This is a genomic window from Sivoneniella epilithica UHCC 1019 (assembly GCF_040830845.1).
Classification (GTDB): Bacteria; Cyanobacteriota; Cyanobacteriia; order Leptolyngbyales; family Leptolyngbyaceae; genus ULC077BIN1.
Genome location: NZ_JBFPDP010000006.1, coordinates 1 through 115,343, shown reverse-complemented (window position 1 = coordinate 115,343; position 115,343 = coordinate 1). Strand labels below are relative to the sequence as shown.

The 115,343-nt window shown below is 48.5% G+C and carries 106 protein-coding genes and 1 tRNA gene (1 of these 107 running past the window's edge); 47 read left to right on the top strand and 60 right to left on the bottom strand.

Going from position 1 to position 115,343, the window contains the following annotated elements; all coding sequences use genetic code 11:
- Both AB3R30_RS06035 and AB3R30_RS06030 read left to right on the top strand, forming a co-directional pair.
- On the top strand, positions 1 to 1,148 hold part of the coding region annotated (locus AB3R30_RS06035; RefSeq protein ID WP_458648252.1) for a DNA/RNA non-specific endonuclease (this coding region is incomplete at its 5' end). 1,547 nt of the annotated region lie to the left of the window's left edge; 1,148 of 2,695 annotated nt are visible.
- A gap of 25 nt (positions 1,149 to 1,173) precedes the next feature.
- Positions 1,174 to 1,503 (top strand): hypothetical protein, encoded by a 330-nt coding sequence (locus AB3R30_RS06030; protein WP_458648251.1) that lies wholly within the window; start codon positions 1,174 to 1,176, stop codon positions 1,501 to 1,503.
- A gap of 127 nt (positions 1,504 to 1,630) precedes the next feature.
- Here AB3R30_RS06030 and AB3R30_RS06025 read toward each other — a convergent pair whose 3' ends face one another.
- The 3 genes from AB3R30_RS06025 to pruA all read right to left on the bottom strand — a co-directional run bounded on the left by AB3R30_RS06025 (position 1,631) and on the right by pruA (position 5,291).
- On the bottom strand, positions 1,631 to 1,897 hold the full coding sequence (locus AB3R30_RS06025) for a BrnA antitoxin family protein (RefSeq protein ID WP_458648250.1): 267 nt from the start codon (positions 1,895 to 1,897) through the stop codon (positions 1,631 to 1,633).
- Positions 1,898 to 1,956: 59 nt separating this feature from the next.
- Complete coding sequence (locus tag AB3R30_RS06020; protein WP_458648249.1) at positions 1,957 to 2,154, bottom strand: BrnT family toxin; 198 nt, start codon at positions 2,152 to 2,154, stop codon at positions 1,957 to 1,959.
- Between the two features lie 122 nt (positions 2,155 to 2,276).
- Positions 2,277 to 5,291, bottom strand: a complete 3,015-nt coding sequence (gene pruA, locus AB3R30_RS06015; protein ID WP_458648248.1) for an L-glutamate gamma-semialdehyde dehydrogenase — start codon at positions 5,289 to 5,291, stop codon at positions 2,277 to 2,279.
- A 444-nt stretch (positions 5,292 to 5,735) separates the two neighbouring features.
- On the opposite strand from pruA, the gene AB3R30_RS06010 reads away from it, so the two are divergent.
- The 3 genes from AB3R30_RS06010 (at position 5,736) to AB3R30_RS06000 (ending at position 8,058) form a co-directional block, all read left to right on the top strand.
- Positions 5,736 to 6,494: a ParA family protein gene (locus AB3R30_RS06010; RefSeq protein WP_458648247.1), complete on the top strand. Its 759-nt coding sequence runs from the start codon at positions 5,736 to 5,738 to the stop codon at positions 6,492 to 6,494.
- Positions 6,494 to 7,234: a hypothetical protein gene (locus tag AB3R30_RS06005; RefSeq protein WP_458648246.1), complete on the top strand. Its 741-nt coding sequence runs from the start codon at positions 6,494 to 6,496 to the stop codon at positions 7,232 to 7,234. The genes AB3R30_RS06010 and AB3R30_RS06005 overlap by 1 nt, the downstream gene beginning before the upstream one ends.
- A 134-nt stretch (positions 7,235 to 7,368) precedes the next feature.
- A complete protein-coding gene (locus AB3R30_RS06000; protein WP_458648245.1) occupies positions 7,369 to 8,058 on the top strand; it encodes an ROK family protein in 690 nt (229 codons plus the stop codon).
- Between the two features lie 2 nt (positions 8,059 to 8,060).
- Here the strand turns inward: AB3R30_RS06000 and AB3R30_RS05995 are convergent, their stop codons facing one another.
- Positions 8,061 to 9,509 (bottom strand): glycosyltransferase family 4 protein, encoded by a 1,449-nt coding sequence (locus AB3R30_RS05995; protein WP_458648244.1) that lies wholly within the window; start codon positions 9,507 to 9,509, stop codon positions 8,061 to 8,063.
- Positions 9,510 to 9,925: 416 nt separating this feature from the next.
- Here AB3R30_RS05995 and AB3R30_RS05990 point away from each other — a divergent pair, with 416 nt between their 5' ends.
- The 5 genes from AB3R30_RS05990 (at position 9,926) to AB3R30_RS05970 (ending at position 16,481) form a co-directional block, all read left to right on the top strand.
- Entirely contained in the window at positions 9,926 to 10,876 is a 951-nt protein-coding gene (locus AB3R30_RS05990) for an alpha/beta fold hydrolase (RefSeq protein ID WP_458648243.1), read from the top strand.
- Positions 10,877 to 11,022: 146 nt separating this feature from the next.
- Positions 11,023 to 12,261, top strand: a complete 1,239-nt coding sequence (gene hpnI, locus AB3R30_RS05985) for a bacteriohopanetetrol glucosamine biosynthesis glycosyltransferase HpnI (protein ID WP_458648242.1) — start codon at positions 11,023 to 11,025, stop codon at positions 12,259 to 12,261.
- 157 nt (positions 12,262 to 12,418) lie between these two features.
- Positions 12,419 to 13,276 carry a ferritin-like domain-containing protein gene (locus AB3R30_RS05980; RefSeq protein WP_458648241.1) on the top strand — a complete coding sequence of 286 codons (858 nt, stop codon included), beginning with the start codon at positions 12,419 to 12,421 and terminating at the stop codon, positions 13,274 to 13,276.
- A 131-nt stretch (positions 13,277 to 13,407) separates the two neighbouring features.
- The gene (gene hpnJ, locus AB3R30_RS05975; protein WP_458648240.1) at positions 13,408 to 14,871 is read left to right on the top strand and encodes a hopanoid biosynthesis associated radical SAM protein HpnJ; all 1,464 of its coding nucleotides are present in this window, start codon (positions 13,408 to 13,410) and stop codon (positions 14,869 to 14,871) included.
- A 65-nt stretch (positions 14,872 to 14,936) separates the two neighbouring features.
- Positions 14,937 to 16,481, top strand: coding sequence for a glycosyltransferase family 39 protein (locus tag AB3R30_RS05970; RefSeq protein ID WP_458648239.1), 1,545 nt, complete (start codon positions 14,937 to 14,939; stop codon positions 16,479 to 16,481).
- 40 nt (positions 16,482 to 16,521) lie between these two features.
- Here the strand turns inward: AB3R30_RS05970 and AB3R30_RS05965 are convergent, their stop codons facing one another.
- The 3 genes from AB3R30_RS05965 to AB3R30_RS05955 form a co-directional block, all read right to left on the bottom strand.
- Entirely contained in the window at positions 16,522 to 16,851 is a 330-nt protein-coding gene (locus tag AB3R30_RS05965) for a TMEM165/GDT1 family protein (protein WP_458648238.1), read from the bottom strand.
- Between the two features lie 12 nt (positions 16,852 to 16,863).
- On the bottom strand, positions 16,864 to 17,301 hold the full coding sequence (locus AB3R30_RS05960) for a TMEM165/GDT1 family protein (protein ID WP_458648237.1): 438 nt from the start codon (positions 17,299 to 17,301) through the stop codon (positions 16,864 to 16,866).
- 197 nt (positions 17,302 to 17,498) lie between these two features.
- Positions 17,499 to 17,849: a YkgJ family cysteine cluster protein gene (locus AB3R30_RS05955; protein WP_458648236.1), complete on the bottom strand. Its 351-nt coding sequence runs from the start codon at positions 17,847 to 17,849 to the stop codon at positions 17,499 to 17,501.
- A gap of 96 nt (positions 17,850 to 17,945) precedes the next feature.
- Between AB3R30_RS05955 and psb30 the strand changes: the two genes are divergently transcribed.
- The 6 genes from psb30 (at position 17,946) to AB3R30_RS05925 (ending at position 22,175) form a co-directional block, all read left to right on the top strand.
- Positions 17,946 to 18,110 carry a photosystem II reaction center protein Ycf12/Psb30 gene (gene psb30, locus AB3R30_RS05950; RefSeq protein ID WP_458648235.1) on the top strand — a complete coding sequence of 55 codons (165 nt, stop codon included), beginning with the start codon at positions 17,946 to 17,948 and terminating at the stop codon, positions 18,108 to 18,110.
- Positions 18,111 to 18,194: 84 nt separating this feature from the next.
- Positions 18,195 to 19,205, top strand: coding sequence for a methionyl-tRNA formyltransferase (gene fmt, locus AB3R30_RS05945; protein ID WP_458648234.1), 1,011 nt, complete (start codon positions 18,195 to 18,197; stop codon positions 19,203 to 19,205).
- Positions 19,206 to 19,373: 168 nt separating this feature from the next.
- Positions 19,374 to 19,502 (top strand): hypothetical protein, encoded by a 129-nt coding sequence (locus AB3R30_RS05940; RefSeq protein ID WP_458648233.1) that lies wholly within the window; start codon positions 19,374 to 19,376, stop codon positions 19,500 to 19,502.
- Between the two features lie 129 nt (positions 19,503 to 19,631).
- Positions 19,632 to 20,672 (top strand): fatty acid desaturase, encoded by a 1,041-nt coding sequence (locus AB3R30_RS05935; protein WP_458648232.1) that lies wholly within the window; start codon positions 19,632 to 19,634, stop codon positions 20,670 to 20,672.
- A gap of 191 nt (positions 20,673 to 20,863) precedes the next feature.
- Positions 20,864 to 21,583 carry a hypothetical protein gene (locus AB3R30_RS05930; RefSeq protein WP_458648231.1) on the top strand — a complete coding sequence of 240 codons (720 nt, stop codon included), beginning with the start codon at positions 20,864 to 20,866 and terminating at the stop codon, positions 21,581 to 21,583.
- Between the two features lie 67 nt (positions 21,584 to 21,650).
- Entirely contained in the window at positions 21,651 to 22,175 is a 525-nt protein-coding gene (locus AB3R30_RS05925; RefSeq protein WP_458648230.1) for a hypothetical protein, read from the top strand.
- Here AB3R30_RS05925 and AB3R30_RS05920 read toward each other — a convergent pair.
- The 4 genes from AB3R30_RS05920 to AB3R30_RS05905 all read right to left on the bottom strand — a co-directional run bounded on the left by AB3R30_RS05920 (position 22,149) and on the right by AB3R30_RS05905 (position 24,964).
- Positions 22,149 to 22,991 carry a lysophospholipid acyltransferase family protein gene (locus AB3R30_RS05920; RefSeq protein WP_458648229.1) on the bottom strand — a complete coding sequence of 281 codons (843 nt, stop codon included), beginning with the start codon at positions 22,989 to 22,991 and terminating at the stop codon, positions 22,149 to 22,151. The two genes, AB3R30_RS05925 and AB3R30_RS05920, sit on opposite strands and share 27 nt — an antisense overlap.
- Before the next feature lie 126 nt (positions 22,992 to 23,117).
- Positions 23,118 to 23,600, bottom strand: a complete 483-nt coding sequence (locus AB3R30_RS05915; protein WP_458648228.1) for a nucleoside deaminase — start codon at positions 23,598 to 23,600, stop codon at positions 23,118 to 23,120.
- 5 nt (positions 23,601 to 23,605) lie between these two features.
- The gene (grxC, locus tag AB3R30_RS05910) at positions 23,606 to 23,911 is read right to left on the bottom strand and encodes a glutaredoxin 3 (protein ID WP_458648227.1); all 306 of its coding nucleotides are present in this window, start codon (positions 23,909 to 23,911) and stop codon (positions 23,606 to 23,608) included.
- Positions 23,912 to 24,058: 147 nt separating this feature from the next.
- Positions 24,059 to 24,964 (bottom strand): carbohydrate ABC transporter permease, encoded by a 906-nt coding sequence (locus AB3R30_RS05905; RefSeq protein ID WP_458648226.1) that lies wholly within the window; start codon positions 24,962 to 24,964, stop codon positions 24,059 to 24,061.
- 839 nt (positions 24,965 to 25,803) lie between these two features.
- On the opposite strand from AB3R30_RS05905, the gene AB3R30_RS05900 reads away from it, so the two are divergent.
- Positions 25,804 to 28,248: a substrate-binding domain-containing protein gene (locus AB3R30_RS05900; protein ID WP_458648225.1), complete on the top strand. Its 2,445-nt coding sequence runs from the start codon at positions 25,804 to 25,806 to the stop codon at positions 28,246 to 28,248.
- Positions 28,249 to 28,309: 61 nt separating this feature from the next.
- Here the strand turns inward: AB3R30_RS05900 and AB3R30_RS05895 are convergent, their stop codons facing one another.
- Entirely contained in the window at positions 28,310 to 28,627 is a 318-nt protein-coding gene (locus AB3R30_RS05895) for a thioredoxin family protein (protein WP_458648224.1), read from the bottom strand.
- Positions 28,628 to 29,260: 633 nt separating this feature from the next.
- Between AB3R30_RS05895 and AB3R30_RS05890 the strand changes: the two genes are divergently transcribed.
- Positions 29,261 to 32,272: a CHAT domain-containing protein gene (locus tag AB3R30_RS05890; RefSeq protein ID WP_458648223.1), complete on the top strand. Its 3,012-nt coding sequence runs from the start codon at positions 29,261 to 29,263 to the stop codon at positions 32,270 to 32,272.
- Here the strand turns inward: AB3R30_RS05890 and AB3R30_RS05885 are convergent.
- Positions 32,239 to 33,066 carry a hypothetical protein gene (locus AB3R30_RS05885; protein WP_458648222.1) on the bottom strand — a complete coding sequence of 276 codons (828 nt, stop codon included), beginning with the start codon at positions 33,064 to 33,066 and terminating at the stop codon, positions 32,239 to 32,241. The genes AB3R30_RS05890 and AB3R30_RS05885 overlap by 34 nt on opposite strands.
- 86 nt (positions 33,067 to 33,152) lie before the next feature.
- Here AB3R30_RS05885 and AB3R30_RS05880 point away from each other — a divergent pair, with 86 nt between their 5' ends.
- Entirely contained in the window at positions 33,153 to 34,346 is a 1,194-nt protein-coding gene (locus AB3R30_RS05880) for a protein kinase domain-containing protein (RefSeq protein WP_458648221.1), read from the top strand.
- Positions 34,347 to 34,449: 103 nt separating this feature from the next.
- Here AB3R30_RS05880 and AB3R30_RS05875 read toward each other — a convergent pair whose 3' ends face one another.
- The 8 genes from AB3R30_RS05875 to AB3R30_RS05840 form a co-directional block, all read right to left on the bottom strand.
- A complete protein-coding gene (locus AB3R30_RS05875; RefSeq protein ID WP_458648220.1) occupies positions 34,450 to 34,773 on the bottom strand; it encodes a YkvA family protein in 324 nt (107 codons plus the stop codon).
- Between the two features lie 97 nt (positions 34,774 to 34,870).
- A complete protein-coding gene (gene fni, locus AB3R30_RS05870) occupies positions 34,871 to 35,908 on the bottom strand; it encodes a type 2 isopentenyl-diphosphate Delta-isomerase (protein WP_458648219.1) in 1,038 nt (345 codons plus the stop codon).
- Between the two features lie 18 nt (positions 35,909 to 35,926).
- Entirely contained in the window at positions 35,927 to 36,802 is an 876-nt protein-coding gene (locus AB3R30_RS05865; protein WP_458648218.1) for a shikimate dehydrogenase, read from the bottom strand.
- Positions 36,803 to 36,823: 21 nt separating this feature from the next.
- The gene (gene minE, locus AB3R30_RS05860) at positions 36,824 to 37,318 is read right to left on the bottom strand and encodes a cell division topological specificity factor MinE (protein ID WP_458648217.1); all 495 of its coding nucleotides are present in this window, start codon (positions 37,316 to 37,318) and stop codon (positions 36,824 to 36,826) included.
- Between the two features lie 30 nt (positions 37,319 to 37,348).
- Positions 37,349 to 38,155 carry a septum site-determining protein MinD gene (gene minD / locus AB3R30_RS05855; protein ID WP_458648216.1) on the bottom strand — a complete coding sequence of 269 codons (807 nt, stop codon included), beginning with the start codon at positions 38,153 to 38,155 and terminating at the stop codon, positions 37,349 to 37,351.
- Between the two features lie 257 nt (positions 38,156 to 38,412).
- On the bottom strand, positions 38,413 to 39,525 hold the full coding sequence (locus tag AB3R30_RS05850; RefSeq protein ID WP_458648215.1) for a substrate-binding domain-containing protein: 1,113 nt from the start codon (positions 39,523 to 39,525) through the stop codon (positions 38,413 to 38,415).
- 83 nt (positions 39,526 to 39,608) lie between these two features.
- Positions 39,609 to 40,334 (bottom strand): hypothetical protein, encoded by a 726-nt coding sequence (locus tag AB3R30_RS05845; RefSeq protein ID WP_458648214.1) that lies wholly within the window; start codon positions 40,332 to 40,334, stop codon positions 39,609 to 39,611.
- A gap of 93 nt (positions 40,335 to 40,427) precedes the next feature.
- Entirely contained in the window at positions 40,428 to 42,149 is a 1,722-nt protein-coding gene (locus tag AB3R30_RS05840) for an extracellular solute-binding protein (protein ID WP_458648213.1), read from the bottom strand.
- 887 nt (positions 42,150 to 43,036) lie between these two features.
- Here AB3R30_RS05840 and AB3R30_RS05835 point away from each other — a divergent pair.
- Positions 43,037 to 43,246, top strand: a complete 210-nt coding sequence (locus AB3R30_RS05835; protein ID WP_458648212.1) for a Nif11-like leader peptide family natural product precursor — start codon at positions 43,037 to 43,039, stop codon at positions 43,244 to 43,246.
- On the opposite strand, the gene AB3R30_RS05830 is transcribed toward AB3R30_RS05835, so the two are convergent.
- Complete coding sequence (locus AB3R30_RS05830; RefSeq protein ID WP_458648211.1) at positions 43,243 to 46,101, bottom strand: cyclic nucleotide-binding domain-containing protein; 2,859 nt, start codon at positions 46,099 to 46,101, stop codon at positions 43,243 to 43,245. The two genes, AB3R30_RS05835 and AB3R30_RS05830, sit on opposite strands and share 4 nt — an antisense overlap.
- 106 nt (positions 46,102 to 46,207) lie before the next feature.
- Positions 46,208 to 47,494 carry a pentapeptide repeat-containing protein gene (locus AB3R30_RS05825; protein WP_458648210.1) on the bottom strand — a complete coding sequence of 429 codons (1,287 nt, stop codon included), beginning with the start codon at positions 47,492 to 47,494 and terminating at the stop codon, positions 46,208 to 46,210.
- A gap of 114 nt (positions 47,495 to 47,608) precedes the next feature.
- Between AB3R30_RS05825 and AB3R30_RS05820 the strand changes: the two genes are divergently transcribed.
- Complete coding sequence (locus AB3R30_RS05820; protein ID WP_458648209.1) at positions 47,609 to 49,324, top strand: tetratricopeptide repeat protein; 1,716 nt, start codon at positions 47,609 to 47,611, stop codon at positions 49,322 to 49,324.
- Between the two features lie 113 nt (positions 49,325 to 49,437).
- Here the strand turns inward: AB3R30_RS05820 and AB3R30_RS05815 are convergent, their stop codons facing one another.
- Positions 49,438 to 49,908: a DUF4383 domain-containing protein gene (locus tag AB3R30_RS05815; protein ID WP_458648208.1), complete on the bottom strand. Its 471-nt coding sequence runs from the start codon at positions 49,906 to 49,908 to the stop codon at positions 49,438 to 49,440.
- Between the two features lie 356 nt (positions 49,909 to 50,264).
- On the opposite strand from AB3R30_RS05815, the gene AB3R30_RS05810 reads away from it, so the two are divergent.
- The 4 genes from AB3R30_RS05810 (at position 50,265) to AB3R30_RS05795 (ending at position 53,133) form a co-directional block, all read left to right on the top strand.
- Entirely contained in the window at positions 50,265 to 50,858 is a 594-nt protein-coding gene (locus AB3R30_RS05810) for a D-glycero-alpha-D-manno-heptose-1,7-bisphosphate 7-phosphatase (RefSeq protein WP_458648207.1), read from the top strand.
- Complete coding sequence (locus tag AB3R30_RS05805) at positions 50,848 to 51,324, top strand: cupin domain-containing protein (RefSeq protein WP_458648206.1); 477 nt, start codon at positions 50,848 to 50,850, stop codon at positions 51,322 to 51,324. Before AB3R30_RS05810 ends, AB3R30_RS05805 begins: the two co-directional genes overlap by 11 nt.
- A 151-nt stretch (positions 51,325 to 51,475) precedes the next feature.
- Positions 51,476 to 52,657 (top strand): BMP family ABC transporter substrate-binding protein, encoded by a 1,182-nt coding sequence (locus tag AB3R30_RS05800; RefSeq protein WP_458648205.1) that lies wholly within the window; start codon positions 51,476 to 51,478, stop codon positions 52,655 to 52,657.
- 50 nt (positions 52,658 to 52,707) lie between these two features.
- Positions 52,708 to 53,133: a GlcG/HbpS family heme-binding protein gene (locus tag AB3R30_RS05795; protein ID WP_458648204.1), complete on the top strand. Its 426-nt coding sequence runs from the start codon at positions 52,708 to 52,710 to the stop codon at positions 53,131 to 53,133.
- A 10-nt stretch (positions 53,134 to 53,143) separates the two neighbouring features.
- On the opposite strand, the gene AB3R30_RS05790 is transcribed toward AB3R30_RS05795, so the two are convergent.
- The 3 genes from AB3R30_RS05790 to AB3R30_RS05780 form a co-directional block, all read right to left on the bottom strand.
- Positions 53,144 to 54,382: an NAD(P)/FAD-dependent oxidoreductase gene (locus tag AB3R30_RS05790; protein WP_458648203.1), complete on the bottom strand. Its 1,239-nt coding sequence runs from the start codon at positions 54,380 to 54,382 to the stop codon at positions 53,144 to 53,146.
- 93 nt (positions 54,383 to 54,475) lie between these two features.
- The gene (locus AB3R30_RS05785; RefSeq protein ID WP_458648202.1) at positions 54,476 to 54,913 is read right to left on the bottom strand and encodes a hypothetical protein; all 438 of its coding nucleotides are present in this window, start codon (positions 54,911 to 54,913) and stop codon (positions 54,476 to 54,478) included.
- Between the two features lie 38 nt (positions 54,914 to 54,951).
- Complete coding sequence (locus AB3R30_RS05780) at positions 54,952 to 55,290, bottom strand: hypothetical protein (protein WP_458648201.1); 339 nt, start codon at positions 55,288 to 55,290, stop codon at positions 54,952 to 54,954.
- Between the two features lie 130 nt (positions 55,291 to 55,420).
- On the opposite strand from AB3R30_RS05780, the gene AB3R30_RS05775 reads away from it, so the two are divergent.
- Entirely contained in the window at positions 55,421 to 57,976 is a 2,556-nt protein-coding gene (locus tag AB3R30_RS05775) for an NACHT domain-containing protein (RefSeq protein WP_458648200.1), read from the top strand.
- Between the two features lie 105 nt (positions 57,977 to 58,081).
- On the opposite strand, the gene AB3R30_RS05770 is transcribed toward AB3R30_RS05775, so the two are convergent.
- Both AB3R30_RS05770 and rimI read right to left on the bottom strand, forming a co-directional pair.
- Complete coding sequence (locus tag AB3R30_RS05770) at positions 58,082 to 60,559, bottom strand: ATP-dependent Clp protease ATP-binding subunit (protein ID WP_458648199.1); 2,478 nt, start codon at positions 60,557 to 60,559, stop codon at positions 58,082 to 58,084.
- Positions 60,560 to 60,804: 245 nt separating this feature from the next.
- Positions 60,805 to 61,422 carry a ribosomal protein S18-alanine N-acetyltransferase gene (gene rimI / locus AB3R30_RS05765; protein WP_458648198.1) on the bottom strand — a complete coding sequence of 206 codons (618 nt, stop codon included), beginning with the start codon at positions 61,420 to 61,422 and terminating at the stop codon, positions 60,805 to 60,807.
- A 98-nt stretch (positions 61,423 to 61,520) separates the two neighbouring features.
- On the opposite strand from rimI, the gene lysA reads away from it, so the two are divergent.
- From lysA to AB3R30_RS05745, 4 genes are all read left to right on the top strand, one after another.
- Positions 61,521 to 62,969 (top strand): diaminopimelate decarboxylase, encoded by a 1,449-nt coding sequence (lysA, locus tag AB3R30_RS05760; RefSeq protein ID WP_458648197.1) that lies wholly within the window; start codon positions 61,521 to 61,523, stop codon positions 62,967 to 62,969.
- Between the two features lie 57 nt (positions 62,970 to 63,026).
- Positions 63,027 to 63,998 (top strand): diadenylate cyclase CdaA, encoded by a 972-nt coding sequence (cdaA, locus tag AB3R30_RS05755; RefSeq protein WP_458648196.1) that lies wholly within the window; start codon positions 63,027 to 63,029, stop codon positions 63,996 to 63,998.
- Between the two features lie 83 nt (positions 63,999 to 64,081).
- On the top strand, positions 64,082 to 64,831 hold the full coding sequence (locus AB3R30_RS05750; protein WP_458648195.1) for an isoprenyl transferase: 750 nt from the start codon (positions 64,082 to 64,084) through the stop codon (positions 64,829 to 64,831).
- Between the two features lie 27 nt (positions 64,832 to 64,858).
- A complete protein-coding gene (locus tag AB3R30_RS05745) occupies positions 64,859 to 65,011 on the top strand; it encodes a hypothetical protein (protein WP_458648194.1) in 153 nt (50 codons plus the stop codon).
- Positions 65,012 to 65,038: 27 nt separating this feature from the next.
- Here the strand turns inward: AB3R30_RS05745 and pyk are convergent, their stop codons facing one another.
- From pyk to efp, 5 genes are all read right to left on the bottom strand, one after another.
- On the bottom strand, positions 65,039 to 66,829 hold the full coding sequence (pyk, locus tag AB3R30_RS05740; RefSeq protein WP_458648193.1) for a pyruvate kinase: 1,791 nt from the start codon (positions 66,827 to 66,829) through the stop codon (positions 65,039 to 65,041).
- Positions 66,830 to 66,987: 158 nt separating this feature from the next.
- Positions 66,988 to 68,286 carry a HEAT repeat domain-containing protein gene (locus tag AB3R30_RS05735; RefSeq protein WP_458648192.1) on the bottom strand — a complete coding sequence of 433 codons (1,299 nt, stop codon included), beginning with the start codon at positions 68,284 to 68,286 and terminating at the stop codon, positions 66,988 to 66,990.
- An 11-nt stretch (positions 68,287 to 68,297) separates the two neighbouring features.
- Positions 68,298 to 68,651: an ArsR/SmtB family transcription factor gene (locus AB3R30_RS05730; protein WP_458648191.1), complete on the bottom strand. Its 354-nt coding sequence runs from the start codon at positions 68,649 to 68,651 to the stop codon at positions 68,298 to 68,300.
- A gap of 141 nt (positions 68,652 to 68,792) precedes the next feature.
- Entirely contained in the window at positions 68,793 to 69,305 is a 513-nt protein-coding gene (gene accB, locus AB3R30_RS05725) for an acetyl-CoA carboxylase biotin carboxyl carrier protein (RefSeq protein ID WP_458648190.1), read from the bottom strand.
- Positions 69,306 to 69,367: 62 nt separating this feature from the next.
- A complete protein-coding gene (gene efp, locus AB3R30_RS05720; RefSeq protein ID WP_458648189.1) occupies positions 69,368 to 69,925 on the bottom strand; it encodes an elongation factor P in 558 nt (185 codons plus the stop codon).
- 229 nt (positions 69,926 to 70,154) lie between these two features.
- Here efp and AB3R30_RS05715 point away from each other — a divergent pair, with 229 nt between their 5' ends.
- Positions 70,155 to 71,264 (top strand): peptidylprolyl isomerase, encoded by a 1,110-nt coding sequence (locus AB3R30_RS05715; RefSeq protein WP_458648188.1) that lies wholly within the window; start codon positions 70,155 to 70,157, stop codon positions 71,262 to 71,264.
- Here AB3R30_RS05715 and AB3R30_RS05710 read toward each other — a convergent pair.
- A complete protein-coding gene (locus AB3R30_RS05710) occupies positions 71,261 to 71,956 on the bottom strand; it encodes a hypothetical protein (protein ID WP_458648187.1) in 696 nt (231 codons plus the stop codon). The genes AB3R30_RS05715 and AB3R30_RS05710 overlap by 4 nt on opposite strands.
- A 270-nt stretch (positions 71,957 to 72,226) precedes the next feature.
- Here AB3R30_RS05710 and AB3R30_RS05705 point away from each other — a divergent pair, with 270 nt between their 5' ends.
- Complete coding sequence (locus tag AB3R30_RS05705; protein WP_458648186.1) at positions 72,227 to 73,585, top strand: homoserine dehydrogenase; 1,359 nt, start codon at positions 72,227 to 72,229, stop codon at positions 73,583 to 73,585.
- 87 nt (positions 73,586 to 73,672) lie between these two features.
- Here AB3R30_RS05705 and AB3R30_RS05700 read toward each other — a convergent pair whose 3' ends face one another.
- The 3 genes from AB3R30_RS05700 to AB3R30_RS05690 all read right to left on the bottom strand — a co-directional run bounded on the left by AB3R30_RS05700 (position 73,673) and on the right by AB3R30_RS05690 (position 76,150).
- Positions 73,673 to 74,392 (bottom strand): hypothetical protein, encoded by a 720-nt coding sequence (locus AB3R30_RS05700; protein ID WP_458648185.1) that lies wholly within the window; start codon positions 74,390 to 74,392, stop codon positions 73,673 to 73,675.
- Positions 74,393 to 74,655: 263 nt separating this feature from the next.
- Entirely contained in the window at positions 74,656 to 75,186 is a 531-nt protein-coding gene (locus AB3R30_RS05695; RefSeq protein WP_458648184.1) for a hypothetical protein, read from the bottom strand.
- A gap of 4 nt (positions 75,187 to 75,190) precedes the next feature.
- Positions 75,191 to 76,150 carry a hypothetical protein gene (locus AB3R30_RS05690; RefSeq protein ID WP_458648183.1) on the bottom strand — a complete coding sequence of 320 codons (960 nt, stop codon included), beginning with the start codon at positions 76,148 to 76,150 and terminating at the stop codon, positions 75,191 to 75,193.
- Between the two features lie 200 nt (positions 76,151 to 76,350).
- Between AB3R30_RS05690 and AB3R30_RS05685 the strand changes: the two genes are divergently transcribed.
- Positions 76,351 to 76,422 (top strand) — tRNA-Lys (locus AB3R30_RS05685).
- Between the two features lie 16 nt (positions 76,423 to 76,438).
- Here the strand turns inward: AB3R30_RS05685 and AB3R30_RS05680 are convergent.
- From AB3R30_RS05680 to AB3R30_RS05670, 3 genes are all read right to left on the bottom strand, one after another.
- Positions 76,439 to 78,505 carry a S9 family peptidase gene (locus AB3R30_RS05680; protein WP_458648182.1) on the bottom strand — a complete coding sequence of 689 codons (2,067 nt, stop codon included), beginning with the start codon at positions 78,503 to 78,505 and terminating at the stop codon, positions 76,439 to 76,441.
- Between the two features lie 364 nt (positions 78,506 to 78,869).
- Positions 78,870 to 79,847: a sensor histidine kinase gene (locus AB3R30_RS05675; protein WP_458648181.1), complete on the bottom strand. Its 978-nt coding sequence runs from the start codon at positions 79,845 to 79,847 to the stop codon at positions 78,870 to 78,872.
- Between the two features lie 256 nt (positions 79,848 to 80,103).
- Entirely contained in the window at positions 80,104 to 80,712 is a 609-nt protein-coding gene (locus tag AB3R30_RS05670; protein WP_458648180.1) for an L-threonylcarbamoyladenylate synthase, read from the bottom strand.
- Between the two features lie 351 nt (positions 80,713 to 81,063).
- On the opposite strand from AB3R30_RS05670, the gene AB3R30_RS05665 reads away from it, so the two are divergent.
- The gene (locus tag AB3R30_RS05665; protein WP_458648179.1) at positions 81,064 to 84,276 is read left to right on the top strand and encodes a GAF domain-containing protein; all 3,213 of its coding nucleotides are present in this window, start codon (positions 81,064 to 81,066) and stop codon (positions 84,274 to 84,276) included.
- Between the two features lie 167 nt (positions 84,277 to 84,443).
- Here the strand turns inward: AB3R30_RS05665 and gyrA are convergent, their stop codons facing one another.
- Positions 84,444 to 87,098 (bottom strand): DNA gyrase subunit A, encoded by a 2,655-nt coding sequence (gene gyrA / locus AB3R30_RS05660; protein WP_458648178.1) that lies wholly within the window; start codon positions 87,096 to 87,098, stop codon positions 84,444 to 84,446.
- A 385-nt stretch (positions 87,099 to 87,483) separates the two neighbouring features.
- On the bottom strand, positions 87,484 to 88,587 hold the full coding sequence (locus tag AB3R30_RS05655; RefSeq protein WP_458648177.1) for a hypothetical protein: 1,104 nt from the start codon (positions 88,585 to 88,587) through the stop codon (positions 87,484 to 87,486).
- 159 nt (positions 88,588 to 88,746) lie between these two features.
- On the opposite strand from AB3R30_RS05655, the gene AB3R30_RS05650 reads away from it, so the two are divergent.
- Positions 88,747 to 88,878 carry a hypothetical protein gene (locus tag AB3R30_RS05650; protein WP_458648176.1) on the top strand — a complete coding sequence of 44 codons (132 nt, stop codon included), beginning with the start codon at positions 88,747 to 88,749 and terminating at the stop codon, positions 88,876 to 88,878.
- Positions 88,879 to 88,915: 37 nt separating this feature from the next.
- Here AB3R30_RS05650 and AB3R30_RS05645 read toward each other — a convergent pair whose 3' ends face one another.
- From AB3R30_RS05645 to AB3R30_RS05635, 3 genes are all read right to left on the bottom strand, one after another.
- On the bottom strand, positions 88,916 to 89,125 hold the full coding sequence (locus tag AB3R30_RS05645) for a hypothetical protein (RefSeq protein WP_458648175.1): 210 nt from the start codon (positions 89,123 to 89,125) through the stop codon (positions 88,916 to 88,918).
- Between the two features lie 191 nt (positions 89,126 to 89,316).
- Positions 89,317 to 90,012, bottom strand: a complete 696-nt coding sequence (locus AB3R30_RS05640) for a Rieske (2Fe-2S) protein (RefSeq protein WP_458648174.1) — start codon at positions 90,010 to 90,012, stop codon at positions 89,317 to 89,319.
- Positions 89,981 to 90,307 (bottom strand): Rieske 2Fe-2S domain-containing protein, encoded by a 327-nt coding sequence (locus tag AB3R30_RS05635; protein ID WP_458648173.1) that lies wholly within the window; start codon positions 90,305 to 90,307, stop codon positions 89,981 to 89,983. The genes AB3R30_RS05640 and AB3R30_RS05635 overlap by 32 nt, the downstream gene beginning before the upstream one ends.
- Before the next feature lie 52 nt (positions 90,308 to 90,359).
- Here AB3R30_RS05635 and AB3R30_RS05630 point away from each other — a divergent pair, with 52 nt between their 5' ends.
- The 7 genes from AB3R30_RS05630 to uvrC all read left to right on the top strand — a co-directional run bounded on the left by AB3R30_RS05630 (position 90,360) and on the right by uvrC (position 98,701).
- Complete coding sequence (locus AB3R30_RS05630) at positions 90,360 to 91,172, top strand: TetR/AcrR family transcriptional regulator (RefSeq protein ID WP_458648172.1); 813 nt, start codon at positions 90,360 to 90,362, stop codon at positions 91,170 to 91,172.
- Positions 91,173 to 91,360: 188 nt separating this feature from the next.
- Positions 91,361 to 93,040, top strand: a complete 1,680-nt coding sequence (locus tag AB3R30_RS05625; RefSeq protein WP_458648171.1) for a sensor histidine kinase — start codon at positions 91,361 to 91,363, stop codon at positions 93,038 to 93,040.
- 126 nt (positions 93,041 to 93,166) lie between these two features.
- Positions 93,167 to 94,237, top strand: coding sequence for an Mrp/NBP35 family ATP-binding protein (locus AB3R30_RS05620; RefSeq protein WP_458648170.1), 1,071 nt, complete (start codon positions 93,167 to 93,169; stop codon positions 94,235 to 94,237).
- A gap of 76 nt (positions 94,238 to 94,313) precedes the next feature.
- Positions 94,314 to 95,570, top strand: coding sequence for a rod shape-determining protein RodA (gene rodA, locus AB3R30_RS05615; RefSeq protein ID WP_458648169.1), 1,257 nt, complete (start codon positions 94,314 to 94,316; stop codon positions 95,568 to 95,570).
- A gap of 120 nt (positions 95,571 to 95,690) precedes the next feature.
- Complete coding sequence (locus AB3R30_RS05610; protein ID WP_458648168.1) at positions 95,691 to 95,888, top strand: NAD(P)H dehydrogenase subunit NdhS; 198 nt, start codon at positions 95,691 to 95,693, stop codon at positions 95,886 to 95,888.
- An 83-nt stretch (positions 95,889 to 95,971) separates the two neighbouring features.
- The gene (locus tag AB3R30_RS05605) at positions 95,972 to 96,640 is read left to right on the top strand and encodes an HAS-barrel domain-containing protein (protein WP_458648167.1); all 669 of its coding nucleotides are present in this window, start codon (positions 95,972 to 95,974) and stop codon (positions 96,638 to 96,640) included.
- A gap of 45 nt (positions 96,641 to 96,685) precedes the next feature.
- Positions 96,686 to 98,701 (top strand): excinuclease ABC subunit UvrC, encoded by a 2,016-nt coding sequence (uvrC, locus tag AB3R30_RS05600; protein WP_458648166.1) that lies wholly within the window; start codon positions 96,686 to 96,688, stop codon positions 98,699 to 98,701.
- 66 nt (positions 98,702 to 98,767) lie between these two features.
- Here uvrC and AB3R30_RS05595 read toward each other — a convergent pair whose 3' ends face one another.
- The 8 genes from AB3R30_RS05595 to AB3R30_RS05560 form a co-directional block, all read right to left on the bottom strand.
- Positions 98,768 to 98,920: a hypothetical protein gene (locus AB3R30_RS05595; protein ID WP_458648165.1), complete on the bottom strand. Its 153-nt coding sequence runs from the start codon at positions 98,918 to 98,920 to the stop codon at positions 98,768 to 98,770.
- Positions 98,921 to 99,032: 112 nt separating this feature from the next.
- On the bottom strand, positions 99,033 to 99,362 hold the full coding sequence (locus AB3R30_RS05590; protein ID WP_458648164.1) for a type II toxin-antitoxin system PemK/MazF family toxin: 330 nt from the start codon (positions 99,360 to 99,362) through the stop codon (positions 99,033 to 99,035).
- Positions 99,347 to 99,541, bottom strand: coding sequence for a DUF2281 domain-containing protein (locus AB3R30_RS05585; RefSeq protein ID WP_458648163.1), 195 nt, complete (start codon positions 99,539 to 99,541; stop codon positions 99,347 to 99,349). The genes AB3R30_RS05590 and AB3R30_RS05585 overlap by 16 nt, the downstream gene beginning before the upstream one ends.
- 94 nt (positions 99,542 to 99,635) lie before the next feature.
- Positions 99,636 to 99,803 (bottom strand): hypothetical protein, encoded by a 168-nt coding sequence (locus AB3R30_RS05580; RefSeq protein WP_458648162.1) that lies wholly within the window; start codon positions 99,801 to 99,803, stop codon positions 99,636 to 99,638.
- A 23-nt stretch (positions 99,804 to 99,826) separates the two neighbouring features.
- Positions 99,827 to 100,918, bottom strand: a complete 1,092-nt coding sequence (locus tag AB3R30_RS05575; RefSeq protein ID WP_458648161.1) for a pentapeptide repeat-containing protein — start codon at positions 100,916 to 100,918, stop codon at positions 99,827 to 99,829.
- A 158-nt stretch (positions 100,919 to 101,076) separates the two neighbouring features.
- Entirely contained in the window at positions 101,077 to 101,316 is a 240-nt protein-coding gene (locus tag AB3R30_RS05570; protein WP_458648160.1) for a hypothetical protein, read from the bottom strand.
- Positions 101,313 to 102,047 (bottom strand): Uma2 family endonuclease, encoded by a 735-nt coding sequence (locus tag AB3R30_RS05565; protein WP_458648159.1) that lies wholly within the window; start codon positions 102,045 to 102,047, stop codon positions 101,313 to 101,315. Before AB3R30_RS05565 ends, AB3R30_RS05570 begins: the two co-directional genes overlap by 4 nt.
- A 72-nt stretch (positions 102,048 to 102,119) precedes the next feature.
- Positions 102,120 to 102,383, bottom strand: a complete 264-nt coding sequence (locus AB3R30_RS05560) for a chromosome partitioning protein ParB (RefSeq protein ID WP_458648158.1) — start codon at positions 102,381 to 102,383, stop codon at positions 102,120 to 102,122.
- Positions 102,384 to 102,588: 205 nt separating this feature from the next.
- On the opposite strand from AB3R30_RS05560, the gene AB3R30_RS05555 reads away from it, so the two are divergent.
- The 4 genes from AB3R30_RS05555 to AB3R30_RS05540 all read left to right on the top strand — a co-directional run bounded on the left by AB3R30_RS05555 (position 102,589) and on the right by AB3R30_RS05540 (position 108,047).
- Positions 102,589 to 104,259, top strand: a complete 1,671-nt coding sequence (locus tag AB3R30_RS05555; RefSeq protein WP_458648157.1) for a SpoIID/LytB domain-containing protein — start codon at positions 102,589 to 102,591, stop codon at positions 104,257 to 104,259.
- A 25-nt stretch (positions 104,260 to 104,284) separates the two neighbouring features.
- Positions 104,285 to 105,373 carry a glycosyltransferase family 4 protein gene (locus AB3R30_RS05550; protein ID WP_458648156.1) on the top strand — a complete coding sequence of 363 codons (1,089 nt, stop codon included), beginning with the start codon at positions 104,285 to 104,287 and terminating at the stop codon, positions 105,371 to 105,373.
- Positions 105,374 to 105,391: 18 nt separating this feature from the next.
- On the top strand, positions 105,392 to 106,033 hold the full coding sequence (gene pdxH / locus AB3R30_RS05545; RefSeq protein WP_458648155.1) for a pyridoxamine 5'-phosphate oxidase: 642 nt from the start codon (positions 105,392 to 105,394) through the stop codon (positions 106,031 to 106,033).
- 706 nt (positions 106,034 to 106,739) lie between these two features.
- Positions 106,740 to 108,047, top strand: coding sequence for a S1C family serine protease (locus tag AB3R30_RS05540; RefSeq protein ID WP_458648154.1), 1,308 nt, complete (start codon positions 106,740 to 106,742; stop codon positions 108,045 to 108,047).
- A 326-nt stretch (positions 108,048 to 108,373) separates the two neighbouring features.
- On the opposite strand, the gene dxr is transcribed toward AB3R30_RS05540, so the two are convergent.
- The 4 genes from dxr to AB3R30_RS05520 all read right to left on the bottom strand — a co-directional run bounded on the left by dxr (position 108,374) and on the right by AB3R30_RS05520 (position 112,504).
- Positions 108,374 to 109,555 carry a 1-deoxy-D-xylulose-5-phosphate reductoisomerase gene (gene dxr / locus AB3R30_RS05535; RefSeq protein WP_458648153.1) on the bottom strand — a complete coding sequence of 394 codons (1,182 nt, stop codon included), beginning with the start codon at positions 109,553 to 109,555 and terminating at the stop codon, positions 108,374 to 108,376.
- Between the two features lie 146 nt (positions 109,556 to 109,701).
- Positions 109,702 to 110,115, bottom strand: a complete 414-nt coding sequence (gene atpC, locus AB3R30_RS05530; protein WP_458648152.1) for an ATP synthase F1 subunit epsilon — start codon at positions 110,113 to 110,115, stop codon at positions 109,702 to 109,704.
- A 96-nt stretch (positions 110,116 to 110,211) separates the two neighbouring features.
- A complete protein-coding gene (atpD, locus tag AB3R30_RS05525; protein ID WP_458648151.1) occupies positions 110,212 to 111,669 on the bottom strand; it encodes a F0F1 ATP synthase subunit beta in 1,458 nt (485 codons plus the stop codon).
- 247 nt (positions 111,670 to 111,916) lie between these two features.
- Entirely contained in the window at positions 111,917 to 112,504 is a 588-nt protein-coding gene (locus tag AB3R30_RS05520; RefSeq protein WP_458648150.1) for a helix-turn-helix transcriptional regulator, read from the bottom strand.
- A gap of 310 nt (positions 112,505 to 112,814) precedes the next feature.
- On the opposite strand from AB3R30_RS05520, the gene AB3R30_RS05515 reads away from it, so the two are divergent.
- Entirely contained in the window at positions 112,815 to 114,524 is a 1,710-nt protein-coding gene (locus AB3R30_RS05515) for an ABC-F family ATP-binding cassette domain-containing protein (RefSeq protein WP_458648149.1), read from the top strand.
- 88 nt (positions 114,525 to 114,612) lie between these two features.
- Here the strand turns inward: AB3R30_RS05515 and AB3R30_RS05510 are convergent, their stop codons facing one another.
- Together AB3R30_RS05510 and AB3R30_RS05505 are read right to left on the bottom strand one after the other, a co-directional pair.
- On the bottom strand, positions 114,613 to 114,873 hold the full coding sequence (locus tag AB3R30_RS05510) for a ParE family toxin-like protein (RefSeq protein WP_458648148.1): 261 nt from the start codon (positions 114,871 to 114,873) through the stop codon (positions 114,613 to 114,615).
- Complete coding sequence (locus AB3R30_RS05505) at positions 114,874 to 115,074, bottom strand: hypothetical protein (RefSeq protein WP_458648147.1); 201 nt, start codon at positions 115,072 to 115,074, stop codon at positions 114,874 to 114,876.
- Positions 115,075 to 115,343 lie beyond the last annotated feature (269 nt).

Sequence of the window (115,343 nt, the reverse complement as noted above, 5' to 3'; positions counted from 1 at the left end):
ATCTGATGGTGAAATGTAATGCCCTGGCTTTGAAGCAAGTGCAAAACCATTTGAATACTCAACTGAGGACAAAGCTTGACAATCTAAACGCTCGGATGGAGGAGACTAAAAATCTCGTTAATGGTTCGGTTCAAAGCAACTTGAGCAAATGCAAACAAACTTTAGATCAGTTTCTCGCTGCGAATGAACAACGGATTAACCAGAATCAGCGCAAAGACACTTTCCAAATTGAGCGGCATCAAAATTATCCGCAGAAATATAGTCCAACTTTGACTAAAGCAGAACAGACTGCGATCGAGATTCTCCAACGGCATCAACAACGAGAAGTTAAATTTAAAGCGCTGGTAGGTAGCTCAACTCAGTTTTGGCAGGTTCAAGAAAATCTGGCTAAAAATGTTGCCACGACCTCAAAATTCTGGCAAGCACAAGACCAGCGAGAAACGCAATTTGCTCAGGAAGAAGCAATGCTGGATGAGATTACTTTGGGAATCACAAAAAGCCATGGAAATAGAGAAGATTTCCAAACACTTAACCGTCTAGAGCAGGAGCTTAAGTCTATGATAAGTCGGATCAACGGCGATGAAGCCTTTGAGAAAGAACGACACGCCCAAATCCAGAGAGAGTTGCTCAACCAGCAAAGTCGCACTCTGTCATCCCAACCCCCGCGTTCGCAAAATCAGTCTACAGATCTCTCAAACATCCACCAACAAATTCATCTTGATATTGATCTGTCTGATATTGATCTGTCTAAAATTCTGGGTGATCAAAATTCTTCTATGCTCCCCATCTCGTTGAATTCCGATGATACTTTACCCTCCTCAATGGATTTGGGTTTGACAGAGACAGAACCAAAATCAAAGAACACCAAACCCCTTGGACGTAAACCAAAACCCAGATCGCCTGGTTCTACAGACAATCCTCAAAAAACGAAATTGCTTAAGTATTTAAAGGAACGCACCATTCATGAAAAAAAAGAGCAGGGTATTTCCGAAGCTGACAAAGGTTCCTTCTATCGGGAAGTTAGGAACTATGAGAAAAAACTAGAACGCCTAATTGATGACATGGGTAATATGACTTCTCAGCAAGAAAAACAAATCGCTGAAGAGATCAAATCAAAAATTAAGAGAATCGCACAGCAATACAGGTAGGGTTAAAGTTACTCAAGGGACTTAGGTGACTATGGGTTCGCGATCGCACTCCCAAAAAAAAGCTTCGCATGAATCCGCAACAGCCCCGGTGCAAAGCCAGTTGCGATCGCGCCCCTTCGACCTTCAAGCCCAACTTGAAACTAGCCAGCAAGAAGTTCCTGACCTACAAACTCAAATCGAAAATGCACAGCGCTTCGGTCATAGTTTCTCCAAAATTGTGAGCGGCGGTTCAGCCATCATTCAACCCAAGCTCAGTATTGGCACACCGGGAGATAAGTACGAACAAGAAGCCGATTCCCTTCCTGAGACGCGATCGCGTCTCAGGTTATTGAGTGAGATCGCGCTGATTGTCTGAATGCGATCTCCAAGTTTGAGAATCATGATGCGATGATGGAAAAAAGCGCGATCGCCGCTCTTATAGAGATCGCCCCTTGCAATTGTTAGGATTCAACTGGGGCGATCGCACAGGTTATAACCTTAAATTAGCGAATTTGCTGTAAGAGCACTTCATTAATCACTGTTTGGTAGCCAACTCCTCGTTTAGTTGCCTCTTTTCTTGCCCAAGCTAAAACTTTCGGGTGAAGCCGAATAGAGACTGGCTCATACTTTTCCGACTCATCTTTAGTAGGGCGACCTCGCTTTTTCAAGGTAATCCCAAATTGGTCAGCGATTGCGGCTCTGAATTTTTGATTTTCTTCTAGTGTGACTCGTCTGGCTTTTTCAAACGGAAACTCAGATTCCTGACTCATAACGCTCACACTCCCTTTTTGTCGCTTTTCTGGCACTAATATCCTGATTTGTTCACCTCTCATCGTAAAAACAACGACAATAATTGAACCATTTTCCGCCTCTCAATCGCCCATTCTCTTTCTTCCTCTTGAGAATGCCTAGAGTCTTCGGTAAACACGAGATAAGGATCAGCAAAAACGGTTACAGCTTCCTTAAACGTAATCCCATGTCTTCGAGCGTTTGATTCAGCTTTGTTGTCGCCCCACTCAAATCGCATTTACAGTATATACCAAAATCCTGTCTAAGCTATTCTACCCTTTTGGATGAACTGCATAAAGATAGTACACTTGCCACGCGATCGCAGACTTGCCCCCGAAATCGCGCCAAATTCACCATCCTTCAATCCGCTCCTTCTATTGGGGCAAACCCTTGACGCTGAATGTTTTCAGTAATCACTCTGGGTTCCAGGAATTGCAGCAGGTAGTCTGGTCCACCTGCCTTAGAGCCAACGCCGGAGAGTTTAAAGCCGCCGAAAGGTTGCCGCGCCACGATCGCCCCCGTAATGCCCCGATTGATGTAGAGATTGCCCACCTCAAACTCTTGCTGTGCTTGCTCGATGTGCGATGGAGTGCGGGAGTATAAGCCACCTGTGAGGGCGTAGTTGGTGCCATTGGCGATCGCAATTGCTTGATCAAAGCTTGTCGCCTGCATCACTGCCAGGACAGGACCAAAGATCTCTTCCTGAGCGATCGTGTGGTCGAGCAGCACATCGCGAAAGATGACTGGACCGACGAAGTAGCCGCCGACCGGGGCAGACATTTCTAGAGCAACTGGAGATTGCAGTCGTCCTTTTTCAATATATTCTTTGATGCGGGTTTGAGCATTGGCATCAATCACGGGACCCACTTTTGTACCCGGCAGTTCGGTGTTACCCAAGTTGAGCGATCGCGTTGCTTCCACCAGTCGCGCCAAAAACAGTTCATAAATTGGTTCCAGCACAATCACGCGAGAGCAAGCAGAACACTTCTGACCGCTGTAGCCAAATGCCGACTGCACCACGCCCTGCACTGCTTGATCCAAATCTGCGCTTTCATCTACAATCACAGCATTTTTGCCGCCCATTTCTGCAATCACCCGCTTCAGGTGCTTTTGCCCCGGTTGCAGTTCTGCGGCTTCCCGATAAATCCGGCAGCCCACTTCCTGTGATCCGGTAAAGGTAATCATGTGAACGTCACGATGTTTGACCATATGAGCGCCAACTGTAGCGCCTTTCCCTGGCACAAACTGAAACACGCCGTTGGGAATGCCAGCTTCTAGCAAAATTTCGGCAATCTTCGAACCAATGATGGAAGAGACTTCAGCGGGTTTCAACAGGGTGCAGTTGCCAGCGACCAGAGACGCGACGGTCATACCTACGGGAATCGCTAAAGGAAAATTCCAGGGCGAGATAATCAGAGAAATGCCCCGTGGTTGATAGTGATAGCGATTGGTTTCACCGGGAAAATCGTAGGCAACACCGCTGTCTAACCGCTCCATTTCATCAGCATAGTAGTGGCAAAAGTCGATCGCTTCCGACACTTCTGGATCAGCTTCTCGCACCGTTTTTCCAGTTTCCAGCACCATCCAGGCAATCAAGTCTTCGCGTCGCTGCTCCATCAAATCGCCAGCCCGACGAATTATAGTTGCCCGATCGCGTGCCGGAGTTTTTTTCCAAGCCGGAAATGCCGCTTTTGCTGCCGCGATCGCCTGATCTGCCTGCTCAATGCTGATCAATCCAATGCGTCCTACCTGTTCACTAAAGTTCGATGGATTCAGCGACTCCGCATAGTTCTCAGTCTGAACGAATTCGCCATTTATCACAGGCAAATAGGTTTTGCCCAACTGCTGCCGCACTCGCTGCAACGCCTGTTGAATCTCTTGACGATGGGATATATCGGCGTAATCCGTATCGGGAACGTTGGGGAAGTTTTGAGTTTTGAGTTTTGAGTTTTGAGTGTATTGAGTTGGGTTTTTCAACTCAGAACTTAACATTGAGAACTCAGAACTCTCCATCGTCGGTGCTTTTAGCAATTCCTCAATGGGGCGTTCTTCCAGGTTTTGGCGGAGGAAGGAACTGTTGGCGGTGTTTTCCAGCAGGCGGCGAATTAGGTAGGACATGCCGGGAATCAGTTCGCCGTAGGGACAGTAAACCCGCACACGGTAGCCTTTGTCAGCGATCGCTTTTGCTAGTTTATCCGCCATGCCGTAGAGCATTTGAAACTCGAAGCGACGGGGCGGAATTTGCAGGGTTTCGGCGATCGCGATCGCGTGCGCCTGAGAGCGAACATTGTGGCTGCCGATCGCGGCGTAGAGATGCTCGTGATTTTCCAGCAATAGGCGGGTCATTGCCTCAAAGTTGGCATCCGTCGATTCTTTATCGTTAAAAACAGGTTGCGCCCAATCTTTTTGCACTGCTTTAATGGTTTCCTGATCCCAATAGGCACCTTTAACCAAGCGCACGGTTACCGGGGATCCCCGTTCTTTTGCCCACTCGATTAGGTCTTTCAAATCGCCCAAACTGTCCCGTAGATACGCCTGTAGTGTGATGCCAATATCCGTGCGATCTCGAAACTCACCCTCAAGTAGCAGTTGCTTCAGCGTTGCCAGTGTGCTTGCTTTGTATTGATATTGCTCCATATCAAAGTGAACGGCGGCATCCAGTTCTTTCGCGTGGCGTAGTAAAGTTCGGGCGCGATCGCTGACCTTCTCTTGACTGCCCTTTTCATCCAAGGGATCAAATTGGGAATAGAGCGCCGTTAGCTTGATCGATACCTGCACTTTGGGCAACTCTGCTCCATCCGCGCGATCGATTTGCTCCACCTTCGACCAACGAGTTGCTGCATTAGTTAGCTGAGTCATTAGTTCCAAGTAGCGATCGAGATAGGATTGCGCCTCGGTTTCGGTGATCACCGCCTCGCCCAGCAAATCTACGGTAAACGCTGCCCGTTCCTTCCTCAATCGTTCAATGCTTTTCAGCACTTGCTGAATCGTTTCACCGGCAATATATTTTTGTGCCAAGGTTTCAACTGCCGTGGAAACCGTTGTTGCGGCAACTTGTCCCGGCATGGAGTCAGGATTAGCAAAATTGAGCATTCCTTTGAGTGTGCCTGGAAGCTCCACCGATGCCTCGCCCAAGTATTCTTGCAGGTGACGGGCAATCTCGGTTTTGCTACGGAGTGATGGCAGGCAATCGATGAAGCGAAATAGCTGTACTCGCAAGCCCGGATTGCTCATCGTCCAGCCCAGCAACTTGTCATCCCATCGCATTTGGTCGCGCATTTGGGCAAACAAGGAGCGATTTTCCCGCGTGGCAGAAATAAGCTGACGAGCAATATCTTGGGTTTTCGCTTCGTATGGGCTAATAGAGGCTTGCATAACCACAGCAGAACAGACTCCTAATCACTGATAAACATGGCAATCGTGCGCGATCGCAATCAATCAGACTTGCTAATTAATTCTAGCCTGCTCAGTTTGCCACTATGAGCGCGATCGCAATTGTGAGGAATATGACAATAAACCTGAAATGTCTGAAAAATTTAAGGAATTATCGTCTGGGTTAAGCTCTAGCTAGCATACTGAGCGATCGCGTTTGGCATGGAGTGTGGATTAGGTAAATAAAACGGCGTTGCTGAATCTAGATATGAAATTCGTAGGGGCAATCCCTTGTGGTTGCCCTGACCCCAGCCAGGGTAGGCACAAGGCGCTACCCCTACAAATGAAAATCATGTCTGCATTCAACAATGCCAATAAAACCGTCTGTTTGTCACTGAAATGTCACTGCAATATGACTGAAACAAATATTTGTAGGAGTAAGCGAGTTTGTTAGACAGAACGCGCTATAGTCTTCCCGTTGGGTCAGCGATATGGCAGGCGATCGTGTCAGTGCAAGTGTCTTCTCAGGTTACATCCGGCTCTGCTAAACAAGAGGGCAAATCATTTGAGCAGCAGAGCCGAGTGTTGGTGGTACTTAACGGTAAAGGTGGAGTTGGCAAGACGACTACGGCTGTCAATTTAGCCGCGACCTTGGCTGAAAGCTATTCAACTTTGTTGGTCGATGCTGATCCCCAAGGGTCTGCAACGTGGTGGGTTGAGCGCAGCAGCAAGCCTGCAAAGTTTGATATTACGAAGGAAACCGATCCGACGCTACTGGCAAATTTGCGATCGCTGCAACACTATCAGGTGATAGTAGTGGATACGCCCCCCGCTTTAGGATCAGAGGCTCTACTCGCTGTGGTTCCGGCTGCCGATTACGTCGTGTTGCCTACGCCCCCTGCGCCGATGGATCTAGCCGCTTTGATTGAAACTGTCAGGGCAACCGTGACTCCGGTAGGGGTTGCCCATCGCGTTTTACTCACCAAGGTTGATCCGCGCTGCTTAGGAGAAGCCCTAGAAGCGCAAAATACTCTGATGGAATTAGGGATTCCTGCTTGTAATGCATTTATTCGAGCCTACAAAGCCCATGAGCGGGCAGCCTTGGATGGAGTGGCGATCGCCCAATGGCGAGGCAAAAACGCCAAGGAAGCCGAAGCCGATTATCGCCGTGCAGCCGATGAAATTCAGCGCGACTGGAGGAATTAATGGTTAGAAAACGATTGTCAGATATGCTGCGTGAGGAAGCGCAAAAGCCGACTGAAACTGAAATCAATGTCGCTTCAACGCCTCAAGTCGAGAACACTGCTGGCGCGGCTCAATCCAAACCTGCCGCAAAACGCAGAACCCCGACAGGATCACGGACTGCCGCAAAGTCGTCTTCTACCGCCTCTCAAGATCTGTCTAAAGATACTGCTGCTAAAGACGAGACAACGGCGATCGCGTTGGAAGTTACCCACCTAAAAGCCGAATTGAACGCAACAGCGAAACAAACCAGTGAGCTAAATCAGCAGGTAACGGATTTGAAAGCGGAACTTGAGAATCAGGCGGCTGCTACTAAGACACTGCAAACAACTTTAAAAAAAGCTGAGCAGCACGGTCAGCAGTTAGCAACCGAACTCACCGAAGCCAAACAAACCATTTTGAACCTGGTAGAAGTTAATTCTCAATTGAAGCAAGACCTGGCTGCAAAACAGGCGGCAGCGATTCATGAAACGTTAGCGAATCTTTCCACAGGACTCCCTAGGGGAATCGCTCCCCTGCCAAAAAAATCCCTTCCTGAAACCCCGACTGCTTCTACTGAAGTAAAAAAGAACGCCTTAGCCTCTACAACTTTAAGCCAGCAAGAACTCTTGCAGCGGCAGAAAAAGTCTTTAGCGCACCCAGTATTTCCCGCTGGAAACTCTCCAGGTCACTTGTCTGAGCAAGATTTAGGCTGGGTTGATTAAAAGGACTCTCTAAAGAATTTAGAAAGACCTGCGTAAGTCATAGCTACCTATGAGAGGGTTAGGATAGATTTTTTAAAAAAGCCGATAGAGCGACGAAATACGAACACTTAACACTTGAACATCGCCTGAACCGCATGGGTAAGCAAACACTGTCAGTAGATATTGGTGGAAGCGGCATCAAAGTCATGGTGCTGGATGAATCGGGTACACCATTAACCGATCGCGATCGCAGGGATACGCCCGACATTCCCTCACCCAGCGTCGTGATTAGCATGGTCAAGGAATTAGCAGCCACCAAAGAATTTGATCGCGTTTCAGTCGGATTTCCGGGCGTTGTCCGCAACGGTATCACTGAAACTGCAGTAAACCTAACCCCTGAATGGATTAATTTTGATCTGGCTACCGTACTTGCAGATGCCCTTGGGAAACCCACTCGCGCAATTAATGATGCCGATATGCAGGGTTTGGGCGCGATCGCTGGAATCGGTGTAGAACTCGTCGCCACTTTGGGAACCGGGTTTGGATCTGCTCTGTTTGTTAATGGTCAATTGGTGCCTAATTTGGAAATGGGACACCATCCTTTTCGGAAAGGAGAAACCTACGAACAACAACTAGGACGAGCAGCCCTAGACCGAGCCGGTAGAAGACGGTGGAACAACCGCCTACAAAAAGCGATCGCTAACTTACAGCATCTCTTTAACTTTGACACCCTTTATCTAGGCGGCGGCAATACTAAATCCATCACGATAGAATTACCCTCTTCGGTAAAAGTAGTGCCCAATGTCGCCGGATTGTTGGGGGGTATCGCATTATGGAGAGAGTGACATTAGGACGCTTTGGTCATCGCCGCCGGATTAACAAGACGCTCGCTTGTGGGTTGCCATAATCCTTCATGAGAAATCGATTGAGCCAACAGATGACGATATAAATCGCTGAGGTGAGCCGCAACTCCTGACCAGCTAAAGTTTTGCTGAACCCGAATCGATGCCTGTCGCCGCAGCTTTTTCGCCCAAAGCTCTTGGCTCAAAATGCGATCAATCGCGTTAGCAAACGCATCCACATCTTTTGGCGGCACTAACAAACCCGTTTCTTCGGGAACCACTGTAAACTTCAATCCCCCGACATCTGAAGCCACTACCGGAGTTCCGCACGCCATCGCTTCGATCGCCACCAATCCAAAAGGTTCATAGTGACTCGGAATCACGCACACATCCGCCGCCGTGTAATACAGTGGCAGCAAATCATGTCCAACACGCCCCACAAATTCGGTTTGGTCTGCCAACCCTAGCTCCTGAACTTTGGCTTCAATCCGCTGCCGCTCCTGTCCATCGGCTTGATCAGGCTCACTGCCCCCCACAATCACCAACTTCAGCTTGGATGGGTTTAAGGCGTAGGGCGTAGGAATGAGACAAGTTCCGTCAACGCCTAATACGCGGCAGTTCACCCCTTCTTTGAGCCTTGCACACGCTTTCACCAGCGTATCAATTCCTTTACGGGGATCAAACCGTCCCACATAAAGCACAATCGCCTCATCCTGCCCCAATCCAAGCTGAGCACGGGCTTCAGCTTTAGGAATGGAGTGGAAATTTTCAATATCAGTGCCACAAGGGATCACTTCGATGCAGCCTGCTTGAGAAACCAGCGATCGCAAAGTTTCTTCTTCTTGGGGGCTGGTTGCCACAATACAATTCGCATTTTCCAATACCTCTTGTTCAATCCTCAAGCGGGTATCGGCGATCGCCGGACGCAGAGGAACTGCTTGATATTTCACAGCACCCACTGAATGGTAAGTGTGAACCAGTTGAATATTTGTGTGTTGCTTCAGTTGTAAGCCAACCCAAGCCGACATCCAATAGTTCGTGTGAATTAATGGATAGTTGGTGCCTTCTTTTGCTTGAAAAGCTTGGAATGCACTGACAAACTCCGGCATGTAGCTAAAAAGCTGATCGCGTGGAATAAAATCTTGAGGACCTGCAACTAGCCGAATCGTGCGGCAATGAGCCGAATGTTGCACGATAGTGGGGTCATCTGCCTTCACCTTACGAGTGAACATATCGACCTGCCAGCCAAGCTTTGCCAGCGCTTCACCCACCTGGCGAACGTAAACATTTTGTCCGCCCGCTTCTTCTTTACCAATATCTGCTGCCGGATCGCCGTGGTCAGAAATCAATGCAATTGCCTGACGACCGGGAACCCGCGGGCGAGGGAAACCAATGGGTCTGGCTGGTTTTGGAGCCGCGACTGAAACACTTGGCTTAACGTTAAGACTCACCATACTTTTACCTCATCAATTCAAACAGTTGATTCATTCTGAATAGAGACGAAACTAGCGCTACACCTCTCTTTGAGGATATCGACTTTCAAAGGACTCTCCCCGTGCGATCGCAGCAGCTAGGTTGCCAAGAGTATCTAAATACGTAATGCAAACGCTCCCTTTATTAGATAACCTACTGCCAGCAAGCGGAATCAATAAACACTCTAGAGACATAAACCTAAAGAACCATTAAAAATTAGAAAAAAAAGCAAGCTGGGCTACATCTTTCTTAACAAGATTGTTACAATTTAGGTGAATAGAGTGTAACACCTCAACTGAAATTTTGATGTTTAATTACTGTCCAGAGCAAAAAAACTGTTCGTGAAATAGCGCAACGACTCAGTTTCAGCTAGGTGTCAATACTAAATAAGAGTTGAATGAAGAATATTGATGCTCCCCTAGTCGTTGCCAATGTCCACCCTTCTAGTGACACCTTTCAGGTGTGGAATTGGAAAGGATTTGATATTTGCTACCAAACTCAAGGCACCAGTGGATCGGCGATCGTTTTAATTCATGGGTTTGGTGCTTCCTTGGGGCACTGGCGCAAAAACATTCCAGAGTTAGCAACAGTTGGACGAGTGTTTGCGATCGACTTAATTGGCTTTGGCGGCTCAGATAAACCGACACCCGGAGTTTTCAAATCTGGTGAACAGGTGGAATACACTTTTGAAACATGGGGAGAGCAGATTGCCGATTTTTGTCGGGAGGTAGTGGGTGAACCTGCTTTTTTGATTGGCAACTCGATTGGATGTATTGCAGCCATGCAAACAGCAGTGGATCATCCTGATTGGGTGCGGACTGTGGCGCTGCTCAATTGCTCATTACGATTACTGCACGATCGCCGTCGGGCAACGCAACCTTGGTTTAAGCGTATGGGCACCCCGATTTTGCAGCAAGTCTTAAAAAATCGGGCGATCGGACGGGCATTTTTCCGGCAAGTTGCCCAGCCTAAAACCGTGCGAAAGATTTTGCTCCAAGCCTACGCTCATCCCGAAGCCGTCACAGATGAGTTAATCGAAATCCTCATGGCTCCGGCAAAAGATGCGGGAGCAGCGGATGTGTTTCTTGCCTTTACAGGCTATTCTCAAGGTCCACTCCCCGAAGATTTACTCGAAGTTTTGCCCTGTCCGGCTTTGATTTTGTGGGGAAGTGCTGATCCATGGGAACCGATCTCCTTGGGAAGGGAATTTGCTAATTATGCCTGTGTGGAGCAGTTTATAACTTTAGAAGGGGTGGGTCATTGTCCTCAAGATGAATCCCCGGATCTAGTAAACCCGATTCTGCAACAGTGGATTTTAGATCATGCGATCTCTGACGTGAAATCGTAGAATCAATCTTTGGAAAAACTCTAACCTTGTTGAGAAATCGTGCAATGATTTCTTTTTGCAGGTTCAACATATACGTTGAGAGAAATAATTTCTGATGATTCAATCTCTTCTTTATCGCTGTGAGGAGAGAGGTTTTAAGGCTCCAAATGATACATTTACCACTTAGTCTGAGTCTATTTATCTTCAATGCAACAAGTCAGGAAATTTTTACATACCTCATCCTAGGTCTGCTGTTTTTATTGAGCTTATCCGCGATCGCCTATTACGGGTATGCCATTTACGCGGCTCACAAGTTTTTTGCTCATTCACCTGTTGATGATGAAGCCTTTCATCCTGCCATTAGCATCTTGCGCCCAATCTGCGGGATCGACAGCGAAACCTACCAAAACTTAGCGTCTTTCTGCCAGCAAGAGTATCCAAAGTATCAAATTATTTTTGGCGTACAAGATCCTCAAGACCCCAGCATGGAAGTAGTGAGGCAGCTAATTAAAGACTTTCCCAACTTAGATATTCAAGTGACTGCAAGCCTTTATAGTTTCGGAGCGAATCGCAAAGTCAGCAACCTTGCTCATGCGATCACTAAAGCAAAATATGACGTTTTGCTGTTAGCCGATAGCGATGTACGGGTACAGCCAGACTACTTGTGCCGGGTGATTCAACCGTTACGTGATCCGGCTGTGGGTGTGGTGACCTGTTTGTATCGTTCGATCACCCAAGGCTGGATTACCACCCTCGAAGCACTGAGTACGCCAACAGAGTTTTTGCCAGGAGTCTTGGTCAGTACAGCGCTGGAAGGAATTAAATTTGCCATGGGACAAACCATTGTCATTCGGCGATCGGTGCTGGAAGAAATTGGTGGGTTTACTGCGATCGCGGACTATCTGGCGGATGATTTTCAGCTCGGCTTTTTACCGGCTCAGGCAGGCTATGAGGTAGTGCTGTCTAATTATCTGATTGATCATGTCATGCCACTTAGCACGATCTCAGAATCTATCCATCGCCAAACTCGCTGGCTGGTTGGCATTCGTGCCTCGCGTCCTTGGGGATATGCAGGCTTGATCTTCACCCATGGCACGGTAACCAGTTTGCTATTTTTACTGGTAACAGGCGGTTCAATATTGGGTTGGAGTGTTTTCGGCGTTGCTTGGATGATGCGCTTAGCGATGGCTTGGTTTGTGGGGATTCGATGCTTGGGCGATCCTGTTGCTCAAAAGCTTTTCTGGTTAGTGCCTTTGCGAGATGTCGCAAGCTTTATGCTGTGGGGCTATAGCTTTATGGGTAACACAGTGGAATGGCGCGATCGCCAGTTTCGGCTCACTCGCAGCGGCAAACTCATTGCATTGAATCCGAATCTGCCAGAGCGGGTGAAGACAATTGCTGGCTAGAACGATACACTCTGTTGCATAGTTTTGTAATGAGAAATTTTTCGTTAGATTTTCTGTCAAAAGCAGTCCACTGATTAGGAACTTTACTACTAAAAAACTCCTATATCGTGAACTTGCACAGGTGGCGATCGTTAAAGTTAACTATTTGGAGTGACGCATGAAAGTTGGTTCCCAAGCTCATAAGGAGCTATTTTGTCAAAGCTTTATTGAGAGCTATCAAGACTATGAGCCTGAAACACTTCCTTGGCCACAGCTTGATGATGCTGCCCTAGAGCGCCTACGGGGGATTCCCTTTTGGCAGGAAGCCTTGCGAACCGAGCGGCAAGCTGGCGTAATGGTGGGTGCTTTTGCCGAAACAATTACCGATCCGATGATTCATGAGGCGATCGCGCTGCAAGCAAAAGAGGAAGCCCGTCACGGTCGGTTACTAGAGTTTTTGATCAACCATTATGACGTGCCGATCAACGAACCGCCTGCGCCTAAAGTTCCTCCCAATATCGCCCAAGAATTTATCGATTTTGGCTTTGGCGAGTGTCTAGATTCCTACTTTGCCTTTGGCATGTTTGAGCTAGCACGGCAGACCAACTACTTCCCAGAAGCGCTGTTCACCATTTTTGATCCCATTCTGTATGAAGAAGCCCGTCATATCGTCTTTTTTGTCAACTGGGTCAGCTATATGCAAGTGCATCAGGGGCGCGGATTTGCTCCGCTACGAGGTGCCCATGCGGGAGTTCACTATGGTCGCGCGTTGCTCCATCTCGCCAAAGCGTTTGGTAGCGCGGGGGATGGTACTGGGGAAGGATTCACAGCAACCGGGGCAGGCACCTTTGCTGATAACTTAACGCCAGCGCGAGTCTTCTCAGTGTGCTTGCAAGAAAACGAGAAGCGGATGAGCAGCTTTGACGATCGCCTCCTGCAACCCAACTTATTACCAAATTTGTCTGCGATCGCCCTGCGTGTTCTCAATGTGCTACCCAAAAAACAACCCGATTGGCAAGTGGCGAAGGGCGAATGACGAAGGGCGAGTGGCGAAGGGCAGATGACGAGTGACGAATGGTTGAGTAATCAATATTTGTAACTCGAAACTCTTGAAATTCGGCACTCGAAATTCGGCACTCGAAATTTTATTATTGTGAGGAGTTTTTGATGAAAAAAACATTGTTTTTGGGACCGCCTTCGTTTGATGGGTTTGATGGGGGTGCGGGGGCGCGATATCAGGCAAAGCGGGAGATTACCTCTTTTTGGTATCCCACTTGGCTAGCACAACCTGCGGCGATGGTGCCGGGAAGCAAATTGGTGGATGCGCCGCCCCACGGACAGACGATCTCCGATGTGTTGGAGATCGCTAAGGACTACGAACTGGTGATCATGCACACTAGCACGCCGTCTCTCGCCAATGATGTCAAATGTGCAGAGGCAATTAAAGCGCAAAATCCGGAAACCCAAATTGGCTTAATTGGTGCCCATGTCGCGGTGCTGCCAGAGCCAACTCTGCGCGAAAACCCAGTGATTGATTTTGTCTGTCGTCACGAGTTTGACTACACCTGCAAAGAATTGGCAGAAGGCAAACCTTGGGATCAAATTCGGGGATTAAGCTACCGCGACAAATACGGCACCCTGCACCACACCGAAGATCGTGAATTGATTCACGATTGGGATGCGATGCCTAGCGTGTTGCCTGTGTATGCCCGTGATCTGGACATCACCAAGTATTTCATTGGCTATTTGCGCCATCCCTATGTGTCTTTTTATACGGGGCGCGGCTGTCCGGCAAAGTGTAGTTTTTGCCTGTGGCCCCAAACTATTGGTGGACATCAATATCGTACCAAAAGCCCTGATGTGGTGGGGCGCGAGATGGAAGAGGCGAAAGCGCTATTCGGCGATCGCGTTCAAGAATATATGTTTGATGACGACACTTTCACGATTGACAAGCCACGGGCGATCGCCATCAGCGAACATATGAAGCGCTTGAACATCACTTGGAGTTGCAACGCCCGCGCCAACCTGGATTACGACACGCTCAAACAACTGCGCGACAACGGATTACGCCTATTGCTCGTCGGTTTTGAGTCGGGTAATCAAGAAATCCTCAACAACATCAACAAAGGGGTGCGGCTAGAGGCAGCCCGACAATTTATGAAACATTGCCACGACCTGGGAATTACCGTACACGGCACTTTCATTATTGGGTTGCCAATCGAAACCCGCGAAACCGTGGAAGAAACCATTCGCTTTGCCTGCGAAATTAGTCCGCATACTATCCAGGTTTCCATTGCCGCTCCCTATCCCGGCACCCAACTTTATCAAGAAGCAAAAGCAAACGGTTGGTTCGCTGATCATGCCCTAGTTGCCAACTCTGGCATTCAAACTTCTACGCTGCACTATCCCACGTTGTCTAGTGAACAGATTGAAGAATCTGTTGAGCAAATGTATCGCCGTTTCTACTTCCGCCCTAAAGCGATTTTTCCGATTGTGCGGGAGATGTTGGGCGATCGCCAAATGCTGGTTCGTCGATTGCGAGAGGGCAAAGAGTTTTTTGCATATCTGGGCGATCGCCGCACGCAGCAAGCCTCCCAAACCACCGCAGCCCCGCAGCCCGTGGAAGTTTAGAGGGTTCACCAGAAATGCCGATTTGCTGATCGCTCTGCCAAAAATTGAACCCTATGCAAAACTTCATGAATGCCAACATTCTCTGGTTTTTGGCGCTCGTTAAATTAATGCTGCATTTTCTGACCAATAGTCAATATGGCTACGATGGCGATGAGTTGTACTACATGGCTGCTGGTGACCGTCTAGCTTGGGGTTATACTGAATTTCCCCCGTTGGTTGCGGTTGTGGCGCACCTGAGTCGATCTCTGACAGGGGATTCTTTGTTTTCAATTCGGTTTTTTCCCGCGATCGCCGGAGCTTTACTGGTCGTTCTGACTGGATTGATGGCTCGTGAGTTGGGGGGAGGGCGGTTTGCTCAATACCTAGCGGCGCTGTCAGTAGTGATTGCACCTTACTTTTTGGTCATCCATACTATTCTGACCGTGAATACATTTGAGGCGCTGATCTGGACGCTATGTGCCTATTTGATTCTGCTGTCGCTGAAATATCACAGACCCAAATTATGGCTACTGATTGGCGTTGTGATCGGTATTGGATTGCTCAATAAGTTTTCCATGGCTTTTTTTGCGTTTAGTGTAGTAGTCGGATTATGGCTAACGCAGCGCCAAGTATTTTTCAAAAAATGGATCTGGTTGGGGGGGATGATTGCGATCGCCCTGGTGATGCCAACGCTAATCTGGCAGGTTCAGCATGGTTTGCCCTTTTTAGAGCAGCAACAAGCCGCCACTCTCTATAGCAAAAAGCCATTTCCTGATGCGATCATTGCGCTACTGGTGCAATCCACCTTGATGATGCATCCGTTAGCCGCCCCAATCTGGTTGGCTGGGCTTTTCTTTTATCTAAAGTCTAAAGACGGCAAACCCTATCGCTTGTTTGGGTGGTTTTTTGTGATTACCTATGGGCTATTCCTGTTATTGCAAGGCAAATCTTATTATGTGGGACCGCTATATCCCATGCTATTTGCTGGGGGGGCGATCGTGATTGAACGCTGGGTCAGCGGTCGGCGGCACTTCCAAACTGCGATTTCCAGCGTGTTGCTAGTCAGTGCGGTGGCGGTAATGATTCCCATGACGCTGCCGGTGTTGCCCATGGAAACCTTACTCCGGCTCTCAAGTTTCTACTCACAGGATTACTTCCTGCCCCAGCGCGCCAATACTGTAGTAGCCACGCAAGAAGCCCCCTGGCAATTCAGAGCGATGCTGGGATGGGAAGAGACGGTGGCACAGGTCAGCAAGGTCTACCAGCAGTTACCCACGAGCCAGCAAGCTCAAACAGCAATCCTGTCTTGGAACTATGCGGATGCTGGGGCGATCGATTTCTATGGTTCCCGCTATGGGTTGCCCAAAGGAATCAGCGGTGCCCACACTTTTTATTTTTGGGGACATCAAAATTATTCGGGTGAACAAGTCATTAGTCTAGGGGGCGATCGCGGTTACCTCAAGCAACTGTTTAACCGGGTTGAACAAGTGGATACCGTAACCCATGCCAATGTAGTCGGGATTAAAAGTAACATTCCAATCTATCTTTGCCAGGGCATAAAAGTTCCCTTCAGTCAAAGTTGGACTCACTTTAAAGCCTATTTTGGTCATCCTTATGCAAGAAAGCGATAAGAGGCTTGTTGGGGAATAGCAATCGCAGGTGGACTAGAGGCTAGGATTCAAGCAGGTTAGGAGTTGGGCTATCTTCAGGAGAAGTCTGATCTTTCACGCCCTTGTCAGGCAGCAATAATCGCACTGCTAAAATTGCAAATCCCGCCGCCGCCACAATTTTCACCAATCGAGCAGGCAAAAAGTGGGCAGTTCCTTCGCCAATAATCACGCCCAAAAAGCTTGCTAACAGCAACGCTGCGGCTGCCCCAAAAAACACTGGACGAGGAGATTTGGAACCACTACTGAGGGCGATCGCTGCCAGTTGGCTCTTATCCCCCAATTCTGAGATAAACACCGTAATAAACGTCAATCCTAAAAGATGCCAGTCCATAATTACCCTTTCCTACATCTGCGCCACATCCCACACCAGCCACACTGAGATTAGCGCCAGCAGAATACCCGCCGCAATATCTAATGTGCGCGGCGAAAGGCGACTGGAAAGCCATTGCCCCACCCAAACGCCAATCAGGGTTGTTGCAACAAGGGCAGTTCCGGCTCCGGCAAAAATCACCCAGGGCTTGTGAAATTCGGCGCTCATTAGCAACGTAGACATTTGGGTTTTGTCACCCAGTTCTGCTAAGAAAATAGTGACAAAGGTAGAGGTGAAGACTTTCCAGGAGGAAATTGGAGGCTTGGCGGGGAAGGTTTCAGGTGGGGCGATCGCCTGCGCCTCTACAACAATTCCAATTTTAGACGGTGCGATATCGGGCAAGCCTAGCTCAAGTTCCAGCACACTGATCTCTGGCGCTGACAAGTTTGAAATCGGTAGATTACTTTCCACAGAATTTTTTAGTCAAGCTGCTTTCATTTTCTTTTCACTATCTAGTATGGTCAACTCTTTCCAAAAGTGCAACGAGTTTAGTTTTGAATACCCGATAGCTATCAAAAGTTTGGGATGCCTCTTGCTACCAGTTGATTGGTTCTGTCAAAAACTTTTTGTATCAACATTGAGATTTTATGAACGAGCGCATGAGGTAATTAAATACCGATCGCGCCATCAAAGCGCAGCATTTCTAAACTGCGATCGCCATACACACCCTCTATCTGCTGACGACAGCACTCGATCGCAAACTCATTTAACTCTTCAGGTTCAATTCCATATAAATCCTGAAATATTTCTGATTCCACCCGACAAAAGCGGGGGCGATCGCTGTAAACCCGACATTCCCGGTTTTCCTGATCAAAATTGATGCACCAGCCATCTTCCCCCACGAGGCTAAAGTACAGGATCAATTCTTCGGTCGTCAGATAGTCTGCCAGTTCCGGGCGATCGCCGGGATCGAGGTTGCAGCAAGCACCACACTGTTTTACACATTGCCAAGTCGCCATTATTGAGCCTTTTTATACTTTTATTAACTTTCTGAGGAGTGCCCCAGTCACCAGAATAAGATAAATAACTGTTACAGCAACTTATACGATAACTTGATGAGTCGGCAGTGGCTCAGCTTGGGAGGAATCATGGGGTTTATTACTGATATTTTAGGCGGCGTTAATTGGGAAGCGATCGTTCAATTAGCGATGATTGCTGCAATTATGATTTCCGGACCAGTCGTTATCTTCCTGCTAGCTGCACAGGGTGGCGATCTGTAACGGTCAAAGTTTTTTACGAGTATGAGAGAGTAGCAAGGGGTTCGGCGCAGGTCGAACTCTTTTTTTGTAAAACCGAGAGTTAGTGTGAAGATTGTTTTCTTTGGAACACCAGAATTTGCAGTGCCCAGTCTGGAAGGCTTATTGGCGCATCCCGATTTTGACGTGATTGCGGTGGTGACGCAGCCCGATAAGCGGCGGGGACGGGGAAATCAGCTAATCCCATCGCCTGTAAAAGCATTGGCAGAAGAGCATGGCTTACCAACTTGGCAACCTCGCAGCGTTAAGAAGGATGTTGAAACGCTAGAAAAGCTACGAGACTCACAAGCGGATGGGTTTGTGGTCGTTGCCTATGGACAAATTTTGTCTCAAGCCATTTTAGATATGCCGCGTTTGGGCTGTGTGAATGCTCATGGCTCAATTTTGCCAAAGTATCGCGGGGCTGCACCGATTCAGTGGAGCCTTTACCATGGAGAACCGGAAACGGGCATTACTACCATGTTGATGGATGCTGGAATGGATACGGGTGCGATGCTAAGGGTCAGTCGAATTGCGATCGCGCCCCTCACAAATGCCCATGAACTTGCCACTCAGCTATCCAATGTATCTGCCGATTTGCTGATCGAAACTTTGTTACAACTGAACCAGGGCACTGCTCAGCCGATTTCCCAAGATTCGACCCAGGCAACCTATGCGCCCCTCATTAAAAAGGAAGACTATGAACTGGACTGGTCAAAATCCGCGATCGCGCTCCATAACCAGGTGCGCGGATTTTTCCCCAATTGCAACACCACTTTTCGAGGCGAACCGCTGAAAATAATCGCCACCATTCCGCTTGACCCGACCTATTGGGCTGGATTGCCACCCAACACGCAGGCGGGATTAACCAAAGGACTGGCTGATTCGCTCAATGTAGACAGGGAACCCGGAACCATTGCCGCGATCGCCAAAGGACTCGGCGCGATCGTCCAAACTGGCAGCGGACATTTATTGCTAAAAGAAATTCAGCTTTCCGGCAAACGTCCCCAATCAGGCGCAGATTTTGCTAACGGAACCCGATTAGCGATCGGTGAACAACTGGGAAGGGCAAAAGGATGAGGGGCGAGAGGCGAGAGGCAAGAGGCGAGAGGTAACCTCTGAACTCAAAACTCAAAACTCAAAACTCAAAACTCTGAACTCCAAACTCCCTTCCTAATCTTTTGAAAAACGATCCCCCAGATTGTGGTATAGGTATTAAAGTTTTGTTGCGCTTTCTTAAGCAGAATTTTGTATTGTCTATCCTTTCTCAAGGGTGTGTTTGTGAGTGTGGGCGATCGCGGCTTTAAGGTAACCATTGCTCGGTTTATCATCTTTTCTAAGTCAATCCCTGTAGTGTTGCTGGCTATGGTTCCGTAGCTAGTTTTTTTTGTGCAAATTGATATGTCATGCTTTTTCGGGATTTGTTGCTGCTGCAGTTCGCATCACAACCGATGATTTCACCTCTTCTTTGCTCAGGTTTTACTCGTGAGGAGACAGTATCCATTCATGATTGCTTCACCCGTTATCCAAACTTCCCCCAACCCGATTCAGGTCGAACCTGATTTGCGCTTAAAAGATATTTTGAAGACCTTGCCTAAGGCTTGTTTTCAAAAAAACAGACAGAAAGCCTGGATGTCTGTTTTTATCAACGTTGGTATGGTCGCTTTGGGCTATATCAGCATTGCGATCGCGCCTTGGTTTCTCCTACCCATCGCCTGGATTTTTACCGGGACAGCGCTAACCGGATTTTTTGTGTTGGGTCACGACTGCGGACATCGTTCCTTTGCCAAACGCCGTTGGGTCAACGATTTGGTCGGGCACATTATGTTTTTACCCTTAATTTATCCCTTCCATTGCTGGCGGATTTTGCACAACAAACATCATGCCTATACCAACAAAATGGATGTAGATAATGCATGGCAACCTGCCCGACCCCACGATTACGACAACTATCCTTCTATCTGGCTGCGCGGCTATCAGGTGATGCGAGGTCGGATGTGGTGGCTAGCGTCTATTATTCACTGGGCTGGTTTACACTTCGATCGCTCCCAGTTTGCACCCAAGGATCGCCAAAAAGCGACCTTTTCAATGCTAGTTGTGATTGGGTTTGCAGCGATCGCTTTTCCGCTACTCATCGCTACTACAGGACTCTGGGGCTTCGTCAAATTTTGGCTGATTCCCTGGCTCGTCTACCATTTTTGGATGAGTACTTTTACTCTGGTTCACCATACGGCTCCCGATATTGCTTTTCAAGAGCCATCCGAATGGAATGCTGCCCAAGCTCAATTGGCTGGTACTGTTCATTGTGAATATCCCGCCTGGGTTGAGTTTTTGTGCCACCACATTAACGTCCACATCCCACACCACCTATCTACCGCCATTCCTTCCTACAACTTGCGAATGGCACATGAGAGCCTCAAGCAAAACTGGAGTAGCTATCTGCATGAAAGCTGTTTTTCCTGGCAATTGATGAAAGAAATTACCGACCACTGCCATATCTACGACGAGAAAGACGGGTATGTCTCTTTTCGGGACTATCACCGATAGAGTCGGTCTGGAGTGAGAAGTTTGGAGTACGGTATGGAGTTCTAAGTTTTGAGTTCTAAGTTTTGAGTTCCAAATCTAGAGCTTTTTCGGACTCCGTACTTCCAACTCCGTACTCCAAAGATTGTGCGCCACAATCAAAGAACGCGGCTATCCTAGGTCTAGTTTGAACTGAACGAAGGAGGTTGCCAGCGATGAAACGGCAATTGTGGCTTGGCATTCTGGGTATCGTCACTTTAATAGTCGGTTGTGGTGAGTCAGGTGAAAAACAGGCTCAATCTGAGGCAAATCAAACGGCTGCACCTGATGCACAAAGTTTTTCAACACCGCTGATCAACTCTTCCCCCAAGCCGATCGCACGCTCTGTGCCGGGTTTGTTGCAGCCTACCAACGCAGCAACTCGCATTCCTAGTATTGTCACGGGTCGTCGCGATCCATTTGCGGTTGTGCCTGGTTTGCAGCCAATAGTCATCTCTTCCCGTTCTGCTCCAGCTAGGGTAGCAATATCGCCTTTACCTCGCAGTGTCAGCAAGCTGCCGTCTCAGCCACTTACTTCAGTGGGGCTTGTTCCATCGCTGCCGCTGCCTTCAATCGCGGTGGGTGCGTCTCCCAATTCTTTACCCAATTTATCTCCTATGCCACCCGGTAGCCTGCCGCCTGTGGTAATTCCAGTTGCGCCCCCATCACGGACTTCAGTTGCCGATGCGATCGCAGTGAACGGCGTAGTCCAAGTGGGTGGCAAATGGACTGTGATTGTGAAAGAACCGAGTGCTGTCTCTAGTCGGTATGTGGCTGTGGGCGAGTATTTAGAAAATGGCAAAGTGCTGGTGAAGCGAATTGTAGCAGCAGAAAGTGCCGATCCAGTAGTGGTATTACAACAGAATGGAGTTGAGATTCGTAAGTCCTTAGGGTAGGTTGTAGGGGTGCGAACACGGCGTTAAGTGAATCCACTAGCGCAACGAACCCACGAGGCATAGTCCAATGCAATCTGAAAGCCCATCGAAAGACTTGAAAGCGCACCTAGGTAAAAGTACTGAGCGTCGTAGCTTGGAGATGAACGGCAGCTATATTTGTCCAGTTTGTCGCCATGGCACTCTTGAGGCGATCGTGCTAATGGATGCTTATTCCTGCCATTTTTGTCGTCACATTTTTACGGCAGATCTACTCGAACAAACTGTTCGAGTAGAAGATAGCTCTCAACCTGCAACGTGGCGCTGGATGGGCACCCAATGGCAAGCCACAAATAGGGTTGATGTCGATTTGACGATCGCCGTCTGGCTGATGGGCGCTGTAATCAGCATCTTGCCGCCAGCCCTAATCTGGCTGTCTTCCCACACATTTCCACCTCTAGAAGACAGCGGTTGGTCTTGGTTTCCCACCGTTTGGATAGCACTTTCGTTTTCCATTCACTTTTTGATGGTGGCATGGCTTTTAGTAGAACATTACCAACTACCCGCTTATGTCGCCCTAAAAGTAAGGCTAGGAAACCTCTTTGGTATGAGATGAGTTTTCCGTATTTTCTAAGGCTAATGTTTCCATAGCAGTCTGAAGATCGGCTGTCAGGCGCTTCGCATTTTGTTTAGGAGAACCCTGACAATAGTCGGGAACGTGGAGCGGAGCGCCAATGACAACGCGAACACAACTACGCCAAGGAACTAAGGGACTGTTATAGTAAATGCTAATCGGGACAACCTGAATGCCAAGCTCAGTACGGCTGGTTTCTGCTTGAACCGCCAACCTCGCCAATCCTGGTTTCAGCGCTTGAACATGGGTTTCGCGATAAATATTGCCTTCAGGAAAAATAACTAAGGTTTCGCCTGATTCTAGTAGATTCACGCCATGGCGCAAACTCGCGATCGCGGGACGATCTGTGTTTACTGGAAACCCGCCCATCCGTCGAATAAACCAGCCTTGTAACCCGGTAACCTCGTTCGCCGACACCATAAAACGGAGATGCCGCCCGGTAATATCATGTCCTGCGGCATAAGGTAGCGTCATGGCATCCCATCTAGAGCGATGGGTTGGAGCCAAAATCACTGGACCGCTAGAGGGCAAATGCTCTCTGCCAACAACCTCAATCCGTTTGAAGTAAATCGGCAATACAAAATAGCGTCCCAATGGATAAAACAGCGCCATCAGCCAATGTAAAACTCGTGAAGGAGCAGGCGCAGCGGCTTTTCGACTAGGCGACAAATCAACCGAATCTAAGGGTTGAGACGCTGAACAGTTGCGCTCAAATACCTCAGATTTTGTTTCGTCATCAACAGAGAAAGCAGACTTAAAAAGCGATTCAACCGAGGACAGGGAATTAAGCGATCGCATGATACTAATGAAAAGCGGTTAGATGCAAAGATAGAAATAATTAATTTCTACCGTAGATGTCCTTAAATACCCTGTCTTCATGCTTGGGACAGTTTGAGGGGTGTCATGTGACAGATACCACCTTCACTAAAAGCGATGATCAGCAAACCATGCCTGCAATTGCTGACGACAGGAATTTTCTAAGATACCACCAATTACTGGAAACCGATGATTTGAACACGCACTATCCGGTAGATTTAACACGCTGCGAATGGCTCCCGCTTTGGGATCGTCTGCACCATACACGAGCATCCCCAGCCGTGCCAACACCAAGGCACCCGCACACATCGGGCAAGGCTCAAGCGTGACATACAGAATGCAACCATCTAAACGCCAAGTATTTAAGGCAGTGCCAGCAGCGCGAAGAGCAAGCACTTCCGCATGGGCGGTGGGATCACGATCTCGCTCTCGACGATTAGCCGCCTCAGCGATCGCCTTTCCCTGAGAATCCACAATCACCGCCCCTACGGGAACATCCCCTGCGTTTCCTGCCGCCTCAGCGAGGGCGATCGCCCGTTCCATCCAACGGCAGTGCCTTTGATACTCTGGGTCATCTAGTAAATCCTTCACGCCAATTATGCAGATTGCAGCAAGGGATCAAGCTGCCCTTGGGCATCTAGGGCGTAAATATCATCACAGCCGCCCACATGCTGATTGTTAATAAAAATTTGGGGTACACTACGACGACCCTGCGATCGCTCTGCCATGGCTGCTCGAGCGGTTTCATCTCCATCAATTTTGTACTCTGTGTACTTCACGCCTTTCCACCACAACAGCAGCTTGGCGCGAATGCAAAATGGGCAAGTTTGCCAAGTGTAAATTTCTACATTGGCGGTGATCTTTTTTGGATGGCGACCCAGCAAGGAGTTGAGGAGTTTCATAGGGAATGACGAATGACGAATGACGAATGACGAATGACGAATGACGAATTATGAATGGCGAATGACGAGTTCTGAGTTTTTGACTCCGCACATCGGACTTTGGGCTGTGCGCTCTGCTATAAACATTTTCCGTTGGGAAAACCTAGCTCAAATCGACTCTACTTTTTCAGTTAGGCGCTCTAGGCTCAATCGCAGAATTGATAAGCCTAAGATAAGCAAAAACATGACTAGCCCGATCGTACAAGCGTAGCTCATTTCCAGGTTTTGAAAAGCTTGCTCATAGAGGTAGTAGACCAGGGTTTTGGAGCTATTGCGCGGTCCACCTTGGGTCATGATGTAGAGTTCTTCAAAAGTTTTGGTGGCAGATATGGCAGAAATCACCGCCACTAGCAGCAGGTAGGGGCGCATCAGCGGCACCGTGATATCCCAATGTTTTTTGATGCCATCGGAGCCATCGATCGCCGCTGCCTCATACAAATCTTGGGGAATCGCCTGCAAACCTGCTAAGTAAATCACCATGTAATAGCCCAGCCCTTTCCACACCGTTACTGCCATGACGCTAAAAATTGCCAAAACGGGACTGGTGAGCCAAGGCACGGCTGGAATCGCCACCATCCTCAAAACCTGATTGAGTAAGCCATTGTCCGCATAGAGCCACTTCCAGGCGATACCCGCAACTACCATAGAAATCACCACAGGCACATAGAACGCGGCTCGAAACCATTGAATGCCACGCAGTTTTTGATTCACTAAAATCGCCAATGCCAGCGGAACGGTGACTAAAATTGGCACAACGCAAATTAGATACAGAAAAGTATTGCGGAAGGTTTGCCAAAAAATGGGATCAACCCAAAGGCGCTGAAAGTTCTTGAAGCCAATCCATACAGGCGGCTGGGTCAGGTCATATTCATAGCGGGTGAAGCTGAGAAAGAAGGCTTGTAGGGCAGGATAGAAAACCGTCAGGCTCAGCACCATCAACGCAGGTAGCAAAAACAGGTACGGCGTGAGCTTGGCTAGGAGGCGATCGCCATTTTTTGGTTTCCAGTTAAGCATAGAAAATTTTCGCAAGTCTTCTAGCTCATCATACTGGGCTGAAGGAGTGGGTTCTCCGAAATGGGCGATCGCGATTCCCAGTCTATTTTCTGTTCTTCATCAATTGGTCGTGTTCTAGAGTTGTTGTTTCAGGTCAGATAGGTGAGCCAAACTGATAACGGTTAAGGAACAATTCAATCACAATGTCCTGCATTACAACGGACTTGAAAAAGGGCGTTGCTGAATCGAGATATGAAATTCGTAGGGGCAATCCCTTGTGGTTGCCCTTCATCTCCGTCAGGGTAGGCACAAGACCTACCCCTACAGTCAAAAATCATGCTTCTATTCAGCAACGCCTGAAAAAGCAAATGGTTTTTCGGGCTAAGCGCTTAATGCGAGTGCGTCAGGTTAAATGCTTGCGCTCAATCTGCTGATTTGTTGCTTGACTTCAGGCAAATATCCTCGAGACTCATACTGCAAAATAAAAGTGCGCCGAGGGCACTGTGAGTGTGACAAGAGTAGTGCTGTTTGCCGTCTGGAGTTATGCCGTGTTTGATCACTTCAACGCCAGCCCATTGAGGGCAGTGAATCGGTTCTAACACGATGCTTGAGTCCTCTAGTATCGTAATCTTTGGTATCGAAAACAACAAATTTGAAACATTACCGTTTTGATGAATGTTGATAAGACTAGAAATGGTTAGAGGGCGATCGCTATGCACCCCAAACCAAAATAGAGTTTTGTTCAACTAATTTGTCAGTTCAACCGATACCGATTATGTTGGCACTCTGGACACTTGAAACAACTCAGTGCTAAGCATATGGGTGTGAGATGCTAAGTGAAGTTGTCTAAAAGGCGATAAATGGCACTAAAACAGGTTCCAAGGACGGCTGTGAAAGCGTGTGTTAAGCGCTACGGCACGTTTTTGATGCGCTATCCACCCGAAGAGCGGCAGGAACGAATGCAACTGTTGGCGCGCTGGCAGTGGATGCAGCCCGTTGTGGACGAAGTACAGCGAGAACTCTATCCACCAGCCGCGATCGCCCCTACTCAAAGCTTGCCTGCCTTCCCCTCGCCAATCGGTGGCTTAACCTACCAGCGCTATGCTTGCAAACAGGGCGATCCGCTTAGCTGTAATCTTTGCCAACCGACCACCCCAGAAGGAACTCCAATTCAAACCTGCCCAGGGTGCGATTTTCCGACCCTGCTGCCCGATAAAGCAGAGTTACGGGGGCAACGCGGCGGCTATCAGATTGAGCGCTGGCTGGGCAGACAGGGCAACGGACGGCTATATACCGCCATTCAACTCGGCAGCAATCAGCCAGTGGTTGTTAAGGAATATCTCCTGCCTCAGCCCTATTTCAATGCCGCAGCAAGCCAACAACAGAAAACAGCGTTCAAAAATTTGGCGGGATTAAGCTTAGCAGATGGCAGAGTCCAGGATTTTCGTCTAGTGCAAGCCCTTGATGCGATCGCGGATGATTTGCAAGCACGGTGCTATCTCATCCTGGATGAACGCGGCGCTTATCCCACCCTCAGCCGCTACTTCAGTCACGGAGCGCTGACCCATGCAGAAGTGCGCTGGGTCTTAAATCAAGTGCTGCAAACCCTAGAGTTTTTACATGGGCAAAAGTTTCGATTGCCCTCTGGTCAAACCCAAACAGGCATTGCCCATGGCAATATTAGCCTTCATAGTTTGCTGATTGGCAGTGAAAATGAGCCAGATGTGAGCTTGCAAAGCGCCACCCTGCAAAGTAATGGGATTCAAAGTAACGGGATTCAAAGTAATGAGATTCAAAATAACAGCCTTCAAAATGGCAGCCTTCTTGATCGCCCCCTTTCCAGCAGCACTCTTCCCCAAGGTCACGGGTCGAGCCGTCTGTTGGATGCAGCTTACTTCATTTATCTTTGTGATCTAGCCCTCTGGGAGCGCCTGTTTGACCCCATCATGCTGACTGCCCCTCCCGCTTCACCGACTCAAGATCTAATCGATTTGGGCTATGTTGCCTTTTACTTATTGGCTGGCAGGACAAGAACCGAGACGGGACAGCCCCTTGATCCGCGAAATCGCGAACACTGGCAGACGGCAGATCCTTTTTTGAAAAGTTTTATTTTGCGGTTAATGGGAATAGATGTGCCGTTTGAAAGCGCAGAAGTGGCGCGGCGAGAACTGGCGCGATCGCCCCAGCTAACGATTATGCCGCTATTCAATGACTCAGCGATCGCAGAAACGACTTCCAAGCCAAAAACTCCACTTTGGTTAATTGGGCTGCTGAGCTTGCTAGGAATCGGCATATTAGCCTGGGTAATCTGGCTCTTGCTGCCCAAACCCGACCCAACTCCTGACATCGCTGTTGCGCCCCAATTGGCAAATCTAAAAGATGTGGGCGGTATTCCTGCGGGCAAATTCACCTACACGGCGGCAACGGGCGGCATTTGGGGCTATGTGCTACAACAGCCTGATTTGATCCAAAAGGGGCAAACCCTAGAACAACGGCTGCAAGCAGCCCAACCCAACTTGCAGCTTGACTATCAACCTGTGGCATCACTAGAGGCAGCGATCGCCCAAGTACAGTCAGGCAAAGCCGCCTTTGCAGTGGTGCCCTTAATCGAACCATTACCCGACGATCTCAAAGCAACCGCGATCGCCCATGACGGCTTAGTATTTGTGGTCGCCTTCAGCTATTCCAACCGCGATAACAGCCTACCCAAGCAGCTTCAGGGCAAAATTAGCTTAGAACAACTCCAACAACTCTACAGCGGCAAAATCACCAATTGGCAGGAACTAGGAGCCTCAGTTTTGCCCGTTAATCTATATCAACCTGCCAACCCAGAATCCATCAGTGTATTTCATCAACGAATACTGAAACCAACCGCTGATGGGAGTAGCAGCCGTCAAGCCCTAGTCAAAACCTTGCCCGACTTTGAACTGTTTCGCACCATCATTCGAGATTTTGAATCGCGGCAAATTGGCGGCATTGGGTTTAGTTCCTTAAGCAAAGTGGTTGGGCAGTGTTCTGTCTATCCTTTAGCCGTGCAAACTGCCGCAAACACAGCAGTGCAGGCAGTGGTTTTGGATGATAACCGAGCGATCGACCCGGCGACTGATTTATGCGACAAAAAAGGCAGCTATCGACCTAGCGTGGAACTGATCACAAGTGGACGCTATCCTTTGGCATATCCGATCGCGATCGTCTCTCCTCGCCGCAACGATCGCCCTGCGATCGGCGAAAAATTTGCCGAAATGCTCAAAACCCGCGAAGGTCAAACCCTGCTTCACCAAACCGGATTAGTCCCCTTAAATTGAGTTTTGAGTTTTCCCTAAAACCCAATGCTAAAACCCGAAACCTGCCCCCGAAACCCGAAACCTAATTTGTTTCTGCCAACACTTCCTGCAAGCGGCTTCTAAACTCGCCTTTGGGATGTCCTCCCTTTACTTCTCCTAAAATCTTGAATTCCTCCGATTCTGGCGCGTCGCAAATTAGGTAAGTGGGCCAGCCCATTTCGGCTTTATCGGGGTACTGGCTCAACAAAATCTTGCGATATTTACGATAAGTAGCCAGATCTTGCATTTTGCAGTCAATGAACTGCAACCCTAATTCTTCCGCCACTTTTTGGTCATAAAATGCCATCTTGTGGCAAATTCCGCACTCTTCTGAAGAGAATTTAATCACGGCTCGGTTCATCAGTGGGGTACTCCTACGTCACATTTAATGACTACTATCCACTTATAAACCTAGCTAAGATAGATACAAATTGAATAAGTTTTTTGGTATCGGTAAAAGCATTGATAAAAAAAGACCCCAACCCATTACGGGGTCAGGGTGCTAAATTAGGGTGCATCTACCACTCCATCATTCTTGAGATAGGGAAGCAGTCCGGATAGTTTCTAAAAAAGTTTCTAGAGTATGGAAAATGGGTAAGCCATTTTGAAGGCGATCGCTGTATTTCACGGCTGTATCTCACAGCGATATTTTGGGAAGCAACCTCCGGGAAATTATAGTTAGCAAACTGACACAGACCCCAGTAAAGTTTACGCACGCTTCATCATAAAGTATGCATATTTGCAGAATCAGATCGTTATACGCCACAGTAGGGAAAGTTAGAAAGAACGTCAGTGAGTGGTTTCTAACAAGCCAAGGTTTTTTAGGATGTTAAATGAGCCTCCTAGAACCTCTGTAGCTTGCATGAAAAATCTATGAAGAGTTGATTCAAACTGCGTTTCTACCTGATTAATGCCGTCAGTAGTTGTTTACTAGAGATGGACACGATCGTACGCATCGCAACGGCAACGTCTATAGTCTTCTGGGAGGATAGTTGTGACCCAGGAATTTCACCTTTCTGTCACGCCAGTTCGAGAAAATGAATATTTGGTGCGAACTGAAGACGTTGCGCCCGGTGTGCCATTAGCAGAAGAACAGGTCATTTGGTCGGTCGAAGATTGGTTAACGGAAGCTAGTCTGTTAATGGGTGACCCGCTACTCGGCTTACTCCAGCATCGTAATATGGGGGGTGGACTCAACCCAGTATCTTTGCGATCGCCCACCGATGGCGCTCTATCCACCAACCTGGCAACCTTTGGACAACGGCTTTATAGTGCAGTGTTTCAAGGCACCATTCGAGATAGCTGGATGACGGCTCAAGGCATTGCCCAGCATCGGCGGGAACGACTGCGCTTTCGGTTAGGTTTGAAAGGAACTCGGCTGCATCGATTACCGTGGGAGGTACTGTATGCGAGCGATCGCCCCCTCGCCACGGGAACTGATGTCGTCTTTTCCCGCTATCATTCCAGCTTCTCCATTGTCAAATCCCATCGCTCTGACCCAAAAGCCTGGACGAACGAATCGCCCCACACGCTCAAAATCTTGATGGTTTTAGCTGTTCCTGCCGATCAAGATGCCTTGGCGCTCAAGCAAGAAGCAGAACAGCTAAAACAAGAACTGCAAGGCTCCTCCAGCGGTACGGGGCATCCCACGATTGAACTAACTATTTTGGAGCAGCCCGGACGAGAGCAACTGACTCAAGCCCTAGAACACAACCATTACCAAGTTTTACACTACGCCGGACATAGCAACCTCAGCGCGGCAGGCGGCAACCTTTACCTGGTGAATCGCCGCACGGGACTCAGTGAGGTGTTGAGTGGCGACGATCTAGCAGGACTGCTGGTCAACAATGGCATTCGCATGGCGGTGTTTAATTCATGTCGGGGCGGGTATTCAGCCACAGTAGAATCGAGCAGTGAAGCAGAGGGAAATCTGGCTGAGGCTCTGGTCAAACGAGGAATTCCGGCAGTGCTGGTGATGGCAGAGCAGATTCCGGATGAGGTGGCGCTGAATCTGAGTCGGTTATTTTATCGCAACTTAAAACAGGGCTATCCGGTGGATCTCAGCTTGAGCCGATCGCGACAGGGCTTGATTTCTACCTATAGCTCAGATCAGCTTTATTGGGCGCTACCGATCCTCTACTTGCATCCTAAATTTGATGGCTATCTACAACCCCTTCCAGCCAGTGCAGCCAACCACGGCATGTCGCTAGATACCCCTTCTGCTGGCGGATTGTATGACGGCAGTGAGGTAGCCCTATCTCAATTGTCGCCTCAGAGTCTTTCAGAGCGATCTCAACCCGCAGAAAATCCTTCCGTACCGCATCCGGTTGAACTGAGCGAAGCCGATTACCTCCTAGAGTTTGAAGACTTGGAGTTTGAAGACTTAGAGTTTTCGGTGGAAGAAGACGATGTCATCAAACTGGTCAATGCTTTAGAAAAAGCCAAAGACTTGGAGCTTGCCAAAGAACAAGCTCTGTCCTCTCGGTGGATGGATGAGGTTTCCGATAGCCCAACGGTGCTAGAGCCGGATGAACCCTTATTGCCTGCGATTCCTGGCGAAGATTTGTTGGCGGATGGCGATGCAGACACGAAGTTAGACGACTATTGGACGCTGCCTGATCATCCCGATTCGCCGCCTTCTGGTGGATCAGGTGGTTATTCCAATCGGGCATCTTTGTCTTTTTCTAACTACACCTCTACCGCTACGATCGCCCAGCCTGTGGATGTAAAAGTCTACTCTGAACTGGAAACTGTGCTAGCAGAAATGGGCACTTTGACCGATGCGATCGCGGCTGGAAACCGAGCCGTGCAGTCTAACCCAACGAGTGCTGAGGCATACATTAATCTGGGTTGGGCGCTCTATCAGCAGGGCTATTTAGCCGAAGCGATCGCGGCTTATCACCAAGCGCTACACCTCAACGCTGATTTACCAATTGCCTACAATCGGCTAGGATTGGCGCTTTATCAGCAAGGCAACCTCAGCGAAGCGGTGCAAGCATACACCCAGGCAGTGGAGCTAGATCCACACTATACCGATGCCAGCAACAATCTAAAGGCATTGTTGTATCGCCCTAGTCTGTCATCGATATCATCAGCCAAATTTCCAGCCCCAGTACCCGCTAAATCATCTCCAGTTGCGCCTATTGGCTCCAGTTGTGATTCTGCAAAACCCTCCTCAACGGCAACCAAACCCCAGCGATCGCTATTTTGGTTAGGGTCTAGTATTTTTGCGCTGTCTGCCTTGCTCGGTGGGTGGGCGTTTCATACCCAAATCTTAGACGCGATTCCTAGCATTCCCTTACCTCCAGGAGTGGCTCCAAGTCCTACTCCATCAGATAACAGAAATGACTTAAACCAGATGAGTTCTCCTGCCTTAGTCACTTTAGCCACCGAGCAGATTAGTCAAGGGAATATTGATCAAGCGCAACCCGCGATCGAATTACTCCTAGATCGACAATGGCGTAAAGAAGCAGAAACCGTTCTCAAAACAGTTTTAAGCAAAGATGAAGCAAATCCAATCATCAATTTTTTGAAAGGCAGATTGGCGTGGGAGCTTTGGCTGTCGGGCGATCGCTCGGGCGATCGCGCCCATAGCATTCAAACAGCACGTCGGTTTTGGGATGCTGGATTAAAAGCACAACCCAATCCCCGCTACCAAAACGCCTTGGGGTTTGCTTATTATGCGGAGGGCAAATTTGATCGCGCCGAACAAGCCTGGTCACAGGCGCTGATTTTATCTAGAGAAACCCCAAAGTCTACTGGTGACAATCTTGCCCCCAATCGGGAAACGTTGCAATCTTACGCCGGTCTAGCGCTAGCATCGCTCAAGCTGGCAGACAATCAAGCCCCCGAAAAGCAAGCCGCAGCCCGCAGCGTTGCGATCAAACTACGGCAACAAGTACTCACTGCCGACCCCGTAAACTTCACTCCCGCAGCCCTACGGCTGACCTGGATGTGGTCTGAAAAAACGATTCAAGACTGGGAATTGTTGTTAGCTTTGAAATGAAGCGGGTAGCGTCGTCGTAGATCCATAACATCAGCTAATCGTGCCTCACCCCAATCAAGCGGCGGGGTGTCTTCAAGCGGAGTCAGCGTGACTGGAACTGGCTCTGTCAAGTTGTTTGTCGCTAAATCGTTTGTCGCCAAAGAAGTCTCAAGATACTGGGTTGCAGCGACCCATTCCATGGCAAATGGTTGAACGTGCGGCGATCGCTCTGGTGACATAAAGGGCAATACTTCAACGGATTCATAGGATTGCAACTGCTTTAAAGGCTGTTTGGAAGGCTGTCTAGAACCTACTATCTGGCGCGGCGATCGCTCCTCTAGGGTTGGCTGTATCAAGGTTGGCTGCGTAAAGTTTGGCTGCATCATTGCGATTGTTTCTTCAAACTCACCCTCCAAAACACTCTCAGATGTTTGGATCTCAATTGGCTTAATGTACTGGGCAAGGACAAAACAGCTTGCAGTACAGCTAAGTGCGATCGCGCCAAACACCCACAGCGGCGGTCGTCCAGCATCGGGAACAGGTTTTGGCATTGGCTGAGCCGCTTTGATCTCGGAATCTTGAGCAATTGCTCCGGTTGGCATCTCGGCGTTAGGGTTCATTAAACTGCCAATGGCAAATCCCGAAGGCAAGGCGATCGCGATCCAGATCAGGCTCCAAAAAATAATGGGATGACGCTTCAAGCGATCGTTCAAGTTAAATAATGGCTGAAAATGGCTTCTCCGGGGTTGATTAAACGCCTGGAAATTCCCCTCACCTGATGCTTTCACCGTCTTAAAATTTGGCTGCTTTACCATGGAACTCAATAGACGAGTCGGGCAAAAATCGCTTAGTACACCTATATCTATATCTAAATTTAACATTCAAGCACTAGACCGTTGAAATGCCAGAAACTTTAAACGGTAAAGATTTCCCCCACACCCCCCGTTTTATTCATAGACTGGAAAGGGGAATTCTTGAAATCGGGTTCGGCTATCCAATGGAATTTTCGCTGGCTGATCTAACCAATTTTCGGGCAAATGTGCTGAGTCAAACTCCCTTGGGTCGATTATGTGGCACAAAGCAACGGTTTCGCGATCGCTACGAAATCTTGAAAATTTTAGGACGAGGGGGCTTTGGAGTCACATTCTTAGTCCGAGATGTGGTGCTTCCAGGAGAGCCGCTCTGTGTCATCAAGCAGCTTTGTCCTAAAGTGAGTGATGCTATTGCTTTGCAGCGTGCCCGTCAGCGATTTCAGCAAGAAGCTAAAACCCTGGCTAACCTTGGTAGTCATGCTCAGATTCCGCTCTTGCTAGATTATTTTGAGGCTGAAGGCGAGTTTTATTTAGTTCAAGAATTTATTCGCGGCAACACTTTAGCGAAAGAAGTGCGGCGATCTGGCACGTTTACTGAGACTGCCGTTAAACAGTTTTTGCGTGAACTTTTGCCGTTGCTGCAATACATTCATGATAATAATGTGATTCATCGAGATATTAAGCCGCCCAACCTAATTCGCTGTAAAGATGACGGTCGGCTGGTGCTAATCGATTTTGGTGCCGTCAAAGAACACATTGCCCAGACAGAAGAATCCAGTCTGCGGCACTCGACAACCCAGTTTGTTGGAACGGTCGGGTTTGCTCCGCCAGAACAGTTAGCATCCCGTCCGGTCTATTCCAGCGACCTGTATGCCGTAGGAATTACCTGTTTATATTTATTGTCTGGCAAATCACCGTTGGACTTTGACTATGAGTTCATGACTGGCGAAGTGCGATGGCGGGACTATGTTGATGTGAGCGATCATTTGGCGCGAGTGTTAAGCAGAATGCTAAAAATTTCTGCCCATGAGCGGTATCACTCGGCAACCGATGTCATGAAAGCATTGCAGTTAGAGGCAGACTGGGATACTCTACGCACCTGTATGACCGATGTTTCAACAGGGCTTCATGTTAAACCAGAGCCAGAGTTTATCCTAGAAGGCTATATTCCCCCGCTAATGCGTCAAGCTGAGGCAATTCGAGAGCGAAGAGCTAAATTTCAAGCTAGACAAGCCCGTAGCGATCGCGCTCATCTTAAGCTTTACACGAGTTCTGGCTTTTAAAGCCAAATGCCTTAGATGGTTATATCTAAAGCATTGATTGTTTAAAAGGGGTTTAAAGGAGATCTGAACCGCGATCGCATCCCTTAACACTTACATTTAGCACTTACTTCATTGCCACAGCGTTTACATCTACAAATGACCCTTCAGCCGCCGTAGCGTTTGCCGCAACTTCTGCATCAACCGGATCAACTGGAGCAGTTTCTTTCTTGCCCTTGAGTCGGGTGAGCAACACTTGAGAAAGTTCTGCTACCAATAGACCAGCAATCACGCCATCGTCAATCCAGCCAATGATTGGAAAAATATCGGGCGAAATATCCAGTGGGCTGATCAAATACAACAACGAGCCACCAATTACCCACCAGCGATATTTTGGGTTGCGAATCACATCGCGATACCACTTATACAAAGACTCAAGTGAGAAGTTCATTTGCTTAACCTTTGACTACACTGACTACACTATTGATCCTGCCAGATTCGATTTGAAAGATCTGGTGTGGATACCTTCTAGTTTTGTCGTAATAGCATCACTCTTGCCTCTGCAAGGAGGTAGATTGTTTCAAGTCTACTAGGGTTGCATTTCCAGTACACAGCATTGTGATAGCAATCTCTGCCTGCAAAATTTCCACCAGTTGATTGGTTGCTTCCTCAGACTCGTTTGCTGCCTGCAAGAACGGCATTGCCATCCCTGCAAGATCAGCACCGAGAGCGATCGCTTTTGCGGCATCCAGCCCATTTCGTAACCCGCCAGAAGCAATCAGCGGCACGGTCGGTGCTACTGCCCGAATTGAGGTAATGCACTCTGCGGTGGGAATACCCCAATCTGCAAAAGTCGCCCCCAACCGCCGCTGTCGAGCATCCTGTGCCCGTTCGCTTTCCACCTTTGCCCAAGAGGTGCCGCCTGCGCCTGCCACATCGATCGCGCTTACCCCAGCGGCGATCAATTTTTCTGCCATCAGCGCTGAAATCCCATTGCCGACCTCTTTGGCAATCACTGGAACGGGCAACTTTTCACACAGAATCGCAATCTTATCGAGCAATCCGCGAAAGTTCGTGTCGCCCTTGGTTTGCACACATTCTTGTACTGGATTTAGGTGCAATATCAGCGCGTCCGCCTCCAATAGATCCACTATTTCCAGGCATTCCTCCAGACCATAGCGATAGTTCAACTGCACCGCACCTAAGTTGGCAAACAGTAAAATATCGGGAGCCAGCGATCGCACCGTAAACGTGGATGCCACTTCTGGATTTTCTACTGCCACCCGCTGAGACCCCACGCCCATCGCCAATCCATAGCGCTGGGCAACCGCCGCTAACCGAAAGTTAATCGTTTTTGCCAACTCTGTACCACCTGTCATAGAGGAAATGAGCAGTGGACTAGACAGCGATTTACCCAAAAAAGTGGTCGTTTGGTCAATATTCTGAAGATCTAGTTCGGGAAGGCAGCAGTGAAGAAAGTGATAGCGCTCTAAGCCACTGCTCGTTTGACGGAATTGCACATCTTCATCCAAACAAATTCGGAGATGATCTGCCTTGCGGATTTGAGTTTCTGCTGAAAGATCCATAAGTGGCAAATCTATACATTACGTGAGGTTCAAATGTTGCTGAAGCGATCGCCGCATCACCTCAACGGGGGCAGGCTGTTGGAGCCAGATTTCTAGAGCGGCGGCTCCTTGCTGCACCAGCATTTCTAAACCATCGATCGCGATCGCGCCTTGTTGGGCTGCCTGCTGCAAAAACAGCGTCGGTTTTGGAATGTAGATTAGGTCATAGGCGATCGTGCCGGGTTGCAGCATTTTTAGCAGGGAAAGCTCTATAGGAGATTGATCAACCTGGGGATGCATTCCAATCGGGGTGGTGTTGACGATTAAGCCTGCGGCAGGAATCAGGCTGGCTAAGTCATGCCACTCGTGGGTTTGAAGTCTGGGTGCTATAGCTGAATGTGCCCAGCTTTGCTGAAAGGCGGCTAGTTTGGTGCGATCGCGTCCGACCACATGAATTGATCGACAGCCTAACTCAGCGCAACCTGCAACCACGGCTCGTGCTGCACCGCCATTGCCCAAAATTACTGCGTCTGTCTCTGCCCAAACCTGGTCAAGCTGCTGGAGTGGAGCCAGAAAGCCGATCGCGTCCGTATTCGTGCCGCTCCAGCCTGCCCCTGTGTTGTCGTTATTCAGCCAAACGGTATTTACTGCACCGATCGCCTGAGCAATGGGGCTGATTTCCGTCAAAAACGGCATGATTGCTTGCTTGTGCGGAATGGTAATATTAAAACCTTTTAGCTCGATCGCTGCAAATCCGGCGATCGCGACTGCTAAATCTTGCGGCTGCACAGACAACGGCAAATACACAAAATCTACGCCAAGATGGGCGATCGCGGCATTGTGCATTACGGGCGACAAAGAATGGGACACCGGATGTCCAATTACGCCCAATAGCTTCGTTTTACCAGTAATCACAGGTTAAGTCAGGAGAATAGATTAAGCCACCGATTCTGGTTTAGCTGGCTCTGTAGCGGAGTCCAGAGATACAGGAGAAAATTCAAGATCTGCCACTTCTACAGAATCTAAAGGTGTTTCAGATGGGCTAGCGGGATTAAGTAGTGCTTCTATGGGTGCAGTTTCGGGAGTGGATGCCGCGATCGGGTCGCCTGCTTCGGTTAAGGTCACTTCGGGAATGGCAATCTCTTCAGTGGCGGGGCGATCGGGTTCTGTGGAAGAGATAATCCGACGGATCGGCAAGTTGGCAATCAAAGCCGTTGATCGCTGATTGCTTTCTAAGGCAAATTCCATACTTTCAGTATCTAGCTCAACGTAGCGAGACACGACTTCTAGAATCTCTTTTCGCATGGATTCGATCAGATGGGGTGGCAAATCGGCGCGATCGTGTGCCAACACCAATCTCAATCGGTTCTTCACGTCATGACGACTGTTGGTTGGGCGAGCAAAGAGACGTTCAATCAGTTCAAATAACATGAAGCACGAAGGTAGAGTGGGGGACGACTTTTAGAACAGCTTGGTCGAGAACATTTTGCGAAGACGAGTCAGTAGCCCATCGTTTGGCACACTCAGATCCATAAATTCAACGGTTTCACCTTCTAGTCTGCGGGCGATGTTGTCGAAGGCGGTTCCTGCCAAGGAGGGAATTTCTGATAAGACTAAGGGTTCGCCCTTGTTGGTAGACACAATCACGCGCTCGTCATCAGGAACCACACCAATTAAAGGAACTGCCAGAATTTCCTGCACATCTGCCACGCTCATCATGTCGTTTGCCTGCACCATGGCGGGTCGCAAACGGTTAATGATTAGACGTACCTTTTTAATGTTATTAGCTTCGAGTAGCCCAATCACGCGATCGGCATCTCGCACTGCCGCAATTTCGGGCGTGGTCACAATCAAGGCTTCTTTGGCTGCCACGATCGCATTTTGAAACCCCATCTCAATTCCTGCGGGGCAATCCACTAGCACATAGTTAAACGCTTTCGTCAGCGCATTTACCAACTGCTTCATTTGATCTGGCTTAACGGCATCCTTCGTCCGGTTTTGCGCCGCTGGCAGCAGCATCAACGTGGGAAAGCGCTTGTCTTTAACCAATGCCTGCTCTAATCGGCAATGCCCTGCCAACACATCCACGGCAGTATAAACAACCCGATTCTCTAGACCTAGCAACAAATCAAGATTTCGCAACCCAAAATCCGCATCGATCACAATCACCTTGCGACCCCGCTTTGCCAATGCCATACCTAAATTGGCGGTAGTGGTGGTTTTGCCTACCCCACCTTTACCAGAGGTGACTACAATAACGCGACTCATGGAATGAGGTTCATCACTAAACAACTAAACGCTGGTCATAACCCATGGAACGCCCTGAGTTATACAACCATATCAAACTTGCCTTCCTTATACTCGAAAAGCGCCAAAATGGTGAAAGTAGGAATTGCAAGTTAGAGATTTCAAGATAGGAACAGGACAGGTTACAAGACTTCTTCCGCCAAATTTTTTCCCTCAACTCGCTCATATTCATCGTCCACCAGCTACTCTTGAGCCGCTTAATAGTTTTGATGAACTTTTTAGTTCGATCGCTCCCATAATCTTTGAATTTCTTCAATCACGGGTGCATCGGGTAACGGAATGATCTGGGTCGTCGGCTTGACCTCGCTGCCGGGAATGTTTTGTCGCCAAGGGCTATTGGGCACAGATTGGAGATCGACGGAAGCGTTCACAGGACGAAAGCCATATTGCACAAAGACAGCCTGCTGTTCGGGTTGGGTAAGAAAATCAAGAAATTGCTTGGCGGCGTTGGCTTTGCCGCTATCCACGTCACGCTGAACGATCGCGGCGGTGGAAGTCGTTTCCATGGTGGGATTGGGGTAATAGATTTGGTAGGGTTTGCCCTGAGTGGTGGCAGATTGCTGCCAGCGGTACAGCACGTTGCTTTCGTATACCGTTGCCAGATCGGCATCATTCTGACCCCTCACAATGAACTCTTGCAGCAGCGTATCGCTAGATCGGGGCGGTTGATACACCGATCGCTTGACTAGGCTCACCAGGGATTGAGCATTCGCGGAATTCAACCCAGTTGGCGTAAGCGTTCCACCCAGTTTGGATTGCAGCCATAAGCTGAGGGTGAGTTGTCCACTGTTGGAGCGGGTGGGGTCGGTCATGACAAAATCAAAGCTGCCCCAGTCTTTTTGTCCGCCGATTTTGTCCCAAGAGCCACTTTGCATTGCCTGTTCTAAACGATCCCAACGGAAGCGTCCATTGGGGAATAAAGCTTTGCCGCGTTCAGCCCAGGAGATCGCCACGAGCATCGTTTTTGCCACCGGACGCGGCGCTTCGTGAAACGGGTTACTATTATTTTGGGTTTTCCAACGGGTCTCTAGCTCCTTCAGCAGTGCGCCATTGGCAGGAATCAGCACAGTGGGTTTGAAGTCGTTCTGGTCATTCAAATACTTGTTAACCAGTTCTTGCGATCCTTGAAACTTAAGCGTCAGGTCGATGTTGGGATGAGCCTGTTTGAACTTGGCTTCCATCGCTTGCAGCGGTTCTTGAAGTTCCGTGCCGCTGACCACCACGATCGCCTGTCTCAAGCCAGGAATCGGCGCATAAGCCAACACCAACGCTGTAAAAATGATGGCACCAGAAAGCAGCGATCGCCGAGTTAGTTGATCCTTATTTTTCATGACTAAAATCCTTGCCTAAGTGCAAAGTACAAACTCAAAATTCAAAACTCAAAACTCACCATTCACCCCTCGCCCCTCGCCCCTCACCCCTCGCCATTTGTTATCAGCCCAATGTGGTCTTGAAAAAGGCTGAATTCGTTGCTGAGCGATCGCAGTTCTTCAGCCTGACCTGCATCAGTTAAGTTAGCCGTACGAATTTGATTTTGCATTCCCTGAAGCACTCCCGCCGAATCCAGAATCAGGGTAGACAGGCTCAATACTTGGGCTTGACGGGCATCTTCGCCTTGACGTGCTAGTTGAATATTGTGGCGCAGACTCTCGGCAAGGCGGTTGAGTTGGTCACGGGCAACCCCAGAACTAGCGGGGATGCGCGTGGTGATTTCGGTTAGCTGCTGCTGCAAATCTTCGACGGCTAATAGGGAATCGGCTCCATGCATTCGTCGGCTTAACTGGTCGATTTTGGTGGGAAGTTCTACAGCGCGATCGCAGGCAGACTGCACCATCACTAACAGATCCATTTGATTTGCCTCAGTCAACAATCGGCTTGCCTCTTGGCGTAAACTATTTGCCTTCGCTGCTAAATTTCCTGCTTGCAACCGCACCGATTTCAACTCCTGCTCCAAGGCTGGATTTTCTAAAATGGGCACGGGTTCAGCAGCTTTTTGCACCATGGCACCCCCCGTGGAGATCGCTGCCGCCACTGGCAACACCATCCAAGATGGCAGATTTACTAGCCGCACCCCAGCAACCAACACCACGGCACCTGCCAGCACAGATAAGGGATACAACAAAGGATTTGCCAGTTTCATATCAAATTACGAATTACGAATTACGAACGGCGAATAGGGAACTCAAAACTCAAAACTCAAAATTCAAAACTCCGTACCTAGCACTTCGCACTTCTAAAACTCCACCTGTAGGTCTGCCATCAGCTTTGCGATCGTTTCGGGTTCGCCTTTAGAGTAATAGCCACCGTTTAAATCCGCAATTTTTTTCAAAGCGTTGGGGTCAAATTCGCCTTCTTTGCCATAGCCCACGGTGAAAAAGGCAATGCGTTGATCGCTGTTGAAACCGCTTTTTTGCAGTTCGGCACTGAGTCCATCCAGGCTGATGGAAGAGCCAGTATCTTCGCCATCAGTCAACACCAACACGGCGTTGATCGCATCTTTGCGGAGATTTTGCTGGAGCCAGTTGCGACCCGCCAGAGCTGCATCATACAGGCGTGTGCCGCCATCGGCATTGAGGCTGCTGATAAACTGGATGCCGCGATCGCGTCCTTCCGGTGTGCCATCCACCATCACGGGTTTGCGAACCTCCGAATCAAAGTCAATCAGTGCAATTTTGTCCTTTGCTCCCAAGCTATTGATGTATGTTTGCAACGTACTTTGGACTGCGGGAAGTTTATTGCCGCCCATGGAACCAGAGGAATCGACCACCACCACCACCAGCGACGGCTTTTTAGCAGCAACCTGCCACGATTTCAGCATGGCATTTACGACTTCCGGCTTGGGCGGACGGTAGGAGTCATATCGTGCCTGTGGATTCACCCCAAACTCTGCGGTGAATTTGGGACTGAGAGCGACTCCAGGCTTTCCAGGTCGCAATCCTAAATTGGTGACAATTTCTTGAGCATCTGAGGTTTGGAGATAGGCGATCGCCTTTTCTGCGGCTGCCTTTTCATCGGCGCTGACCCAGGGAGCCTTGGGCAAAATCACCCGCATATTAGACGAAAAAGTAGATTTAGGATAAATCGCCTGATAGCGCTGTTGTCCCGGTTGGAGGGTGGAGTTGGCTGCAATCACAGAAGATTCATAAACTGAGCCAACCGATGCCCAAAATGCGCCATTTTTCACCATCGCCTTTGCGAGAGAGTCTGTAGACACGCCATAGCGGGTGACTTTGGTTTGAATCTGTTGCACTTGCGGCTGATAGCGGTTTACATCGTCTATGGTCATTTGTTCTGGACGCTTGCCCGAAACGGAAGCAAACTGTGCCACGAGGGTTTGCAAACCAGAATTGGAGCGGGTGGGAGCCGTGTGGACGTAGTGGATTGCGATCGCCGGACTCGCCGGATCGATCTCTTTATGCGTTTTAGCGATGCCCAACACCTTAAACGGGTCATCCAGCTTTTGCAGTCCTGGGGCAATATCCGCTTGCGCCATCAATACCATCGGGCTATTGGCAACTAGGGTTGAATCGGTAATGTCAGGAATGTAGTTTTGCCCCGGAAACAGTTGATTCATTTGGTAAATCAACTGGCTTTGATAAATTTCGCCATCCACTGAAACCAGGGTAGGAAACTCTGGCGAATCTGCCGGAAGTGTGCCCAACTTAAATTGCTGTGCCTTTGAGACGACATCAGTGACAATATCGCCGCTGCCTGCTGCTTTGCAAGATAGAAAAAACTCTTTGCCATTGTCGAGTTTGGGACGCTGTTGATTGAATTTTTCGGCGGTCTGATTACAAACATCTGCAAGGGCACTACCCACCAAAAATTTGACTTCAAAACCAGGATATTGAGCTTGGGGAGGTGAATTGTCGGTTTGTCTAGTGCAGCTACTGATGAGCAAAAGCCCAACTAGAGGAATGATGACTCGATTGTACGATCGCCAACGTTGGTTCATAGGTGCCATACCGATAGAAGACGATGTGAAATTGCTATCAACCTTCTTAGTATCATATTTATCAGGAGTTGCTCGTCATTGCGCGATCGCAGTTGACACCACTGGCTTCATCAGCGCGATCGCCCATTTCGGAGAAATCACAATGTTTCAAATTTGTTGTTTTCGATACCAAAGATTACGATGCTAGAGGACTCAAGCATCGTGTTAGAACCGATTCACTGCCCTCAATGGGCTGGCGTTGAAGTGATCAAACACGGCACAACTCCAGACGGCAAACAGCACTACTCTTGTCACACTCACAGTGCCCTCGGCGCACTTTTATTTTGCAGTATGAGTCTCGAGGATATTTGCCTGAAGTCAAGCAACAAATCAGCAGATTGAGCGCAAGCATTTAACCTGACGCACTCGCATTAAGCGCTTAGCCCGAAAAACCATTTGCTTTTTCAGGCGTTGCTGAATAGAAGCATGATTTTTGACTGTAGGGGTAGGTCTTGTGCCTACCCTGACGGAGATGAAGGGCAACCACAAGGGATTGCCCCTACGAATTTCATATCTCGATTCAGCAACGCCCTTTTTCAAGTCCGTTGTAATGCAGGACATTGTGATTGAATTGTTCCTTAACCGTTATCAGTTTGGCTCACCTATCTGACCTGAAACAACAACTCTAGAACACGACCAATTGAAATGTATCAACAAGCTTATGATGCGAAAAGGGGACTTTTACTAGAGAATTTTAATGATCGAGGGGGTAGGGATATGTAAATAGCATGATCGCCCTCGCCACAGCGCGATCGCTGAAAACTCAAAACTTCCCTCCTCTCTTTGCTATAGCTCGTCTGTTATCCTAGGGCAAGTCTAGCCCTGCGGTTGAAAGAGGGAAAAATGTTATGGCACAGCAAGAAGTGACTCGCCTATTTAGGGCAGTGCAGGAAAACCCAGAGTTGCGCGATCAACTCAACGCAGCACCCGATTTAGCCGCGTTGGTGCAATTGGCAGAGAGTCATGGCTATCATTTCACAATGGAAGAGTGGCAAGCCGTGACTAATTTTTCGGTTGAAGAACTGGTGTGTGAGGTGTCTGAAATCCCAGGGATTTAGCGCGATTCGGCAATTTTGGTCAGCCGTTGTAGGCGTTTGCTGATGATGGCAAGTAAGCCGATCGCCAGAGCCGGACTGCGTTTTAGCAAGGATTCCAGTCTTTGAGCATTCAACACTAGCACTGTTGTGGGGTCGGTGGCTGCAATCACGGTTGCGGAGCGCGGAGTTTTAGTTAATACGCCCAATTCCCCAATAGTTTCGCCCTTCGCAACAGTATTAATGATTTGGGTCGAGCCGTCGCTGCGGCTAATTTGCACATCCGCCTCACCGTCAAAGATAATTAGCACTTCCTGACTGCGATCGCCCATCTGACAAATTACGTCGCCTTGGTCGTAACGGCGAGACTGGCAGGATATCGCCACATCAATCAAGGTACTCAACGACAACTGATTAAAGAATTGACTTTCAGATAAGCAAAACAGCTTGTCGAGAGTCGTCAAGGAGATCGATTGTTCCGTCAAGGAGTCTCTTTGAACGGGATTAACAATCCTCTGCGCCACTTCTTGCAATAGCAACGGCTGACTGGTTTCCAGCAATTCTGCGGCGGCACGGGAGGCGGTCGGTTGATCCACTAAGTGCAACCCATAGAGGCTCAAGGCGCGCACCAATGGCTCTAAATCTTCATGCAAAATGGCACCCAGAACTGAACTCAAGCTTGTGGTTGGCAGGTCGGGACTGGCACCCTGAGACTGAGCATTCAACAGGTCGAAGACTGGAGGCGCTAGCTGGGATTGCCACGATCGCTCACCATCCTCGTCTTCGGAATGCAGGATTATTGGCAAAATAGGATGCGCCACCGCATGGATCTGTTGGGCAAGCATCAGGGCTTCTGGGCTATCTTCCAAAATTTCCACCAGGGAGAGCAGCCGATGCAGAATGAATTTTTGGCGATCGGCGATCGCAATGCTAAGCAGCGTGTAGACTGGCGCTTCTGGATCAGTTGGCTTGATTTGCAGCGTACTATATCGCACCACCATTCCTTGAAACTGATGCAACAACGCCTCCGCTTTTTTTAGCACTCCGCCAGTTTGCCCAAACACAGTATTGAAAATCTGCTCATTTTCCTCCTCAGCAATGCGATATTGCCGCTTCAACCTAAGAATGCGATCGCGCTTATACTCCAACGCCTCGCGAACTGGAGTGCCACTGCCAACCAAGTCTTGCACCAACGATTCCAGGCTTTGTTGATAGCTGTCTAGCCGGAGTTGATTTTCTAAACTGACCTGCTTGGTTTGATCAAACAGGCTGGGGTCTTCAATGCCTAAACTTGCCAGAATGCTGTAGTGTTCATTTTTGCTGATGTCGAGTCCGGTTTGGAGTTCATGCAGCAAAGCACTTTCAGCCGAACTGACAATCCCATTTTTTAATGCGCCCTGCACTACGCCTTTATAAACCTCTAGTTTTTGATTCTGGTTAATATTGGGCAACACTTTTGCCAGCACATACACCTCATCTGGCTTCAGTTCCTCATTGCTGCGGTTGAGAAACTTCGCCACATCAAACCCTTGCTTATCCAATTGGCGGCGGAGCGTGTTGGCAAGTCCCTCTCTGGAATACTGCTCGGAGGTGCGCCAAAAGGTTTGATAAAACCACAAACCACTGACCAACACGATAAAGCCTGTAAATCCCCGCTCTACCCATCCGGGCAATAGGGCAAGCGTGGGGCGGCTGCCAAACACCCAAAACAGGTTCCACACACCAAAGGTGCAAACCGTGAACACCCGATGCAAAATCTGATCGTTGTCTAGATTGCGTCCCTGCCGTTTCAAATGGTTGCGATAGGCTTGTTCGGCAAGGCTAAACACCCCGTAGGATGCCCCCACGAACAGCGTGAAAGTCAGCGGTACGGCAATCAGTTTAGGAATGGGAATCGGCTGTGCCCCCAGATAAAACCCTGGGCTAAAGACAGTGGCGAGTTGATTAGTTTCATGAGTCCAAGCACCGGAGTAGTAATACTCCCAGTTGCCGCTGTAGAGAAAAAAGTAGAAGTAGAAGCTAAATACCAAGCCGATGTAGCCATAGTGGATAAAGCGGCGATCGCGCTGAGTCACTCGATCCCAATAGGAGCGCTCTGCATCGATATCCATGCAGGGCGATTGACAGCCCACACAAGCGCTTTTCTCCTGTCCCGTTTTTTGATCCACTTCTCGACAAATGGATTGAGTTAACCCTTTTTGCTGTCCCCAATGTGCCTGAGTGCCCAGCAACCCGCGCGGTCCCGTAAAAATCATTTGCACTGGAGCCATCGGGCAAAAATATTGACACCAGCTTTTGCCTGCATAAAGATAGCCCACCAAAATTGCTGAAAGGATGGTCAGAATGAGGAAAATACCCAATGCCCAGCGATCGGAGTTGATGAACAAAATTCTGAACACTAACCCCAACACCAGCAAGCCAAATTGAAGATAGAGAAAGTTGCGCCCCAGCAAGGATTTTTTGTCGATCGACACCAGTTCGTAGCGAGTTTTGCCTGTGCTGGTGACTTTTTTGAGCTTACGTTGAATGCCCAGCGATCGCGGAATTTGTGAAAAAAACGACAGCGGACAAATACGTCGCCAAAATTCGTGACCCAACACAAAAATGATGAGTAATCCAGCCGGAACCACCATTGCCCAAAAGATCCGAGCGCCTAGGGGATAAGGCTGCTGCGGCAAGCAAACGCCCTGCACCTGTACGCATTGGGCTAGGTCAGACATTGCCTCTGGTTGAATGCGAAGCGGACTGAATAAGGCTGTGGGTTCGGTCAAATAGGCTGTAATCGGATCATAAAACAGCGATGCAATCAACAGCGACCAGGCGATCGCCAATCCCCACCGAATCCGATGCACAGTCTGTTCAGACAATCGATGCAGCATAGATGATTCAACCCCTGACGCTCTGAATGCTTGTAAGTAACCTGTCCACTCAACTATGCCCGAATACTTGAATCTTCCCATCGTCATTCGTCATTCGTCATTCGCCCTAGCACTTCACCTTGCGTCCATCGGGCATGGTGGCATTACACATCGTTGCTCCCTCCAACACTGCCCCATTCAAATCGGCATTGAGCAAGTTGGCACCGTTGAGGTTCACTTGAATTAAGACAGCACCCCGCAGGTTGGCACCGCTCAAATCAGCCTTGCTCAGATTGGCACCCTGAAAAATCGCGCTGCTGAGATTGGTATTTTTCAAAGAGGCTTCGCTTAAATTGGTGTTGCTCAAGTCGGCATCTCGTAGGTCATTGCCGCTCAGGTCTACTCCTTTTAAGTTCAAATCGGTGAGCTTTGCGCCTTTTAGCCTCATTCCTTGCAGGCGGACACCCTCAAGACGGGTGCCTTGCAAGTTGCCTCTACTCAAGTCTGCACGGCTGAGGTCTGCACCGTTGAGGTTGCTACCCGTGAATTCTGCTTGAGTCAGGGTTGCCTCGCGCAAATCGGCAGTGAACAGGTTGGCATTGCGAAGTTTAGCTTGGGTGAGATTGGCTTGGGTGAGTTGAGCTTTGGTCAGGTTGGCATTATTCAACGTGGCGCTGCTGAGATTTGCGGTTTGCAGGTAGGCGTTGGTCAAATCTATTTGGCTAAGGTCGGCTTTTTCCAGGGTTGCACCGCGTAGATCGGTAGACCGAAAGCTACTCTGCTTCAGGTTGCCTTCGGTTAGGTTTGCCGTGCGGAGGTCGCTAAGAAAAAAGCTGGATTTTTGCAAGTTAGTTTTGCTGAGATTGGCACCGCTGACCATTGCCTCTTCGACGTTGGCTTCCGACAGGTTGGCACCTTCTAATTTGGCGTTCCGCAGATCTGCCCCGGCAAGATTTGCTTGTTTCAAATCGGCTTCTTTCAAATCTTGATTGCCGATCCCCTGATTCACGAGCGATCGCACCAGTTGCCATTTGGGTGATAGAACCGTGCGATCGCTAATCGTCGTATTTTTCAGCCGTGCGCCTTCCAAAAATGCTGCCTCCAGATTGGCATCCTCTAAGTTGGCATTGCGAAGATCCGCCCCTTTCAAGTTTGCCTGTTTTAGAAACGCCCCTTTCAGGTTTGCCCCATTCAAATTAGCTCCCCGTAAATTGGCTCCCTTCAAATTTGCCTGCTCTAAAAAGAAGCCGCGCAGATTGGCATTCACCAGATCGCAGCCTTCACACTGGCGCGTTTCCTTCAGCCGCTTCACCTGACTTTCATTCGCCGCCTGAGCCGCCGTTGCCGCCAATAGCCATCCCAAACACATCATGACCGCGAGAAACCTGCTGTGCAGAATCACGAGACAATTCATAATCGGTGTGCCATAAACGAATAAGAAAAATTGCTGTGCGAGTTCAGTATCCTGAAACGAGATCGCAGCCCTGAAACCTGATAATAGTACAGTTCCTCATTGGAAACAGAACCAATGCGCTGCCCGATTGGATTCAGCCTGACCACCCTTGCCCTCAACCTTTCAGCGATTCCCATTGCCGCCGCCAATCAAGTCTTCCCCTCGCCTCTTGCCTTTCGCCTCTCGCCCTTCCCTATTTTCCTTGCCCAAAAAGCTCTCCAGGAAAAACTAAAAGATTTCACCTACTGGTCTGATCTCTGTGGGTTACAAGCCGACTCTGGCAAGTATGAAGATGCGCTGACTTCCTGCGAACAGGCAATTTTGCTCAGACAACGAGATTCGGTGATTTGGGCAGACCATAGCGGCGTATTGCTGCAAATGAAAAAGTATCCTGAAGCGATCGCCTCGGCGGAAAAATCCCTGGGCTTCAATCCCAAAACCTCCTTAGCGCTGACCTATCAATGCATGGCGTTTGCTGCCTTGGGTCGCAGTGAAGAGGCTTTGGATGAATGCGCCCAAGCCCTGCGGGTAGATGGCAACTGGGGCAGGCGATCGCCCGCCTTGGCATGGGTGAATCGGGGGTTGATTTTCAGCCAGTTGGAGCAATATGACCAGGCGCTGATTGCCTACGATCGCGCCCTATTACTAGACCCGAAAGATCCCCAAACTCAAGCCTACCGCTGCGACACCCTCTCAAAATTGGGGAAACAAGCCGAGGCGATCGCCGCCTGTGATCAAGCGGTGGCGAAAAGCGGCAAAGGCAGTGAACAGAGCGCTGCCCTAGCGCTGGCAAATCGCGCTGGAGCAAACCGCCAGTTAAATCAACTGGATACCGCCGTGGCAGATTATGACCGTGCCATTCGCCTTAACCCCAATGATTCCAACCTTTGGGCAGCCCAGGCAACCGTTCTAGAGCAACTGGCGCAATTTCAGCAAGCGTTGACCTCCTACGATCGCGCCGTGCAACTGAACCCAAAATCTTCTCTAGCCTTGGTGGGACGCTGCACCATGCTGAACGTATTGGCACAGCATGAAAAAGCCCTAGAAGCCTGTGACCAAGCAATTCAAGGGGATGGCGTATGGAACGCGACGGGGGCAGCCCAAGCTTGGAACCAGCGCAGCAAAGCTCTGACGGGTTTAGGCAAATATGAGGAAGCGCTGGCATCCTCGCAGCGAGCGACGGGGATTAAGCCCGACTATACCGAAGCCTGGAGCGATCGCGCCGTAGTGCTGTGGTACTTGAAGCAGTATGACGAGGCGATCGCCGCAACTCAGGAAGCAATTCGGCTCAACCCCAACTATGCCCAAGCATGGCTGAATCAGGGCGGGATTTTGAGAACACAGCAGAAATACGCCGCCGCCCTAATTGCCTACGACACTGCCCTGAAAATCGATCCCACGAATTCCGATGGCTGGGCAAATCGCAGCGCCCTTCTGTGGCGCTTGAAACGGTATCCAGAAGCACTCGTCGCCGCTGATAAAGCGATTCAATTCAACCCCAAGTCGTTTCAAGGCTGGCATAACCGGGGCGTGGCGTTGATCGAGCTCGGACGCTACGGTGAAGCTCTGATTGCCTACGATCGCGCCCTTGAGATCAACTCCAAAAGTGCGGAAGCCCTAACCGGACGCGGTATCGCCCTGGCACGACTAAAAAAATATGCAGAGGCGATCGCGGCATTGCAAGCGTCCCTGGCAATCAACCCCAATCAACCCCTAGCACAGGAAACTCTGAAAACCACTACTCAGGCTCAACAAAAACTGCTAGATGCCAAAAAGCCTGCAAAAAAGTAGAATTTCCTTGAGAACTTAAAATGCCGGATGCTGTGGCTTTAAAAAACACAGCGTCCGGTAAATAAAAAGACTGCTTTAAGTTATGGGCAGCAAAGACTATTTGCTACCAACAACTACAATATTTCCTGTGGATCTTGCTGGGAGTTGCTAGAAGCGGTTTTGGACAATTCCAAAAGCCCTGGGGACTCAACAAAGCCATAGTAAAACGCGATCGCGGCACTTAAGCCGTGGAGTAAAACATCGCTTCCAAAAATCGGGACTGTGCCGAAAAGGGTATTGGTGTAAGGAATTAGTCCTAATACAGCAAATAGTCCATAGGAAACTGCAACTACCCGACTATAAATACGGGCACTATCTAGCGCAAGGGATGCCGCAATACCTGACAGCCCTACAACAATGCGAATAAAAGCGTGAATGCCATTGGTAGGAATCACTCCTGCAATATACCCATAGCCCATACCGTATGCATCACTGACCTGGGAGGTCGCTTCGCCGTAATCAACCAATCCTGGAATCAAGCCCATAATTCCAAGTAACAGAAAAAAGATACCAGAGATTAATGCAAAGTATTGTCCAGCCTTCATAGCAAACTCCTTGTTTCTATACTCAACAGTTCAAAATTCTCAAAATTCAAAGTAGAGATACCTTAAATTAGTCGTCTGAACTGCTTATTTCCTCTTCTTAAAGAGGAGTTTGTGGATATGGCTATGGATAGAGCTAAAAACGAAGTGAGCCTATAGCAACGATCCTGTGGCGCGGTGAGCATGTCTACCCATTGCCGTCTATTTTGCTAATGGATTTGATGCTTTAGCAAAATCTCTTGCGTAGATCCTGTATTTTTTTAGATGGTGCCTTCCTGCGATCGCCAATGCTTTAGAGTGATTCCGTACAAAAGTGCGGCGATCGCCGCAAATAACCATGCTAATGACACAAAAAGCCCATGAGTAGAGCCGCCGTATTTCTCGATCGCGATGGAGTTCTCAATATTGAAGCAGGCTACATCCACAATGTAGAAGATCTGCATCTGATTCCAGGCATTGCCCAGGCAGTGCGTCAACTCAACGATCGCGGCTTATTTTGCTGTCTTGTTTCTAATCAATCCGGTCCTGCCCGTGGCTATTATCCCGCTAGTCATGTGGATGCCCTGCACGATCGCCTCTGCCATTTATTGCAACAAGAAGCAGGGGCGCGATTGGATGCTCTTTACTATTGCCCCTACCTCAGCCATCCCGAAGGAGGCACCGATCCGCAATACACCCGCTACAGCACTTGGCGCAAACCCAACACAGGCATGTTCGTCGCTGCCGCTTGGGAACATGATCTGGATATTTCCCAAAGCTTCATGGTGGGCGACAAAGCGACCGATATTGATATGGCGCATAATGCAGGCTGCGTCGGGATTTTGGTGCAAACTGGGTTTGGGCAACAGGTTCTTAGCGGCGATTACCAGCATGAAACCCAACCGGACTACATTGCTAAAGATCTTGCCGATGCTGCCCAGTGGATTTTGGAGCAAACCAGCCATGCCGTCTGAAGAATTGTTTCTGCCAGCCTTAAACCCTGAAACTGTTTTACCCAGAACCGGATCAAAGTATCCTGAGCCGTTCAAAGCAAAAGTGGCGGGACGCAGCAAGCAAGCTTTGGGAGACGCGCTAGGACTCAAAAACTTTGGGGTAAATCGGGTTCATTTGGCACCCGGAGCCGCTTCCTCAATTCGGCATTGGCACACCCGCCAAGATGAGTTTGTCTATGTGCTGACAGGTGAGTTGACGTTAATTACAAACGCTGGAGAGCAGGTGTTGCAAGCAGGGATGGCGGCAGGGTTCCCAGCAGGAAAAGCAGACGGGCACCAGTTGGTGAATCGATCGCACTCAGACGCGGTGTATTTGGAAGTGGGCGATCGTACTTCAGGCGACGAAGTTGTTTACCCCGATGATGACTTGGTGGCTGCCCAGTCTACTAACTGGAGTTTTACTCATAAAGACGGCAGTGCTTATTAGACAAAGCGAGATCGCGGATGTTGACTGATCAGTTCGCAAGTGGTGTCCACTTCCTCAACGCAATGGGCACACTAAGCCCGAACAATTTGCTGGGACTGACGTGCTATCAGCCAGCCAGTAACAAATTGCCCAAATTTAAGGGAAACTCACGATGTCTAATTCTTCTCACTCATCTATCCGCCGTCGCGACCTAATTCGAGGATTACTAGCAACGGGAGCTTTTGCAGGCTCCTCTCGTTTTTGGACAGGTTGCACCTCTACACCGCAATCTTCTTCTAGCCCTACGCCTATCGAAAAAATGGTTACGCTAGGGTTTATCTACGTTGGACCCAAAGATGACTATGGCTACAACCAAGCCCATGCAGAAGGGGCGGCGGCACTGGCAAAATTACCTTGGGTTAAGATCGTGGAAGAAGCCAGCATTCCTGAAACAACTGCTGTGGCTGAAACGATGCGGAAGATGATTGACGAGAATGGCGCGATCGCCCTGTTCCCCACATCCTATGGCTACTTCAACCCCCACAGCCTCAAAATTGCCGCTGAATTTCCCCAAGTGCAACTGTTCCATGCCAATCAGCCCTACAAAGCAAACTATCCAAAAAATGTTGGCTCCTATTTCAGTGATTTGGCAGAACCCGCCTATCTTGCTGGAATTGTTGCAGCATACGCTTCCAAAACTGGCAAACTTGGCTATGTGGTGCCGAAAGCGATTCCCGTGGTGCTGCGAGAACTGAATAGTTTTGCGTTGGGTGCCCGCAGCGTCAACCCCGCGATCGTGATTCAAACGGTGTTTACGGGGGATTGGTCGTTGCCGGTGAAAGAAGCGGAGGCAACGAACACGCTGATTGATCAAAATGCGGATGTGATTACCAGTCGGGTGGATAATTTGAAAGCGGTGATTACGACGGCAGAAAGTCGAGGTGTATTTTCCAATGGCTATCACATTGATCAAGCAAGTTTGGCTCCCAAAGGCTATCTCACTGGGGTGGAGTGGAACTGGGGCAAAATCTACACTACCTATGCTGAGATGCTGCGGGCTGGCAAAACCTTGATGGATAAAGGGATTCCTCCAGTCATTGCAGGCGGCTTAAAGGATGATTTCTGTAAACTATCGCCCTATGGTGCGGCGGTCAGTCAGGAAGCGAAAACAGCCGTAGAAACGGCTAAAGCAAAGCTTTTGGATGGTAGTTTGGTCATCTTTAAAGGTGAACTGAAAGATAACAAGGGTAAGGTCGTGATTCCTGCGGGAACGCAGTACACGCTGCAAGATCCGCAGCTACAGGGAATGAACTGGCTGGTGGAAGGCGTGGTGGGCAATGCGGGGACGCAGTAGGAAAATGGCGAAGGATGAGTGGCGGGTGGTGAGTGAGGGATGGGTAGAAAATGAGTATCTATATGCGGCGGGTGACGGAGTTGTCGGTGAAGGGGGCGCGGGTGGTGTTGCAGGGGGCGATCGCGAAAGCAGAAGCAATGGGTATTCCTCAGTGCGTGGCGGTGGTGGATCGGGGCGGCAACCTACTGGTGTTTGAGCGGATGGATGGGGCAAAATTGCACAGCCAGTTCACTGCCATTCAAAAGGCATATACGGCGGTGTCTGCGAGGGTGGCGACTGGACAATTGCCGTTTGAGTTGGCAGTTGGGATTGCGCTGGCATCGGGCGATCGCTTTGCCACGATTGCCGGGGGATTGCCGATTATGCTGGATGGCGAAATCATTGGCGCGATCGGCGTTGGCTCTGGCACGGATGAGGAAGATATTGAAGTGGCAGAAGCGGGAATTGCGGCGTTGAAGGCAGTTATAGACAACTGATAGCTTTAGCCTAACTAGCGATCGCCTTACGGGATAGCTTCCGCCAACGAGAAACAACGCGAGTCCAGAAGGAATCTAGTTTGCGTCGGAGGTATTGGGGTAGCCCCTTCGAGACTTTTTCAAAACGGTAGAAAAAGAGAATATCCACGACATCTTCCAAGCTCAGCGGACGCAGATAGGTGACGACTTTATCGACAATTTCGTCGCAGTCTTGCAGATATTTCTTCATGCCAAACTTTTCAGACAGGTTCCAGGTTTTGAGAAACACGCGATGCATTTCGGTTTGATAATCCTGAAAGCTATCTGTTTGGCGATCGAGGTAGGTTTGAATATGCTTGCTAGCGATTTCTGCGCCCTGCATTGCATGACGGATGCCCTCGCCACCTAAAAAATTAACCGTGGAAACGGCATCACCGATCGCGATCGCGTTCTTCCGATAGTAAACATCCTGCAAGCCACGACTATATTTCAGCGTTGAACCATGCACCTCAATCAGCGTGTAATCAGATTTGATGTAGTCCTGCAAAATCAAGTGAATGTAATGCTTCAGCGGCTCGGTTTGCTTCACGAATTCGTGGTCGGCGTTGATGATGCCTGCGCCCACCTTTAGCCGATTGGGTGCCATCGGAAAAATCCACGAGTAGCCTTTGGGCATCCACTTATAGCCCAAAAAGAAAGTCAGCGCATCGCTATACCGCTGATACACCTCGTCTGAAACTTCAATCAAATACTCGATGCCCGTACCTGACAAAAATTCTGGCTTTGGATCATCTTTGCCATACATCACCGCCCGAAACGGACCCGTCGCATCTACCACCACACGAGCGCTAACGGTCACGGCTTCACCCTCTCGCACCAATGACACTAAGGTTTGACCCGTATTTTGACTATGACTCACGTAACGGCAGTTCATCCAGACTTCGCCACCGATCGCCTGCACGTCGTTTGCCAGGAATTCTCGCAGTTTGCCAAAATCCAGCACAGCCCCGATCGCCTCTGGAGTTTTCCATTCGCCCTGCTGGTTGGAGGTGACCACCACAAACTTATTCCAGTAGGTGCCCACCACGCTTTCTGGCAAATCATATTGGCTCAACGTTTCCAGCGGGGTGCCTGCACTAGAAAAGCTGTTGATCGCAAAGTCTTTGTGCCGTTCTACTAACAAAACCTTGCGTCCGGTTTTTGCCAGCGATCGCGCACACTGCCCTCCCGCTGGACCGCCGCCCACCACCACCACATCAAATTCCTGCATTTCAATAACTTAGTGTGACACTAACCGCCTATTTTCCCCTATTGCTTAGTAGAAACGATGAGGTTTATCGCCTATTTACCAGAAAAGTTGAAATTAGCGATCGTAATAGCCTTGCTGAAAAATAATCACCGCTTCAATCGGGGCATTGGGGGATTGGCTGGCAAAAGGCACATATAGACCAAGCCCAAATTCAAAAGAAGTCAAACCCGTTTCGTCTACTTCAATCTGAGGATCGATTGATCTGAACCAATTGCGTAGCTCACTAAACGGCTGACCAATCAACGCTTTTCCGCGAAATGTGGGATTTGCTGGAGCCGCGAGTTCGATCGCTTCACACCCATCCGGCTGTTTGTAATAAACATGCATCCCTAACTCATCAAAGGCATCAGTATTTAACTCATCTATTGCCGTCTTTTTGAAGGCTCGAACGCTGGAATTTAAAGCATGGCGCACTTGCTCACAGGACATGCCAAACTGAACACCCGCAATCCCTTGATAGGGTTCAATCTCCAGCTTTACGTCTAGCTTCATAATTTCACTTCCGACTACGAAAATGACACTCATTCATCTTAATCGGGATTCAAGCGATCGCGAATGGTTTCCACATACTCCAACATTTCCTGAATTGCCTGATCATACTTGCTGTCAAACTTTGAGCGAATATCCTCAATATCCATCTGCAACGCTTCGAGAAATTTCCCTTGTTGAATCAACGCTTGCTGTCGTTTACGGTAATCAATTGCAGAGCGAGATCGCCCCCAACTCGCCGTTTGCCGATGATCTAGGGTTTCCATCCAAATTGCGGGTCCTTCCTCCACCCTCAAACGGCTAGCAGACGCAGCAGGCATATGATGCACTTCTCCACCCTGATTCGCCTCCCGAACCGCTTTGTACGCCCCACCTTTCATGCAAATTGTCTCCCAAAAGACTTGAACCTTTATGCTTTAACAGTAGAAGGTTGGATTCCTAACTATCGCCTAAATCAAGTTAGGAATTAGTTAGGATGTACTGAAAAAATATTTAACGAGTCAGAGGGATATGCCATCAACTCTTCAAACAGAAGACAACTTTGATGAAGTAGAAAAGCGATTTGACCTCAAACGGCTGAAGCGTGACTTAGAAAAGAAAAGTTTGCACCCAATTACTGACGCGCCCTGGCGCTACTTCAAAGGTGTGCTTTGCGTAGGCGATCCAGCAAAAGTTGCAAAGCGATGTTTTAAGAGTTCAGGAAATGTTCGAGATTCATTAAATAAGTACGTTAAACCTTACCTACTCGAAGTTCTAAACCTTCCAGAGCAACGGATTGTTTGGGAGCGGGTTGCTGGGTGTTTATGTGATGCTGGTTACGGCAATCTTGACCAAAGGTTTTCGCTGTCTATTAACTGGCTGCGGGTTTGTGGTGAGATGCTGAAAATGCAGCAGAAACAATTGCTAATGAGTCAGCCGTTGGGATCTGGCAGTAGGCGTGTTGCGGATGTGTATGTTCGCTTGGGATTGGTGGAACGCAAGCAAAACGAACAGCCAAGAATTGCTCCGCATGATGCTGCGGATCGTTGGTCTGTGTTGGAGCAAGAAAAAACAACTCCCATTTCACATGAAGATTTTCTTGAGCGCGTACTTCAACCAGGAAAACCGATCGCGATCATTGGCGAAGCAGGGGCAGGCAAAACAACTCTTTTGCAACATATCGCTGAAGAGGTTCAAGGAGAGAATACGAAAGGTTTACCCATCTGGATTGACTTAGCGGACTTAGAGCCAAAAGAAACTTTAGAGAGTTACCTGCTTAAGAAATGGCTTAAGGCTGTATTACCCATCATTCAAGAGCATTTTCCTGAAGCGGTTCCAGATTTGCACAATTCCTCTAAGGACTTGCAAAAATCCTTGATTGAGGAAATCAATCAAGGGCGAGTTTGGTTGCTGCTAAACGGCGTGGACGAAATGGTGACAGCGATTAGGCAGCCGTTGCGTTGGATTTTAGAGCAGTATCAACAAGGTTGGACTTCTAAAGCAAGAATTGTGCTGACCTGTCGATTGAACGTCTGGAGTTCGGATGGCGAGAGGTTGACCAATGTTTTTGAGGTCTATCGAAATCTCGATTTTGAACCTGAAGATGTTGAAAAGTTTATCCACAAATGGTTTTTAGGAGAATCTGAGCGAGACTCTCTCGACAATTTGAAAGCTGAATTAGAACGCTCAAATGAACGGATTAAAAGCCTGATCCGGAATCCATTACGATTAACGCTGTTGTGTCTCACTTGGCAAAAAGGCGGAGATAAGCTCCCAGACACGAAAGCCGGACTATATCAGCGATTTGTTGACTGGCATTATCGATGGAATGAGGAAAAATGCTTAACAGAAGAAGAACAGAACGCATTAGTTGAGCAACGAGAAGAACTCGATCGCCAGCTTGGCGAGTTATCTAAATTTGCTCTAGATGAGCAAGAATCTCGCTTTCGGCTTAGGGAAAGTACTGTTAAGCAGTTTTTAGGTAATCCAAAACAAAAAGGCTCCTTATTCTGGTGGGCATTGCGGCTAAATTGGCTTGCCCCGATTGGTTTACCTACTGCTTCCGAAAAAGATGCCGATGAACTTGTCTACGCCTTCTTTCATCCTACATTTCAGGAATACTTTGCAGCATTAGCGATCGATGACTGGTGCTTTTTTCTGAATCAGAATAAGGGTAATTATCATGTTTTTGAAAATCAGTGGAAAGAAATAATTCTTTTGTGGGTCGGACGAAGAGAATTAGCTAAGGAAACCAAGAAAAAGCTTGTCGAGTCTCTCTTTGAATTTGAAGAAAACTGTGGAGATTACTATTTCTATTGGTCTAAGCTTTTTACTTTAGTATTTTTATCTATGAATGAGACAGATGACTTTGACCAGATGTCAATCAAAAACACCATAGAAAATATTTTGCGTAATCCTGATATGTACTCTGAAATTAAAACTATGCCGGCAATTAGGAAAAGAATTTTACCCTTTGATTTTGATGGTTATATGAATCAGGGCATAACTTTGCATAGAAAAGGGTATTTACCTTTTTTAGATTCGTTCGCATCAAAGGAAATGCTCTTTAATAGTATTAATTGTTTTGAAAAAGCTGAAGAATTAATCGAAAAACTCGCATTTAATCATGATATAGAAACTCGCAGGCAATCTGTGAAAGAATTAATAACGTTTGCCATCAACAATTCAGATATTTTAAGTTACTTAATTGAGAAATTGGATGCTGCTGAGGATGAGAATATATGTTGTTCCATTGTTTGTGTCTTAGGAATTGCTGCTCCAGGAAATTTAGAAGTAGCTCAATCTTTAGCTAATTTAATGCAGAAGAGAAATACTGAGATTATACATATTTCAGTTGTAGTTAGCCTATGTGAGGTTCTACGGTATAAAGCATTGTTGAAAAATGAACTATTGATAATGCTAGTTCAGAAGTTTAAAGACTATCTAGAAATTGATCCTGACTCTTATTGGCTTTATGGAGAAGTTTTATATCACTGTGCCCAAAATATGAGTTATCCAGAATTTTATGAGGCTTGGCATAGTCCATTACTCGATGTTTCAGAAACTTATGCAGTAGGCGATGAGTGATGATGAAAGTGTTAGCGATCGCACCACAAACAGCGATCGCGCCTAACAAAAAAGGTAGGAAGAACAGTCTCCCTACCTTTTGAAATTTAGCTATGTATTGAACAACTACTCAACCGCTTGCGGTAAAAGTTCGCGTTGTTCGCCCATGAGGACTCTCACTTGCCCTTCCTCATCTACATCCATAATCGCAGTGTGCCCATCTTTGATCCGACCCGACAAGATTTCTTCCGCAAGGGAATCTTCTAGCAGGCGCATAATGGCACGACGTAATGGACGGGCACCATAGGCGGGATTGTAGCCTTCCTTAACCAAACGATCCTTGAACTTCTCGGTGACTTCTAAGGTAATGCCTTGCTCTTGCAATCGGTTAAAGATGTCTTTGAGCATGATGTCGGCAATTTCCTTAATCTCCTCTTCCTTCAGTTGACGGAAGACGATGATTTCATCCAAACGGTTCAAGAACTCTGGACGGAAGTAGTTCTTCAGTTCTTCGTTGACCAAAGAACGGATGCGGTTGTATTGAGATTCAGCCGCGTTGCCTTCTGAAGCAAACTCAAAGCCTAAACCACCGCCGCCTTTCTCAATCACCTTAGACCCAATGTTAGAGGTCATGATCAGCAGGGTGTTTTTGAAATCTACTGTGCGTCCTTTAGCATCGGTCAAGCGACCATCTTCCAAGATTTGCAGCAGCATGTTGAAGACATCAGGGTGAGCCTTCTCAATTTCATCAAACAGGACTACCGTGTAAGGGCGGCGACGCACGGCTTCCGTTAGCTGACCGCCTTCGTTGTAGCCGACATAGCCTGGAGGCGACCCAATCAGTTTGGAAACGGTATGGCGCTCCATATATTCCGACATATCGAGTCGGATCATCGCTTCTTCGGCTCCAAAGAAGTAGGTTGCCAATGCCTTCGTCAACTCCGTCTTACCGACTCCAGTTGGACCAGAGAAGATAAAGCTGGCGATCGGTCGGTTAGGATTTTTCAAGCCAACACGGGCACGACGAATCGCACGAGATACCGCTTTGACTGCTTCTTCTTGACCAATTAAACGTTGGTGCAGCGTGTCTTCCATATGCAGCAGCTTCTCGGATTCGGATTCCGTAAGCTTGTTGACTGGAACGCCCGTCCAAGAAGCCACAATTTGAGCGATGTCTTCTTCATTGACGATTGGCATTTCGCCACCTTCGCCTGCTGATTCAGTCTTCTTGGTTTGAGCGATCGCCCGGATTTCAGCTTTGATTTCCATTTCGCGATCGCGCAGTTGACCTGCCTTATCAAAGTTCTGAGAACGAACCGCATCATCCTTGTCTTTAAGGACTTGACGCAATTCTTTATCCAACTCTTTGGCAGCAGGAGGCAACTGAGAGTTAAGGAGGCGAACACGCGAACCTGCTTCATCCACCAAATCGATGGCTTTATCGGGTAGGAAGCGATCCGAAATATAGCGATCGGATAGCTTAGCCGCTGCTTCTAACGCCAGATCGGAGATTTTGAGCTTGTGATGTTGCTCGTAGCGTTCCCGTAGACCCCGAAGAATCTCAATGGTTTCATCCACCGACGGTTCACCCACCATAACCGGCTGGAAGCGACGTTCTAAGGCTGCATCCCGCTCGATATGTTTGCGATATTCATCTAAAGTAGTGGCTCCAATACATTGCAGTTCACCCCGCGCCAAGGCTGGCTTGAGGATATTGGCTGCATCAATCGCGCCTTCCGCTGCTCCAGCACCAATCAGAGTATGAACTTCATCAATCACCAGAATGACGTTTCCGGCAGAGCGGATCTCATCCATGATTTTTTTCAGCCGTTCCTCAAATTCACCGCGATATTTGGTGCCTGCGACTAACAAGCCAATATCTAGGGTGACAACGCGCTTATCTTCAAGAATATCGGGGATGTCATCGTTGGCGATGCGTTGGGCTAATCCTTCCGCGATCGCAGTTTTACCCACACCGGGTTCACCGATCAACACCGGGTTATTTTTAGTCCGGCGACCCAAGATCTGGATCACCCGCTCAATTTCTTTTTGACGACCCACGACTGGATCGAGCTTCCCTTCAGCGGCAAGCTGAGTTAGGTTAGAGCCAAACTCATCCAGGGTTGGAGTTTTGGTGCGCCCCTGAGAACCGCCGGAAGTAACCTCCGCCGTCTCTCCTAACATCCGGATCACTTGAGTGCGTACCTTAGATAGGTCAACACCCAAATTTTCTAATACTCTGGCAGCAACGCCTTCTCCTTCGCGAATCAATCCTAAGAGAAGATGTTCTGTTCCAATATAGTTGTGTCCTAGTTGGCGAGCTTCCTCTAGCGATAGTTCCAAAACCCGTTTCGCTCTGGGAGTGAAAGGGATTTCTACAGCCACAAAACCAGAGCCTCGCCCAATAATCTTCTCGACTTCTATCCGAGCATCTTTAAGATTGACACCCATGGATTTCAGTACTTTGGCGGCAACGCCGGTCCCTTCTCCAATCAGACCCAGGAGGATCTGCTCTGTACCCACAAAATTATGCCCCAGGCGGCGCGCTTCCTCCTGGGCAAGCATAATCACTTTGATGGCTTTTTCTGTGAAGCGTTCAAACATGGTTTAATTCCTGTGTCGCCTGCTGCATTGCCGGGTAGAGTTGATTCTAACACAGGGAAATCGTCCGTCTGTTTATCTCAAACAGACGAAAACATGCGTGATTCCCGTACCTTCGGCAAAAACTGCGCTGCGGAACGAAAACAAAACTTGAAATATTGCCACAGTCGCAAATTGTTAACCGAAGAGATAGGAAAAGTCAAGTTTGGAATTGCGAATGACGAAATGCGGTCACTCGCCGCCACTCATCACTCGCCACTCAACTGCCACCCCGATCGCTGGAGGCGATCGCTGACAGTTTGCTGCCAAGTTGCCAACGTTCGTGGAAAATGGGGATGATGCAGCCCACCTCGCCATAGCACCAGTGCATCTTCACCCGTTTCTGCGTAGTAGCGCTTGCGTCGTCCTGCGGTTTGAAAGCCAAATTTTTCATAGAGTGCGATCGCGGCTTGATTTGACACTCGCACTTCTAGGGTTGCCCGTTCTAAGCCGCGATCGTGGGCAGCTTTCAGCAAACAGTAGAGCAATGCTTGCCCTAATCCCTGTCGTTGATAATCAAGATCAACCGCTAATAAGGTGATGTGGGCTTCTTCTAAAATCGTCCAAGAGCAGCCAATGGCGAAAAGGGCAAAAGAATGTCGAGTTTCGAGTTTCGAGTTTCGAGTTTCGGGTATTAAGTTCCGAATTCGGAATTTGCTTTGCTCTTCTGCTTCGCCCTTCTGCAACACGAGAAGGTCGCTGTTGGGGCTGTCAATTTCTCGTTGGTAGCCGTCTAGATTCCACAATCCGCCTAAACAGCGGCGATCGAGATCCAGCGCAGCGGTCAGATCCTGAGGGGTAAGCGCTCGAATTTGGAGACTACGCACAAAAGTTAAGCGATCGAGGATATGTGTCAGCAGACGATTGTAAACTGATATAGTGAACGATTCTTGCTTACTTGCTATTTAGGACTCTCGATCGCGCAATGGTATCGACTCTCCCCACTGAAACTCAATCTGGTCGTCGCTATTTGTCAGACCTTTCTAATGCGGCGCCTTCACCCAACCAGCAAGTGTTTCCGCTCACTGCTCAGGTGAATCAGGCGGATCACTTGGAGGTAGGCGGTTGCGATGTTGTTGATTTGTTGCAAAAATTCGATTCTCCCCTCTATATATTAGATGAGGACACGTTGCGGACTGCGTGTCGCCAGTATCGAGAGTCTTTTATAAAATATTATCCGGGTGAGTCTCAAGTCATTTATGCATCTAAAGCATGGAACTGTTTAGCGGTCTGCGCGATCGTGGCATCGGAAGGGTTAGGAATTGATATCGTCTCTGGGGGGGAGCTTTACACAGCACTGCAAGCAGGCGTTGATTCGACCCATCTGTATCTTCATGGCAACAATAAATCACGGGAAGAACTGGAGTTTGCCGCTGATTCTGGTTGCACCATTGTTGTGGATAACTGGCTGGAGCTAAAGACCCTAGCGGAAATTTCTAATGAGCAGCATTCAAGCCCCTCCACACTCCGCCCTCCACACTCTGCTTTGCCAATCCGCGTCATGATTCGGCTCACGCCAGGAATTGAGTGTCACACTCACGATTACATTCGGACGGGCAGTATTGATAGCAAATTTGGCTTTGATCCCGATCAACTGGATCAAGTTTTTCAATTTTTGAGCCAGCATTCAGAGTTATCTTGTGTTGGGCTACATGCCCACATTGGCTCACAGATTTTTGAACTAGAACCGCACCATGATTTGGCGGCAGTAATGGTGCAGTGGTTGCTCAAAGCAACTCATTATGGTTTACCGATCGCAATTTTGAATATTGGTGGCGGGTTAGGGATTTGCTACACCGAATCAGATGATCCCCCTAGCATTGAAGCCTGGGTAAAAACAGTATCAGAAGCGATCGCCCAAGCCTGTGATGCCCATCAGGTGCCTTATCCAAAACTCATTTCCGAACCAGGGCGATCGCTGATTGGCTCTGCCTGCGTCACGGCTTATACGCTAGGCGCGCAAAAAGTCATTCCGAACGTTCGGACTTACTGGTCAGTTGATGGCGGTATGTCGGATAATCCTCGTCCCATCACCTACCAATCGGTGTATCGGGCAGTGATTGCCAATCGCATGTCTACCCCGCTCACCGAAACGATTACGATCGCCGGAAAACATTGCGAATCGGGCGATGTGCTGATTAAAGATGCCAAATTAGCAGCAGCAGAACCGGGAGATGCTCTCGTCATTCCTGCAACAGGAGCTTACAATTACAGCATGTCATCCAACTACAATCGCATTCCTCGTCCAGCCGCAGTACTGGTCAACAGTGGCGAAGCAAACTTGATCCTACAGCGCGAAACCTATGACGACCTGATTCGTCAGGATCGGTTGCCGGAACGGTTACGACAAGGGAGCGATCGAGGCTTAGAGTGAATAGTCTCACTGTCTAGCACGGCATGACCTTAAACGGCGAAAGGTTCAACCAGATCAATGGGAGATTTGTGGAAGCAATGGCTGGCGAACCCTAGTTGGACAAAACCCTTATGCTTTTTAGCCTTCCAAAACCTGCTCACCAGATTTTTGCCTGAAAATATTGCTGAAGCGGTCTGGTCACTATTGGATGTTGGGTTGGTCGTCACCCTAACCTATATGATGCTAGTCATCATTGGGGAACGGCGGACTCTTTGGATGGTGCGGGGATTTATTGTTTTGATGCTGGCGGCTGCCACTAGCACACGCTTGGAGCTAAAGCTTCTTAGCTTTGTGTTAAATAATTTAGTGGTTGGTTCAGCCGTCGCAATGGCATTCATTCTGCAATCGGAATTTCGTCGTTTTTTAGAGCAGTTGGGTCGAGGTCAGCTTTTACAACTCATTCAGCCTTATCAGCGGAGCGCCCACAAGTCTACTGATACGGTAGACGAACTGGTTGATGCAGTAAAGGAACTCTCTCAAAATCGTACAGGCGCATTGATGATTATTGAAACCGCCAGCCCCATTGATGAACGCGATTTTTCGGTGCCAGGAGTGCGCCTCAATGCAGAAGTCTCAAAAGAGCTTTTACAAACAATTTTTCAGACCAGTACGCTATTACATGATGGAGCAGTGCTGATTCGCGATACCCGAGTTGTGGCAGCAGGCGTGATTTTACCGTTGTCTGAACGCGCCGCTTCCCGTCAGTTGGGCACTCGGCACCGGGCAGCTATGGGGATTACAGAACGGGTCGAAAATTGCATTTGTGTCGTTGTATCTGAAGAAACAGGCTCTATTTCCCTAGCGGAACGGGGAATGCTAAATCGTCCTTTGACGAGCAGTAAACTAAAGGAGCTTTTGGATGCGCGTTTATCTCAATCTGTCGATCGCGAAGCAGTTGCCCCTAATTTGGGAACCATGGGTCGCCAACTCGCTGCTAATTCATGGTCGCTAGTGAAACAAGTAATACCATGGCATAAACATAAAAAGTAGATAAAGACTGGATAGGCGATACACCCAAATCTTCCTAGCCTGAGCTTCACTGGACTTAGGGCACAATCGAATCTGGAGAAACCATGACTGCACACTCAGTTGCCTTACAAAAGTTGCCTGCTGATCTTCTACAAGAACGCCTACCCAAACATGTTGCTGTGATTATGGATGGCAATGGTCGTTGGGCAAAGCAGCGCGGAATGCCTAGGATTCGTGGGCACCAACGGGGAGCAGATGTTTTAAAGGAATTACTTCGCTGTTGTAAAGATTGGGGGATTCAAGCGCTGACGGTCTACTCCTTTTCAACCGAAAATTGGGGACGACCATTGGAAGAGGTTGAATTTTTGATGACGCTGTATGAACGGGTGCTGCGACGAGAATTGGAAGAACTCATCCGTGCAGATGTCAGAATTCGGTTTGCCGGGGATTTGAGTGCATTGCCTGAGGTGCTGCGTAATCGAATTGATCAAGCGGTGGTAGCGACTCAAAATAATCAGGGCATTCAGTTTACGGTTGCGAAAAATTATGGGGGACGGCAGGAGATTGTGCAGGCATGTCGGGCGATCGCTCAAAAAGTTCAGCAAGGGTTGATTGATCCAGAACACATTGATGAAGCACAGTTTGAGCGCCATCTTTATACCGCTGGGATTTGTGACCCAGATCTACTGATTCGCACGAGCGGCGAAATGCGCCTCAGCAACTTCCTACTTTGGCAAATGGCGTATAGCGAGATTTATGTGACAGATACGCTGTGGCCCGACTTCGATCGCGCTCAATTTCATTATGCTCTGCGCGACTATCAACAGCGCGAACGCCGCTTTGGAAAATTGTGAGCCATTTAAGAAATCAAGAATCAACCCATGATTGACGTTGTTAATGCAGAGCTTGATACGCCTGATCACGCGAATGCCGTAGTTCAATTGCTGAATGAGTATGCGCTTGATCCCATGGGAGGCGGTAAAGGTCTATCCGAGTATGTCAAAGCCAATCTTCCAAGTGAACTTGCCAATTAACCCCCTATTTGAACCCTGCCTTAACCATTAAGGATAAGCCGGAGAGAGGGCTGCATCGGTTTGGCTAGCACTGGCACCGGAATAAACCAAACCGCGCTGCATATCTAGCGTGATGATCTCGCCTTCCCGAATTGCGGAAGTAGCATCCTTCACGCCCACGATTACTGGAATTCCTAGCCTTAACCCAATGACAGCAGCATGGCTAGTTAAACTGCCATCTTCTGTAATGATTCCAGAGGCTTTTCGTACCGCTTCAATTAAATCGGCGCTAGTGCTAGACGCTACCAAAATTTCCCCTGAGTTAAAAGTGCTGGCTTCAAAACCATTGTGCAAAATTCTGGCTCTACCGCTAACCGAGCCACCTTGCCCAATGCCGATGCCTTTGCCGCGCACAGCGGTTACCACTTCCACCTTCACTAAATCTGTGGAGCCAGAAACACCCTGGAGTGTTCCCGCTGTCATCACCACCAAATCTCCTTCCTGTAGCAGTTGGTTTTCTTGGGCAACACTGACGGCTGCCTGAAAAGTTTGTCCGGTTGAAGGCAAATCCAAAACGAGCAGCGGTTTTACGCCCCAGACTAGTTGCAGTTGTCGCGCCACGTCTACATGGGGAGTAACTGCCAAAATTGGTTTTTGGGGACGAAACTTGGAAACATTGCGAGCCGTTGCGCCACTTTTGGTTAGAGTCATGATGGCAGCCGCATCCAGTTGTCCGGCAATCCGTGCGACTGCTTGACTGATCGCATTGGGAATCGATCGCCCGCTGTCGGTCATCTGCCGAATCGGTGGCTCTTGCTCCATCCGTAGGGCAATCTGCGCCATGGTTTTTACCGCTTCGATCGGGTATTTGCCCACCGCCGTTTCATTCGAGAGCATAATCGCATCGGTGCCATCTAAAATCGCATTTGCCACATCTGAAACTTCGGCACGAGTCGGACGGGGACTATGTACCATGCTGTCAAGCATTTGGGTGGCGGTAATCACTGGAATGCCGCGTCGATTTGCTGTGGCAATCAGGCGCTTTTGCAAAATGGGCACATCTTCAGCAGGCAGTTCCACACCCAGATCCCCCCGTGCCACCATCACGCCATCGCTAATGGAAAGGATAGATTCCATTTCCTCGATCGCTTCATGCTTCTCAATCTTGACGATCACAGGCACTTGCTTTCCGGCGGCAGAAATTAGCTCCTTAATTTCCAGTACATCTTGCGGATTGCGAACAAAGCTAAGCGCAACCCAATCTACGCCTTGGTCTAACCCGAAAGTCAGGTCTTTGCGGTCTTTGTCGGTGATTGCCTTGATGGATAAATATACGCCAGGAAAGTTTACGCCTTTGTTATTGGAAAGTACGCCACCGACTATGACCTGACAGTGCAGTTCACCTGCCGATCGCTTCACTTCTTCCACGCGCATTTCCACTCTGCCGTCATCTAGCAAAATCGTGGCACCTTCAGGCACTTCATCGGCGAGGGGTTCGTAGGTGACGCAATTCATGGTTTGGTTTCCCATCATTAAATTGCTGGTGAGAATGTAGCGATCGCCCGTTTTTAAGACAATGGAGCCATCCTCAAAGCGTCCCAGTCGGATTTTTGGACCCTGCAAATCTTGCAAGATTCCTACCGGTTGATTCAACTCAAAGGAGATTTGCCGAATCAACCGAACGCTACGCTGATGGTCGTCGTGGGTGCCATGAGAAAAATTGAGTCGGAGAGTGGTCGCCCCAGCCTCAATCAGCGATCGCAGCACTTCCGGGCTGCTTGTTGCGGGACCAATCGTTGCAACAATCTTCGTTCGGCGCTGGGATGCTTGCAATTGCATGGATGGCTGTGAGGGTAAGGATTACTGAAAACTCAAATACTTTGATTTTGGGACGCTTTATTAAAATGTCTCCCTTGAGGCATAGGAGCAATAGCGAAAAGGGTTGGGAAAGAGAGCATTTGAAGTCAGCAAGGGGATACTATCACGTTATTGGCATATTATTGGGGCAATTCAATCTGCCATTCTTGCAGCGCGATCGCGATCCCGTGGCGTAACTCTGGGGAAATCTCTTGGCTATTCTGTAATTCTTCAAGCTTCTGATGGGTTTGTTGGGGCTGAATCTGCTTCAGTGCCGCGATCGCGTGGAGCCTCACTGCCATATCCTGATTTGCCAAAAGCTGGATCAATGGCTCGATCGCGATAGGGTGCTGGAGTTGACCGAGTGCCAGCGCGATTGCTTGCTGAATGCGGGGATCATGAGCAAATTTTGTTAAAGATTGCCCTAGGGCTTGAGCGGCTGAGTTTTTCACAGTGGGATCAGTCCACCGTCCTAAGGCGATCGCGCTTTCTTGATAAACCTCAGCTACATGACGACTTGGATGGTCTAGCAGAGTTTCTAGGGCGTTGAATGCCGATGGTGTACCAATTCGTGCCAGAGATCGAACGCTGTCGATTTGCAGGGTTGCGGGGGTATTAGCGGCGACAATTGTGCGGCTGAGGGCATCGACTGCTGCATTGGTGCCGATTCGTCCAAGGGCGATCGCAGCTTGTTGGCAAACGCCGATATTTAGATCCCATAGGCGATCGACGAAGCGGCTTACCAAATCTAAACTCTCGGTCAGATCGGTGCGAACGGCTAATCCGGCGATCGCCGCGCGGCGAACAGACGCAGATGGATCGCTTAAAGCTTGGATTAAAATCGGTGGTACTTGGGGATCATGGAAACTACCCAGCGCCTCAATGGTCACTGCCCGAATAGTGGGATCATCATCTTGCGCTACGGTGAGCAAGGGCGAGATCGTGGCAGAATGGCGAATCTGCGTTAAGGCTTGAACAGCAAGTAAGCGGGTTTGAGATGCCCTCAATAGATCGCTTAAGGGGGCGATCGCATCAGTACTAAAGGTTGCCAAGACCTCAGATGCCATAGTGCTAAGGTCATCTTCGTCAGAATTTAATAGTTCCACTAATGCTTGAATTGCAGCAGGATGATGGGCTTTTCCTAAAAGGCGTACTGCAAACCAACGAGTGTCTAATTCTTCGTCATCATCTTTGACCAAGTTGATCAATGGCAAAATTGCCGCATCTCCAAAGCCGGAAAATACTTTAGCAATATCCCAGCGGTCTTGAAAGTCGCCGGATCTCAGCGCTGCGATCGCGAGACTAACCAACACAGCCGTTTCGTCGAGTGATAATTGTGCCCAGTCGCCTGCATGATACTGCTGCTGTAGCGCTTGAGTCACGGCAGCCCAGTCGCCTTGCTGGGCAATGTTTTGTAACTGACTGACCCAACTCGCCATAAATAGCGACCTTATCGCTTTCCTAAAAAGCTGAAGGCACGAAACTTGTGCGCCTGTATTTCGATGCGTTTTGCTAGGCGATCGCAGACTAAATGACAGAGTTCAAAAATCAGTTCATCTTCCACTTTGTAATATGCCAGCGTTCCTTCACTGCGTCGGCTTAATATGCCTGCTTGCACCATGACCTTCAAATGCTTAGAAACATTTGCTTGACTGGTATCCATTGCTTCAACCAAATCCTGCACACATTTTTCACCATCTCGAAGCAAGTTCAATATTCTGAGACGGGTGGGTTCACTTAAGACACTGAAGTAAGCAGCCAGTTGTTGAACAACTTCTGGCGGAACCGGCTGGGAAGAGTTCATGAGCAATTATGAAACGACTTGAGGAGCATTGATCCCCAGATTTTAACGAGTCACTCGGAACACCGCAAGGGAGGAAAATAACCTTAATTAAACTTTATGAGAACTTTACGGGTATCCATTTATCCCAAAGCTACTTATGGGTCATGGATTCACCCGCATTAGTGGCTGATTATATTCCACTGGCTCTCCATTTTGAACCAATATTTCAATAATCTCTCCCGTTACTTCTGCCTCAATTTCATTCATCAGTTTCATTGCCTCAATGATACACACGGTTTGCCCCGACCGAATGCGATCGCCCGTTTCCACAAAGGGCAGTTCATCCGGCGCAGGGGAGCGGTAGAACGTCCCGACCATGGGAGACAAAATTTCGAGATAGCGGCGATCGCTGTTGGGGGGCAGCGTCACAGTTGTTGAGGGGGATGGTGCAACATCTGAAGACTTAGCATCCCCTCCTGCCATTGCCGATGGTGAAGATGAGAACACTAGCTCAGGAGTGCCCATCCGGGTAGACCCTGCCAGCAGTTGTTCATCTCCGCGCAAGCCTCGGCGGATAACCAACTCAAAATCGGAGCTTTTTAGCGTTAACTCTGCAATATCCGTCTGGTTAATCGCGGCTAGCAGTTCACGGAGTTCATTCAAATTCAGCGACACAGTGCGTGCAAACCTCTTAGATAGGGGCTAGAAATGATCGGGACTCAAAATTTCAATTCACCTTACTCGCGTCCCAAATAGCTATCCGTGCGAGTATCAATTTTGATGCGTTCGCCCGTCGTAATAAACAAAGGCACCATGACTTGGGCACCCGTTTCCACTATGGCAGGCTTGTTTCCACCCGTGGCGGTATCTCCTTTGAAGCCTGGATCCGTTTGGGTAACTTCCAGCACTACAGAATTGGGCAGTTCCACTTCCATAATTTTCTCACCCCAGCGAACCACGTTCACTTCCATGCCTTCTTTAAGATACTTAACGCGATCGCCAATTTGGGCAACACTTAACTGAGTTTCCTCATAGCTTTCCATATCCATAAAGACAAAGCTATCGCCATCTTTATAGGTATATTGCATCGTTGCTTTATCCAAATTGGCTTGAGGCAGCGTTTCGCCCGCTCGAAACGTTTTTTCTACCACACTACCCGTCTGCACATTCTTTAGCTTGGTACGAACAAAAGCGGCTCCCTTTCCTGGCTTGACATGGAGAAACTCCACCACTCGCCAGACATTACCGTCCAGTTCAATACTCACGCCCGGTCGAAAATCATTACTGGAAATCATTGGTCTAGAGCTTTAGCAAATAATGATTGGCAATTCATTTTACCGCTCAGATGAGCGCAATCAATCAATCCCGCTAAACGAACCTCAGCAAAACTAATTTATCCCCGCGATCGCCAGAACGATCGCCAAACATCCATCAGCATTTTCAGCGTCGCCCTATGGCAAAATAATAGATTGAGACGGCTAGTCTAAGCGCTCAACCGTTGTGCCAATTTAGCGAGCAGTAGACATGCAATACCCTGGAATAAATCTCCTGAAGCACTGGTTAAAAATGGGGCTGAACCTGCTCCTGCTAGTGAGCTTTGCGATCGGGCTAAGCGCTGCCAAGCCGATTCAAATTAGTCGCTTACCTGCGGGTAATGCCATCACTGACGGCAATGCTTTGTTACGGTACGCCTTACCCATCGACAATACTGCAATCCGAGATCTGCAAGACAGTTTGGAAGATATTGCTGGAAAGCTGCGATCACAAAGTCGGTGGGGCGCGATTACAGGCGATATTAGCCGCGCTACGCGCATTGCCAGCGATAAACAGGCGGCAATTTTGGCAAGTATTCCCAGCGACCAACAGCCCACCGCGATCGCCTTGCTCGACCAGATCAAAACCGCTTTACCCGATCTGCAAGCCGCAAATGAAGCAAAAGATCGATCTCAGGTCATGACTGAACGAGCCAAAGTCCTAAATTTGGTCGGACAAATTGAAGAACTCATGGTGCAGCAGTTTCCTTATGAGGTTCCTGAAACCTATCGCAATCTGCCTCAGCTAAAAGGACGCGCAAAGGTGGAATTTACCACCAACAAAGGCAAAATTATTTCAGTGATTGATGGCTATAGCGCCCCTGTGACCGCTGGCAACTTTATCGATTTAGTCCAGCGGGGTTTTTATAACGGGCTGCCCTTTACCCGTGCAGAAGAATCCTATGTGCTGCAAGTGGGCGATCCCCCCGGAGCGGAAGTTGGTTTTGTTGATCCTAAAACTAAGCAATACCGAGCGATTCCCTTGGAAGTCAAAGTCAAAGCTGATCTGGTTCCCGTTTATGGCATCACCTTAGAAGATGCGGGACGGTTCCGCGAACAGCCTGTGTTACCGTTCTCTGCCTATGGCGCAATGGCGTTGGCGCGTCCGGATACCGATCCAAATGGCGGCTCCTCTCAGTTTTTCTTCTTTCTATTCGACTCTGAGCTAACTCCCGCCGGGGCAAATTTGCTGGATGGACGCTATGCCATTTTTGGCTTTGTGGTAGAAGGCAAAGAAGTACTGAAGGAACTTCGGGCAGGCGATAAGATTGAATCTGCCAAGGTGATTGAAGGCTTAGACAAGTTTCAGGAGCCTACTTAAAGTCCATAATCGACAATCAGCGTTTTAACGTTGTGGGTGGCGACAAAGTCTGCGACGGTTTCAATCCCGGTTTGGTTCAGCAGACCGAGACAGCCAATAGTTCCCGATCCCCCTGGAATCATGCGATCGGCATCGCGATGAATGCCAATGCCGCTGCGGGATGTGGCAAACTGCGGGGTTACTGGAATAAATGTCTTTCCCATGGCGAATGGCAGTCCTGCACGCCGATCCACCTGCCCGATCGCATAAATTCCTTGAGGTAATGGTTCCCGCGAACCCGCTTTCGATTCACGCCCGACTCGAAAAGCTTGCTTCCGAGGCTTGCCAGACACCGCTTGAAGGCGTTCTAGCACTTCGCCGCCGCGCACCAAATCCACATTGAGAATGCGTTCTCCAGTATCGGTAAATTTAGAACTGAGGGTGACCCGCAGCAAAGTTTCTTTAGGCTGCACCCAGCTTATTTTCGGGTTTGGACTGTCTGCATAGTTTGGACTGTCTGCATAGGCTGAAGATGCCAATGGCAAAACTCCACCAATGAAACCAACCGCGATCGCCCCTAGTAATCTCTTCATCTTCATCCCTTGAAAACTCCGACGGTGAATAAAAATCCGCAGCACAATCTTTTGCTTTTGGTCAACTCCAAGCCAGCAAAATAGAACGTTCTGGTATTGGTCTATGGGTGAAAAATCCATAAACCAGAAAGATAGAAGAACCCTGTTATTGAGAAAAAGCTGAATAGCAGCCGACTTGCTTTCGGTGTCGGTGCCGTGATATTCACTACAGTCTGCCTCTGCAACTTTCCGTAGACATGACTCTCAATCTGTGCTGTAAAACTATCGAACTGAACTGTGAGTTTTATGCGAGGGGGCAGGAGGCAAGGGGCAATTCATCATTCGTCATTCGTCACTCGCCATTCATCATTCGCTATTCGTAATTTCCCATTCCTTTCTCGCCTAAAATTGGTGGGAGAAGCGATTCAGGATAAGCCGACCGTGGGATTCAAAATTGGTTTGTTGGGGTTGGGAACCGTGGGCACTGGAACGGCACAAATTCTGCTAAATCCAGTGCAGCGTCACCCATTGGTGGCAGAGTTGGAACTGTATCGGGTGGGAGTGCGATCGCTCGATAAGCCCCGTGCCGTGGATTTACCCGCCGATAGATTCACTACCGACCTGGAAAGCATTGTCACCGATCCGGCGGTGGATATTGTAGTAGAAGTCATCGGCGGATTAGAGCCTGCGCGATCGCTGATGCTAACCGCGATCGCCCATGGAAAGCATGTCGTAACGGCAAACAAAGCCGCGATCGCCCGCTTTGGCGATGAAATTTTTACCGCAGCCACGGAAGCAGGAGTCTACGTCTTGCTGGAAGCAGCAGTGGGCGGCGGCATTCCGGTGATTGAGCCACTCAAGCAATCCCTCTGCGCCAACCGGATTCATACGGTGATGGGCATTGTCAACGGCACCACAAACTACATCCTGACGCGGATGCAAACCGAGGGCGGCGACTTTGCCGATATTTTGGCGGATGCCCAACAGTTAGGCTATGCCGAAGCTGACCCCACTGCCGATGTAGACGGACTCGATGCTGCCGACAAAATCGCGATTTTGGCATCCTTGGCGTTTGGTGGACGGATCAAATTGCCAGAGGTGCATTGTGAAGGCATTCGTCAGGTAAGCGCGGCGGATATTGCCTATGCTGACAAGCTCGGTTTTGTGATCAAACTACTGGCAGTCGCGAAACGCACTCCTCAAATAGCCCCAGACGACCCGGAACACCTTCAAGTGCGAGTGCATCCAACCCTCATTCCCAAAATTCACCCACTTGCCAGCGTTAATGATGTCAACAACGCAATTTTGATTGAAGGTGATCCAGTTGGACAGGTGATGTTTTTTGGTCCTGGTGCAGGTGCGGGACCCACTGCCAGCGCGGTCGTGTCGGATATTTTGAATATTGCTGCAATTTTGACGGTGGGACGTGGCAGCCAAACCTCGCTAGAGGGTAAAGCATTACTTGATCCGCTGCTGGCGTGTTCGCATCAACATTATTGCGCGATCGCCCCCATGGATGAGCTAATCACCCGCTTCTACGCTCGATTTTCCACTAACGATACTCCCGGCGTGATTGGCAAGCTAGGCACCTGCTTTGGCGATCACAACGTCAGCCTGGAATCAGTGGTGCAAACCGATATCCACGGCGAATCTGCTGAAATTGTCGTTGTTACCCACAACGTGCGCGAAGGCAACTTCCATCAAGCATTGGCTGAAATTCGCGCCATGCCATCTGTCAACCGCGTGGCTAGTGTGTTGAGGGTGTTGTAATAGGGGGAAGATGGAGGCAATGAGAACGTTTTGAGTTTTGAGTTTTGAGTTTTGAGGTTTCCCCTGACACCTGAAACCCGAAGCCCCCTAGTAGCGAGGATAGCCAGAGGGTTGATAGCTGGAGTAATTGGGTTCCAAGGCAAGGCGCGAATTGAGAGTTAGCGTTAGATCCGTGTTGGGCTTTAGGGCGATCGCATCACTGGTTGGTTTTTGACCTAAAAGCAAGCCGCCTGCGGCACCTAACCCCGCACCCAGCAATACTTTACCAACTGTAACTCTGCGTCTACCCGCGATCGCTGAAACCGCTGTAGCCCCTGCGCCCCCAATCCCAGCCCCCTTCAAAATTGCATTGCCATTAATGCCGTTTCCTTCCACGTCTTTAGTCGTCACGATCTCAGAATTGGCATTGATCGCAACCCGGCTACCATTTTGCAAAATCAGGGTATCTGCAACGAACTGCGCTCCGCCATTCACGGGCACAAGCTGACCTCTAACCTCGCTGCCTGCGGGAATCAACAACTCACCGTTGGCAGCACGGATATTTTTAGCCACCGACAGGATTAACGGCTTAGATTCAGTGGGAACCACAACAAATTTATCGGTGCCCAGATAGCGCACGGGAATTCTCGCCCCAGCCGGAATGACAACGCCAGGAGGCTGAGCGGAGGGGAAAAGCTGAGCAACGGTATAAGGGGCTGGAGTGGCAACCGCTGCTGGGGACACGGTGAATGGCGCGATCGCCCCTGCTGTAATTCCGGCGATAACCACCCACGCTGAACCGACCTGCCATCGATTGAGTACTTGCATGATGCCCTCCTACAAAAGTGCTGCTAGACAATGGGTAGACGATACAGGTATAGCAATAGTTCCGTCTTTTTTGAGCGATCGCGGTTTGGAGGTAGCGCGATCGACATCTTGCTAGAAGATTAAGTGATGGGCGATCACATCAATAGCACCAGCTTTCGGTTTTCCGCCACTTGGTTAATTGTTGTCGATCTCGCTCCTAAACAACCCAACTCTCTGGATATAGCGAGTCCCTAGAGTTGTGCAGCTTTTTGACAAAACACCTATCACACTTTCAAAGAGTTGGCTTCATTCACAGCCGACCTCCAGGTTTTAGCTGTAATTCCAAGCTGCGATCGCACAGTAGCAAGAGTTTTATAAGCTTTCTTCAGGCTCTTTTCTGTCCATTCAGAATCCACCAAGTCAATAGTTTCGGGTGGCTTTTGTAGTTTAGAAGGGTTCGTCACTGGAACTGAAATCAGATGCTCAATCAAGTAGTCCAGACGGTGTTCAATTTTGCCCAGCCTTTCCCAAATTGCCGTAAGCGAGATTTCCTGCGGTTGCTCATCGGATGGCATAGAAAGGAACTTTCTCGGTTCTTCTACTCCAGTACTGCCTGGTTCTAAAGCTTCCTGAATTGCCTCAATTGACGTATTGAATAGCTCCTCCTGCGTTTTTGCAGCTTGCAAGATGCCTACTCCGGCATTAAACAAATGATCTTCCATTGCCGATAGATGATCTTCCATTGCTTTGAAGTCTTCATCGGTCAGATCTTGTTCTAAATCCTCGTCCCTAGTTTTATTTGCTTTTCGTTGCATAAGATTATCCTGGATGATTCTCCTCAAGTTGATCAAGCAACAACTTCAATTCTGATGTCAGTTGCGATCGCTCAACAAAACTCATCTTTTGATAAGCCATTACAATTTTTGCTGTGTATTGTGTTAGTAAATCTTGTGTTACTAAGTCTTGAGCATGACTTATCTTTAGCTGCTCATGCTCCACTTTCAACTTTTTATAACCCGTCTTGAGACGTTCAATATCGGTCTGCAACTTCTCTATTCGAGCGTTTCTTTTTTGTTGGTCTAACTTGAGATTCTGATAGGCAGCCTTGAGTTTTTGGTAGGCTGCTTTAATTTTTTGATATCCTTCTCGGAACGCTTCACGCTGCTGGTTGGCGGCAACAACCTGCTCAATCGCAAGTTTCAAGTTGTTTCGTAGGGATTCGTTTTGAGTCCTTAGAGCCTCTAGCTTTTCGCGTAGGCGATTATTATTGGCAATCAAGCCACCCAGTCTACCGATCGCAGAGTTGCGAGATGAAATTGCTTTATCCCGATCCGCGATCGCTTGAGTTTGCTCATCCTGGGAAATTCCCAAATCCTGCATGGCTTGTTCAAGCCGCTCTTGAAAGCTGTGTTTTTCAGTTTTCTCTTGCTCAAGCTTTTCAGCTAGTTCTTCGTTCTCATCTTGTAGTTTGTCTTGTTTTGCCTGTACTTGTTTTAGCTTTTCAGATAGGTCTTTTTTCTCTTGCTCAAGCTTTTCAAATAGTCCTTCTTTGCCACCCTTTAGGCTGTCTTGTTTTGCCTGTACTTGTTTTAGCTTTTCAGATAGGTCTTTTTTCTCTTGCTCAAGCTTGTCAGCTAATTCCTCTTTCTCGTCTTTTTCTGTTTGTAAACGTTGAATATCTTTTTCGGCATTCTCCAACTTTTGCTGAACTTTTCCCAGATTGTAGGCAGATTCTGCGTGGGGTAGGACAACGTTTTGACGGCGATTCAGATCTTTCATAGGAAATGACAACTTTTCTACATCAAGGATGCCCACTTAAAGTGAAGGGTGCCCACTTAAAAAATTTTGTTGATTAGAAAGTTTTTCCAATTTACTTTGCGATCGCCTAACCCTCGTAGCTTTTGGTCTAGTTTGGGAAATATTGTCCTAATTAAGCATTCGTGTTGTGCTATAGTGAAAAACGTTGCCAAAAGCAATACGGGACGCTAGCTCAGTGGTAGAGCATTCGGCTTTTAACCGACTGGTCCTGGGTTCGAATCCCAGGCGTCCCATCCTCAAATCAAATCTCTAACCTTCTGCTAGATTCCATTGGTCTAGCAAAAAAGCATATTCAAACGCGCCTTCCTTCAGACTTTCATAGCGTCCGGATGCGCCACCGTGTCCCGCTCCCATATTGGTTTTCAGCAGTAGAGTGTTAGTGTCAGTTTTGAGGGCGCGTAGTTTCGCTGTCCATTTGGCAGGCTCCCAATAGGACACACGAGAATCATTGAGTCCACCCGTGATCAGCAGATTGGGGTAGGCTTTTGCTTGCACGTTGTCATAGGGTGAATAGGCTTTCATGTAGTCGTAGTAAAGCTTGTCGTTAGGATCGCCCCATTCTTCCCGCTCCAAAATCGACAGCGGCAGAGAGTCATCCAAAATGGTGGTGACGACATCCACAAAGGGCACATCAGCGACTACGGCATGAAACAAGTCGGGATGCAGATTGATCACGGCTCCCATTAATAAGCCACCCGCGCTGCCGCCCGAAATCGCCAGGTGATCGGCAGAAGTCCAGCCTTGTTCGATCAGATGTTCGGCGCAGGCGATAAAGTCGGTGAAGGTGTTGGTTTTCTTGAGGAACTTGCCATCTTCATACCAGCGTCGTCCAATTTCTGAGCCGCCGCGAATGTGGGCGATCGCCACCACTGCCCCGCGATCCAACAGCGATAGGCGACTAGATGAAAACCCTGGATCATAGCTGTAGCCATAGGAACCGTAGCCCGTTAACAATAGGGGATTGGTGCCCTTGCGCTCGATCCCTTTTTTGTAAACAATCGAAATCGGCACCTTAGTCCCGTCTGTTGCCGTTGCCATCAGGCGATCGCTGGCATAGTTTTGCCGCTCATATCCACCTAACACAGGCGTTTCCTTTTTTAGCTCCTGTTCGCGGGTATCAAGATGATAATCAAACACCGATCGCGGAGTCACCAGAGAGGTATAGCTGTACCGCAAAATCGCAGTATTGAACTCAGGATTGGCATCTTCGCCGACGCTGTAAGTGGCATCCGGAAAAGCGATCTCGTGTTCTTCACCCGTTGCAATCTGACGAATTCGCACAGTAGGCAATCCGGCTTCCCGCTCGTAGATTACGAGATGGTTGGTAAAAGCGCTCACGCCTTCTAGCAGCACATCCTCGCGATGGGGAATCACTGGCTCCCAGTGCTGTTTGGCGGGAGAGGTCACGGTCGTTTTCATCAGCTTGAAGTTGAGCGCGTCTTCGTTGGTCGTGATATAAAAAACGCTGCTGTGATGCTCCACGGTATATTCAATCCCTGGAGATCGCGGCTGAATCACCTGAAAGTCTCCCGTTGGCTGATTGGCATCGAGAAAATGCACCTCAGAAGTTACCTTACTGCCCAGTTCAAGCAAAATATAGGCTTCACTGCGGGTTTTGCCGATACCCAAAAAGTAAGAATCATCTGGCTCGTGGTAAACCAATACATCGTCTGAGATCGCGCTGCCTAGCGAATGGCGAAACAGCTTAAACGGACGATTGGCAGCATCCAGTTGAGTATAAAACACGGTTTGGTTGTCGTTGCCCCACACTACCCCGTAATAGGTTTCGGGAATCGTTTCTGGATAAAGCTGGCGAGTCGTTAAATCCAAAAAGCAAAGGGTATAGCGCTCAGAGCCAGTCGTATCCGTGGAATATGCCAAAATTTGATGATTCGGGCTGACCGCGAGTGCGCCCAATGTGAAAAACTCATGGTCTGCGGCTAGCTCGTTTTGATCCAGCAACACTTCTTCAGATGCATCTAGACTGCCTTGCTTCCGGCAATAGATGGGATAGGCTTTTCCCGCTTCGGTGCGCGAGTAATAGTAAAAGTCGCCCTTGCGATAAGGCACTGATAAATCGGTTTCCTGAATCCGAGCCAGCATTTCATCATACAAAGCCGTTTGCAGTGCTTCCGTATGCTGCATCATCGCAGTTGTATAGGCATTTTCGGCTTCCAAATAAGCAATCACCTGGGGATCATCGCGATCGCTCAGCCAGTAGTAATCATCCACTCGGCGATCGCCATGAATCGACAAAACATGGGGGCGCTTTTCGGCGCTCGGCGCGTCCAAAGGTGGGTTGCTAGAATAATTCATCTTTAGGGGGTCTAATTAAGGGTGTAAACTTGCACTGTATCTAGTTTCGTAGAGATACCCCATCCGCCTGTATGTAGATGCTGTGTGGATGGATAGCGGAGGGCAATACCCCTATGCAATCATGCCATAGAAACATTCTCAGCCTGGGTAATACCATTTTGAGTTTTGAGTTTTGAGTTTTGAGTTTTGAGTTTTGAGTTTTGAATTGGGCGTTGCTGAATCTAGATATGAAATTCGTAGGGGCAATCCCTTGTGGTTGCCCTTATCCCAGCAAGGGTAGGCACAAGGCGCTACCCCTACAAATGAAAATCATGTCTGCATTCAGCAATGCCTTGAATTGTAGAAGCTTTACTCAGTTACGGTCTCAACTCAAATCTGTCGCATTCTCCATTTGAATTGGTGTAACAGCCAGAGGAATTGTGCATTGAATCCGGGCTTGATTTAGGGATAGTGAGTCTGGCAAAGAAAGAATCTCCAAGTTCCCACCCATGGAAATCAATAGTTTTTCAGCTAACAATCGGATAAAGCTCAGCGAAGGAAAGGACGTGGTTGCCTGCTGCACGATCGCTGCTTTCTCCAAGGTATTTTCCAAAACTGACTCCAACGGCACGATCGCAGGGGGCAAAAATTCTAGCGGTTGATTCCACACAGTCGCAGGGATTGGCTGATCAATCCAAAGCTGAATCGAGTCCGAAGCCACTGTGCCCAGCAGCACGGTAATGCTGCCATCCTCCAAATTTGCGATCGCCCCATCCACTAAATGGATCAGTGCTTGCTGTAATCGACGCGGATCAGCCATCCCATAAAGCACTTCATTTACCGATGGAATATGCAACTGTAAGTTACGATTTTGGGCTTGTAAATGGGTTGCAGTGTAGAGATTCAGCAACAGCATATTGAGTTGCACTGATTGCAGCGCTAGTTCACTAGTGCCATGTTCCACTTTGGCAACATCAATCACATCATCTAGCACCTTCACCATGCGTAATGCTGATTCATTCGCCTGTTTAACAAAATCTCGTTCTTCCTCTGGAGTGTCACACAAATCTGCCAAAATTAACTGCTGCATTCCAATTAGCCCACTCATGGGCGATCGCAGTTCATGGGAAGTTCGCGCCAAAAAACCTCCCTTTAAACGGCTCATCTCCGCTGCCATTTCATATGCCAATTGAAGCGATTGCTGCGACTGAGTTTCTGCGTGAGTAGAGAAGGCAGTTTGATCATTCAGGTCGGAGGCTGCTATTGAGTGAGGCGACGAGGATATAGCCGGACGGCGAATTTGCCAGCCTACTATCACTCCAATCACCAGCCCAATCAGTAGCCATCCTAAATTCATCGACATTTTCTCACTTGCGAAACTCCAGTTTAAACCTTGATCGCAGAGAAAATAAATCCAGCAAATATTAAAAATTTGCCCGCACCTATCGCAGCAATCGCCCTGGAATGAAATCCGGGCTAATATCTCAAGTCCATTAAAATGGACTCAACTCTTTACCCAGTCTTCTTTAGAAGACTTTTGCTATGAGCCAGGAAATTCATTTCTTGGCGGGAGAAACTTGTAATTGAGATTGGTGCAAGATCTCAGGTAGCCGCGATCGCTAAAGTTCTAAACGAACGGCTCCCTGCCGCAAAACCTCCCAGCCGCCACCATTCCAGCGAATTACGGTAGATGGAATTCCTGAAGCCGTCAGCGAAACCTGTCCGGCAATCCGCTGACTCTCATGGGGTGAGAGGGTCAGGACAGTTGGGAATTGAGCTTCAATCTCGCTGATTGTTTCTAGCGGTGGTTGCCCAGACAGGTTAGCGCTAGTGGTTGCCAGGGCACCCGTTTGAGCCAAAATCGCCTGAGCGATCGCATGATCAGGGACGCGCACCCCAATCGTTGTGAGATGGTGAGGATTCATCACCGGGGGAACGCGATCGCTCGCAGGTAGCACCAACGTCAACGCCCCTGGCAAATATCGGTTAGCGACTTTTTCCCAGGAATGCCGTTCTGTTTCAGTGCCTTTCACATAGTCCCAAAGATCTGTCATCGTTGCCGCCATTAAAATGAGTGGTTTATCCAAACTGCGCTGCTTAGCCACATAGATGAGCGCTGCTTGAGCAGGCTGAGCCGCCAAAGCAGGAACTGTATCCGTTGGGAAACTGGCTAAATGTGACCCGGCAGAAACGTGGGTCGTCAATTCATCTAAAGAAGCCTGGGGCATAAGACTAAATGAGGGAGATGTGTTTGACAGAAATAGTTCGTTCTGACCAATTTATGGGTAATTTATGGGTTGATACCTGCTTAATCAGCGTGTTTTTGCAAGCTGTATTCAAGCTACTACCGTTTTATAGGCGATTAGACTAAGGTAGCTTTAAGCGAACTTGTTAAATAACGCGATGTGCGACTATCCCAATAGCCCTCACCCTAAATTCCTCTTCCAGAGCGGGAGAGAGACTTTGAGAAATCTTGCTCTCCTTCTCCTGCCTTGGGTAGAAGGGGATGAGGGATGACTTTAGTTGCACATCAGGTTAAATAAGCTTTTAGGGTTTGCTACCGCATAGAATTTTACATTGTGAAAAGCTGTGAAGATATAGAAAACTTCTCTGGGGATAATATGGGGCTGAGTCATATCCCCAACCTGCGCCAATATTGCCGCGATGAGGCTGCATTTAATGAATTGCAGCGGATATTTTTGTCTGCGAAAACGGAACACTATCATCTGCAAGCTCATTTCAAGAAAATTCAGCAGCAACAGCAAGCGCAGTTGGATCAGCTTTGCTTTCAAGCCTCTCTACTCGATCAAGTTTGCAATGCAATTATTGCGACCGATTTACATGGGGGCATTACCCATTGGAACAGTTATGCTGAAAAACTTTACCAGTGGCAAGCAGCAGAGGTTTTAGGTAAGGAGATTCTGGCGATATTGAAACCTATGCAGGGTCAGGCAAAGGGGCAAACGATCGCCCGCCAAATGGTCAGTCAGGTATTTAAGTCGGATTTGTGGGAAGGGGAACTCATTCTGTGTCGCAAAGATGGTTCTCAGTTTTGGGCAGAGGCAAAAAATACAGTGCTGCGAGACGATCGCGATCGCCCGATTGGTTTCGTCGGTATTTCTGTCGATATTACCGAGCGCAAGCAAACCCAAGCAGCCCTGACCCATCAAGCGGCTGTTTTGCAGTCCCAAGCGAAATATCGCAGCATTTTTGAAAATGCCACGGAAGGAATTTTTCAAACGTCACCAGAGGGGCATTACCTCAGCGCTAATTATGCCCTGGCGAGTCTTTATGGATACTCGTCACCCAAGGAACTGATTGCTGATTTAAAGACGATTGAGCATCAACTCTATGTTGATCCGACTCGACGGGCTGCGTTTCTAAAAATCATGCAGCAGCAAGGATCGGTTTCTGGGTTTGAGTCCCAGGTCTATCGCCGCGATTCCCGTCAGGATGGGTTGACACATCGCAGCATTATATGGATTTCAGAAAATGCTCACTGTGTTTATGGGACAAGCGGAGAAATTCTTTATTACGAAGGAACCGTTTCTGATATTACGCAACGCAAGCACGCTGAAGAACAATTGCAGCAGCAAGCCGATCGCGATCATTTGCTAGGGGCGATCGCCCTGCGAATTCGCCAATCCTTGGATCTAGAAGAAATTTTGCATCGCACTGTCGATGAAATTCGGCATTTTTTGCAGACCGATCGCGTTTTAGTCTATCGCTTTGATGCCCATCATGGAGTTTTGGTCGCTGCTTCCGTAGATAACGAATGGGCGCTTAGCACTCAGCACAACGCGCATCAAATTTGGTATCAAGGTAATAACGTCCTGCACGAACAGGGGCAAACCTATGTAGTTGACGACATCACTCAGCACTATTTGACCCCAGACTATCTAGCGTTTATGCAGCAAATCCAGGTGAAAGCCAAGTTAGTGGTTCCGCTTTCCCAAGGTGACCAGCTTTGGGGAGTTTTAGCGGTGCATCACTGTCGGGCAACCCGCCAATGGCAGTCCTTTGAAATTGACTTGGTGCAAAAACTAGCGGTGCAAGTGGCGATCGCCATTCAGCAAGCCCAACTCTTTAGCCAGTTGCAGCACCAAGCCCAACGAGAACAGGTGCTAAACCAACTGAGTCAAGCAGTCAACTCTAGCCGAGACCCGGGTCATATTTTGCAAGAAATTGTTGATCGCACCGGCGAAAGTTTCCAGGTCGATCGCGTATTGATGTTCACGATTAGCGACCTAATTCGGGTTCGCAATGAATGGCTTGCCAACCCAATAATTCCCTCTCTAATCAACCAAACATTTACCCTTTCAGACTGGGCTGACTTAGCAGACCCCAACTCAGATTTTAATCAAGGTCGGGCATTTTATGTAATCGATATGGCTCAATTGACTGCAACACCGGGGCGACAAACTCAAGTGAATGAGGGTCAAACCCTATCCGTGTTGTGTGCGCCAATTTTCATTCGTGAAAAACTGTTTGGAGCGCTTAGTCTACACACTACAACCTGCTATCGCACCTTCACCTTAGAGGAAGTGCAGTTTTTGCAACGGATTGCTGACCAAACCGCGATCGCCCTCTACAATGCCCAAAGCTACGAATATCTAGAACAACTCGTTCAGCAACGCACTCAAGAATTAGACCAAGAAAAACGAGTTTCCGAGGCAGCAAATCGCGCTAAAACCGATTTCTTGGCGACCATGAGCCACGAACTCCGCACTCCGCTCAACGCCGTTTTGGGCTTATCCCAAGTGTTGCAGCGAGAAATTTTTGGCAGCCTCAGCGCCAAGCAGCTTGAATACATCAACCATATTCACAGTAGCGGCGAACATTTACTAACCTTAATCAACGACATTTTAGATCTGGCAAAAGTTGAAGCTGGGCGAGAAACTCTCATGCCAAAGGTTTTAGCGGCTCATGATCTCTGCCGCTATTGCCTGACCATGGTGCAAGAACAAGCGACTCTGCAAGGATTGCAATTAGTTAGCCAATTGGATGCTGACGCTAAATTTTGCACTGCCGATGAGCGACGACTCAAACAAATGTTGCTGAATCTGCTCTCCAATGCGGTTAAATTTACGCCGGCTGGCACTGTTTCTTTAAGGGTGCATAAACAGCCTCAAGGAATTTCATTTATCGTTGCTGATACGGGTATTGGCATTCCTGCCGACAAACTCAATCTTTTATTCCAGCCTTTTAGCCAACTGGATAGCCAACTCACTCGTCAATATGCTGGAACTGGATTAGGACTGGCACTCACGCGCAAATTAGCACGGCTTCATGGTGGTGATATAACTGTTTCATCGGTGTTAGGTGTGGGTAGTAAATTTACGTTGTTTTTGCCCGATGTGCCAATCGCAGCCCCTCCGCGATCGCCGTCTCTTACCCTTAATCCATCAACCTGCCAACCTCAACAATCCACAGGGCGGATTTTGCTCGTTGAAGATGATGGAGTTAGCGCAACTTTGCTGCAAGATTACCTGAAAGCGATCGGCTATCAGGTAGACGCGATCGGCGATGGTGAAAACTTTCTAGCGCGAGTCCGATGCTCTAGCCCAAACTTGATATTGATGGATGTACAGCTATCGCGAACCCTCTCAGGACTTGATCTACTCAAGCAACTTCGGGCTGAATCGGATCTACACGATCTTCCTGTGATTATCGTAACTGCGATGGCAATGGCAGGCGATCGCGAAAACTTTTTGTCTCAGGGTGCCACTGATTATCTGAGTAAACCACTCGATATCGTTCAGCTTGAATTGATGCTGATCAAGTATCTATAAGTTGTCAATAACTTTTGATTTTGAATCAATCTATTCCAATAAATACGCGATGTGCGACTTTCCCAATAGCCCTCACCCTAAATCCCTCTCGCTCTGGGAGAGGGACTTTGAAACATTCTTCCTCCCTTTCTCCTGCGTTAAGAGAAGGGGCTGACTTTAGTTGCACATTAGGGTATGTTACTTTTTTCTAACACTGGAGAGGCTGCGATCGCTTCTTCCCCAGTTTCCGCATCCAGTAGCGCATTTTCCTCGGCATCGGAAGCAGGCACCAGCGCCACTGCCACAATCTCATCATCTTCATCCAACCGCTGTAAGCGAACCCCAGAAGCCGCGCGAGATTGACAAGAAATGGCGTTGATCGCTTGGCGAATGATGATGCCACGATTGGTAATCAGCATCAACTCTTCACCTTCATGGACGATTCGCAACGATGCCATATGGTCGCCAGGTTTGCGAAACTTGGTTGCCACGATGCCCATGCCCGCCCGATTTTGTAAACGGAACTGGGTCACAGGCACCCGTTTACCATAGCCAAAGGCAGTCACCGTCAGAATCCAAGGACCAGAAGGCGCGACTGCTTCCAAGGTTTCCAAAATTTCTGTTCCCTCGTCACTGCCCCCCTCATCCTCGCCGCCATCGGACTCTAAATCCGCCGCGAGAGTTTCTACAATCTCACTGGGCAAAATATCTAGACCCACTAAACTATCGCCTTGGCGCAGAGCCATTGCCCTGACACCGCGTGTAGCACGACCCAAAGGACGCAGTTGATCGTGGCTTGCTCGAAAGTGAATCGATTTACCGAACTGAGAGCCGATTAAAATCGTGTCTTCGGCACGGGCACGACGCACCCATCGCAGTTGATCGGCTTCTTCCAAAGAAATGGCAATCAATCCATTGGCGCGAATATTCTTAAACGCCGAGAGCGCCGTTTTTTTGATGTAGCCCTTATTTGTCAGCATCACCAAATATTCATCGTCGCTGAACTCACTCACCGGGATGATCGAGGTGATTTTTTCGTTGTGAGGAATGGGCAATAGCTGCACAATGGCAGTGCCACGGGCAGTCCGAGAACTGACCGGAATCTGATAGGCTCGCAGGCAGTAAACCACGCCGCGATCGCTAAAAAACAGAATACTATCGTGATCACGGCAGGCGAGAAACTGTTCCACCCCATCATCATCTTTCATCCGGGTGCCCGACTTGCCTCGCGTTGCCCGATTTTGAGACTCAAACGTGTTGACGGGCATCCGTTTGATGTAGCCCTGCTCGGTCAGCAAAATTACCGCCCGTTCGTTGGCAATCAAATCCGCATCCATGATTTCGTCTTCAGACTGCTCAATTATCGTGCGGCGGGGTGTAGCATGAGCCGCCTTAATTGCAGCCAATTCTGTTTCAATAATCGTTAGAATGCGTTCTCGACGTGCCAAAATATCTCGCAAGTCCGCAATTTGGGTTTGCAGATCATCGTGCTCCTGCTGAATCTTATCGGCTTCTAGGGCAGTGAGGCGGCGGAGTTGCATTTGCAAAATGGCATCCCCCTGAACGTCTGATAGCCCAAACCGTTCAATCAACTCCAATCGCGCAGTGGGGGCATCAGCGGCACCGCGAATCAGGTTAATGATGGCATCTAGATTCACCAATGCAATCAGCAGCCCTTGCAAGATGTGATCCCGATCTTCCGCTTTTCGCAGTTGATATTGTGTGCGACGGGTAATCGTGATGATGCGGAAATCTAGGAAAACAGAGAGAAACTGCTTGAGGCTGAGCAGTTGCGGATAGGCATCCACCAGCGCCAGCATATTTGCCCCGAAGTTTGCCTGGAGGGGGGTTTGCTTGTAGAGATTATTCAGGACAACGCGGGGATAGGCATCGCGACGAAGTTCGATGACAATTCGCATCCCGTCGCGATCGCTCTCATCTCGAATATCCGAAATCCCTTCTAGGCGGCGCTCATTCACCATTTCCGCAATTTTTTCAATCAGCGCAGCTTTGTTGGTTTGGTAGGGTAGCTCGGTGATGATGATGGCTTCGCGATCTGGTCTGCCGCGATGTTCAATGGTTTCAATATTGGCAACCCCGCGCATGATCACAGAACCGCGCCCAGTATTGTAGGCTTCGCGAATCCCGGTTAGACCGAGAATCTGACCGCCCGTGGGAAAGTCGGGTCCAGGAATGTAGTGCATCAACTCCTGCACGGTGATGTCGGGATTGTGAATCAGAGCTACTAGCCCATCAATCAGTTCGCCCAAATTGTGCGGCGGAATGTTGGTCGCCATGCCAACGGCAATGCCAGACGATCCATTCAGCAAAAGCTGAGGAATGCGAGATGGCAAAACTAGCGGTTCTTGCTGAGAGCCGTCGAAGTTATCGCCAAAATCGACCGTTTCTGATTCAATGTCTTGCAGCAGGGCATCCCGCGTTAGAGGGCGTAGGCGACACTCGGTATATCGCATAGCGGCGGGTGGATCGTTATCAATCGAGCCGAAGTTGCCATGACCATCAATTAGGGGCGATCGCATGGAAAAATCCTGCGCCATCCGCACCAAGGCATCGTAAACCGCCGTATCGCCGTGGGGATGGTATTTACCTAGCACTTCCCCCACGACACGGGCGCACTTTCTAAAGGGGCGATCGGGTGCCAACCCCAATTCGTGCATGGCATACAAAATTCGACGGTGGACGGGCTTCAATCCGTCTCTGGCATCGGGGAGCGCTCGCCCGACAATCACGCTCATGGCGTATTCCAGGTAAGACCGCTGCATCTCGTTTCGTAAATCTGTGGGGACGATGCGATCTTGAGGCGGCTCCTGGGAAAAAGTCATAGTATAAAAGACTCCGAAAGATCAGTATTTTCGCAAAAAGAACAGCTTTTGAAAAACAAACAAATTGAACTGAATTTGTGTGCTTAAAAAGAGAACCTTCAGCTTACTGATTATATCACGGAAAGCTAGGTTTCGTAGTGCGATCGCCCCTAGGCTGTGGGAGTTTATCAAGGCTCACTTTCACAATCCATTCCTGCTTTTCTAGAAACTTTAAGCTATCTTTTTGTAATCAAAAATTTGAGCATTTCAAGAAAGTTTTAATCACGATTTTTAATCACCCTTGAGTCAACACGAATTGAGTGTTTAGATTGTTTTTTCACCTATCCAAAAAACCTTCAAAAGTATAGTGCTATGGGTTGCAATTCAGCGGTGTTTGCTTCACGCTCTAATAAGACCAGCGATCGATCGCATAGCTCCAAGCCACTGAATAGTTGAGAGCAACCATCAACGCTAAGCAACCAATTTTGAGCCAAGTAGGAGAACGAGAAAGGCGATCGCCCAACACAAACCACACTGAAAACAACACTGCACCATAGCGAAATATATTAATTAGCTCACCCTGTTGCAGCATCACGACCAACGATAACGCCGTATAGACAGCCATTGGGCGAGACACCCGCCACAGCAACACGGTTCCGCCAATCAACAGCCCATAAACCGCATGATGCAAGACGGAACCCAACTTGGTATTTTGCCAGGGGTTACCAAACCACAGCGTTTGCAGCATCGAAAACCAGGAAGTGGCATGGCTCCAGTTTGACCGCGCTTGCACCGATTGCCAAGGGTTGCCCGTTTGCCAATATTGATACAGCGGAAACAGCAGCATGATCGCAATGCCGCCTAGGCAAACGAAGGCAAAATGGCGCAGTTGAGTGATGCGATCGCGTTGATGCCCCGCAATAATCAGCGCAATCGACACAATCACAAAAAGTCCTTGAGTGCGCGTTAACCCAGCTAGCCCCGCCAAAACAGTTGCTATTGTGGGCTTTTGGAAAACGGCAGCGGTAAAGGCAAGATACGACAACAGCAGAAACAGCGATTCGGTATGGTGGGAGTGAAAAATGAACGATCCGGGCGAGTAGAGAAACAGCAGCCATCCCCAAATTGTTTTGGGCAATAGACCTGCTTGAGTTGCTTCAGAACGTTTGGGTGAGGCTTGCAAATAAATCACTGCTGCCAGCCAACCCAAAAAAATTAACGAAGATAGCAGTGTGCCTGCAACTTGCGGTACTGCCAATAATCCCGTTCCCCATGCCCAACCGCGAACCAGCAAGGGATAGAGCGGGAAAAACGCCCAATTTGTGCCCTCATAGCCCTGAGTGGCAATGATGCTGTAATGCTCTGCATCCCAATTATTGAGCAGCGTTAACCAAGATATATTCTGTTTGTGGGCGATCCACAGCCACAGTAATCCATGCTGCACCCAAACCGCGATCGCCAAACTGGGGTAAAGAAAACTAGGTCTTGCCAACCAGTTAGACTGATTCATTTGATCCCACAGGTATTTTGAAATAGAAACACATCATCTTGCTGAAAACGAAGCTGAAAGCAGGGGGTTTTCTGTGCCTGATTGACCAACTCCAACACTATTTCAGGAGTGCTTAACCCTCCAAGATGGCGCTGATTTAGCTGGAGCTAAATCAGAATCTTGAGTGGTGACTTGGGCGATCGCGGTGGCACAAAAGCCTTCAACTTGCTCACGGCAACATCACCATGCTTGCCTTTGTCTAGAATTTTGGGCGTTGCTGAATTGATCTATGAACGCCTAAATTTGCCCTAACCCTAACCCTCTCCCAACGGGCGAGGGAATAAGATTTTTAGCTCCCTTCTCCTTGGGGAGAAGAGTTGGGGATGAGGGAAATCATAGCTGCAATCAGCAACGCCGAATTTTGCACCAATCTCAATAGCAGCTTTCCCCCACCAGAAAATTCATTTCCTGGCTTATAGGAAAAGTCTTCTAAAGAAGACTGGGTAAAGGTTTTAGTCCATTTTAATGGACTTGAGATATGAGCTTGGAATTTAGGCATTGCTGAGTCTGGGGATGAAATTTGTAGGGGCAATCCCTTGTGGTTGTCCTCCATCTACGTCAGGGTTAGGCACAAGACCTACCCCTACAGTCAAAAATCATACTTGCATTCAGCAATGCCGGAATTTATTCCAGGGCGATTACCGCGACAGATGCAAGATGTCAATTTAATGATAGTGAGAATCTGACTCTCTATTTGGAAAGATGCGGTGCCGTCACATTAGGAAAACTTGCGAAATTGCGTCTGACCCAATCCATGCCGACTTCATTGTTCAGTTTGATTTTCTGAGGCGCATCAGGATAAATCTTGCCTAAAATATCTGCATCTTGATCCACAACGACCTTGCCAAATTTAAGATAGGTTCCACCCAACAGCTTAAAGACGGGATGCTTTGCCTGCCCAAAGAGCAAAACGTAAGTCCGGGTGCAGTTTTCAGCTTCTGGCACAAAGAAATGACATTGTGCCGCCTTCCCAAAGGGCATTTCTCCGTGAAAGATCACCAGAGAGGGGAAGTGATTTTCTAGATGCGCTTTAATGATGCGGGGAAGCAACATGACATCTGGCTTGCTTAACTTCTCTGCCAGAGAATAGGGAGCGGTGGGCATGTCATAAAAGGCGTGAGACTGATGTCCGTTATCAATAAACTGGTGAAACTCTACCTCTGTAATCCGAAATAAGTCTCGGTGGGTGCCGTTTTGATGATTGTAATCGTGCATGTTCAGCAGCATGTTCAGCAAATCGGTCTTAACGCTGCGATCGCCAGTATGTCCCACAAAATAGTAGCTATTGGCAATCTCATTTAGCACTGTGGGAATGGGAATTTTCGGCTCGTAGCCGCCATAGGACCAAATAAAATCACCTTGAATGATTAGTTCTAGAGGCTGCAATTGGGGTTAAGGTTTTTTTGCTTGAGCCGGGTAGAACCGTGCAGCCTGCTTCATCAAACTGCAACGCATGAAATGGACAGGCGATCGCGCTAGTGCCATTACTCGGTTCACACCAGCCCTCGGATAGCATTGCTCCCATATGGGGACAGGCATTGGGAAGCGCATGAACCGCTCCAGCCGTATCTTTCCACATGACATAGTCGGTTGAGTATAGGGAAATTTTTTGAGGTTGGTTCACGGTCAGCATGGACTTGTGCGCCAATAACCAAGGCGCACCGGGAAGCATTGACTGCATGATGTTCTCCGCTCGATATAAAATTGTGAAAAATCCGTCGTGTTTCAACAATATGACAGAATATTCACGTTCGTCAATCCAGTCGTCAAAAAATTTACGCCGTCAACCGAAACAGCAGCGGGGTAAAGATCGAGTCGAAAAAATTCTGGATGCAGCGGCGGCTGTCTTTGACGAGATAGGTTATCCAGCCGCAACCACTCATCTAATTGCCGCAAAAGCGGGAACGGCGATCGGATCGTTGTATCAGTTTTTTCCGGATAAAGCTGCCATTTTTAAGGCAATGGAATTGCGCCATGCTGAGCGGGTGGAGGTCTTTTGGTCGCAGGCGATCGCCTCTGGAATCGTTCAATTACCGTTGCGCCAGATGCTTCACAATTTGGTTATGGCAGTTTCAGATCTATTTGAGCAGCCAGTATCGCGGGTGATGTTTGTGCAGTTTTACACAGCGCCCGAAAATTTTCAGGCGATCGACGAAAGTATGACCCAAGAGGCAATTAACTTTATGGCAAATATCTTGATACAGCGAAACTCAGCTTTAGAACAAGCGCACGGTCGGTTACTCGCAGAAGTGTGTGTGCATAGTAGCAATGCGGTCATGCTGGCAGCACTTCGCGCTCCTGACGTGGAAGCGCGTCAACAATTGACTCAGCAAATTGAGGAGTTGCTAGTGTCGTATTTAGAGCCGCATGTAGGAGATAATCGGTCGAACGACGCAGCAAAAGTAATGAAAGTAATGAAATGTCCCCACTGCCAATCCGAGCAATTATCCAAAAATGGGTATCGTCGGGGGAAGCAGTGTTATCGCTGTAAAATGTGTGAAAAACAGTTTGTGGAATCTAGGCTGCCTACTGAGATTACCCAGTAAAAAGCTGATTATTTGGAATTTATTGAACCTTGCATACTGTGCAATTTACGGAGCAATTTACGGACTGCGATATTTCCTTTTCAAAAAAGTCTCAATACTTTTACGGTCGCTTATTGGTGCTGCCAGTGCTAGCGTCTTGGAAAAACGTTTCTAAGTGCATTAATTTGCTGTTCTTTTAGGTTACTCATATGCTTTCCTTTCTGGTTGGCGCTGGTTCAGCGATCGCTCCTGCTATAGGGCTTGTAGGGACTTTTTCAATCCTTAGCCTAATTATCGGGGCAGTATCTTTTCGCCGAAAGATTCATCAGCTTGAACAGTATCACGCTCAAGAATTGCAACAGCGTGAGGCTGAACTCAATCAGCGAAATTGGGACTTAGAGTTTAATGTTCAGCAGCGCACCACTGAATTGCAGCATTTGAGTGAGCGGCAGTTCGCCTTATCGGAAGTCATCAGCAAAATTCGGTCTTCCTTAGATCTAGACACGATTTTTAACCTAGCTGCAACGGAAGTTCGCCAACTGCTACAGGTCGATCGCGTGGGGATCTTTCGTTTCTATCCTGAATCGGGCTACAACGAAGGTGAATTTGTCTCCGAAGCAGTGCTATCGCCCTATGATTCGGCTTTGAAGATTCGGATTCACGATCATTGCTTTGGCGATCGCTATGCGGCGTACTATGCCAGCGGTCAGATTCAAGCCGTCGGCGATATTTTCAACGCAGGGCTATCTGATTGTCATATCGCGGTGTTGTCTCAATTTCAAATTCGTGCCAATCTAATTATTCCATTGCAACGAGGTGAGACTTTGTGGGGCTTGTTGTGCATCCATCACTGTTCTGCGCCCCGCGAGTGGCAGGCAGCAGAGATTGATTTTGCTAAACAAATTGCCCTTCAGCTTGACGTTGCCCTTTATCAAGCAGAACTATTAAGCCAAACGCAGCAAAAGACTCAACAGATTGAGCGATCGCTGGAAGAATTAAAGCAACTCCAGCTACATCTCGTGCAAAACGAGAAAATGTCTGCGCTGGGGCAACTGGTGGCAGGCATCGCCCACGAAATCAATAATCCGGTGAATTTTATTTACGGCAACATTAACTATGTGGATACCTACACTCGTGACCTGTTGGAATTGTTGCAGCTTTATGAGCAGTACGACACCTCTGCTAGTCTAGAGGTGCAGGAAAAACTAGAATTGATGGATCTCGATTTTCTAGCAGAAGATTTGCCGAAACTGTTGAAGTCTATGAAAATTGGGTCTGAGCGCATCCGAGAAATTGTTCTGTCGCTGCGGAATTTTTCTCGTTTAGATCAAGCTGAAGTCAAAGAAGTGAATATTCACGATGGGCTAGATAGTACGCTGCGGATTTTACAACATCGGCTCAAGCCAACCGCTCTCCGATTTGGCATTGAAGTGATCAAAAACTATGGCGCGTTGCCATTGGTAGATTGCCTTGCAGGTCAGCTAAACCAAGTATTTATGAATCTGTTAGCCAATGCGATCGATGCCCTCCAAGAATTTTCTGAAAGCCTGCCGCCCGATGAGTGTTTTCAGGAAGGCAAAATCACGATCACCACTCAGGCGATCGATTCTACTTGGGTGCATATCTCTATTCGAGATAACGGTTCTGGGATTCCAGTAGCAGTACAAAGCAAACTATTCGATCCATTTTTCACCACGAAGCCCGTAGGTAAGGGGACTGGCTTGGGGCTATCCATTAGTTATCAGGTAGTTGAGCGGCATGGAGGCACTTTGGAATATCTGCCGCTCCCCGAGCGCGGGGCAGAATTTCTGATTAAAATTCCAATTCGACAGAAGCGTTCGGACTTAAAAGATAGTTTGAATGTAAGAGTTGCATCAATGCCAATCTAATCTCTAATTCGGAAATTGGTCGGGCGATCGCGGAAATACTCAGCGGTTCTACAAAAATGGCTAACAACTGGCTCTAAGATCGAAGAAGCGCGATCCGTCTCCCGTTGCTTTAGTCAGAGTGAAGAAATGCTTGATACCTTAAGTTCCAGTTCTGTTTTAGAAGTTTTAAAGCCGGTTCAAGATCCCGAACTCCAAAAAAGTTTGGTGGACTTGAACATGATCCGCAACGTCGAGGTTGATCAGGGCATTGTTCGATTTACTCTCGTGTTAACCACTCCAGCCTGTCCGTTGCGTCAGTTCATTGTGGAAGATTGCGAGAAAGCCGTTCGCACGCTGCCCGGAGTGCAAGAGGTGGTTGTAGACGTGACGGCTGAAACACCTCAGCAAAAAGCCCTACCCGATCGCCAGGGGATTGGCGGCGTGAAAAATATTTTGGCAGTGTCCAGCGGCAAAGGGGGCGTGGGTAAAAGCACGATCGCCATCAATATTGCGGTGGCTTTGGCACAAGCCGGGGCAAAAGTAGGATTAATTGATGCCGACATTTACGGTCCCAACGCGCCGACTATGCTAGGGCTAACCGATGCAAAAGTGACGGTGCAGCAGGGCGCAGGTGGGGATATCCTAGAACCTGCCTTTAACCACGGCGTAAAGCTGGTTTCCATGGGCTTTTTGATCGATAAAGATCAGCCTGTGATCTGGCGAGGTCCCATGATTAATGGCGTAATCCGTCAATTTCTCTATCAAGTGTCATGGGGTGAACTGGATTACTTGATCGTGGATATGCCGCCTGGAACGGGTGACGCGCAACTGACCATGGCGCAGGCAGTCCCCATGGCGGGCGTGGTGATTGTGACGACTCCTCAAACCGTGGCGTTATTGGATGCACGACGGGGATTAAAAATGTTTCAACAGCTTGGAGTCTCCGTTTTAGGCATCGTGGAAAACATGAGCTACTTTATTCCGCCAGATATGCCTGATAAGCAATACGATATTTTTGGTTCGGCAGGCGGCGAGAAAACTGCCAACGAGCTTCAGGTGCCGTTATTGGGCTGTGTGCCGCTAGAAATTCCATTACGGGAAGGCGGCGATCGCGGTGTGCCCATTGTCTTAGCTGATCCTGAATCGGCTTCAGCCAAAGCGCTGACGGCGATCGCTCAGCAAATTGCAGCGAAGGTTTCGATCGCCGCATTGACATAGAATTTTTTCCGACTTAACTTAACTGAGAATGAAGGTTGCAAAAACTGTGAACGATTTAGTAGGTTTTTCCTGATTCATGCTACACAAATCGCTGCCCAAAATTCGCTGGAAAGCCCTAGCTCAGCCCTGGCAAAATATAGACTGGTGGTTGTTTATTTTCCCGATTGGACTGACTATTCTAGGTGGTGTGATGATTCACAGCATCGAGTTGAGCCAAGAAGGGGCAAATTGGGCATCTCAACATTTGATCACTTGTGGGATAGGGATTGTGTTGGCGCTGGCGATCGCCCGTTGTCGGTATGATCGATTGCTTCAGTGGCACTGGATCATCTACGGCATAACGATTTTGCTGCTGCTAGCGGTGAAATTCTTTGGCACGGAAGGGCTGGGTGCCCAACGCTGGATCACGATCGCAGGATTCAATCTACAGCCTTCAGAATTTGCCAAACTGGGAGCCATTATTACAATCGCCGCCCTGCTCAGCGATCGTCCTGCCTCAACCATCCCAGCCGCCTTACGGGTCATAGCAGTAGTTGCCGTTCCGTGGGCGCTCGTTTTTCTAGAGCCAAACCTAGGAACCTCCCTGGTTTTTGGTGCCATCACCATGGGCATGTTGTATTGGGGCAACGCCAATCCGGGATGGCTGCTGCTGCTGCTCTCTCCATTCATCTCTGCAATTCTATTTAACACTGCGCTACCCTTTTGGTTTGGCTGGATTGTCGTTGTTGGCGTGGTTGCATGGCGCAGTTTGCCCTGGTATCGGCTCGGAACGTTGGCGGCTGTGGTGGTCAATTTGGTGTCGGGCGGTTTGGGACATTTGCTTTGGGGTTTGCTGAAGGAATACCAAAAGAAACGTCTGATTCTTTTTTTAGATCCTGATCAAGAACCGCTTAAAGGGGGCTATCACTTAATTCAGTCACGTATTGCCATTGGTGCCGGAGAACTGTGGGGCAGAGGGTTATACAAAGGAACGCAGACGCAACTCAGCTTTATTCCAGAACAACATACCGACTTTGTTTTCACCGCGATCGGCGAAGAATTAGGCTTTGTGGGCGGCATTCTAGTCCTGATTGCCTTCTGGCTAGTGTGCTTACGGCTGGTGATTATTGCTCAGAATGCTAAAGATAATTTTGGCTCACTGATTGCGATCGGCGTTTTTTCAATGATCGTGTTTCAGGTTGCCGTGAATGTGGGGATGACAATTGGCTTATCGCCGGTGACCGGGATTCCGCTGCCCTTTTTGAGCTACGGTAAATCTGCTTTGCTGATGAATTTTTTGGCGATCGGCGTGGTGCAATCGGTTTCCAATTTCCGACAGCGGCTAAAATTTTAGCGAGCAAGATAATTGATTACCATTTCCAATTATCGGGATAGACAAAAACCAATCAAACGGCTGACCATTCTTGCCTGTCACCTTGTAAGCTGGTCTAGTGAATATATCTGAGCAAACGCTATGATTTTTCCGGGTTCAGTGGTTCGAGTGATTAACGCGCAAGATACTTACTATCAGTTTCGAGGACTGGTTCAACGGATGAGCGATGGCAAAGCGCTAGTTTTGTTTGAAGGCGGCAATTGGGATAAGTCAGTCACATTTAAGCTGTCAGAACTTGAGGAAGTAGACTTGGCAACCGCAAAGAAAAAGGGGAAATAACTCAGGTTTAGTCTTTAAGACTAAGCTTAAGATTAAGCTATGAATGAATCTAGCTTAGAAGTCAAAAATTTCCTGCTTGTCTCATGCGTCTTCCTCTTCCTCAGTTTGCTGCCCAAAATCGCCAGCCAAACCACATTGCAGAGGTGATTGAAACTTCTACTACGGAGTTTTTAGCCCAGTGCTTAGATCCTGATGATCTGAGTTTTCCCGCGATGCCGCCCTTTGGCAGTTGGGTGAAGTCGGCAGAAGAAGAGTCAGGAAATCAAGTTTATGCGATCGTCTACTCTGCTTCTACCAGTCCGATCGATTCGGTACATCGGGCGCGGGCACTGGGTTTATCGCTGCAAGAGTTGCGAGAACAACAGCCGCAAATTTTTGCCATGTTGAAGACGGAGTTTCGGGCGGCGATCGTGGGGTTTGAACCGTACTCCTCTAGAAATAATGGGGTCAAGCCAGATTCAGCCATAATCTATCAACACTTGCCGCCGCGTCCACCGCAACTCCATCAGGCGGTGTATCAATGCGACACGGATGAAATTCTGCGCTTTACGGAGCGGCTCGATTTTCTGCGGACATTGCTACAAATGAACGGCGTGCCTGTGGATGCTTTAGTCGCCGCTATGCTGCGGGAAGTCTATGGGTTGCGACGGGCAGACCGCGACTGGTTGGTGCAAGCCGGACGAATGTTGAGCCTTTACTTAAAAGATGATTACGATCGCCTTCGCACCATTTTAAGTCAGGTTCATATCTAAAATTCGCACTAAGATCGAAGAGTATATCCAGCCTGACATCTTCGCGTGACATCAACCCAAAGTTTGCCCTTACTTCAAGATCCAGAGCGCCTAGAGACTCGATTGAAAGAGATTCCCCCAGAGCCGGGAGTCTACTACATGAAAGATGCGACTGATCAGGTGCTTTACATTGGCAAATCGAAAAAGCTGCGATCGCGGGTGCGATCGTATTTTCGCGAGGACCATCACCACAGTCCCCGGATTGCGATGATGGTGAGGCAGATCGCCGATATTGAGTTCATCGTCACGGATACTGAAGCCGAAGCCCTTGCCCTAGAAGCCAATCTAATCAAGCAGCACCAGCCCTACTACAACGTGCTGTTGAAGGATGACAAAAAATATCCCTGGCTCTGTATTACCTGGTCTGAACCCTATCCGCGAATTTTTATTACCCGCAAGCGTCAGTTAGGCAAAAAAGCCGATCGCTTTTATGGACCCTATGTGGATGTGGGTTTGCTGCGCCGGACACTGCATTTAGTCAAGCGGGTCTTTCCCTTGCGGCAACGCCCCCAAGCCCTGTTTAAGGATCGCCCCTGCCTCAACTACGACATGGGGCGCTGTCCGGGAGTGTGTCAGCAGCTAATTTCCTCGGAAGACTATCACAAAATTGTTCGTAAAGTAGCGATGGTGTTTCAGGGGCGGATTGATGAACTGGTCAACATTCTGTCGATTCAGATGGAAAAAGCTGCTGAGGAGTTGAATTTTGAAGTGGCAGCCCGGATTCGCGATCAGATTGCTGGCGTAAAAACGTTGGGAGCCGATCAGAAAGTGGATTTGGCGAACGATACGGTATCGCGGGATGCGATCGCTCTGGCTGCCGATGACAATCATGCCTGCATTCAACTATTTCAAATTCGCACGGGGCGCTTAGTGGGTCGTTTGGGGTTCGTTGCCGATGCCCAATCGGGCACTCCAGGAGAAATTCTTCAGCGGGTTTTAGAAGAACATTATCAGCATATCGACCCGATCGAAATCCCCGGTGAGATTTTAGTGCAGCACGACCTGCCGGAAACCGATATGTTGGCAGAATTTCTCAGCACTGCAAAAGGACGCAAAGTCACGATCATTCATCCCCAGCGTCAAACCAAGGCAGATCTGCTCGAAATGGTGGAACGCAATGCAGGCTTTGAGTTGGCACGCGCTCAACGCTTTGCCGATCGCAACACCCAGGCAATGCAAGATCTGGCAGAATTGCTGGATATGCCCGACTTTCCACGCCGAATTGAAGGCTATGACATCTCGCATATTCAAGGATCAGATGCTGTTGCCTCCCAGGTTGTTTTTATTGATGGACTGCCTGCAAAGCAGCACTACCGCCATTACAAAATCAAAAGTGCCAAGGTAACGAGTGGACATTCAGACGATTTTGCGTCAATGGCTGAGGTCATTACTCGGCGGTTTCGTAAGTATGCTGCCTTGAAAGAGCGAGGCGAACTGGTGAAAAGCGACGAGGCTTCGGTACTCGATCGCCATGTGAGTGCCACTTCAGACTTTCCTGATTTAGTGATGATTGACGGTGGCAAGGGTCAGCTATCGGCTGTAGTCACCGTTTTGCGAGAGATGAATCTGCTGGAAGAGGTGCGCGTGGTCAGCCTTGCCAAGCAGCGGGAAGAGATTTTTTTGCCCGGTGAGTCGCTGCCGCTGCCCACAGAAGCAGACCAGCCTGGAGTTCAACTTTTGCGCCGTTTGCGAGATGAGGCACACCGATTTGCAGTCAGTTTCCATCGACAAAAACGGACAGAACGGATGCGGCGATCGCGCTTGGATGAAATTCCTGGATTGGGCTTCCATCGCCAAAAGTTGCTGCTCTCCACCTTTCGCTCGATTGATTATTTGCGAGAAGCTAGTCCGGAGCAAATTGCCACGGTTCCTGGCATTGGTTCCCGCTTAGCCCAGCAAATTTACACCTACTTTCATCCCGCTCACGATGACAGTCCTGCTGAAGCTTCTTTTGTATCTACGCCTGAAACTCACTCAGCCTTGAACAATGAGGAAAATTCTGCAATATCGGAAAGTCATTAACGAGGATCCTGTTCAGCTTTGAGGATAGTTTGGTCGCGATCGCACTACTAATTTTCTTGCAACCCATTACTCAAATCCGCGATCGCCCAACACATCAAACGCCACCTTTGCCACTAATGTGCTATCGATGCCGCCAGAATACGCAATCAGCGATCGATGTTTGGCGAGATGGAGCGATCGTAATTGTTCCAACTTATCCAAATAATCTCCCTGCATCATTCCATCTCCCCCTGCCCAAACATCCCAGACAAGTCATCCTTCTATCTCTACCTTAGCGTCTCCAGACCATAGAAAGTGGATAGGGAGCAATCCATTAGCACGAGCAAAAACACTACCGCAGAATGTCTATCAGCTTATCGATAACTTCATCTAGCTTTTCAGGCTTAAGCTGACCCACTGTAGACAGAATGATTTGCCGATCAGCAGTAAACAGTCGATTGGGGCGAACGTTACTGTCCTGCTTCAAATTTCCAGAACTAAAGTCTTCGGTTGTAATAGTTATTGCATAGGAATCTCTAACTGTCTGGCTAGTAATTTGACAAAGAATTAAGTCATCACCCGATAAAACTGCAACTACCAACGCAGGTCGCCGTTTTGCCTGACTTAAATCTGAGAAAGGAAACGGGACAACAACGACATCACCTTTTATAAATTCTGCCAAGCCTCGTCCTCCTCTGGACTCAACCAATCCTTGCTCAAAGAGGATTCACTAAGAACAGCGACTTCTAAAAGTTCAGATCGATGCTTTTGCTTGAGGAACTGCAAGAAGTCCAATACTTCTACAATTAAGAACTCTGGAACTTGTTCAATTTCCTTAATCAGTGAATCTTTTGCATTCATACCCTTAAAGCCGCTTGGAAGATTGCCAACACTGGGAATTGGTCAAAAATTGAAATGTGCTATCTAGCCTAACTCAAAGAGCCAAAAACGTTGATTAGGGCAGCGGAATGCCGACCAGCTTTAAAGCGAGAGGAACGATCGCCTTTGCCGCCTCACTAACCGTAGTTTCACTGGCTTTATTCGCCATCGTTTTACCCCAGCCCACCAATTTCCCCATCACGGTTGGATTGCTTTCCGCCTGTTTTGCCAAATCCGTTGCCACTTGCTCTTGGGCAACTTCAACCGTTACGCCGGTTTGATGCTTTGCGCGGAGCGAAATTCAACGATAGTTGCCACTTGCTCTTGGGCAACTTCAACCGTTACGCCCGATTTCTGCCACTGGTTCGATAGCTCCTGAATTTGCGCCGCCGCCTCGGTCAAATCCTGGCTCATGTTGACATAGTTGCCCTGGATATAATTGCCGCCACCCGTATTGATAGTTTCGTAGTAACTGCCGCCGCCCGTGTTGATATTGCGAGTATCCACTGAGTTGTTATCTCCTATTACAATCACTTGTCCGGGTAGAGAGAGCATCTTTTCATAGTCTTCACCCTGTAGTCGGGCATTCTCTTTCAGTAACCCTTTATTTTCCTTAAGTAGTTCATAACTTTCCTCAAGCAGATTTTGATACTTTTGGCTGTTTGTGCCCTCTGGATAGCTTATCTTGAGCTTCACCATTCCATCGCCCAGAAGCTCGTATCCTCGAAGAAAAAGCCGATCGCCATACTCATCAATTACTTCTGTGTTGGTTTCGTTGAAGGCAAAAGCAAAGGCTCTCCAATTTATGCCGTCATGAAGAATCAAATCAAAGGTATTGCGAGCTTCCTGAAACAGCTTGGTAAATTCCCCCGACGCAAAGTTCCGGCTCGGATCACTGGGACGGCGCTCTTGAAGTCTTTCCAAAAAATTACGATTTAAGTAAATATACTCGCAATGTACATCGTCCAATATTGTCTTATTGATATTCCAGCCTTCAATGTAAGCGCGTGTTAAATTAGCACCTGCAAAATTTGCACTAGAAACTTGAGCCATTCTCAGGTCAGCACCGATGAGATTAGCATTAGTGAGATTAGCTCCTAGGAGATTAGCATCGATAAGATTAGCCTCAATAAGAATGGCTCTGGTGAGATTAGCTGTAATGAGGTCAGCCCTGCTGAGGTCAGCCTTGCTAAGATTAGCCCCGGTAAGATTAGCTCCGTTGAGGTTTACCCTCCAGAGTTCAGCCCCAATGAGGTTAGCATTGCTTAGGTTTACTTCAATACTCGGATTGTCGCTGCGCCACTGATTCCAAGCTTCGACACCTTGCTTCAGTCGTTCCAGTTGTTCCTTATCTGCCATAGGAAATTTCGTCTGCTGCGATTCAAGGGGCACTTGTTCATCCACTATGCTTGATCTCCCTGAAAATCTGCAAATTCCGGGATTGCGTTTTGGGATTTTTGTTAGAGATGGCATTGAGTTTCAATCATGGCAATTTGAGTTTGGCGGGGCAAGGTTGCCTAGATCGCGAACAATTCAGCTTTGAGTACAACAATTGCTGTTGTGAACACGACAATTGCTGTTGTAACCTCAGCGTTTCCTGTTGTAACTCGGACAATTGCTGTTGTAACTCGGACAATTGCTGTCGTGACCTCAGCGTTTCCTGTTGTGACCTCGACAATTGCTGTTGTGAACACGACGATTGCTGTTCTGAGCTTGAGCGATCGCGAAACTTTCCAAAGCGATCGCGCTGACTTCATCCTTCCTCTGGATTCACTCCCAACGCCTTTAGCTGAGCTTGCAATCGTGCCACCTGTGATTCTGCCTGTTCTGCCCGTTGGCGCTCCTGCTCAGCGCGTTGATGCTCCCGTTCCGCCCGTTCTTCTGCGCTTTGCCGTGCCAAAGCTTCCGCCTGAAGTGCCTGCACCAATTCACCCGCAGCCAGCAGTTTTTCGCCCGTGTCTTCTCGATAGAAGCCGATCAATGCGCCATCCACCTGAAGCTGTAACTGCAAAGGTTCGCTGCGTCCATCCGCGATCGCTTCATAAACCTCCCCTTGCAATCGATAGCCGCGCAACTGCTCTGGAATCCATTCACCTTTGGGATCAAACAGCCAATATTCCTGAACTTCTAGCTGCTCATACAACGTCTTTTTGGCTTCCTGATCCTGTTTGCGAGTGCCTTCGGAGGTGATCTCAAAAATGACGGCAGGCACCTGACCTTCTTCCCAGGTTTTGTAGCTGTCTCGCGCTCCCAGTGGCACGTCAAAAATCACCATGATGTCTGGAGCGACGCGCAGCTTGGGAAACCCTTGGGCGTAATACAAAAACTGATCGGCTAGAACGATCGCCCGGTCTGCCAAAAGCTGCCGCAAAATCACCACTGCGTCAATAATCGCATCGACATGTACCGACGTTTCAGCCAACGGTTCACCATCTGAACTGGGATAAACGATTTCGGTTGAACGGGCTGTGGGCAAAACGCTCGTCATAAAACACCAGCAAAAATCGTTCCTCTATTGTATCGATGATTTTGGCTGGCTCGAATTTGTAAACGAGTTAACCTAAGCTAAGTGGCGCTGCAACACCGATCGCGGAGCGCGGCGGACTCGGCAAAGAATGGTGTCGTGTCCTAATCGGGTGCAGGCTTCATAGCGATGACAGCCCGAAAAACCGTAGTATTCGCCTTCCACATCCAGCACATCGATCGGTTCCTGCAAGCCGATTTCCTGAATTGACTCCATCAGCGCGGCAACTTTTGCCGGATCGTTTTGTCTAAATAAGGGGCGGCGAATTTTATTGAGGGGGATGGCTTCAACGCGAACCATGATACTTTTTCCAATTCATCTTATTTAAATCATAGTCGTTATGAGTATGATTTGCCCAGTATGAATCTTGAAAAAAAGTTGGAATGGAAAGGTGGAAGATTGAATGGGCGCTAAGAGATAGGATTTTGTCAAAGGTGATCGGTTGCGATCGCAACTAGACAGTATCTTAGTAGCTGAACGAGATACATTTTTTGAGTAGGTAATCGTGGCTATTGCACATCCTGATGAAATGATGAGGGCGGTGTGGTTGAGGGGCTGGGGAATGGCGGCTGGGGCGATCGCGCTGGTCACAGTGCCTTTTAGTGCTGTGGCTGCACAAGTCGCCCAGCCCACTTCATCTCCACAGGCGGCGGCAAAAGATGTGGATCTAAAAGTGGGAATTGTGCAACGGTTTGGTACACAACCGACCGATATCGTGACCTTACAAGCTCAACCGGGCGATCGCTTGACGCTCAAGTTTCCCCAAGCGAATGGCAAACCGCAAACTTTGACGACTAACACTGCAATCTTAAAGATATTGATGCAGCCTTTGCCAGAATCGCAAGTATCCGAGCGGGTTGTCCTCAGCACTCATCGCAGTTTTGAAAGTGCCGAAGATAGCGCCAACCGCTGGCGATCGCAGGGCATCCCGGTAGAAATTGCCCAACCCAAACGCTGGCAAGTATGGGCGAAACGTGATGTCTACACCACGCCGCTTTTACGTCGATTGTTGCTCCAAAGCTTACAAGTCAAGGGCATTCAAACGGCTTTTGTGGATAGCCGCCTTTTGAAGCAGCAGCCGAAAGCCGCTTTGCTTGTGAATGGCAAATCCTATCAGAAAGATACCGTGCAAATTTCGGCGGGTCGGGGAGCGATTCGGGTGCAAACTGAGTTAAAAGACGATCGCAATAAGCGACTTTATGCCGGAAGTTTGCGTCTTCAGCCCAATACTTATGGCACCTATACTTTAGTCAATCAGGTGCCCTTGGAAGCTTACTTGCGTGGGGTTGTCCCTCATGAAATTGGCACCACTACCACCTCATCTGTGCTTCAGGTACAGGCGATTTTGGCGCGTACCTATGCGTTACGAAACCTGCGCCGATTTGCCGTAGATAACTATCAACTGTGTGCCGACACGCAATGCCAGGTTTATTTTGGGTTAGGTGGTGCACATTCTGCAACCGATGCGGCGATCGCGGCAACTCGCGGCAAAGTGTTGACCTACCACAATGAATTGGTCGATGCAGTTTATTCTGCTTCAACGGGTGGAGTAACAGCCTCATTTAATGATGTTTGGGAAGGACCCGATCGCCCCTACCTCGTGACCCGCATTGATGCCGTGGCGAACCCATGGGATCTCTCACGACAGCCCTTAACCAATGAACAAAAAGCGCGCCAATTTCTGAAGCAAACGAAGGGTTTTAATGAAACTGATCAAAAGTGGTTTCGCTGGCAATACAGTAGTAGCCTAACTGAACTGAACAAAGACCTCCATGCGTATTTAAAAACCCTAAACAGCCCTTTAACAAACTTTAAAAGTATTACTCAGTTAAAGGTGGTGCAGCGATCGCCGGCTGGACGAGTTCAAAAACTGCGGGTAACGACGGATTTGGGCGCGATCGACCTGGAAAAAGACAACATTTTAGTTGCATTCTATGCGCCTGCAAGCTTGTTCTTTTACCTTGATCCGCTGCTGGATGCGAAAAAAAAGATTACAGGCTATGCCTTCGCAGGCGGAGGCTTCGGGCATGGAGTGGGTCTGAGCCAAACCGGATCGTATCACTTGGGTAAACTCGGTTGGAGCAGCGATCGCATCCTCAGCTTTTATTATCCCGGTACACAACTTCAACCCATCAACAACTCGATTGTTTTCTGGCGCGATCCGTTTGTCCAGTAAAGCATCTTTTCTGCGGGATGCACTTTTGATTAGGCGCTTTATGATCCATGCTTTATCGATTAATTTAGCATTTTTGCCGATCGCGCCAACCGGATTGGCAACCTATGCCATCAATCTATTGCCTCATCTAAAATCACTTGATCCAGCTTTATTTGTGGCACACGATCAGCCAGAATTTGACTGTTATTCTGTGCCCAATAATCTTACCCATGAACAGGGACGAAAGGGGCATTTTTCCCGTTTATTATGGACTCAGTTTCAGGCACCGAAGCTCTATCAAACAGCGCGATCGCGTCTCTTATTTTCTCCGATTCCTGAAGCTCCTTTGTGGTCAAATTGCCGATCAATTGTGACGGTTCATGATCTAATTCCACTGCGGTTTTTTCGTAAAAATACACCTCTTTGGCTTTATCAAAAATACTATTTGCCGCAGGTCTTAAATCAAGCTGAACACATTATTTGTAACTCCCAGGCAACAGCGCAGGACATCATTGATTTTTTTGGAATTCCGGTTGATAAAATCACGCCTATTTTATTGGCACATGATGCAGCAAACTTTCGCTTTCTAGAATTGCCAACTAGTAATTATTTTCTTTATTTGGGGCGCAATGATCCCTATAAAAATCTGCCGCGATTAATTAGCGCGTTTGCATCCATCCCTAATTTTTCAGACTATGAATTGTGGATTGCGGGACCCATGGACGATCGCTATACGCCCAATTTGATCCTACAAATTGAAGCCTTAAAAGTAACTCATCAAGTCAAGTTTTTGAGCTATGTTCCTTACTCAGAATTGCCGAAAATTATTGGTCAGGCGATCGCGTTGGTAATGCCGAGCCTGTGGGAAGGATTTGGCTTGCCTGTACTGGAAGCGATGGCGTGTGGCACTCCGGTAATCACTTCTAACTTGTCATCTTTGCCAGAAGTGACGGGCGATGCGGCGCTGTTGGTTGATCCGTATTGTGTGGACGCGATCGCTCAGGCAATGAGCGCGATCGCGGCTGATTCTAGCCTTAGAAGTCAACTGCAACAGGCAAGCCTGGCAAGGGCTGAACAGTTTAGCTGGACAAAAACCGGAAACGCAACGGCTGCAATCTTGCGAGAATATCTGTAGTTTAGTGACCCGCTTGTTATGACTTTATCGATCGCCGATCTCAGATTGAACTATACTCGCCAATCGTTACTAGAAACCGATATTCACCCTGACCCGATTCACCAATTTCAAACCTGGTTTGATCACGCGATCGCAGCAAACTTACTAGAACCGAATGCGATGACTTTGGCGACCGCTACCCCTAATGGCACTCCATCGGCGCGAATTGTGCTGTTGAAAGGCGTGGATCAACGGGGGTTTGTATTTTATACCAATTACAACAGTCAAAAAGGGCAGGAGTTAACGGCTAACCCGCAGGCGGCGCTGGTGTTTTTGTGGAATGAATTGGAGCGCCAAGTGAGAGTTGCAGGAACCGTTGAGAAAATTGCTGCCCAAGAGACGGAGGCATACTTTCAGAGTCGCCCTCAAAGCAGTCAGTTGGGGGCTTGGGCATCGGAGCAAAGCTGTGTCATACCAAACCGGGAGGTGCTGGAACAACGTTTGGCGGATCTCACTCAGGATTATCAAGATAAACAGGTGCCGCGTCCGCCTCATTGGGGTGGTTTTCGGGTGATTCCCCATGCGATCGAGTTTTGGCAAGGACGACCGAGCCGCTTGCACGATCGCTTGCGCTATCGGCTTGAGGCTGGCAACTGGATCATTGAGCGCTTATCGCCTTAGCAGACGAGTTGCAGACGGAGCCGCAACCAGTGAATTTCTGAAAATCGCCTCTGACCACAAGTTTTATCGCCAGTCATCTGAATCAGATCGCGATCGCGCCAACCCTCTTTTGTCTCATGCCAGCCATTTCTCCCTCAAATGTTTTTCGCTTTTTCATAAACCTTTCCAAAACTTCTTTAATTGGAATGCATAAATCGATTGTCTAATTCAGTTAAATAACTGTGGGTTTGGATCGATGAATGATGAATAACGCAGAGTATTGAGATGTTATTGCGCCCTTCTGATGGATAAGCACCCGCTCTCCAGGATTGATCCGCCAATCTAACGGATAACACTCCACATTCTCGGAATTAAATTGCAAAGTTTCTGTGAAATTCTTGAGGCAGTGGGTGTTCTCACGTAAGTATGCTGGATAATCCTTAACAAGAGAATACTTATTCAAAAGTGCGACGTTTTATCCATAGTCATGTGCGCGATTTAAAGTCGTTCCAAGGAGTTAAAAAGATTCCCAAACGTCCTTGTCTGTAAAGACGTAATTAGGAATCTGCCTCGTGATTACGACTGCGATTTGATGATAAAAACCACTGTCTCCCTATTTTTATTGCGCATAGACACAACAGAAAACATGAACAAAACTTTGAAACTCAATCAAACTCTGAAAAAGTCTCAATGGCTAAGTTTGGTAATCAACCAAGCTCTACATTCTATGCTTATCGGAACTTCAACGATTGGAACGACCCTTGGACTGTTTGCTCTCAATGAGTTTGTCCTCACCCAATCAGCTTGGATTACTTCGAGTCGTGTTGTTGCTCAAGAGGTAGCTGAACAGGTTGCGGCAAAAGCAATTCCTGCTGTTGTTCGGATAGACACCAGTACAGGAACAGGCAGTGGCGTAATTATCAGTGCTGATGGAAAGGTAATCACCAATGCTCATGTAGTGAGAGACTCTTCAACAGTCACCATTACCTTACAAGATGGAACAAAAGCCCAGGCGAAGGTAGTCTCCGTGGGTGAAGTTGGGGGAAATCGAGATCTGGCGTTATTAAAAATTGAAGGCAAATCTAATTTCCCAACGCTTCCTCCTGGAGGTACAGCTTCTCTCCGTGTTGGGCAACAGGTATTTGCGATCGGATTTCCTTTTGGAGGTAGCAAGTTTTTTAGCCAAGGCGTTGTTAGCCAAGTGAATAGCCAAAAAAGATTGATTTACACAGATGCAGCAATAAACAAAGGTAATTCTGGTGGTCCACTCCTCAATAGACAAGGAGAAGTGATTGGAATCAATACTGCTGGTCCATCAGAGAACGTCAACTACGCAATTTCTATAGATTCGGTTCAAGCATTTTTGAGGCAACCTGCGACAGGTCCAAAGCAAACTGCCTGTGTCGGAAAGCAGTCTTTACAGCAGATCAAAATGGATGGGTCTGTAATCGCTGCTAGATTAGGTCAAGGCAGTAATACTCTAAATCTAGACAAGAGTGTTTGCTCTATTTACAATTTTTCGGGTCAGGCTGGTCAGTTTTTCAGGATTGACCTAGTTAGTTTGGATTTCAACCCCTGGATGACATTACTGCGCCCTGATGGTTCACGCTTGGGCAATGATTTTGGTGGCAATGTTCCCTATGCCAGACTTCAAGGGACATTACCAGAAAACGGCACTTACCAGCTAATCACCAGCACCTTTGATTCCGGTGAAGCTGGAGCATACAGTTTGCAAATGCAAAAGTTTATCATTCTTCAGAGTGGTCGCCTTAGCGATGAATCTCCACGCTTGCCCTCTGATAACAGCCCACACGCGGAGTTTTCTTTCCGAGGAGAAGCAGGTAAGCCGATCAATATCACTGTTGAAAGTAGTGAATTCAAAACTTTTTTATTTTTGAAAGGTCCTGATGGTAAAACCATTACAAAAGACAAGCGTCGAATCTCTGGCAAGTTACCAAGTTCTGGACTGTACTCCGTGATAGTAAATGCTGAGGAAGCATCGGGGAGGGGGAGATTTACCCTAATGGTGCGTTGACTGTGAATCGTTTAGTTTTCTAGCTTTTACAGCCGTTCTTATAGCTGCATGAGTTGTGGTCTAACAACCTGGTTGGAGAGAACTGCCGAAAGATCTGGGTGGTGATTCAAAGCGTACTGATAGCCGCCCAACCAGAACATTAGCTGTCTTTGCATCAAGGGCTCATACACGTTGATGACAGCGATCGCCTTTATCTGAGTAGTCCATCCTGCGATCGCTGGATGCTTTGCTAGCCTTTTGTTACCTAGGTTTTTAATCCGACTAGAGTACTACGACGTACCTTTAAGACCATTTGTAAGTTTTCTAGGTCATTACATTGGTGAAGGTTAATGAGTAGCGGCAATCAAGGCTTGGCTAGCAGTCAACACGTTTTGTCGTGCCCAATCGTCGGCGGCGAGGATGTCTTCTAGGCTAGGATCGGGGCGATTTTGGGATTGATAGCGATCGCAGGTTTGCTCAATCAGCCGAGGAATATCTAGGAAGCGGATTTTTTCGTCTAGAAATAGGGCGACGGCTTGTTCGTTGGCGGCATTTAGCACCGCTGGCATACAGCCTGCTGCTCGTCCGGCGGCGTAGGCGAGTTGCATACAGGGATATTTTTCGTGATCGGGTTCGCGGAAGGTGAGGCTACCGATTTTCACGAGATCGAGCGGTTCCCAATTGGTAGCAATGCGATCAGGGTAGGAGAGCGCGTAAAGCAACGGCAGGCGCATATCTGCCCAACCTAGCTGTGCCAGCACTGAGGTGTCTTCCAGTTCAATCAATGAGTGGATAATGCTTTGGGGATGAATGACGATCGCGATTTGGTCATACTCCACGCCAAAGAGATAATGGGCTTCGATCACTTCCAGCCCTTTGTTCATCAGCGTGGCGGAGTCAATGGTAATTTTGCGCCCCATCGTCCAATTAGGATGCTTAAGCGCATCGGCAACGGTTACTTGCGCCAGTTTTTCTATGGGCAGGTCGCGAAACGAGCCACCGGATGCAGTCAACAAAATCCGCCGCAATCCGCTTTTGGGGACTCCTTGCAGACACTGAAAAATGGCAGAATGCTCAGAGTCGGCAGGCAGCAGTTTTACGCCATATTGCTTGACTAGGGGCAACACGACTGGAGCGCCTGCAATCAAGGTTTCTTTATTCGCTAAGGCGATGTCTTTCCCCGCTTTGATGGCAGCGATCGTCGGCAACAGTCCAGCACAGCCCACAATTCCGGTTACTACGACATCCGCTTCAGCACAGCGCGCCACCTCAATCACGCCTTCTTGACCGGCTAATAAGGTCGGCTGGGGAGAAAGATCGGCGATCGCGGCTTTCAGTTCTGGCAGTTTATCTGCATCGGATAGGGCAACAATCAACGGGCGAAATTGCCGCACTTGCTGTGCCAACAGTTCCACATTGCGTCCTGCTGCTAACCCGACTATCCGAAACTGGTCGGGATATTGAGCCGCAATGTCTAAAGTTTGAGTGCCGATGGAACCTGTAGAGCCAAGAAGAGAAAGTGCTTTCACAGTGGTGCAGTTCAGTCACGCCTTCCCTATCTTACGGGTTTGCGTCGTCAATCCTAAAGAAAATCTATATCCAATTAAAAAGGGACGCATGATTACGTCCCTCAACCCATAAAAATAATAAATTTAGGTAAAAGTCTACAACGACCTTAAACCATTCCACCTGCTGCTTGAAACCGTGCCCGCGATCGCTTCAAAGCTTTTGTTGCTTTAATAAACTCTTGCCGAGAGCCACTTTGCTGCGCTCTACCAAATTGCTCTTGGGCGGCGGTGAAGGCAACACGAGCTTCTTCCTTATCAATAGAATCGCCTCGTTCTGCACCATTCACCAAAATGGTCACTTCATCGGCATCGACTTCAGCAAAACCGCCCATTAGAGCAATAGGTATCCAGGTGTTTTTATCAGCCCGGACTCGCATCACTCCAGTATCTAAAGCCGTGAGCATGGGCGCATGTCCGCCTAACACACCAAGTTGTCCAGTGGTGCTGGGCAAAATCACTTCTTCCGCTTGAGAATCCCAAATTGTTTTGTCAGGAGCAATCACACGAACAGTTAGAGGCATAACTTAATGTTGGGTTTTGAGGTTTAAGGTTTAAGGTTTGAGTTTTGAGCAAATCTTGCCTTGCCCAAAACTCAAAACTGGACGATCGCTGCTTGCTTACTTGCCTTCAGCTTTAAGCTTTTCGCCTTTAGCGATCGCTTCATCAATGCTGCCGACCATGTAGAACGCTTGCTCAGGATATTCATCTAAAGCGCCAGATAAAATCTGCTTAAATCCCTTGATCGTATCGGTCAACGACACATATTTGCCAGGTGAACCTGTGAAGACTTGCGCCACAAAGAAAGGCTGGGATAAGAACCGCTCAATCTTACGGGCGCGGAACACAATCAAGCGATCGTCTTCAGACAATTCATCCAAACCCAAAATCGCAATAATGTCTTGCAGTTCCTTATAGCGTTGCAGCGTAGATTGAACAGCGCGCGCGGTTGAGTAGTGATCCTCTCCCACAATGCTGGGCTGTAGCATCGTTGAAGCTGAATCTAATGGATCAACCGCTGGATAAATTCCTTTAGATGCCAAACCACGAGACAACACCGTAGTTCCGTCTAAGTGAGCAAATGTGGTTGCCGGAGCAGGGTCAGTCAAGTCATCCGCAGGCACATACACGGCTTGAATAGACGTAATCGAGCCTTCCGTTGTGGAAGTAATTCGCTCTTGCAGATCGCCCACATCCGTACCCAGAGTTGGCTGGTATCCAACCGCAGAAGGCATCCGACCGAGCAACGCCGATACTTCAGACCCTGCTTGCACAAATCGGAAAATATTGTCAATGAACAACAGCACGTCTTGCTTGTTCACATCACGGAAATATTCCGCCATCGTCAAAGCTGAAAGACCAACGCGCATTCTGGCACCGGGAGGCTCGTTCATTTGACCATAGACCAAGGCAATTTTGGACTCACCAAGGTTATCTTTGTTGATAACGCCAGACTCCATCATTTCGTTGTAAAGGTCATTGCCTTCACGAGTCCGTTCGCCTACGCCGCCAAACACCGACACTCCGCCATGATTGGTTGCAATGTTGTTGATCAGTTCCATCATGATGACAGTCTTACCAACGCCTGCACCGCCAAACAGCCCAATTTTACCACCCCGTCGATAGGGCGTTAGCAGGTCAATCACCTTAATTCCGGTTTCAAATACGGAGGGTTTTGTTTCCAATTCCGTCAGCTTAGGAGCATCGCGGTGAATGGGAGAAAACTCTTGGGCATTGACGGGACCCTGTTCATCGACAGGCTCACCTAAAACGTTGAAAATTCGACCTAGGGTGATGGCTCCTACGGGAACACTAATAGGCGCACCACTATCCATCACTTCCATACCACGAACCAACCCATCGGTCGAACTCATGGACACAGCGCGAACTTGGTTATCACCTAATAGCTGCTGTACTTCACAGGTGACGTTAACTTCTGTGCCTGCTGGATTGGTGCCAACGACTCTTACAGCATTGTAAATGTCTGGCATCTTCCCATTTGGGAATTTAATGTCTAATACGGGACCAATGATTTGCGTAATGTAGCCGATGCTTTTTTTCTCTGTGGTGGTGACCATGCTTACGCCCTATTCTGTGACTCAGCGACTTGAATGTTTTTTAGCAAACAATCTTAAAAATTGTCACCAATAAGCTTATCACTGAACGGGCAATAGTTGATTGCAGAGATTTTTGCAGACGGAAGGAGAGATTTGAGAGTTTTGAGTTTTGAGTTTTGAGGTCGGAGTTTTGAGTTTTGAGGTCGGAGTTTTGAGGTCGGAGTTTTGAGTTTATACGGAATTACTCGCCACTCCGTCTGCACTTGTCTTAAACTTGGCAGGGAACTTGGGCTGCGCTATGGGAGGTTGTCGCTTGGCAGTCTTGCGTATCTAGGTAGAGTTGTCGCTTGATTTGAATGTTTCTCAGATGTTTTTTAACGGTGTCCTCGGTGATGTAAAGCGCGATCGCAATCTGTTTGCGGCTAGCACTCGCTCGGCGACGTAGCCAAACCTCGGTTTCTCGTGGGCTAAGTTTCCAGGTTTGCGCTTCGGCGATCGCCAATCCTTGAGTCGCCTGGTTTTGATCTTGCAGTCTGACCAGGAGGCAGAGGCGATCGAGGGTGTCTAGTTGCAGCCATTGCACCCAAATACGGAGGTTGATGGTGGCTGACTCGATTTCCGATTCAAGCACTATAGACTGATTGGGGTATAAATCACGGTTCTCAATGAGGGCTTGGCAGGCTTGCCAAATGATTTTAGGTAGGGTGCCTGCTTTGCCGGTGAGTTGAAGGCAAAGTTGCTTAGCTGTAGTGTTGGCATAGTGTAATTCCTGTTGATCCGTGAGGACTAAGATGCCATCCACGAAACTTTCAAGAACAGCTTGCAGCAAAAAATGGGGGCTTACTGAGTTGACCATAGTAATACGGGGGCTGATGAACTACGAGACATTAATCGTTTCGGGCTTTGAATCAATTGCGTGGTTCAAGTGATATTTGTCCTTTAATGAGTCATTCAGGGAAACCGCAGTAACGAAGACATGGACTTTAAAGGAACAATAAAAATTCTGTTCTTCAAAGATCTACATCAGTCTCTTTAAGCGTTACTGGTTTAAAGGTCATCAACCTCACATAAATAGGTGAATTAATAGTTAATTCGCCAATGATTCTTAATTTTTGTTAAAGTCATCCCAGTGCCTTAATCCTTCACATTCACGCCGGAGACTCTTGATGCTGCGCCTGGAACATATTTGTAAGATTTACCCCACGGGTGAAGTTCTAAAAGACATTAACTGGGAGGTGAAAGGGGGCGATCGCATTGGGCTTGTCGGTGTCAATGGAGCAGGCAAATCCACTCAGCTAAAAATTATTGCAGGTGAAATTGAACCGACCAGCGGTGAAGTGGTTCGTCCTAATAGTCTGCGAATTGCCTACCTCAGCCAAGAATTTGACGTAGACCCTAGCCGCACTGTCCGAGAAGAACTATGGCGAGCATTCAAAGAAGCGAATGATGTCCATGAAGCGCTAACTGAAGTGCATCGACACATGGAAACCGCCAACCCAGAGCAGCTAGATAAACTAATCCACGAAATGGATCGGTTTCAGCGGCAGTTTGAAGGCTTGGATGGCTATGGCTTGGAAGCGCGAATCGAGAAGCTGATGCCAGAGATAGGCTTTGAGGCGGAAGATGGCGATCGCTTGGTGAGTGCTTTTAGTGGCGGCTGGCAGATGCGGATGGGCTTGGGCAAAATTTTGCTGCAACAGCCTGATCTGCTGCTGTTGGATGAACCGACCAACCATTTGGATTTAGAAACCATTGAGTGGCTAGAAACCTACCTGCGCGGCATCAATACGCCGATGGTAATCGTCTCCCATGACCGCGAGTTTCTCGATCGCCTCTGCACCCAAATCGTGGAAACCGAGCGCGGTGTTTCTACTACCTACTTGGGTAACTATTCCGCTTACTTGCTGCAAAAAGAAGAAGCTAAACTCTCGCAGCTTGCCGCCTATGAAGGACAGCAAAAAGAACTAGAGAAACAACAGGCATTTGTCGATCGCTTCCGTGCCAGCGCCACCCGCAGCACCCAGGCAAAAAGCCGCGAAAAACAACTGGATAAAATCGAACGAATCGAAGCACCGGATGCTGGGGTTCGGACGCTGAAATTCCGCTTTCCACCCGCCCCTCGCAGCGGTCGAGAGGTGGTGATTATCAAAGATATGACCCATAGCTATGGCGACAAAATCCTGTTTTTGGGAGCCGATTTGCTGATTGAACGGGGCGATCGCATTGCCATCCTCGGACCCAACGGTGCTGGTAAATCGACCCTGCTGCATTTGCTCATGGGCATGGAAAAACCCACCGACGGCACGATTGAATTTGGGCAGCACAGCGTTATTCCTGGCTACTTTGAACAAAATCAGGCAGAAGCCCTAGATTTGCACAAAACCGTGATTGAAACGATTCACGATGATGTGCCCGACTGGACAAATGAAGAAGTGCGGACGTTACTGGGAAGCTTTTTATTCACAGGCTCAACCGTGTTCAAAAAGGTGGAAGCCCTCAGCGGTGGCGAAAAAGCCCGGTTAGCACTGGCAAAAATGCTGCTGCAACCCGTTAACCTATTGATTTTGGATGAGCCGACGAATCACCTAGATATTCCCGCTAAGGAAATGCTGGAAACTTCTCTGCAAAATTACGATGGCACCGCCATTCTCGTCTCCCACGATCGCTATTTCATCTCCCAAGTTGCCAACAAAATTGTGGACATTCACGAAGGACAACTGCGTCTATTTCGCGGCGATTATCACTACTACCTGGATAAAGTGGCAGCGGAAAAAGAACAGGAAAAACTAGAAGCGATCGCAGCCGAAAAAGCCGCAAAAGCGGAAGCGAAACGCAATAAGCAAAAAGAGAAATCTAAAAAAACCGCGAAAACATAGAGCGAAGAGAAGCACGAGTGCAGAGTTAGGCGAACCCTCAGACGCACAGATCTCAGTTGTTTAGTGCAAGGCAATATTAAGCTGCTGGCTATAGCTTGCCGATTAACTTGTCATACTCTGCATGAGTGCCAATCCAAAACCACGATATACCGCTTTCCACCTCAACACCCAAGGCTCGATAATCTAGCCCTGCCCGAACTGACCAATACTTCTTCCCAATCTTTTTGAAGTGCAAAGAGGGGTGAGACGGGTCAGCTTTCAGAAGCTCGTAACATTGGTCTGCCGTATCCTGAACGTTTGTAGGGAGAGCGTCATAACACTTCCAAAATCTTCGTGTGGTGTAATGCATTCAAATTTCCCGACAACGCCCCGCTTGAAACTCAGCGATCGCTTCCTCTGCCAAAGCTTCTAACTTGCCGTTTGCTACGTCTTGCTCTAGCTGTTCATCCCAACGCTGGTAATCCACATCAAAGAACCACTGCCTGAGTCGCTGAAATTCATCAGACGGAAGTGTAAGGATAGCAGCTTCAATTTGCTCAAGGGTTGACATGGTTTGACCTTATTGCGCCTTCACTCTGCATTTTAACTTGATGGAGCGATCGCTCCACTAACTAGGTTGCAGATCAAGCCCGAACGGTTATGTGGCTGACAATTGCACTGAGTTTGACTATGTCTTGTGAGCTTCTGCATAAATTCGTAGCGCCGCAGCCATTTTCTTTTCATAATCCTCACCCTGAGCCTGAGAGGATGTCTGAGAAGTTAGGGGCTACGCTAGCCGCCTGAGCATCAGACGAATCATGGCAACATAAATGAAAGTTT

Bases quoted from the DNA above. Each gene is read 5' to 3' on its own strand.
- AB3R30_RS05690 (WP_458648183.1), bottom strand. From the start codon at position 76,150: ATGAAAGATCTGAATCGCCGTCAAAACGTTGTCCTACCCCACGCAGAA.
- AB3R30_RS05570 (WP_458648160.1), bottom strand. From the start codon at position 101,316: ATGAAGTCAGCGCGATCGCTTTGGAAAGTTTCGCGATCGCTCAAGCTC.
- AB3R30_RS05925 (WP_458648230.1), top strand. From the start codon at position 21,651: ATGCAATCTGAAAGCCCATCGAAAGACTTGAAAGCGCACCTAGGTAAA.
- AB3R30_RS05845 (WP_458648214.1), bottom strand. From the start codon at position 40,334: ATGAAACTGGCAAATCCTTTGTTGTATCCCTTATCTGTGCTGGCAGGT.
- AB3R30_RS05875 (WP_458648220.1), bottom strand. From the start codon at position 34,773: ATGAACTTCTCACTTGAGTCTTTGTATAAGTGGTATCGCGATGTGATT.
- AB3R30_RS05820 (WP_458648209.1), top strand. From the start codon at position 47,609: ATGCGCTGCCCGATTGGATTCAGCCTGACCACCCTTGCCCTCAACCTT.
- AB3R30_RS05785 (WP_458648202.1), bottom strand. From the start codon at position 54,913: ATGAAGCTAGACGTAAAGCTGGAGATTGAACCCTATCAAGGGATTGCG.
- minD (WP_458648216.1), bottom strand. From the start codon at position 38,155: ATGAGTCGCGTTATTGTAGTCACCTCTGGTAAAGGTGGGGTAGGCAAA.
- AB3R30_RS05625 (WP_458648171.1), top strand. From the start codon at position 91,361: ATGCTTTCCTTTCTGGTTGGCGCTGGTTCAGCGATCGCTCCTGCTATA.
- AB3R30_RS05770 (WP_458648199.1), bottom strand. From the start codon at position 60,559: ATGTTTGAACGCTTCACAGAAAAAGCCATCAAAGTGATTATGCTTGCC.
- AB3R30_RS05750 (WP_458648195.1), top strand. From the start codon at position 64,082: ATGACTGCACACTCAGTTGCCTTACAAAAGTTGCCTGCTGATCTTCTA.
- AB3R30_RS05900 (WP_458648225.1), top strand. From the start codon at position 25,804: ATGGCACTAAAACAGGTTCCAAGGACGGCTGTGAAAGCGTGTGTTAAG.
- AB3R30_RS05930 (WP_458648231.1), top strand. From the start codon at position 20,864: ATGAAACGGCAATTGTGGCTTGGCATTCTGGGTATCGTCACTTTAATA.
- AB3R30_RS05995 (WP_458648244.1), bottom strand. From the start codon at position 9,509: ATGGTGAGTCTTAACGTTAAGCCAAGTGTTTCAGTCGCGGCTCCAAAA.
- AB3R30_RS05510 (WP_458648148.1), bottom strand. From the start codon at position 114,873: ATGCATTACACCACACGAAGATTTTGGAAGTGTTATGACGCTCTCCCT.
- AB3R30_RS05815 (WP_458648208.1), bottom strand. From the start codon at position 49,908: ATGAAGGCTGGACAATACTTTGCATTAATCTCTGGTATCTTTTTTCTG.
- AB3R30_RS05885 (WP_458648222.1), bottom strand. From the start codon at position 33,066: ATGGTAAAGCAGCCAAATTTTAAGACGGTGAAAGCATCAGGTGAGGGG.
- AB3R30_RS05990 (WP_458648243.1), top strand. From the start codon at position 9,926: ATGAAGAATATTGATGCTCCCCTAGTCGTTGCCAATGTCCACCCTTCT.
- efp (WP_458648189.1), bottom strand. From the start codon at position 69,925: ATGATTTCCAGTAATGATTTTCGACCGGGCGTGAGTATTGAACTGGAC.
- AB3R30_RS05880 (WP_458648221.1), top strand. From the start codon at position 33,153: ATGCCAGAAACTTTAAACGGTAAAGATTTCCCCCACACCCCCCGTTTT.
- AB3R30_RS05655 (WP_458648177.1), bottom strand. From the start codon at position 88,587: ATGAATCAGTCTAACTGGTTGGCAAGACCTAGTTTTCTTTACCCCAGT.
- AB3R30_RS05780 (WP_458648201.1), bottom strand. From the start codon at position 55,290: ATGAAAGGTGGGGCGTACAAAGCGGTTCGGGAGGCGAATCAGGGTGGA.
- lysA (WP_458648197.1), top strand. From the start codon at position 61,521: ATGGTATCGACTCTCCCCACTGAAACTCAATCTGGTCGTCGCTATTTG.
- AB3R30_RS05595 (WP_458648165.1), bottom strand. From the start codon at position 98,920: ATGATGCAGGGAGATTATTTGGATAAGTTGGAACAATTACGATCGCTC.
- pruA (WP_458648248.1), bottom strand. From the start codon at position 5,291: ATGCAAGCCTCTATTAGCCCATACGAAGCGAAAACCCAAGATATTGCT.
- AB3R30_RS06000 (WP_458648245.1), top strand. From the start codon at position 7,369: ATGGGTAAGCAAACACTGTCAGTAGATATTGGTGGAAGCGGCATCAAA.
- AB3R30_RS05645 (WP_458648175.1), bottom strand. From the start codon at position 89,125: ATGCCTAAATTCCAAGCTCATATCTCAAGTCCATTAAAATGGACTAAA.
- AB3R30_RS05800 (WP_458648205.1), top strand. From the start codon at position 51,476: ATGTCTAATTCTTCTCACTCATCTATCCGCCGTCGCGACCTAATTCGA.
- AB3R30_RS05695 (WP_458648184.1), bottom strand. From the start codon at position 75,186: ATGCAACGAAAAGCAAATAAAACTAGGGACGAGGATTTAGAACAAGAT.
- AB3R30_RS05560 (WP_458648158.1), bottom strand. From the start codon at position 102,383: ATGGTTCGCGTTGAAGCCATCCCCCTCAATAAAATTCGCCGCCCCTTA.
- AB3R30_RS05730 (WP_458648191.1), bottom strand. From the start codon at position 68,651: ATGAACTCTTCCCAGCCGGTTCCGCCAGAAGTTGTTCAACAACTGGCT.
- AB3R30_RS05715 (WP_458648188.1), top strand. From the start codon at position 70,155: ATGCAATACCCTGGAATAAATCTCCTGAAGCACTGGTTAAAAATGGGG.
- AB3R30_RS05835 (WP_458648212.1), top strand. From the start codon at position 43,037: ATGGCACAGCAAGAAGTGACTCGCCTATTTAGGGCAGTGCAGGAAAAC.
- rodA (WP_458648169.1), top strand. From the start codon at position 94,314: ATGCTACACAAATCGCTGCCCAAAATTCGCTGGAAAGCCCTAGCTCAG.
- AB3R30_RS05905 (WP_458648226.1), bottom strand. From the start codon at position 24,964: ATGCTTAACTGGAAACCAAAAAATGGCGATCGCCTCCTAGCCAAGCTC.
- AB3R30_RS05610 (WP_458648168.1), top strand. From the start codon at position 95,691: ATGATTTTTCCGGGTTCAGTGGTTCGAGTGATTAACGCGCAAGATACT.
- AB3R30_RS05515 (WP_458648149.1), top strand. From the start codon at position 112,815: ATGCTGCGCCTGGAACATATTTGTAAGATTTACCCCACGGGTGAAGTT.
- AB3R30_RS05540 (WP_458648154.1), top strand. From the start codon at position 106,740: ATGCTTATCGGAACTTCAACGATTGGAACGACCCTTGGACTGTTTGCT.
- AB3R30_RS05700 (WP_458648185.1), bottom strand. From the start codon at position 74,392: ATGCAAGTACTCAATCGATGGCAGGTCGGTTCAGCGTGGGTGGTTATC.
- AB3R30_RS05895 (WP_458648224.1), bottom strand. From the start codon at position 28,627: ATGAACCGAGCCGTGATTAAATTCTCTTCAGAAGAGTGCGGAATTTGC.
- AB3R30_RS05830 (WP_458648211.1), bottom strand. From the start codon at position 46,101: ATGCTGCATCGATTGTCTGAACAGACTGTGCATCGGATTCGGTGGGGA.
- AB3R30_RS05745 (WP_458648194.1), top strand. From the start codon at position 64,859: ATGATTGACGTTGTTAATGCAGAGCTTGATACGCCTGATCACGCGAAT.
- AB3R30_RS05970 (WP_458648239.1), top strand. From the start codon at position 14,937: ATGAATGCCAACATTCTCTGGTTTTTGGCGCTCGTTAAATTAATGCTG.
- AB3R30_RS05920 (WP_458648229.1), bottom strand. From the start codon at position 22,991: ATGCGATCGCTTAATTCCCTGTCCTCGGTTGAATCGCTTTTTAAGTCT.
- AB3R30_RS05810 (WP_458648207.1), top strand. From the start codon at position 50,265: ATGAGTAGAGCCGCCGTATTTCTCGATCGCGATGGAGTTCTCAATATT.
- AB3R30_RS05980 (WP_458648241.1), top strand. From the start codon at position 12,419: ATGAAAGTTGGTTCCCAAGCTCATAAGGAGCTATTTTGTCAAAGCTTT.
- AB3R30_RS05850 (WP_458648215.1), bottom strand. From the start codon at position 39,525: ATGAAAAATAAGGATCAACTAACTCGGCGATCGCTGCTTTCTGGTGCC.
- AB3R30_RS05520 (WP_458648150.1), bottom strand. From the start codon at position 112,504: ATGGTCAACTCAGTAAGCCCCCATTTTTTGCTGCAAGCTGTTCTTGAA.
- AB3R30_RS06025 (WP_458648250.1), bottom strand. From the start codon at position 1,897: ATGAGTCAGGAATCTGAGTTTCCGTTTGAAAAAGCCAGACGAGTCACA.
- AB3R30_RS05840 (WP_458648213.1), bottom strand. From the start codon at position 42,149: ATGAACCAACGTTGGCGATCGTACAATCGAGTCATCATTCCTCTAGTT.
- AB3R30_RS05955 (WP_458648236.1), bottom strand. From the start codon at position 17,849: ATGGCGACTTGGCAATGTGTAAAACAGTGTGGTGCTTGCTGCAACCTC.
- AB3R30_RS05935 (WP_458648232.1), top strand. From the start codon at position 19,632: ATGATTGCTTCACCCGTTATCCAAACTTCCCCCAACCCGATTCAGGTC.
- AB3R30_RS05675 (WP_458648181.1), bottom strand. From the start codon at position 79,847: ATGTCGATGAATTTAGGATGGCTACTGATTGGGCTGGTGATTGGAGTG.
- AB3R30_RS06020 (WP_458648249.1), bottom strand. From the start codon at position 2,154: ATGCGATTTGAGTGGGGCGACAACAAAGCTGAATCAAACGCTCGAAGA.
- pyk (WP_458648193.1), bottom strand. From the start codon at position 66,829: ATGCAATTGCAAGCATCCCAGCGCCGAACGAAGATTGTTGCAACGATT.
- AB3R30_RS06005 (WP_458648246.1), top strand. From the start codon at position 6,494: ATGGTTAGAAAACGATTGTCAGATATGCTGCGTGAGGAAGCGCAAAAG.
- hpnJ (WP_458648240.1), top strand. From the start codon at position 13,408: ATGAAAAAAACATTGTTTTTGGGACCGCCTTCGTTTGATGGGTTTGAT.
- atpC (WP_458648152.1), bottom strand. From the start codon at position 110,115: ATGCCTCTAACTGTTCGTGTGATTGCTCCTGACAAAACAATTTGGGAT.
- AB3R30_RS05630 (WP_458648172.1), top strand. From the start codon at position 90,360: ATGACAGAATATTCACGTTCGTCAATCCAGTCGTCAAAAAATTTACGC.
- AB3R30_RS05620 (WP_458648170.1), top strand. From the start codon at position 93,167: ATGCTTGATACCTTAAGTTCCAGTTCTGTTTTAGAAGTTTTAAAGCCG.
- AB3R30_RS05790 (WP_458648203.1), bottom strand. From the start codon at position 54,382: ATGCAGGAATTTGATGTGGTGGTGGTGGGCGGCGGTCCAGCGGGAGGG.
- psb30 (WP_458648235.1), top strand. From the start codon at position 17,946: ATGAGTCGGCAGTGGCTCAGCTTGGGAGGAATCATGGGGTTTATTACT.
- pdxH (WP_458648155.1), top strand. From the start codon at position 105,392: ATGACTTTATCGATCGCCGATCTCAGATTGAACTATACTCGCCAATCG.
- AB3R30_RS05710 (WP_458648187.1), bottom strand. From the start codon at position 71,956: ATGGATTTTTCACCCATAGACCAATACCAGAACGTTCTATTTTGCTGG.
- hpnI (WP_458648242.1), top strand. From the start codon at position 11,023: ATGATACATTTACCACTTAGTCTGAGTCTATTTATCTTCAATGCAACA.
- minE (WP_458648217.1), bottom strand. From the start codon at position 37,318: ATGTTATTTGAACTGATTGAACGTCTCTTTGCTCGCCCAACCAACAGT.
- grxC (WP_458648227.1), bottom strand. From the start codon at position 23,911: ATGAAACTCCTCAACTCCTTGCTGGGTCGCCATCCAAAAAAGATCACC.
- AB3R30_RS05565 (WP_458648159.1), bottom strand. From the start codon at position 102,047: ATGACGAGCGTTTTGCCCACAGCCCGTTCAACCGAAATCGTTTATCCC.
- gyrA (WP_458648178.1), bottom strand. From the start codon at position 87,098: ATGACTTTTTCCCAGGAGCCGCCTCAAGATCGCATCGTCCCCACAGAT.
- AB3R30_RS05670 (WP_458648180.1), bottom strand. From the start codon at position 80,712: ATGCCCCAGGCTTCTTTAGATGAATTGACGACCCACGTTTCTGCCGGG.
- AB3R30_RS05635 (WP_458648173.1), bottom strand. From the start codon at position 90,307: ATGCAGTCAATGCTTCCCGGTGCGCCTTGGTTATTGGCGCACAAGTCC.
- AB3R30_RS05505 (WP_458648147.1), bottom strand. From the start codon at position 115,074: ATGTCAACCCTTGAGCAAATTGAAGCTGCTATCCTTACACTTCCGTCT.
- AB3R30_RS05575 (WP_458648161.1), bottom strand. From the start codon at position 100,918: ATGGCAGATAAGGAACAACTGGAACGACTGAAGCAAGGTGTCGAAGCT.
- AB3R30_RS05795 (WP_458648204.1), top strand. From the start codon at position 52,708: ATGAGTATCTATATGCGGCGGGTGACGGAGTTGTCGGTGAAGGGGGCG.
- cdaA (WP_458648196.1), top strand. From the start codon at position 63,027: ATGGGAGATTTGTGGAAGCAATGGCTGGCGAACCCTAGTTGGACAAAA.
- AB3R30_RS05735 (WP_458648192.1), bottom strand. From the start codon at position 68,286: ATGGCGAGTTGGGTCAGTCAGTTACAAAACATTGCCCAGCAAGGCGAC.
- fni (WP_458648219.1), bottom strand. From the start codon at position 35,908: ATGGATCTTTCAGCAGAAACTCAAATCCGCAAGGCAGATCATCTCCGA.
- atpD (WP_458648151.1), bottom strand. From the start codon at position 111,669: ATGGTCACCACCACAGAGAAAAAAAGCATCGGCTACATTACGCAAATC.
- AB3R30_RS05585 (WP_458648163.1), bottom strand. From the start codon at position 99,541: ATGAATGCAAAAGATTCACTGATTAAGGAAATTGAACAAGTTCCAGAG.
- AB3R30_RS05825 (WP_458648210.1), bottom strand. From the start codon at position 47,494: ATGAATTGTCTCGTGATTCTGCACAGCAGGTTTCTCGCGGTCATGATG.
- AB3R30_RS05965 (WP_458648238.1), bottom strand. From the start codon at position 16,851: ATGGACTGGCATCTTTTAGGATTGACGTTTATTACGGTGTTTATCTCA.
- AB3R30_RS05680 (WP_458648182.1), bottom strand. From the start codon at position 78,505: ATGAATTATTCTAGCAACCCACCTTTGGACGCGCCGAGCGCCGAAAAG.
- AB3R30_RS05805 (WP_458648206.1), top strand. From the start codon at position 50,848: ATGCCGTCTGAAGAATTGTTTCTGCCAGCCTTAAACCCTGAAACTGTT.
- AB3R30_RS05605 (WP_458648167.1), top strand. From the start codon at position 95,972: ATGCGTCTTCCTCTTCCTCAGTTTGCTGCCCAAAATCGCCAGCCAAAC.
- AB3R30_RS05775 (WP_458648200.1), top strand. From the start codon at position 55,421: ATGCCATCAACTCTTCAAACAGAAGACAACTTTGATGAAGTAGAAAAG.